Source organism: Burkholderia sp. Bp8963, from assembly GCF_003854275.1.
Lineage (GTDB): Bacteria > Pseudomonadota > Gammaproteobacteria > Burkholderiales > Burkholderiaceae > Burkholderia.
Genome location: NZ_QTQP01000002.1, coordinates 57016 through 172358 on the forward strand (window position 1 = coordinate 57016; position 115343 = coordinate 172358).

Here is a 115343-nt window from a genome sequence, read left to right on the forward strand (position 1 = left end):
GTCTCGTGTCGACGGCGACCGGCGCGCTCGGCGGCGCAACGGGCGGCGGCAGCGCGACGGGCGCGCTCACGTCGGCTGTCGGCACCGTGACCGGCGCAGTCTCGGGTGCCACCGGCGGTTCGCCCGCCGGTGGGCTGACGGGCAGCAGCTCGGGCGGCACGCTCGCGAAGACCGGCGGCGGGCTGCTCGCACCCGTCACGGCCACGCTCGGCGGGCTCGTCAAGTAACAATTGATGCGCGCGGCCCCTTCGCCGTCGATCGGTGCGACGAAAGGGGCCGCAAGCGGGCCGGTTGCGACGAGGCCGGCCACTCCGCGCGTTGCCGGGCGCCTCCGGATCGTCCCGTCCCATCCCGCCGGCCGCACCGCAACACCGTATTTCTTGCCGCTTCACGGCGAAGCGTCCCCCTCCTTCATCAGCCTTTCCCGCGAGACACGTTAAACTCTCCCCTCGCGCGGTGCGCCGCCCGCACCCGCCATCCATCGCCAGCCGCGTGCCTCCGGGCACGTCCCGACCCTTGGAGTGAGTTTCAATGAGCGGCGGATATCCGCTTCTTCCCGCGTCCCGCATGTCGTTCCCGTCCTCGACGGTCTTCCTGCTCCTCGCCGCCGCGCTGCTGTCCGGCTGCGGGCTGCTGCCGACCCAGAGCCCGCCCGCGCCGATCAGCGAGGCGCTCGTCGAACCGGTCGAGGAGACCGCCGGCGAGCCGCTGACGATGCCGCCCGTGCCGGCTCCGACACAGCCGGAGGAACCGGAAACGCCGAAGAAGCCGCACCGCGAGGTGACGCGGCCGAAGCCCGTGCAGCGCCCCGAAGCGCCGCCCCCGCCGCCCCCACCGCCAGCGCCGCTCGTCGCGACACGCGCGCTCGACCGCACCCAGATCCATGCGCTGCTCGACAGCGAAGTCGCGCGCCGCAACGGCAAGGTGATCGGCCGCGCGGTCGACATGGTGGCCGACGCGAGCGGCAAGCCGCGTGAAATGGTCGTCAACCTTCAGGGTTTCATGGGCGTCGGCGACCGCAAGGTCATCTTCCCGTGGAACGTGTTCCGCTTCACGCCGGGCGGCAAGCATGAGCCGATCGTGCTCGACGTGCCGTCGGGCGACCTGCCGCCGGCCGCGCGGCCGAAGGCCGTGCCGCTGTCGGGCTCGGCCGCGGCATCGCCCGCGACGCGGCTGCCGATGCTCGACAGCGACGTCGAACGGCCGAATGGCACGAAGATCGGCCGCGTGGTCGACGTGCTGATCGACCGTGACGCACAACCGCAGGCCGTCGTGCTCGACCTCGGCGGGTTCGTCAATACCGATCGCCGCTCGATCGCCGCGAACTGGGCCGCGCTGCGCTTCGTCACGCGCGACAAGGCGCTGCATCCGCAGCTCGACCTGAACGACGCGCAGATCAAGGCATCGCCGCCCTACGCGGCCGACAAGCCGATCGTCGCGGTCTCGCCGCCGGCCACCGCCGCCGCGCCGGCTTCGTCTGCGAGTGTTGCCCGATGACGATCAAGCATACCGTCAGCGTGCGCAGTCTCCGGGCCCTCGACTGGCTCAACTTTTTCGTCGCAAACGTTCAAACGGGTTTCGGCCCCTTCATCGCGTCGTACCTTGCGTCGCACAAGTGGACGCAGGGCGAGATCGGCATGGTGCTGTCGATCGGCACGATCAGCGCGATGGTGAGCCAGGTGCCGGGCGGCGCGGCCGTCGACGCGCTGAAAAACAAGAAAGGCGCCGCCGCGTGGGCGATCGCGGCGATCATCCTGTCCGCGGTGCTGCTCGCCGCGAGCCCGACCATCGTGCCGGTGATCGCGGCCGAGGTGTTCCACGGCTTCGCGAGCTGCATGCTGGTGCCGGCGATGGCCGCGATCTCGTTCTCGCTGGTCGGCCGCGCGGACCTCGGCGACCGGCTCGGCCGCAACGCGCGCTGGGCGTCGATCGGCAGCGCGGTCGCGGCGGGCCTGATGGGGCTCACCGGCGAGTATTTTTCCGCGCGCGCGGTGTTCTGGCTGACCGCGGTGCTCGCGGTGCCCGCGCTGTTCGCGCTCGCGATGATCCAGCCGACCCATACCGTGATCCCGCACGGCGGGAGCCGGCACGACGACAAGGACAACAAGGACAACCGGGACAGCCGGGACGATGGCGACGGCGAGCCGCGCGAGACGCTGCTCGAGCTGCTGCGCGACCGGCGCATGCTGATCTTCGCCGCGTGTGTCGTGCTGTTCCACCTGTCGAACGCGGCGATGCTCAACCTCGCGGCCGGCGAAGTGACGGCCGGCATGGGCGACAACGTGCAGCTCGTGATCGCCGCATGCATCATCGTGCCGCAGGCGATCGTCGCGATGCTGTCGCCGTGGGTCGGCCGCTCCGCGCAGCGCTGGGGCCGCCGGCCGATCCTGCTGCTCGGCTTCTCGGCACTGCCGGTGCGCGCGCTGCTGTTCGCCGGCGTCAGCAGCCCGTACCTGCTCGTGCCGGTGCAGATGCTCGACGGCATCAGCGCCGCCGTGTTCGGCGTGATGCTGCCGCTGATCGCCGCGGACGTCGCGGGCGGCAAGGGCCGCTATAACCTGTGCATCGGCCTGTTCGGCCTCGCGGCGGGGATCGGCGCGACCTTCAGCACGGCGGCGGCCGGCTATGTCGCCGACCATTTCGGCAATGCGGTCAGCTTCTTCGGGCTCGCCGCGGCAGGCGCGCTCGCGGTGCTGCTGGTGTGGCTCGTGATGCCGGAAACGCGGGTCGTGAACGGCGACGACGCGGCCGAGGAGCCCGCCGCCGCATCGCCCGAGCAGGCGCACTGACGCGCCCCGCGCGCCGCCCTCTTCCGTTTCATGACAGCACGACGATGAATACGCTCAGGACACTCGACGAAACCCGGCAGCAGATCCAGCAATCGATCTTCGACCTGTTCAAGGGGCTGTCGCTGCGCGAGCGGCTCGCGCAAGGCGGGTTGATGGCGCTGCAGGCTGTCTGCGGCGCGTGCCTCGCATACGGGATCGGCCGCGCGCTGCACACCGAACAGGCGGTGTGGGCGGCGATCACCGCGATCGCGGTCACGCAGCACAACTATTCGGACACGATGTCGCTGTCGCGCGACCAGTTCGTCGGCGCGATGGTCGGCGGCGTGCTCGGCTTCGCGGGCGCGGCGTTCGGCGGCGGCCACGACATGCTCGCCTATGCGGTCGCGGTCGCGGTCGTGATCGTCTGCTGCTGGTGCCTGAACGTCGGCAGTGCCGCGCGGCTCGGCGGCGTCACCGCGACGATCGTGATGCTGTTCCCGGGCAGCGGCCCGCTGTGGGACATTCCGCTCATGCGGCTCGGTGAAGTGACGCTCGGCACGGTCTGTGCGCTCGGCGTGTGCTGGGGGATGGCGAAAATCGAGCGGCGCTGGTTCCGGCGCAGGTAGCGCAGCGGCGCGAGGCCGGCGCAACGTCGGCGCGCGCCGGGCCGCGCGCCGCTCAGGCCGCCTGTTGCTGGTACTGGATCCGGTGCAGGTGCGCATACAGGCCGCCGACGCGCAGCAACTCGTCGTGGCTGCCCTCTTCGGCGATCTTGCCGGCCTCGAGCACGAGGATGCGGTCCGCGCGCTCGATCGTCGACAGCCGGTGTGCGATCACGAGCGTCGTGCGGCCTTCCATCAGCCGCTCGAGCGCCGCCTGCACGTGGCGTTCCGATTCCGAGTCGAGCGCCGACGTCGCTTCGTCGAGGATCAGGATCGGCGCATCCTTGTAGATCGCGCGCGCGATCGCGAGACGCTGCCGCTGGCCGCCCGACAGCCGCATGCCGTTGCCGCCGACGATCGTGTCGAGCCCGTCGGGCATCGCGGCGACCGCGTCGGCGAGGTTCGCGGCCTCGAGCGCGGCCTGCACGCGCGCGCGATCCGGCGTCTGGCCGTACGCGACGTTCGCGGCGACCGTATCGTTGAACAGCACGACGTCCTGGCTCACCATCGCCATCTGGCTGCGCAGCGCATGAAGGTCGTAGTCGGCAACCGGCACGCCGTCGAGCAGGATCGCGCCGCCCGTCGGGTCGAAGAAGCGCGGCAGCAGGTTCACGAGCGTCGTCTTGCCGCTGCCGGACGGCCCGGCGAGCGCGACCATCTCGCCCGGCGCGACCTTGAACGAGATCCGGTCGAGCGTCGGCCGCTCGGACGCGCCGTAGTCGAACGACACGTTGCGGAACTCGATCTCGCCGCGCGCATGCGGCAGCGGCCGCCCGCCGCCCTGCGGCTCGGCCGGCTCGTCGATCAGGCCGAAAATCAGCTCGGCGGCCGTCATCCCGCGCTGCAGCGGCTGGTTCACGTCGATCAGGTGCTTGAGCGGCGAGATCACGAGCAGCATCGACGTGACGAATGCGACGAAGCCGCCGACCGTCGTCTGGTCGTTCGACGACTGCACGACCGCGATCGTGATCACGACCGCGAGCGCGATCGACGCGAGGAACTGCGTGAGCGGCTGCGCGAGCCCGCCCGAGATCGTCATCCGCATCGCATAGCCGCGCAGGCGCTTGCTCATCGTCGTGAAGCGGTCGATCTCGTACGATTCGCCGTTGTGCACCTTGACGACCTTGTAGCCGCCGACCGTCTCCTCGACGATGTACGACAGCTCGTTGGTGAGCGTCTGGTGCTCGCGGTTCAGGCGCCGCAGCCGGCGGTTGATCTTGCTGACGAGCCAGCCGATGCCGGGCAGGATCACCGCGACGATCAGCGTGAGCCGCCAGTTCAGGTAGAACAGGTAGCCGAGCAGGAACATCACCGTCAGCGAGTCGCGCACCAGCGTGACCATCACGCCCGTCAGCACGGACAGGATCTGGTTGACCTCGAACACGATCGCGTTGATCACCGTGCTCGCCGTTTCGCGCTGGAAGAACGACGCGCCGGTGTGGATCATCCGCTTGAACATCTCGAGCCGCAGCTGCAGCAGGATCCGGTTCGAGACGTAGTTGAGCAGGTAGTTCGACGTGTACTGCGACACCGCGCGCACGAACGCGAGGCCGATCACCGCGGCCGGCACGTACCACTTCGCGCGGTCGCTGCCGTGCGAGCCGAAGCCGTGGTCGAGGAGCGGCTTGAGCAGCGCCGGGATCCCGGCTTCCGTCGCCGCGACGACGCCCATCGTCATCACGGCGAGCACCACGATGCCGATGAGCGGCTTGATGTACGGCCACAGGCGCTTGAAGACCGAGGCCGGCGATGTGCCGGCCGGGTCGATGGGTTTGCGAAGCGTGTTCTGAGTATCCAAGGCAATCCTTCTTGAGCGGCGTCGCGGCGCCCGGGGACGAGGTCGACCGGGTCTCCGACCCCGCCGGGCGGGTGCCGAAAAGGCCCAACATAAAAGGCCCAACATTATAGCCGCACCGTCCTTGCCGGCATGGCCGCTGCCGACGGCGGCGGGCGGTGGCGGCTTGGGTAGCGCGGGTATACTGCCGCTCACCGTATCCTCCATCCCTCCGACGATTTCATGGCAGAACCCTCCCTCGGCGTCGCCCTCATCGCCCTCAACGCGTCCGCACGGCTCGCGCAGTGCCTCGACGCGCTGGCGTTCGCCGACGACGTCGTCGTGATCGACGGCGGCAGCACCGACGACACCGTCGCGATCGCGCAGGCGCACGGCGCGCGCGTGATCGTGCGGACCGACTGGCCCGGCTTCGGCGCGCAGAAGAACCGTGCGCTCGACGCGCTCTCGACCGACTGGATCCTGTCGCTCGACACCGACGAAATTGTCAGCCCGGAACTCGCGCAGTCGATCCGCGCCGCGCTCCGGCAGCCGGCCGCCCAGGTCTATGCGCTCGACCGGCTGTCGAGCTTCTGCGGCCAGTGGATCCACCACAGCGGCTGGTACCCGGACTGGGTGCCGCGCCTGTTCCGGCAAGGAGCTGCGCGCTTCTCCGATGACCTCGTGCACGAGCGCCTCGTGTTCGACACGCCCGCGCAACGCCTCACAGGCAAGCTGATGCATTACTCGTACGAGGATTTCGAGACGGTGGTGCGCAAGCTCGACGCGTACTCGACCGCGGGCGCGCGACAGCGCCGCGCGGCCGGCCAGCACGGCGGCTTCGGCAAGGCCGTCGCGCGCGGCCTGTGGGCGTTCGTGCGGACCTACGTGCTGCGGCGCGGCTTTCTCGACGGGCGCGCGGGCTTCATGATCGCCGTGTTCAACGCCGAAACCGTCTACTACCGGTTCCTGAAGCTCGGCCACGAACCGGGTCGCTAAGCCACTGAGCCGCTGGGCCGCTGGGCCGTTGAGCCGTTGAGCCACTGATCCGCTGACCACCGACGGCGCGCGGCGGCGGCGGTACAATGCCGGGCTGCCTGCGCGCCAGGCGCGCGCCGACGAGGCCGCCCCGCGCGCCGCCCGACACGACGACCACCGATTCCGACCGCCATGTTCTCCATCATCATCCCGACCTGGAACAACCTGCCGTACCTCAAGCTCGTCATCGACAGCCTGCGCCGGCATTCCGCGTACGAGCACCAGATCATCGTGCACGTGAACGACGGCTCGGACGGCACGCTCGACTGGGTCCGCAGCGAAGGCATCGAATACACGGCATCGCCGGCCAACATCGGCATCTGCCACGCGGTGAACCTCGCCGCGGCGCGCGCGACACGCGACTACGTCGTCTACATGAACGACGACATGTTCTGCTGCCCCGGCTGGGATGCGGCGCTCGTGCGGCGCATCGGGCAGATGCCGACCGACCTGTTCATGCTGTCCGGCACGATGGTCGAGCCGGTCGACACGCGCAATCCGTGCGTCGTCGTCAGCGATTTCGGCCGGGACGCCGAGCATTTCGACGCGGCAGGCCTCGTCGCGGCCGCACCGAAGCTCGTACGCGCGGACTGGCTCGGCTCGACCTGGCCGCCGACGCTCGTGCACCGCGACTGGTGGAACCGCATCGGCGGCTACAGCAGCGAGCTGTCGCCCGGCATGAGCAGCGACAACGACTTCTCGATGAAATTCTGGGACGCCGGCTGCCGGATCTTCGTCGGCGTCGGCGACAGCCTCGTCTACCACTTCCAGCAGAAGAGCACGGGCAAGATCGTCAAGAACGACGGCCGTCGCCAGTTCCTCAACAAATGGGGCATGACGCAGGCGACCTTCGACCGCTACTACCTGCACCGCGGCGAGCCGGCCGGCACGCGCGTCGCGCTCGACACGCCGGCAGTCGTTGGCCGGCTCAAGCGCGCGCTGCTGCGCTCCAGGATCAAGCGCGCATTCAGCTGAAGCGTCCCCCGAAACCCCACGGAAATGCCCGGTGGTTCGCGTATACTGCGCGGTTTGTCCCCGCCGCAGTTTGTCCCCGCGTCTGCCGCCGGGACGCGTGGCGCGCCGCATCGTGCACGCATGCCGCAACCGCCTATCCGACAGGTTTCGATGCTTTCGTTTTCCGCTCCCGCTTCGCGGCGCCTGACCGCCGCCCGCGCATTCGCCGTCGCCGCGCTATGCATGGTGCCCGTCTCGACCGCGCTGACGAACGTGTTCTGCGCGCTGTTCGCGGTCGCGCTCGTGATCGCGCCCGAATTCTGGCGCGACCTGCGCTCGCTCGTCACCGACCCCGCGTCGCTCGCGGCGCTGCTGCTGATGGCCGCGCTGACCGCAAGCGTCGTGTACACCGTCGCGCCGCATGACAAGGCGTGGGGCTGGGTCGCGAAGTACGACAAGCTGCTGCTGCTGCCGTTCGCCGTGCTCGCGTTCCGCCATTCGAACTGGGCGCCAATCGTGCGGCGCTGCTGGTTCGGCACGCTGTGCGTGATCCTCGTGCTGTCGACGACGAACTACCTCGGGCTCACCGCGATCGGGCCCGCGCATGCGACCGAACTGCCGCTGTCGCGCGCGTGGGTGTTCAAGAATCACATCGCGGCCGGCATGTTCGGCGCGCTGCTGTTCTACCAGGCGGCCGATCTCGCGCTGACGGCCCGCACGGCGCTGTCCCGTGCCGCGTTCGCCGGCATCGCCGCGTGGTCGCTCGTCAATGTGTTCGTGATGCTGCAGGGACGCACGGGGCAGGTCATCGCGCTGCTGCTGATCCTCGTCGTCGCACTGCGTTTCGTGCTCGCGCTGCGCATGCGCTCGGCGCTGCGCGCGGGCCTTGCCGCGGGCGCGCTGGTCGTCGCGGCAGCGGCGCTCGTCGTCGCCGCGTGTACGATTCACGGCGGCCGGCTCGTGAAGGTCGTGTCCGAAGTGCAGCAATACCGGCAGAGCGATGCGGCCACGTCGACCGGGCTGCGGCTCGAGTGGTACAAGAAGGGGCTCGAACTGTATCGCGCGCGGCCGGTGATCGGTTACGGCGCGGGCGGCCTCGAGTTCGAGTTCCAGAAGCTGACGGCAGGCAAGTCCGCCGCCGAAGGCCAGCTCACGTCGAACCCGCACAACGAGTACCTGCTGATGGCCGTCCAGCTTGGCACGGTCGGCGTGCTGCTGTTCATCAACCTGATCGTGCAGATCGCACGCGGCAGCCGCGCGCTCGATCCGCGCTCGCGGCACCTGCTGCTCGCGTGGCTCGCAATCTTCGCGATCGGCAGCCTCGCGAATTCGCTGCTGCTCGACTTCGCCGAAGGTCACCTGATCGTGCTGCTCGCGGGCATCCTGGTCGGTTGCAGCGAGCGCGGCGCCGTGCTGCCGCGCGAAACGTCGGCGATCAGGCGAAGCGCCTGACGCCGGTCGCGCCGGTCACCGTCAATGAAGTGTCCGTGAGCCGCCGCGCTCAGGCCGGCCGGGCATGCCGGACGCCCTGATCAGTCTTTTGCCGAACCGGTCGCGGCCCGGCTCGCGTTGTCGCGGCTCAACCGCGACGCGTCGACGACGGCCGTCACGTCCGGCGCAGCGAGCCCGAGCATCTCGGCCGCCGCGGCCTTCACGCGCTGCGCACTCAGGTTGACGAGACAGTCGCTGCGGCTGTCGACGTGGCGCTCGCAGCCCTCGTGCCGGCATGGCACGCAATCGCCCTCTCCCTGCAGCAGATAAACGTTGCCGTGCCGGCCCGAGCCGCGCAGCGGCCACGGATTCTCGGTCGCGGGCCAGTGCTGCGGCCATGGCCCCCAGCGCACGGGATCGGACGGCCCGAACAGTGCGATCGTGTCGGTGCCGGTGGCCGCGGCGACATGTGTCGCGCCCGTGTCGGGCCCGATGAACAGCCGCGCGCGCCGCACGAGTTCCGCACTCTCGCCGAACGTGAGGCGGCCGACGAGATTCAGCACGTCGCCGCCCGCGTCGGCGGCCACGTGCGCCGCGTAATCGCGCTCGCCCTGTGCCGGGCCGCCGGACAGCGCGACCGCGAACCCGTGGGCGCGCAGCCAGTCGATCATCTCGACCCAGCCATCGGAGCGCCACTGCTTGTAGCGGAACATCGGATACGGATGCAGGACGACGAGCGGCTTGCCGTCGCGCACCGCGGGTGACTCGGCGAGCCACGCGTCGAACCGCGCGCGCCGCGCGGGATCGTCGCCGATGCCGGGCGCGACGACTTCGGAGACGGGCTCGATGCCGATGACGGGCGCGAGCGCCAGCGTGCTCACGACGGTGTGCGCGGACTGGTGATGATTGATCGCGATGCCGTGCAGCATCATCCGGGTCAGCCAGGTGACGCGGTCCGGATCGACGAGGCCGACCCGCTTGCGGCCCGCGAACCAGCTGTAGAAGCGCGGCCGGTCGGAACTCAGCGCTGCGCATGCGAGGTCGTAGCGGCGCCACATCGATAGCGCGTCGCGCAGCCGTTCGCGGAACCCGGCGCGCTGCGCGACCACGATCACGTGGCGCAGGTCCGGATTGTGCTCGAGCACGCCCTCGGTGCCGCGAAACACCAGCATGTCGATCTGCGCGTCCGGCCAGCGGGCTTTCAGCGAGCGCACGAGCGGTGTCGTCAGCAGCACGTCGCCGATGCGGCGCGGTGCTGCAACGAGGATGGTTCTGGGCGGGCGGGCGGGAGAAAACAGGGCCAAGGCAATCGATCCGTCTATCTGGCTGGCGAACAAGGCTGGCAATGTACAGGATTTTGCGGCAACCGGCGCGGGCCGTGTGGGGGCCGCGGCGCGGCGGGAATCCGGCGCGCCGCGCGGCGAGCGAGCGAGAGTTACGAAGCGGTTGCTGCCGATATGGGCGTTGCGGGCGTTGCCGTCGTTGCGGTCGGCGCCGGCATCCCGAGAACCGGCTCGGCAGCCGCGACATCGCCGCGCTCGGTGGGCTGGAGCAGATCACGAACCGCCCGCTCGACCGCGTCGACTTCAATCGCGTCGACCGCCGCTCCGGCTCGCAGGATCACATGCGGCACGCCGAGCGGATGCCAGCGCAGGTATTTCTCCGGCCGGTCCTCGAACAACGCGGCGACCGGCACGCCGAGCGCCGACGCCAGGTGCACCGGCGCGCTATCGGCGGACACGACGACGTCGAGCAGGCTCACGGCCGCAATCAGATCGGCGACCGACGCCGGCGCGACATGCCGCACGGCCAAATCACCCCACGCGTCGCGATCGTCCGCGCCCGCCGGATCGCGGAACACGATCACGTCGGCGAGCCCGCCGAGCCGCCTGCTCAGGTCCCGCCATTTGTCCCCGCTCCAGCGCCGCTCGGCCGCCTTGTTCGATACGAACAGGCCGACTCGCGGCAGCGTGCGCGGACCGAGCAGGCGATGCCACACGTCCTGCCGCGCGCGGTTCGGGTACGCGAACAGCGCGAGACCTTCGATGTCGGTTCGCGCCAGTTCAGGCACGAGCTGGAATCCGGACAATGCTTCATGGCGCATCGGCCGGGTGCGGACATGCTCGGGCTGGCGGTCGTCGAACTCGGACTCCGCGTCGTGCCAGCGGCAATCCTTCGCGCCGAGCTGCCGCGCGAACTGCACGCTGCTCCGGTGCATCCCGCCGTTGGGGACGACCACCAGGTCGAAGCGCAGGCGGCGCAGGCGGCGCACGAGCCGCAGCCGGTCCACGATGGCCCGCCATCGGCCCGGACGATCGTTACGCTCGCACTGCCGGCTGTACACGTACTTGTGCACCGTATGCACGTCCGGGTTGCCGGCCAGTACGCCCGCGTTGTACGTATTGGCGACCACGTGCAGCTCCGCGCCGGGCCAGCGCTGCTTCAGCGCGCCGAGAAACGCCGTCGTGCACAGCATGTCGCCCAGAAAATCTATCCGGATCACGAGGATCCGCGCCGTCGAATTGTCGTTAGCCATTCTTGCTGTCATGACGGTCTGTATTTTCGAGCGGGCGCCGCAGCCGGTCGGCGTCGCGCAGCCGCCGCGACACGTCAGTGGCCCCGGGCCGCTCAGTACGCGATCTCGACGATGCTGCCGCCGAACGCCGCGCGCAGCTCCGCGAGCAGCGTGTCGCTCGGCTTCACGCGCCACGCGTCGCCAAGGCGCATTTCGCCTTGCGCACGGGCGCTGCTGTAGTGAATCTGGACCGCGAGACCGTTCGGCAGCGGCGGCGGCGGTTGCCGGCGGCCGCCGTCGCGCCCGCCGCGCGGCGCAGGCGCGTCGACGGCACCTGCCGCCGACGGCTCGTCCTTCGATACATGCGGCTCGAGCACGCGGCGCAGCGCGGCCGCGTCCGCGTTGCCGTTCATCGTCAGCCGCACGGCCTGCGCGTAGCGGCTGCGTGCGCGCTCGAGGTCCATCACCGTGTCGGCGGTGAAGCGGATGCCGCCCGTGAACGCATCGTTGCGCGCCTGCCCCTGCACGATCAGCAGTTCGTCTTCCTTGAACAGCGCCTTGTTTGCCTCGAATTGCTCGTTGAAGATCGTGATCTCGCACTGGCCTGAACCGTCGTCGAGCAGCGCGATCAGCATCTTGCCGCGCTGGGTCATCTGCGTGCGCAGCGACGCGATCACGCCGGCGACGAGCTTGTCGCGCCCTTCCTTCAGTTCGCCGACCTTCTGGCGCACGAAGCGCCGCACCTCGCCGCGATACGCGTCGAACAGGTGGCCGGACAGATAGAAGCCGAGCGCGCCCTTCTCTTCCTGCAGGCGGCGCTTGTCGTCCCAGGCCGGCTCGTCGACGAGCGCGTGCGCGTGCGGCGACTCGGCGCCCATGTCGAACAGGCCCGCCTGCATTGCGTTCGCCTCGGCCTGGTCAGCCGCCTCCATCGCGAGCGACACCGATGCGAGCAACTGCGCGCGGTTCGCGTTCAGCGAATCGAACGCGCCCGCGCGGATCAGCGCCTCGATCGTGCGGCGGTTCACGACGCGCCGGTCGATCCGCTCGCAGAAATCGAACAGGTCGGCGAACGGCTTCTCCTCGCGCGCGCGCAGGATTTCCTCGATCGCGTTTTGGCCGCTGCCCTTCACCGCACCGAGGCCATAGCGGATCGTGCGCGAGCGCTTGCCGTCCGCTTCCGCGACCGGCTCGAAACGGTAATGCGACTGGTTGATGTCCGGCGGCAGCACGGCAAGGTTGTTCACGACGCAATCGTCGAACAGGATCTTCACCTTGTCGGTGTCGTCCATCGCGAGCGTCATGTTGGCCGCCATGAATTCGGCCGGATGGTGCGCCTTCAGCCACGCGGTGTAGTACGCGAGCAGCGCATAGGCCGCCGCGTGCGACTTGTTGAAGCCGTAGCCCGCGAACTTCTCCATCAGGTCGAAGATTTCGTCGGACTTCTCGCGCGTGAGGCCGTTCTTCGCGGCACCCTCGGCGAAGATCTCGCGATGCTCGGCCATCTCCTCGGGCTTCTTCTTGCCCATCGCGCGGCGCAGCAAGTCCGCGCCGCCGAGCGAGTAACCGCCGATGATCTGCGCCATCTGCATCACCTGCTCCTGATAGACCATGATGCCGTAGGTCTCTTTCAGGACGGGAACGACGCGGTCGTCCGGATACTCGACGATCTCGCGGCCGTGCTTGCGCGCGCAGAAGCTCGGGATCAGGTCCATCGGGCCCGGACGGTACAGCGCGACGAGCGCGATGATGTCCTCGAAGCGGTCGGGCTGCGCATCCTTCAGCATGCCCTGCATGCCGCGGCTTTCCAGCTGGAACACGGCGACCGTGTTGGCCTTCTTGAGGATCTGGAACGACGCGGGATCGTCGAGCGGCACCTGCGCGAGCGACCAGTCGGCCTTCGACGGATCGAGCCGGCGGATGTAGCGCTCGGCCCAGTCGAGGATCGTCAGCGTCGTGAGGCCCAGAAAGTCGAACTTCACGAGGCCGACCGCTTCGACGTCGTCCTTGTCGTACTGGCTGACGACGCCGCCGTCGTCGCCCTGCGTGTAGAGCGGGCAGAAATCGGTCAGCTTGCCGGGTGCGATCAGCACGCCGCCCGCGTGCATCCCGACGTTGCGCGTCAGGCCTTCGACGCGCTGCGCGAGATCGAGCAGCTGATGGACTTCGTCCTCGTGGTCGTAGCGCTCCTGGAGCTGCGGCTCCTCCTTCATCGCGTCGGCGATCGTCACGTGCTTGCCCGGCTTGAACGGGATCAGCTTCGCGATGCCATCGGTGAACATGTAGCCGAGGTCGAGCACGCGCCCGATGTCGCGCACGGCCGCCTTCGCGGCCATCGTGCCGAACGTCGCGATCTGCGACACCGCATCCGCGCCGTACTTCTCCTTCACGTACTGGATCACGCGATCGCGGCCGTGCTGGCAGAAGTCGATGTCGAAGTCGGGCATCGACACCCGCTCCGGGTTCAGGAAGCGCTCGAACAGCAGGTTGTAGCGCAGCGGATCGAGATCGGTGATGCCGAGCGCGTACGCGACGAGCGAACCGGCGCCCGAACCCCGCCCGGGGCCGACCGGCACGCCGTTGTTCTTCGCCCAGTTGATGAAGTCGGCAACGATCAGGAAGTAGCCCGGGAAGCCCATCTTCGTGATGGTCCCGCACTCGAACTCGAGCCGCTGGTAGTACGTGTCGCGCTGCGCGTCGCGCTCGGCGGCATCCGGATACAGCTGCTCGAGCCGTTTTTCGAGCCCTTCTTTCGACAGCTGGATCAGGTACTCGTCGAGCGACATGCCGTCCGGCGTCGGGAACAGCGGCAGCTTCGGCTTGCCGAGCTCGAGCGTCAGGTTGCAGCGCTTCGCGATCTCGACCGTGTTCGCGATCGCGGACGGCAGGTCCGCGAACAGCGCGGCCATGTCGTCCTGCGTGCGGAAGTACTGGTCGGTCGTGAAGCGCTTCTGGCGCCGCGGATTCGCGAGGATGTCGCCTTCCGAGATACACACGCGCGCCTCGTGCGCGGTGAAATCGTCGTCGGTCATGAACTGCGTCGGATGCGTCGCGACGACCGGCAGCTTCAGCTCCGCGGCAAGCGTCGCCGCCTGCTGGATGTACGCCTCGGCGCCCGGCTGGCCATAACGCTGCAGCTCGATGTAGAAGCCGCCCGGAAACACCTTCGCCCAGCGCGCCGCGTGACGGCGCGCCGCTTCCTCGTTGCCGGCCGCGAGCGCGAGGCCGATGTCGCCCTGTTGCGCGCCCGACAGCGCGAGCAGGCCCTGCGCGAGCTCGCCGTCGAGCCAGCTCGCGTCCAGTTCCGCGCGGCCGCGATACTGGTTCGTGAGCCACGCCTTCGACAGCAGTTCGCAGAGATTCAGGTAGCCGCGCTTGTCCTTGACGAGCAGCAACAGCCGCGACGGCTTGTCGCGGTCGTCCGGGTTGGCGATCCAGACGTCGCAGCCGGCGATCGGCTTGATGCCCTTGCCGCGGGCTTCCTTGTAGAAACGGACGAGGCCGAACGCGTTGCCGAGATCGGTGAGGGCGAGCGCGCCCTGACCGTCCGCGGCCGCCGCCTTGACGACGTCGTCAAGACGCACGATGCCGTCGGCAATCGAGAATTCGGAGTGAACGCGAAGATGGACGAAACGGGGATCTGACATGGGCGCTATTGTAGCCGCGTCGTCGTGCAGGCTGCCCAAAAAATCCCCGCGTTGGCCGTTCGGCCGAGGGCGCGACCACCCGCCGCGCCACTGGCCGGACGGCCAGCTGCCGGATCGCGCGCGGTTTGCGGGATAATACGAGTTTTCGACCTATCAGCCCGGCTTCGCACCCCTTTTTGCGAGCCTCCGTGCGACAGCCGCACGGGCGCGGCCGTTTTCTCGTCCGATCATCATGAGTATCGTCAATCTCGCCGCCTACCACTTCGTGTCGCTCGACGCAAACGAACAATGGCGCCCGCTCGTCACCGCCCGCTGCAACGAACTCGGCCTGCGCGGCACGATCCTGCTCGCGCCGGAAGGCATCAACCTGTTCATCGCCGGCACGCGCGACGCGGCCGACGCGTTCATCGACTACATCCGCCACGATCCGCTGTTCGAAGGCAAGTTCGCGACGCTGCAGTTCAAAGAGAGCCTGTCCGATTCGCAGCCGTTCCGCCGCATGCTCGTGCGCCTGAAGCGCGAGATCATCACGATGAAGAAGCCCGCGATCAAGCCGGAACTCGGCCGCGCGCCGTTCGTCGACGCGCGCACGCTGAAGGCCTGGCTCGACCGCGGCCACGACGACGCGGGCCGTCCGGTCGTGATGCTCGACACGCGCAACGCGTTCGAGGTCGACGTCGGCACGTTCGACAACGCACTCGACTACCGGATCGGCAAGTTCAGCGAATTCCCGGAAGTCATCGACGCGAATCGCGCGGACCTCGAAGGCAAGACGGTCGTGTCGTTCTGCACGGGCGGGATCCGCTGCGAAAAGGCCGCGATCCACATGAAGGAGATCGGCATCGACAACGTGTACCAGCTCGAAGGCGGGATCCTCAAGTACTTCGAGGAAGTCGGCGGCGCGCATTATCACGGCGACTGCTTCGTGTTCGACTATCGCACCGCGCTGAACCCGCAGCTCGAGCCCACCGAGAACGTCACCTGCTTCGCGTGCCGCGCGGTCGTGACGCCCGAAGCGCAGCAATCGCCGAGCTTCGTGCCGGGCGAGTCCTGCCCGGCCTGCGCGAACGCTGGCGACGCCGCATAAGCAAGCGCCGCAGACTCCGATGAACGGCTATCGCGGCCGCTTCGCGCCGTCGCCAACTGGCCCGCTGCATTTCGGTTCGCTCGTCGGCGCGCTCGCGAGCTGGCTCGACGCGCGCGCGCACGGCGGCGCCTGGCTCGTGCGCATCGAGGACATCGACGGGCCGCGCACGGTGCCCGGCGCCGCCGACGACATCCTCGCGACGCTCGTGCACTTCGGCATGACGCCGGACGAGCCGCCCGTGTGGCAGAGCACGCGTGCAGCCGCCTATTCGGCCGCGCTCGAACGCCTCGACGCGACGGGGCTCGTCTATCCGTGCGGCTGCACGCGCAAGGAAATCGCCGATTCGCTGCGTGCCGCGCACGAGCGCCACACGACACTCGCGTATCCGGGCACCTGCCGGTCGGGCCTGCACGGCAAGCCCGCGCGCGCATGGCGGCTGCGGGTGCCGGACGGCGATGCCGCGATCGTCACGTTCGACGACCGCTGGCAGCACACGCAATCGCAGAACCTCGCGACCGAAGTCGGCGACTTCGTGCTGAAGCGCGCCGACGGCCTGTGGGCCTACCAGCTCGCGGTCGTCGTCGACGATGCCGATGCCGGCGTCACGCACGTCGTCCGCGGCGCCGACCTGCTCGACTCCACCGCGCGCCAGATCTATCTGCAACGCTGCCTCGGCGTACCGACGCCGTCGTATCTGCACGTGCCTGTCGTCGTCGACGCGAACGGCGAGAAGCTCAGCAAGCAGACCGGCGCGATCGCACTCGAACGTGACGATCCGCTGCCCGCGCTGCAAGCCGCGGCCGCCCATCTCGGCCTGGCGCCGGACCACGGCGAGCTGCCGGGCGCGACGCTCGACGCGTTCTACGCGGCGGCAACGGCCGCATGGGCGCGGCGCTTCGGGCCGGCGCACTAGCACGCCACCGTCGTCCGCGCGCAAGCGCGGGCTTCGCCCGCTCGCCGGAATCGATCCGGCACCGATTCTCAGCGACTCGGCGCCGGCCTCGCGCCACCATATTGCCCCACATCGGACCCTGCAAATGAAAAACGGGCGCATGCTGCTCGCATGCGCCCGTCTTGTCCGACCTTCGGATCGCGGCCGACTGCCTGTTTCGCTTATGCCGACGGCTTGCGCGGCATCCCGAACCCGCCGAGCAGCGCGGCCACCTGGCGCTTCGGTCCCTTCTTCTCCGGCTGAACGTGCTTCGGCTCTTCAGCCTGCTTCGCCTGCGCCGACGGCTCATACGGCTTCAGGAAGAAATCGTCGATCGGCGCCTCGTGGCGACGATGATGACCGCGCTCGGCGCCGGACGTCCGGCGGCCCGATGCGCCACGATGCTCGTCACGCTCGCGGCGGCCACCCCGCTCGCCACGCTCACCGCCGCGCTCGTCGTGACGGTGCCGCGCCGGCTTGTCGATCGACAGCGTCTGCACGTCGAGCGGACGCTTGATCAGCTTCTCGATGTCGGCAAGCTGCTTGCGCTCGTTCGGGCTGCACAGCGACAGCGCATCGCCCGTCGCGCCCGCGCGGCCCGTGCGGCCGATCCGGTGCACGTAGTCTTCCGCGTTGAACGGCAGGTCGAAGTTGATCACGGCCGGCAGCTCGGCGATGTCGAGGCCGCGCGCGGCCACGTCGGTCGCGACGAGCGCTTCGATCTCGCCGCGCTTGAACGCGTCGAGCGCCTGCATCCGCTCGATCTGCGTCTTGTCGCCGTGGATCGCCGACGCGACCACGCCGTCGCGCTCGAGGTTGCGCGCGAGCCGGCTCGCGCCGATCTTGCTGTTGCAGAACACGATCACCTGCTTGAGCCCGCGATCGCGCAACAGTTGCACGACGGCCGCCTGCTTGTCGCCCTCGGCGACGTCGTAGACGATCTGCGTGACGTTCGCGTTCGTCGAGTTGCTGCGCGCGACCTCGATCGTCTGCGGGTTGCGCAGGTAGGTCGACGCGAGCTTCTTGATTTCGGGCGAGAAAGTCGCCGAGAACAGCAGCGTCTGGCGCTCCTTCGGCAGCAGGTTCAGGATCCGCTGCAGATCCGGCAGGAAGCCCATGTCGAGCATCCGGTCGGCCTCGTCGAGCACGAGAATCTGCACCTGCCCGAGGTTCGCGGTCTTCTGCTGCACGTGGTCGAGCAGACGGCCCGGCGTCGCGATCAGGATCTCGACGCCGCGGCGCAGCTCGGCCATCTGCGGGTTCATGTCGACGCCGCCGAACACGACCGCGCTGCGCAGCGGCGTGTGCTTCGCGTAAGCGTGCACGTTCGCGGCGACCTGGTCGGCGAGCTCGCGGGTCGGCGTGAGGATCAGCGCGCGCACCGGGTGGCGCGCGGGCGATGCGCTCGTGTTGGCCTGCGGCAGCAGGCGCTGGATGATCGGCAGCGAGAAGCTCGCGGTCTTGCCGGTGCCCGTTTGCGCGGCGCCCATGACGTCGCGGCCGGCGAGCACGACCGGAATCGCCTGCGCCTGGATCGGCGTCGGCGTCGTATAGCCCTGCTCCGCAATGGCTTTCAGGATGTCGGCGGCAAGGCCGAATTGATCGAAGGTTGCGTCGACTGGCTTGGCGACAGAATCGGACATGGTGGCGTTTCGCTCAAAAGGCGCGGCGGGGACATCACGCGTCAGCTCGGCCCGGCGGGCCGCTGCGCAAATCTCATTTCGGAAGTAGACGGAGCCGCGGCGCGCCGCGCGGCGCCGCTCTGGCGCTTGGGGCCGGTTCATGCGAACGCCGGGCTCCAGGCCGTGCGGACTCCGTTCGGCGCGAATGCCGGCGGAAAGGGCCGTATTGTAGCACTGCGCAGCAAACTGTCTGTGACAGCCAATCGGCACGTCGCTGTGGTGGCGCCGGCCGGTGCCCGCGGACGTTGCCGGCCAATGTTACCGGCGAATGCTGCCGGCGAATGTTCGCCGACCAATGTTGCCGGCTGCGGATCCACGGCCGCCCGCGCGACGCCACGCGCCGGCGTGGCCGGCCGGCCGGCCGGCGGATTCTGGACCGCCAGCCGGCGCTCAGCCCTTCTTCTTTTTCTTCTCGACCTGCACGCAGCCGGACAGCAGCGGCGGCGCCTTCTCGTCGGCGATTTCGTCGCGCAGCGTCGCTTCCCTGCCCTTCGTCCACCACGTATAGCGGCCAGCCTGGTAGCGCACGCCGGACGCCGACACGGTATCGACGAACAGCAGGCGCTGGCCGTTGACCGGCACGAGCGCGAAGCTCTGGCCGTTGCCCGCGAGCCAGTACGACACGCGCACCGGCTGCGTCTGGTTCGCACACTGGTAAACGGCCGTCTGGCGCGCGTCCGCGTCGATTTCCTCGACGGTCAGTTGCGCGGCATGCGCGATCGACACGGACAGGCCGGCCAGCGCAAGCGTGGCGAGGGTTTGACGAATCATGCAGGTTCTCTCGCGAGACGTGGTGTGAAAGCGCGCCCGTCCGTCCGGGCGCGCCGGTTATCGTTATCAGGGATCGATGACGTCCGCGCAGGCATCGGTCGGCGCGGCGGCGACGTGGCCGACGAGCGGCACGATCTTGAGCCCGGCCGACGCGACCCGGCACGGTGCGGCGGCAAGGCCGCAGCCCGCGAGGCCGGCGCCAAGTGCGAGCACGACGCCGAAGCGCGCGACACGCCGCAGAAACGAAGTTGCAGACATCGCGCGCCTCCTGTCGTCAGCGTGCCGAGACGGGCTTGACGGCCGCGGCGGCGCGCTTCGCGCGTTCGCGGGCTTCGTCGATATCGGCACCGGTCGCGAGCGCGACGCCCATGCGCCGCTTCGCGAAGCTCTCCGGCTTGCCGAACAGGCGCAGGTCGGCGCCCGGCACGGCAAGCGCGTCGCGCACGCCCTCGAACGCGATGCCGCGCTCGTCGAGCCCGCCGTAGATCACCGCCGACGCGGCGGGCGCGCCGAGCGTCGGGTCGACCGGCAGCCCGAGAATCGCGCGCGCATGGAGCTCGAACTCCGACTGGCGCTGCGACGCGAGCGTGACGAGGCCCGTGTCGTGCGGCCGCGGGCTCACTTCGGAGAACCAGACCTCGTCGCCGCGCACGAACAGCTCGACGCCGAACATCCCGCGCCCGCCGAGCGCCTCGGTCACCTTGTGCGCGATCTCGCGCGAGCGTGCGAGCGCTGCCGCGGACATCGGCTGCGGCTGCCATGATTCGACGTAGTCGCCCGCGACCTGCACGTGGCCGACCGGTTCGCAAAAATAGGTTTGCGTCTCGCCGCTGGCCGGATCGATCGCACGCACCGTGAGCTGCGTGATCTCGTAGTCGAAATCGACGAAGCCTTCGACGATCACGCGGCCGTGATTCACGCGCCCGCCCGCCAGCGCGTACTGCCACGCGGGCTCGATGTCGGCGTCGCCGCGCACGACCGACTGCCCCTTGCCCGACGACGACATCACCGGCTTCACGACGCACGGCATGCCGATCTTCGCGACGGCCGCGCGGAACGCGTCGAACGATTCGGCGAACGCGTAAGGCGACGTCGGCAGGCCGAGTTCCTCGGCGGCGAGCCGGCGGATGCCCTCGCGGTTCATCGTGAGCTGGGTCGCGCGTGCGGTCGGGATCACCTCTGCGATGCCCGCCGCCTCGATTGCCGCGAGCGCATCGGTCGCGATCGCCTCGATCTCGGGGACGATCAGGTGCGGACGCTCGGTCTCGACGAGCGCGCGCAGCGCGGCGGCGTCGGTCATGTCGATCACGTGTGCGCGATGCGCGACCTGGTGGCCGGGTGCGTCCGGATAGCGGTCGACCGCGATCACCTCGACGCCGAGCCGCTGCAACGCGATGATGACTTCCTTGCCGAGTTCGCCGGCGCCGAGCAGCATGACGCGCGTGGCCGAAGGCGAAAGCGGCGTACCGAGCCGCTGACCGATCTGCATGTGATGATTTCCCGCTTCAGGTTGGAGGTCGAAAACGACTGCGATGTTAACACGCGCACCGGCGCCGGACGGGCCCGCTTTGTACTGAACTCGAACCGAATTCGTACCGTGCTCGTACTGCGCTCGTACCCCGCTCGTATCGCGCTCTTGCGTCGCGCGGGCCGGCCGCGAACGAATTCGCGCGCGGATGGTCGCCTCGCCTGACGCGAGGCGAGTGCGTTACTCTTACGCCTTGTTCAGAACATGAAGAGGAACGAGGCTCATGCCCCACCCGACCGCAGCCGCACGCACGCGCACCCGTCTGTTTCGCTCGCTGCGCGCGCCGCTCGGCGTATTGACGCTTGCCACGCTTCTCGCCGCCTGCTCGATGCCGACGCATCCCGACGCCGCCGCCCCCGCGCCCGATCCGTACAACCCCGCCGCCGTCCAGCTGCTCGATGACACGAGCTGGGAACTCACGAGCTGGCAGAACGCCGACGGCACGCCGCGCACGGTCCCGCACGGCGACAACGGCGAACCGATCAAGCTCGCGCTGTCGACCGAATCGGGCGTGCGCCGCGCGTCCGGGTTCTCCGGCTGCAACCGCTACATGGGCACCTACGACGTCAAGAACGGCGTACTGAGCTTCGGTCCGCTCGCGGGCACGCGGATGGCCTGCAACGGCACGCTCGGCGGCCAGCTCGAGCACGCCTATCTCGACGCGCTCGCGCACGTCACGAAGGCAGGCGTGCAGATGCGCGCGCCGCAGCAGTTGCAGATCGTCACCGCCGACGGCGCGACGCTGATCTTCACGCGCCGCGGCCCGTAACACCGGGTTCGCGCGGGACGACGGCAAGCTGACCGCGTCCCGCCGCACGTTGCAACGGGCGAGCCTGTCCTGCAGCACGCTGCCTTAGAGTCTTCTTGGTCGGCCGGTTAAACTCGGCGGGTCGCGCGTCGCGCTCCCCGTCCCATTCCTGTTTCAAAGCATGCACACGGTCGTTCTCGGCTGGTTCGGCGTTTCCGCCGTCTGGTTCACCCTTCTCATCTGGCGCCTCGCGCAAGCGTTGCTGCCCGGCAGCGGCGCGCATGCCGGCCGTGGCTCGATCCGGCTATGGCTCGGCTTCGCGAGCGTGTTCGTCGCGAGCTCCACGCTGACGAGCGCGCTGTCCGGCCCCGACACGAACCTGCTCGGCCACGCGTTCGCGGCCGGCTTCGAACGCGTGCTCGGCCATATCGGCACGCCGCTCGCGATGGTCGTGCTGTTCTTCGCGGGCCTGCCGTGGCTGACCGGCGTCGGCTGGCAGCGCATCGCCGCGTGGCTCGATACGTCGCTCGGGCTCAGGATCTCGCGCGGCGACGACGACGATGCGCGCAGCGTCGCGGACCTGCCGCGCAATGCGCTGCATCGCGACGACGAGCGCCGCGTGCGCCGCGCGGGCGATGTCCAGCCGACCACCGCACACACCGTCAATTCGATGGCGCCCCGCCAGAACGGCCGGTTTGCGCGCCCGACGCTGTGGAAACCCGATCCGCAGGCGCGTGCGAACGTGCGCGGCCAGGCCGCGCAGCGGCCGCTCGCCGAACCGGTCGCGCCCGCCGGCTGGCTGAAACCGAACGCCGCGAACCGGCCCGTGCCCACGGCCGGCAGCACGAGCGCCGTGGCTGCCGCCAACGCCGCAGCCGGTGCGGCGCGCGCCGCGGCAAGCATGGCGCCGCCGCGCCCCGATCCGGCCCCGGTCGTTTTCGAACCGGCTCGCGCGCAGCCGCAGCCGGCGGCACCGGCGCGTCCGGCGATGGCCGCGCACAAGCAGCCGGCGGCGCCGCGTGCGACCGTCACGCCCCGCTCGCCCAGCCCGGCCCCGGCGCGGCCCCTGACACGTCCGGTCGCCGGAACGGCGACACCCCCGTTGCCGCCCGCACAACCGCGGCGCCGGCCGGCCGCCGCGCCCGCGCGCGCACCGCTCTATGCATGGGCGGAAACGCCCGCAGCCCCGATCACGCCGGCGCCGAGCGTTCACGATACGTTGCGCTCGATCGAAGCCAGCACCGCGCAATGGACGGCGCTCGGCGGTGCGACAGCTGTCGAAGGCGCGCGCGCGGCGGCGCCGACCGACGCAGTGAGCTCGGTCGCGGCTTTCGACGATACGCACGTCGCCGTTGCGCACGATGCAGGCGTGACGCCCCTACCCGCCGTCGAACACGGACCGGATGCCAATGCGCATGCTGCGGGGGTAGCGCTCGACTCGCCGCTCGCGCCGCGCGTCGAAACACCAGTGGATCTCGCCCCTTGGGAAGACATCGCGGATATTCCGACTGCCGCCATCGATGCCACGGCTGCCAACATGGCGCCGGACGTTCCGCGTGCCGGAACTGCGGCCGTGCCAGCCACGGAAATTGATGCGTCCGCGTTTGGCGTGTCACCGAGCAAACCCGTCATGCCAGCGGCGGACGATTCGGTCCGGGCCGATCGTGCGCCGACCGCTTCCGAAAGCACTCCTTCAACGCATCACACAGATGCACCGCGGTTTGTGACGGCAGCCGATGCTGGCAATTCGGTATTGGCCGCCGAATCTGATGATCAGCGCACCGTCACGTCGAATCCGGTCGAAGCGCGGCCCGCTTCCCCGGTGGCGACTGGCGGCAACCCGGAAAAGGCAGCGGTCGACGCACCGTCGCTCGCAATCCCGAGCGTCGCGACGGCCGCATCCGGTGCAACGGCCTTGAGCACGGCGGCGGTTGCACCAGCCACCGTTGCTGCTTCGACGCCTTCGACTCCTGCCGCGCCGCAACCAGCGCCTGCAAGTGCGACCCATGCTGCGTCCACTTTGACGCCGGCGCCGCAGATCACGCAAACGCCCGCGGCCGCAGCATCATCGACCGTCGCGACCGCGACCGCGACGCCGACGCGCGGCGACGTCACATCCGCAATCTCGAGTACGGCTCCGTTCGCTCCAACCGTGGGCACGCTGGCGCAATCTCCCCGCACCATCGCCGCGAGCGCACCGACGCCCGTCACCGGCGCCACGCAGATGCCTGCTCCAGCAACGGTCGCCGCGCCCTCACCCGCAGTGGCATCGGCCAACGCCATGCCGTTCGTGACGCCCGCGCAGCCGCCTGCCGTGCCGTCGTCGAGCAATGGTCGCGCGCTGCCTGACGCGGGGGACGGCACGACTGACGACGCAACTGCCACGTCGACGCCTGCTGCAAGCTTCGACGCGGCGAAACCTGTGACGCCGACTACCGCAGCTTCCTGGCTGACCACACCTGGTGCGTTGACCGCAACAACCGCCGCGAACGCAGTTCCGGCGACACCGGCTGCCAGTTCGACCACGCTCGCCGCGCCGACCGCCGCAACCGCCACGCCCATCGCTTCCGCGACACCGACTACCGCAGTTCGTGACGCAGCGCTACCTGCCGCCCCGACTGCCGCCACCACTATCGCTGCAATTCCCGCAGCACCGGCCACCGCGGCCCTCGGTGCAACGATCCCCGCCACTCCGGGCGCAACCGCCATCCTGCAAGTCGCGCCCGCTACGCAGCCTGTCGCGATGCCCGGCGCGGTCGCCCCGATCGCATCGGAAGCGCTCACCGCTACCCCGATCGCACCGACGCTCCCCGCGACTGCCATCCATGACGTAACGGCACCGGCCGCACCGGCGCCTGCGATCCCCGTTCCGGCAATCCCCACGGCATCGACCGCCGCGTTGCCCGACGTCACCGCCCAGGCGATGCCCGCCCCGGCCACGCCCGCCGCAACAGACGCTCCGCCGCGCCCGCCGCGGCCGAACGCGTTCGAGTTCCACGCGCCCGCGTCGTTCAGTATCGAGCTGCCGTCGGTCGACCTGCTCGAACCGGCGTCCGACGACGTCGAGACGATCAGCGAAGAGCATCTCGCGCAGACTGGCCTGGTGATCGAGCAGCGCCTGCAGGAATTCAAGGTGCCGGTGACGGTCGTCGGCGCGTCCGCCGGCCCGGTGATCACGCGCTTCGAGATCGAGCCCGCGCTCGGCGTACGCGGCAGCCAGATCGTCGGCCTGATGAAGGATCTGTCGCGCGGCCTCGGCCTCACGTCGATCCGCGTCGTCGAGACGATTCCCGGCAAGACCTGCATGGGCCTCGAACTGCCGAACGCGAAGCGCCAGATGATCCGGCTGTCCGAAATCCTCGCGTCGCGTCAGTACCAGCACTCGGCGTCGCAGCTCACGCTCGCGATGGGCAAGGACATCACGGGCAACCCGGTCGTCACCGATCTCGCGAAGGCGCCGCACATGCTCGTCGCCGGTACCACCGGCTCGGGCAAGTCGGTTGCGATCAACGCGATGATCCTGTCGCTGCTGTACAAGGCGGCGCCCGAGGACGTGCGCCTCATCATGATCGACCCGAAGATGCTCGAGCTGTCGGTCTATGAAGGGATCCCGCACCTGCTCGCGCCGGTCGTCACCGACATGAAGCTCGCCGCGAACGCACTCAACTGGTGCGTCGGCGAAATGGAAAAGCGCTACCGGCTGATGTCGGCCGTCGGCGTGCGTAACCTCGCGGGCTTCAACCAGAAGATCCGCGACGCCGAGGCGAAGGAAAAGAAGATCGGCAACCCGTTCTCGCTGACGCCCGAGGACCCCGAGCCGCTGTCGACGCTGCCGCTGATCGTCGTCGTGATCGACGAGCTCGCCGACCTGATGATGGTCGCCGGCAAGAAGATCGAGGAGCTGATCGCCCGTCTCGCGCAGAAGGCGCGCGCGGCCGGCATCCACCTGATCCTCGCGACGCAGCGTCCGTCGGTCGACGTGATCACGGGCCTCATCAAGGCCAACATCCCGACGCGGGTCGCGTTCCAGGTGTCGTCGAAGATCGACTCGCGCACGATCCTCGACCAGATGGGCGCCGAGTCGCTGCTCGGCCAGGGCGACATGCTGTTCCTGCCACCGGGCACCGGCTATCCGCAGCGCGTGCACGGCGCGTTCGTCGCCGACGAGGAAGTGCACCGGATCGTCGAATACCTGAAGCAGTTCGGCGAACCGCAGTACGAGGAAGGGATTCTCGACGGCCCGGCATCGGAAGGTGCGGCGCAGGACCTGTTCGGCGACACGCCCGACGCCGAGGCCGATCCGCTGTACGACGAAGCGGTCGCATTCGTCGTGCGCACGCGACGCGCGTCGATCTCGTCGGTACAGCGCCAGCTGCGCATCGGCTACAACCGCGCGGCCCGTCTCGTCGAGCAGATGGAAGCGGCCGGGCTCGTATCGCCAATGGGCATCAACGGCAGCCGCGAGGTGCTGGTGCCGCCCGCCGCGGACTGACGGCGCGGCCGACGCCGCTATCCGGCACAAACACGAAGGGCGCTGCTTCTGCAGCGCCCTTCGTTCATCGACAGCGTCAATCGTCTCCATCAGCGGGCTCTTGCAGCAGGCCCCTTTTAGCGAGCCTCTTTCAGCAGCCCCTTACAGCGCAGGAACCAGCTTGAAGTCGACCGGCTTGCCGACCGCGACCTTCTGCGGGTTCGCGTCGAGCTTGCCGGTCTCGACGTCGCGCCTGAACACGTAGAACGTATCGCTGTCCTGGTTGCCGACGATCAGCCACTTGCCGGTCGGATCGATCAGGAACTCGCGCGGCGTCCTGCCGAGGCTCGACTGCCGGCCGACGGTCTTCAGGCGGCCGTCCGCCTGGTTCACCGCGTAGATCACGATTTCGTTCGCATCGCCGCGATTGCTCGCATAGAGGAAGCGGCCGTCCGGCGACAGGTGGATCGCCGCGCCGCCGACCTTGCCCTTGAAGCCCGGCGCGGCCATCGGCACCGTCTCGACCGGCGTCAGCTTGCCGTCGTGATAGCCGAACACTTCGACCGACGCATTCAGCTCGCTCGTCACGTACGCATGGCGGCCGTTCGCGCCGAACACCATGTGACGCGGGCCCGAACCGGCCTTCACGGGCGTGTAGCGCGCGTCGGTCGGGCCGATCAGGCCGCGGCTGCCGTCGACCGTGTAGCGATAGCCGAAGATCTTGTCCGCGCCGAGATCCTGCACGAACAGGTAGCGGCCGTCCGGCGAGAACACCGTCGAATGCACGTGCGCGCCGTCCTGGCGCCCCTTCACGGGCCCCGTGCCTTCGTGGTGCACGCTGAGCACGGCCTTGCCGACTTCGCCGCTGTCGCGCAGCGGAAACACCGCGAAGCTGCCGCCCGGATTCGACGCGACCGAGTAGTTCGCGGTCACGAGGTACTTGCCGTCCGGCGACAGGCTCAGATAGCACGGATCGTTCCCTTCGGACGACACGCGGTCGAGGAACGTCAGCGCTCCCGTCTTCGCGTCGAAGCGGAACGCGCTGATGCCGCCGCGCTGGTCGGCCGGACCGTTGTCGCCGGGCAACTCGTTGACCGCATATACGGTGCGGCCGTCGCGGCTCGGCAACAGGTATGACGGATTGACGGTCTTCGCCGACGACAAGGGCGCGACGCTGCCCGTCTTCGAATCGAAGCGGTACACGTAGATTCCGTCGCTGCCGCCGTCGGTATAGGTGCCGACGAGCAGGTTGTAGACGCCGTCGGCCGGAGCCTGCGCGGACTGTTGCGCAAATGCATGCGTCGCGGACAAGGAGAGCACGATCGCGAAACCTTTCATCCAGTGAGCGAGCCTAAGCGGAAACCCTCGAGTCGAAGCACGCGCGTCATGTGCGCGTAAGCGTTTGGGCATTGAATCCTCCTTGCATCGAGCCGCTTCAAGTGTTGAGATGTGGCGAAACGCCGGCCGTGAGCGTTCCGCCGCCCGGCCGAGTATACGGGCCGCCGCGCCCGGGCGTGAAGCCCGCGGCGGCGCCGTCCGCCATGTGAACTCGCAACCAGGATTGCCGCCCATGCCCGCCCTGATCGAAGACTACGCCCTCGTCGGCGACGGCCATACGGCCGCGCTGATCGCGAAAGACGGCTCCGTCGACTGGCTGTGCTGGCCCCGCTTCGATTCGGGCGCCTGCTTCGCGGCGCTCGTCGGCACGCCCGAGCACGGCCGCTGGCTGCTCGCGCCGGCCGCCGACGCCGCGATCACGCACACGACGCGCCGCTATCGCGGCGACACGCTGATACTCGAAACCGATTACGAGAGCGCCGATGGCGCCGTCACGGTGGTCGACTTCATGCCGCCCGGCAACGGCTGGTCCGAACTCGTGCGGATCGTCGTCGGCCGGCACGGCACGATGAAGATGCGTATGGAGCTGGTGTTGCGCTTCGACTACGGTTTCTCGATTCCGTGGGTCACGCAGCTGTCGCGTGAGGACGGCATGAAGGCGATCGCGGGGCCCGACACCGTCGTGCTGCGCACGAGCGTGCCGCTCACCGGCAAGAACCTGCACACGCTCGCCGAATTCACGGTGAACGCCGACGAACGCGTGCCGTTTTCGCTCGGCTACGCGCAGTCGCACATGCGGCTGCCGCCGGCGCGCGATCCGCTGTCGATGCTCGCGCGCACCGAGAACTACTGGCTCGAATGGTCGGGGCGCTGCCAGGTGCAGGGCCGCTACGCGGCCGCGGTGCGCCGCTCGCTGATCACGCTGAAGGCGCTCGCATACGAGCCGACGGGCGGCATCGTCGCCGCGCCGACCACGTCGCTGCCCGAGAAGATCGGCGGCAACCGCAACTGGGACTACCGCTTCTGCTGGCTGCGCGACGCGACGATCACGCTGCTCGCGCTGATGCGCGGCGGCTACTACGACGAGGCGCGCGCCTGGCGCGCGTGGCTCGGCCGCGTGATGGCCGGCTCGCCCGAGCAGATCCAGATCATGTACGGCATTGCGGGCGAGCGCCGGCTGCCGGAAATGGAGCTCGACTGGCTGCCCGGATACCAGGATTCGAAACCCGTGCGGGTCGGCAACGGCGCCGCGAACCAGCTTCAGCTCGACGTGTTCGGCGAAGTGATGGCGGCACTGCATCTCGCGCGCGTGGGCGGCCTGCAGGCCGACGACACGGTGTGGTCGGTGCAGTGCACGCTGCTCGACCATCTCGAGAAGATCTGGCGGGAGCCCGACGAAGGGATCTGGGAGACGCGCGGCGGCCGCCGCCACTTCACGTTCTCGAAGGTGATGGCGTGGGTCGCGTTCGACCGCGCGATCAAGTCCGCGGAAATGTTCCGGCTGCCCGGCGCGCTCGACCGCTGGCGCGCGCTGCGCAACGAGATCCACGCGGATGTCTGCGCGAATGCCTGGCACGAAGGCAAGCAGGCGTTCACGCAGAGCTACGGCAGCGACGAACTCGACGCAAGCGTGCTGCTGCTGCCGCTGCTCGGCTTCCTGCCGCCGGAAGACCCGCGCGTGGCGGGCACGGTCTCCGCGATCGAGCGCGAATTGCTGCACGACGGCCTCGTGCTGCGCTACCGCACCAGCGAATACGACGACGGCCTGCCGCCCGGCGAAGGCACGTTTCTCGCATGCAGCTTCTGGCTCGTCGACAGCTACGCGCTGCTCGGCCGCATCGACGAGGCGCACCGGCTGTTCTGCCGGCTGCTGTCGCTGTCGAACGATCTCGGGCTGCTCGCCGAGGAGTACGACCCGGTCGAGGGTCGCCTCGTCGGCAACTTCCCGCAGGCGTTCTCGCACGTCGCGCTCGTGCACACCGCGATGAACCTGATGCACCATGAGGAAGCGATGGCGCGCGCGGTCGGCCAGCCCGTGCCGGCCGTGGCCACCGGGCGATGAACACAGGCGGCGGAGGCTTATTCAGAGAACGTCAAATCGTAAAAATTTCATGAAAATTCCGGGAAATGTTGCATTGCAACATGCGTCGTTGTCCGATATGATCGACGCGATTGGCCGGTCGCACTGCAACATGACCGGTCGCTGACCCACACGGCACGCCGCGACGCCCCCACGCCGCCCTCGCGCACCAACCCCCAGCGGGAGTAGTCTGCATGCTTTACCAACTGCATGAATTCCAGCGGGCAATGCTGAGCCCGCTCACGGCCTGGGCCCAGGCCGCGTCGAAGTCGTTCGCGAACCCGTCCAGCCCGTTCTCGCTGGTTCCCGGCGCGCCCCGGATGGCCGCCGCGTACGAACTGCTGTACCGGCTCGGCAAGGACTACGAGAAGCCCGAGTTCAACCTCCACCAGATCGTCAAGGACGGGCACAACATCCCGATCGTCGAACAGACGATCGTCGAAAAGCCGTTCTGCCGGCTGCTGCGCTTCAAGCGCTACTCGGACGACGCCGATGCCGTCACCCAGCTGAAGGACGAACCGGTCGTGCTCGTCTGCGCGCCGCTGTCGGGCCACCACTCGACGCTGTTGCGCGACACCGTGCGCACGCTGCTGCAGGATCACAAGGTCTACATCACCGACTGGATCGACGCGCGGATGGTGCCGGTCGAGACCGGCCCGTTCCACCTGCACGACTACGTTGCGTACATCCAGGAATTCATCCGTCGCATCGGCGCGCGCAACCTGCACGTGATCTCGGTGTGCCAGCCGACGGTGCCCGTGCTCGCGGCGATCTCGCTGATGGCGAGCCGCGGCGAGGACACGCCGCTCACGATGACGATGATGGGCGGCCCGATCGACGCGCGTTGCAGCCCGACGTCGGTGAACTCGCTCGCGACCCAGCATTCGATTTCGTGGTTCGAGAACAACGTGATCCACACGGTGCCCGCGAACTATCCGGGCGAAGGCCGTCACGTGTACCCGGGTTTCCTGCAGCATGCGGGCTTCGTCGCGATGAATCCGGAGCGCCACGCGCAATCGCATTGGGACTTCTACCAGAGCCTGCTGCGCGGCGACGAAGACGACGCGGAAGCGCACCGCAATTTCTACGACGAATACAACGCGGTGCTCGACATGGCCGCCGAGTATTACCTCGAGACGATCCGCATCGTGTTCCAGGAGTTCCGCCTTGCCGAAGGCACGTGGGAGATCGACGGCGAACTCGTGCGCCCGCAGGACATCAAGCACACCGCGCTGATGACGATCGAGGGCGAACTCGACGACATTTCCGGCAGCGGCCAGACGCACGTCGCGCACGAGCTGTGCACGGGCATCCCGCAGGACCTGCGCCGCAGCCTGACTGCCGAGAAGTGCGGCCACTACGGGATCTTCTCGGGCCGCCGCTGGCGCACGATCATCTATCCGCAGCTGCGCGACTTCATCCGCGAGAACGCGCCGGAACCGAAGCGCGGCGACGCGAAGGAGCACGCGGACGCCCCGGCCGCCGGCACGCTCACCGCCGTGCCTGCGCAGGACAAGCCGTCCGAGCCGGCCAAGACGTCGGCTACCACGGCCGCAAAACGCGTGCGCGCGAAAGCGTCCGACGCACCGGCCCCCGCGAAAGCCCCGGCCGCGAAACGCGCCAGCACGCGCGCGAAGCCGGTCCGCACCCGCAAGGCCGCCTGACGCGCCCGCCGCCAAAGCCCGGAAGACAAACGCCGCCGTGCGCAAGCACGGCGGCGTTTCTTCATCCGGCGGCCGCCAACCCGCGTTTCAGCGCCGCAGCAGATAGGCGAGCAGCACCTCGGTGTTCATCCTGACCATTTCCGCGCGCTCCTCCGGCACCGTGAAGTCGCGCCCGAGCGTCGCCGCGAGCGTGAAGCGATTCGACACGATGTAATAGCCGAGCCCCGACAGCGTCACGTAGAACCGCAGCGGATCGACGTCGCTGCGGAACAGCCCGGCCTTCTGGCCGCGCGTGAGCACGTTCGCGAGCATCGCGACGATCGGCGACATCATCTCGCGAATCCGCGTCGACTTGTGCAGGTAGCGCGCCTCGTGCAGGTTCTCGTTGTTGATGAGCCGCAGCAACTCGGGATGGTCCCGGTAGTAGTCCCACACGAAATGCGCGAGCCGCGTGACGGCTTCGACGGGCGCGACGCCATCGAGGTCGAGCACCCGTTCCGCCTCGGTCAGCGCGGAAAACGCGTGTTCGAGCACGGCGGTGAACAGCTGCTCCTTGCTGCCAAAGTAGTAATAGAGCATGCGCTCGTTGGTTTCCGCCCGTCGCGCAATCTGGTCGACGCGTGCGCCGAACAGGCCGCCACTCGCGAATTCTTCGGCCGCCGCCATCAGGATGCGGCGGCGGGTGCCTTCAGGATCTCTTTTGATTTTTGGCTGATTCATGGTGGCGTTTTGCTATGTGAGCCGCGTGATCCGGACCGGCCGCCCCACCTCGTCGGCGCCGGCGACCCTGGAACGGGCGCGCCGCGTGCGGCCGCCCTCCTGCTGCGCCCCTGCAAAAAAGCGCTTCGATTATGCGCATAGACGGCGGCAAGCGCAATGCGGGAAATCGGCGATAATCCGGATTTGGCAAACCTTTCCGGCCGCGCCCCGTGCGCGGCTGCGAGACATTCGGCGCATGGGCGCCCGTTGTCACCGTGACCGACTCCAAGACCCTCGCAGATCGCATCGAAGATCTGCTTCCCCAGACGCAATGCACGAAGTGCGGCTATCAAGGCTGCCGCCCGTATGCCGAGGCAATCGCCGCCGGCGACGCGAACTATAACCAGTGCCCGCCGGGCGGCGCCGAAGGCGTCGCGCGCGTCGCGCGCCTGCTCGGCAGGCCCGTGATCCCGCTGAACCCCGTCAACGGCGATGAGCGCCCGCGCCCCGTCGCGGTCATCGACGAGAGCCTGTGCATCGGCTGCACGCTGTGCATGCAGGCGTGCCCGGTCGACGCGATCGCCGGCGCACCCAAGCAGATGCACACGGTAATCGCGTCGCTCTGCACGGGCTGCGACCTGTGCGTCCCGCCGTGCCCGGTCGACTGCATCGCGATGGTGCCCGTGACCGGCGAGCACACCGGCTGGGACGCATGGACCCAGGACCAGGCCGACGCCGCGCGCGAACGCCACGACCGCCGGCTCGCGCGCGAGCGTCGCGAGCGCGAAGCCGCCGAAGCGCGCGCGGCCGCGCGGCGCTCGGCCAGCGCGGCCCAGCCGGCTGCCGCGCCGGCCGATTTGCAGCCCGCTTCACAGTCCTCTTCTCGGCCCGCTACACAGCCCGCGGCCCCGACCGGCGCGGCCGCGGATGCCGACGCGAAGAAACGCGCGATCATCGCCGCTGCGCTCGAGCGCGCGCGCAAGAAGAAAGACGAGCTCGCGGCACAAGGCGACGCGCCGAAGAACACCGAACGCGTGAGCCCCGCCGTCCAGGCGCAGATCGATGCGGCCGAAGCGCGCCGCAAGCGGCTTGCCGAACAGCAGGTGCAGCAGGCCGGCGAAGCCGGGCCCAAATCCGCGTCCGAATCCGCGCCCGAATCCGCAGACGGCCCGCCCACGCCGCCCGACAAGAAACCACAATGAACGCCAGCAAACGACGCGCGATCTTCGAAACGCTGCAGAGTCTCAATCCGAATCCGACCACCGAGCTCGAGTACTCGACGCCGTTCGAGCTGCTGATCGCGGTGCTGCTGTCCGCGCAGGCGACCGACGTGTCGGTCAACAAGGCGATGCGCAAGATGTTCCCGGTCGCGAACACGCCGCGGCAAATTGTCGCGCTCGGCGAGGAAGGCGTCGCCGAGTACATCAAGACGATCGGGCTCTACCGCACCAAGGCGAAGAACGTGGTCGCCGCGTGCCGGATCCTGCTCGAGCAGTACGATGGCGAAGTGCCGGCCGACCGCGAAGCGCTCGAGAGCCTGCCGGGCGTCGGCCGCAAGACCGCCAACGTCGTGCTCAACACCGCGTTCGGCCACCCGACGATCGCGGTCGACACGCACATCTTCCGCGTCGCGAACCGCACGGGCCTCGCGCCGGGCAAGGACGTGCGGGCCGTCGAGGCCGCGCTCGAGAAGTTCACGCCGAAGGAGTTCCTGCAGGATGCGCATCACTGGCTGATCCTGCACGGCCGCTACGTGTGCAAGGCGCGCAAGCCCGAATGCTGGCATTGCGCGATCGAGCCGCTGTGCGAATACAAGCCGAAGACGCCGCCGCCCAACGAATGAAGCGCCTACGCGTTGGACGTCGCGGTCGCGTCGTCCGTGGCTGCGCCGCCCGCGCGCACCAGCGCCAGCACCGCCGCGAGGATCGCGGCGCCCCCAACCCACTGCATCGGCGACAACGCCTCGCCGAACAGCAGCGCCGCGAGCGCGACCGTCACGACCGGTTCGAGCGTCGACAGCATCGACGTGCGTGCCGCGCCCAGCCGCTCGAGTCCCGCGAAGAACGCGAGCATCGCGGCGACCGTCGACACCAGCGCGATCGCCAGCATCGACGCCCATCCGCCTGCCGTCGCCGGCCAGTGCGGCGGCGCGCCGAACGCCGCATCGCGCACGATGGCGATCAGCACGAGCATGATCGTCGCCGATACGCAGATGACCGCAGTCGTCGCGAGCGGGTCGACGCCGCGCGTCGCCTTCGTGCCGGCGACGATGTACAGCGAATAGATCACCGCGGCGCCCAGCGCGAGCGCGATGCCGAGCGGCTCGCCATGACCGCCGCCGACCATCAGCGCCGAGCCTGCAACACACAGCACGAGCGCGACGACCTTGGTGCGCGTGAGCCGCTCGCCGAGCCACCACGCGGCGAGCAGCGTGACGAATGCCGGATACAGGTACAGCAGCAGCGCGACGAGGCTCGCCTGCGCATGCTGGAGCGCGCTGAAGTAGCAGAACGACTGGCCCACATAGCCGACCGCGCCCATCGCCGCGAGTGACGCGAGCGCCCGGCCGCGCGGCCACGCGACGCCGCGATGCCGGGCGATCGCGGCCAGCACGGCGCCGCCGATCGCGAAGCGCACGATCAGCAGGCCGAGCACGTCGACGCCACCCGCATACGCATAGCGGCCGAAGATCGCCATCGCGCCGAACGCGGCGGCGGACAATGCGACGAAGAGCGCGCCCTGCACGGCGGCGGACGGCGAACGGGAAGTGGAGGACATGGCGCAGCGATCGGCAGGCGGACGGGGCGGTTGCAAGAAATCCTCGGAGTGTATCGACCGCGCGGCGCGCGGCCTAGCCCGCGCTTACCCGCTTACCAGGCTGCCCGGCTGCCCGACCGCCCTGCCAGCGGCGAACCGCGAGGCGGCGTACAATGCGCGACGCGGCATGAGGCCGCGCGAATGACGACGTTCCCCACCATGTTCAATCCGAGCCGCGACGACGTGCGTCGCTTTTTCATCGACACCTGGCGCAAGCAGCGCGCCGGCGAAATCCTGACGCCGCTGGAAGCGATCGCGGCCGACTGGATCGTCGAACACCCCGAATACCACGCCGAACTCGCGGACGCCGACGGCGCCGCCACGCGCAACTACGCGCCCGAGGAAGGCCGCACGAACCCGTTCCTGCACCTGTCGATGCACCTCGCGATCAGCGAGCAATTGTCGATCGACCAGCCGCCCGGGATTCGCGCCGCGCACGACAAGCTCGCGGCGAAACTCGACTCGACGCACGAAGCGCAGCACGCGATCATGGAATGCCTCGGCGAGACGATCTGGGAAGCGCAGCGCACGAACACGCCGCCCGATACGGACGCGTACCTGCAGCGCATCCTGCGCCGCGCGTCGCGCGACTGATACAGCCGCCGCACCGGCACATATTCGCCGCCTGCGTCCCGCCGGCCGCCCGCTACGGGCCGCGCCGGCCGGACGCAGACAAAAAAATACCCCGCCTCGGCGGGGTATTTTCGCTACGGCCCGGCGGCCAAAGCACACTTACTTCTTGAGCACGAGATCGCCCTTCAGCGACTCGATGTAGGCCGCGACGTCCTTCATGTCGTTGACCGACAGGTTCTGCACCTGCGCCTGCATGATCGCGTTGTTGCGGCCGAGCAGCGGGTTCGCGAGGCCCATCTGGTACTGGCGCATCGCCCAGACGAGGTAGTCGGCGTGCTGGCCCGCGAGGCGCGGATACTCGGCGTTGATCGGCTGGTTCAGCTTCGCGCCGTGGCAGGCTGCGCAGTTGTGCGATTCGACCAGGTCCTTGCCCTTCGACAGGTCCGCCGCGTGCGCGGTGCCGATCGCGAGGCCGGCCGCGAACGCGATCGCCGACGCCGTCTTGAATGCGTTGTTCATGAATGCTCCTATCCCGCGTGTGAGATCAGCAAGCGCGGCGCTTACTTGTAGGGATTGTCCTTCGAGTCGGCTTTCTGCGCGGCGTAGTAGGCCGCGAGGTCGGCGATGTCCTGGTCCGTCAGCGAACCGGCGATCGCGTTCATCGACGGGAAGTGACGATCCTTCTTGCGGTAGGCTTGCAGCGCGTTCGCGAGATATTGCTCGTTCTGGCCGCCGATGACCGGAACCCGGTAGACCTCCGGGTAAGCCGCGCGGTAGCCGTCGATGCCGTGGCAGCCGATGCACATGGCGGCCTTGCTCGCCCCGACCTTCGGGTTGCCGACCACACCGGCCGCCTGCGCGCTGCCCGCGAGCGCCACGAGCGCTGCGACAACGACGTATTTGCCGACGAATTTGTTCATAGCTCTTGTAACCTAGCTTGAGGGGAAACTGGCGCCGAAGCGGCAACGGCCCGCGCCGTTTTGCTTATCGGGTCGCCACGCAGGCCAAAAAAAACGGCCAGATTGTACCGCGTCGGCGGGGAAGGCGTCCATAAAAGCGCCCCGGCCCGCCCCGCCACCGTTCCGCACGATACGCGGCCGCCGCCGAACCCGACAGCCCTTCTGACTTATACTGGGATTTTTTCGGGATAGAGAAAGGCGCCGCCATGCGTTTCGAAGGGTCCTCGCAGTACGTCGCCACCGACGATCTGAAGCTTGCGGTCAATGCCGCACTGACGCTGCAACGCCCGCTCCTCATCAAGGGCGAGCCCGGCACCGGCAAGACCATGCTCGCCGAGGAAGTCGCGGCGGCGCTCGACATGCCGCTGCTGCAGTGGCACATCAAGTCGACCACGAAGGCGCAGCAGGGGCTGTACGAATACGACGCCGTATCGCGGCTGCGCGATTCGCAGCTCGGCGACGAGCGCGTGAAGGACATCGCGAACTACATCGTCAAGGGCGTGCTGTGGCAGGCGTTCGATGCCGAGCGCCCGAGCGTGCTGCTGATCGACGAGATCGACAAGGCCGACATCGAATTCCCGAACGACCTGCTGCGCGAACTCGACCGGATGGAGTTCCACGTGTACGAGACGCGCGAGACCGTGCGCGCGAAGCACCGTCCGCTCGTGATCATCACGTCGAACAACGAGAAGGAGCTGCCCGACGCGTTCCTGCGCCGCTGCTTTTTCCACTACATCCAGTTTCCGGACGCGTCGACGATGCAGAAGATCGTCGCGGTCCACTTCCCGAACATCCGCGAGGAGCTGCTGCACGCCGCACTCGAAAGCTTCTTCTCGCTGCGCGGCGTGTCGGGCCTGAAGAAGAAGCCGTCGACGTCGGAGCTGCTCGACTGGCTGAAGCTGCTGCTCGCCGAGAACATCCCGCCCGACGCACTGCACGGCCCGGACAGCAAGCAGATCGTGCCGCCGCTCGCAGGCGCGCTGCTGAAGAACGAACAGGACCTGAGCCTGTTCGAGCGGCTCGTCTACATGAACCGGCACAACCGGTAAGCTCCCCACCCGTCGCGAAGGCCCGGCCATGTTGCTCAATTTCTTCTACGCGCTGCGCGCAGCGAAGCTGCCCGTCTCGGTGAAGGAATACCTGACGCTGCTCGAATCGCTGAAGGCCGGACTCATCGCGCCGTCGATCGACGCGTTCTACTACCTCGCGCGCATGACGCTCGTGAAGGACGAGCAGTATTTCGACAAGTTCGACCAGGCGTTCGGCGCGTACTTTCACGGCGTGTCCGCGCTGCCGTCCGACGCGTTCGACGTCCCGCTCGACTGGCTCGAGAAGCGTCTCGAGCGCGAGCTGTCGCCCGAGGAAAAAGCGCAGATCGAAGCGATGGGCGGCCTCGACAAGCTGATGGAGCGCCTGAAGGAACTGCTCGACGAGCAGAAAGAACGGCACGAAGGCGGCAACAAGTGGATCGGCACCGGCGGCACGTCGCCGTTCGGGCACGGCGGCTACAACCCGGAAGGTGTGCGCATCGGCGGGCCGTCGAACGGCAACCGCACCGCGGTGAAGGTGTGGGAAGCGCGCGCGTTCCGCGACTACGACGATTCGGTCGAGATCGGCACGCGCAACATCAAGGTCGCGCTGCGGCGGCTGCGCCGCTTCGCGCGCGAAGGCGCGGCCGAGGAGCTCGACCTGCCCGGCACGATCCGCAGCACCGCGGCGAACGCGGGCTGGCTCGACCTGCGGATGGTGCCCGAGCGCCACAACAACGTGAAGGTGCTGATGCTGCTCGACGTCGGCGGCTCGATGGACGACCACATCAAGCGCACCGAAGAGCTGTTCTCCGCCGCGAAGGCCGAATTCAAGCACCTCGAGTTCTACTACTTCCACAACTGCGTGTACGACCATCTGTGGAAGCACAACCGGCGCCGCCACGCGGAACGCACCGCGACGTGGGACGTGCTGCACAAGTTCACGCCCGACTACAAGCTGATCTTCGTCGGCGACGCGACGATGAGCCCCTACGAGGTACTGCAGCCCGGCGGCTCGGTCGAATACAACAACCCCGAGGCCGGCGCCGTGTGGCTGCGCCGGCTCGCCGACCAGTTCCCCCATCATGCGTGGCTGAACCCCGAGCCCGAGCGACTATGGGAATACCGCCAGTCGGTCGCGGTGATCCGCGACCTGCTCGGCCAGCGCATGTATCCGCTCACGCTCGCGGGCCTCGAAACCGCGATGCGCGCACTCAGCAAATAACACCCCAGCCAATGCGAAGGCCGCGCTCGAGCGGCCCTTCCCGGAGATAGCATGAATCAGTCGCCCACCGCGCGCGCGGGCCGCGCGAGCGGTCGTTTTTTCTCGGACACCTCGGTCTCGGCGCTCGTCGCCGGCTTCGTCGCGATGATGACCGGCTATACGAGCTCGCTCGTGCTGATGTTCCAGGCCGGCCGCGCCGCACACCTGACCGACGCTCAGATCTCGTCGTGGATCTGGGCGCTGTCGATCGGCATGGCGGTGACGACGATCGGCCTGTCGCTGCGCTTTCGCGCGCCCGTCGTCGTCGCGTGGTCGACGCCCGGCGCGGCGCTGCTGATCGCGTCGCTGCCCGGCGTGCCCTACGCCGAGGCGATCGGCGCGTTCGTCGTCTGCGCGCTGCTGCTGACCGCGGTCGGCGTGAGCGGCCTGTTCGACACGCTGATGCGCAGGATTCCGGCCGGCATCGCCGCCGCGTTGCTCGCGGGCATCCTGTTCGAGATCGGCATCGAGATCTTCCGCGCCGCGCAATACCAGACCGCGCTCGTGCTCGCGATGTTCTTTACCTACCTGATCGTCAAGCGGCTCGCGCCGCGCTATGCGATCGTCACGACGCTCGTCGCCGGCACCGCAGTCGCGGGCGCGCTCGGCCTGCTCGACTTCAGCCAGTTCCATGTCGCGCTCGCGAAGCCGGTGTTCACGATGCCCGCGTTCTCGGTCGCGGCGATCGTCAGCATCGGCATTCCGCTGTTCGTCGTCGCGATGGCGTCGCAGAACGTGCCCGGCATCGCGGTGCTGCGCGCGGACGGCTACCAGACGCCGTCGTCGCCGCTGATCGCGACGACCGGCGTCGCGTCGCTCGTGCTCGCGCCGTTCGGCTCGCACGGCGTGAACCTTGCCGCGATCACGGCAGCGATCTGCACGGGCCCCGAAGCGCACGAGGACCGCGCGAAACGCTACACGGCCGCCGTGTGGTGCGGCACGTTCTACCTGATCGCGGGGATCTTCGGCGCGACGATCGCGGCGCTGTTTGCTGCGCTGCCGAAGGCGCTCGTCGTGTCGGTGGCCGCGCTCGCGCTGTTCGGCTCGATCATGAGCGGCCTCGCGAACGCGATGCAGGACGTGAAGCAGCGCGAAGCGGCGCTCGTCACGTTCATGGTGACCGCGTCGGGCCTCACGTTGCTGTCGATCGGCTCAGCGTTCTGGGGGCTCGTCGCCGGAATCGTCACGCAGGTGATCCTCAACGCGCGCCGTCCTGCATAGGACGGCGCGCACACGTCACGTTTTCACATACGCACGCACATTCGCACCTGCATACGTACACGCGTTCGCATGCGCAGCCGCATGCGCACCCGCACACGCGCGTGCCCGACCCCGTTCTCGCGCGTGGCAAAACCGCCTCCGGCGCGATCGTCCGCCCTGCGAAACATGCGCGACGCGAATCCGGCCTAGAATAGCGGATCGGAAGCGGCGCCCCGCGCGCCGCTTCGCTTCGCCGCCGCGTCCGCGCGGCCCGTGAGAACCCCGGCGCATCGCGCCCTCTTCTCGAATCGCCATGACTACCGCACTCGACCAGCTCAAGCAGTACACCACCGTCGTCGCCGACACGGGCGATTTCCAGCAGCTCGCGCAATACAAGCCGCAGGACGCGACCACGAACCCGTCGCTGATCCTGAAAGCGGTCCAGAAGGACGCGTACAAGCCGATCCTCGAAAAAACCGTTCGCGATCACCGCAACGAAAGCACCGGCTTCATCATCGACCGCCTGCTGATCGCGTTCGGCACCGAGATCCTGAAGCTGATCCCGGGCCGCGTGTCGACCGAAGTCGACGCACGCCTGTCGTTCGACACGCAGCGCTCCGTCGACAAGGCGCACGAACTGATCAAGCTCTACGAAGCCGCCGGCATCGGCCGCGAACGCATCCTGATCAAGCTCGCGTCGACCTGGGAAGGCATCCGCGCGGCCGAGGTGCTGCAGAAGGAAGGGATCAAGTGCAACATGACCCTGCTTTTCTCGCTCGTGCAGGCCGCCGCGTGCGCGGAAGCCGGCGCGCAGCTGATCTCCCCGTTCGTCGGCCGCATCTACGACTGGTACAAGAAGCAGGCCGGCGCCGAGTGGGATGAGGCGACGAACGGCGGCGTGAACGATCCGGGCGTGCAGTCGGTGCGCCGCATCTACACGTACTACAAGACGTTCGGCTACCACACCGAGGTGATGGGCGCGAGCTTCCGCACGACGAGCCAGATCACCGAGCTCGCAGGCTGCGACCTGCTGACCATCAGTCCCGATTTGCTGCAGAAGCTGCAGGACAGCAACGAGACGATCACGCGCAAGCTGTCGCCGGAAGCAATTGCCGATGCGCCCGCCGAGCGCGTCGCAATCGACGAGTCGTCGTTCCGTTTCCAGCTGAACGACGAGGCGATGGCGACCGAGAAGCTGGCCGAAGGCATTCGCCTGTTCTCCGCCGACGCGGTCAAGCTCGAGAAGATGATCGACGCGCTGCGCTGAGCGTCAGGAGCCGGCAACAGCCCCTGCCGGACACGGCCGCGAACGTAATGTTCGCGGCCGTTTTATTTTTTCATCCGACGGTCAATCTCGCGCACTACAATCCACGACACGGGCGCACCGGCCGCTCCCGATGCGTTCTTCCCGGTCAACTTTGTACGACACCAGAGTTGGTGCCAAAGCGCGGACGCTGGTCAACAACAGGAGACGACGATGCAAGTTCAACCGTACCTGACCTTCTTTGGTCAGGCCGAAGCTGCCCTTCAGTTCTACGAAAAGGCGCTCGGCGCGAAGACGATGTTCAAGATGCATTTCAAGGACGCGCCACCGAACCCCGAGCAGCCGATCACGCCCGAGATGGCGGACAAGGTCATGCATGCGAGCTTCACGATCGGCGATTCGATGCTGATGTGCTCGGACGGCGACTGCCGCAATGCGGGCGGCACGCACAGCGGCTATTCGCTGTCGCTGAACCCGGCGACCGTCGACGAAGGCAAGAAGCTGTTCGACGCGCTCGCCGACGGCGGCGAAGTGTCGATGCCGTTCCAGAAGACGTTCTGGGCGCTCGGCTTCGGGATGGTGAAGGACCGCTTCGGCGTGCACTGGATGATCAACGTCGAGGATCTGTCGCAACGCGACGACCTCGCGCAGCGCGCGCAAGGCTGACGAGCTGAAACGCCCGCCACCTTTCGGGGTGGCGGGCGTTTGCATTTCCGCAGGCCCCACGCGCGGCGCGATGCCGCGCGCGGCCTGCATCAGCTTTCGACGACGTCGAGATAGTCCTCCGGCCGCGTGCGGTCTTCCGCATGCGCCATCCCCGTCACCCGCACGATCACGCTCACGACGATCGCGACGACGAGGTTCACGACCAGCGACCACACCGCCGCATAGCCGGGAATCGCATAGCCGAACAGGTGGATCGTGAAGATCGAGCTCGCGAGCTTCAGCGAGATCGCCATCCACGTGCCGCTCACGATGCCGGCCGCCCAGCCGAGCAGCAGGCCGCGATAGTCGAGCACGCGCGTGTAGAGGCCGAGCACGATCGCGGGCAGCGTCTGGATGATCCAGATGCCGCCGAGCAGCTGCAGCTGGATCGCGTAGGTCAGCGGCAGCCCGAGGATGAACGCGACCGCGCCGACCTTCACGATCAGCGACACGAGCTTCGCGACGTGGGTCTCCTGGTCGTGCGACATGTTGCGGTTGATGAACTCGCGGTGGATGTTGCGCGTGTAAAGGTTCGCGGCCGCGATCGACATGATCGCCGCCGGCACCAGCGCGCCGATGCCGATCGCCGCGAACGCGACGCCGACGAACCACGACGGGAAATACTCGAGGAACAGCGCGGGCACCGCGAAGTTCGGGCCGAACGCCTTGAAGTAAGGCGCGTACTGCGGCATGTCCTTCACGCCCGACGCGAGCGCCATGTAGCCGAGCAGCGCGAGCAGGCCGAGCACGAACGAGTATGCGGGCAGCATCGCCATGTTGCGGCGGATCGAGTTGCCCGACGACGACGACAGGATCGCGGTGACCGAGTGCGGATACAGGAACAGCGCGAGCGCGGAGCCGATCGCGAGCGTCGCGTATGCACTGAAGCCGTTCAGGCTCGCCGCGTCCGGTGCCTTCAGCAGCAGCTTCGCGGGCGGCACATGACCGAAGATCTGCCCGAAGCCGCCGAGCTTCGCCGGGATCACGATCACCGCCGCGGCGATCGTGATGTAGATCAGGATGTCCTTCACGATCGCGATCATCGCCGGCGCGCGCAGGCCGGACGTGTACGTGTACGCGGCGAGGATCGCGAACGCGATGATCAGCGGCAGGTCGCCGACGAAGCCGGTCGTGTCGAAGCCGAGCGCGCCGATCACGACCTCGATGCCGACGAGTTGCAGCGCGATGTACGGCATCGTCGCGACGATGCCCGTCACCGCGATCGCGAGCGCGAGCATGCGGCTGCCGTAGCGCGCGTTCACGAAGTCGGCGGACGTCACGTAGCCGTGCCGCTTCGCGATGCTCCACAGCTTCGGGAACACGACGAACGCGAACGGATAGATCAGGATCGTGTACGGCAGTGCGAAGAAGCCCATCGCGCCTGCGCCGAACACGAGCGCCGGCACCGCGACGAACGTATAGGCGGTATAGAGGTCGCCGCCGAGCAGGAACCACGTGACGATGGTGCCGAAGCGGCGGCCGCCGAGGCCCCACTCGTCGAGATGCGCGAGATCGCCGCGCCGCCAGTTCGCGGCGAGGAAGCCGATGATCGTGACGCCGATGAAGAGCAGGACGAAGACGAAGGTAGCGGCAAGCTTCATCGACGGTCTCCTTGCGTGCCGCCCGCCTTCCACGCGTTCCGGGTCTTGAAGTAGACGAATGCGGTGATCACCGCGCTAATGAAGACCCACAGGAGCTGGTACCAGTAGAAGAACGGAAAGCCGAGCCATTGCGGATCGACCTTGTTGTACGACGGCACCCAGACCATCGCGATCAGCGGCAGCACCAGCAGCCAGAGCCAGCGCTTCGCGGCCCGGTTGGCGTCGGCATCGTGAGCCATGACGTCTCCTCATCATTCCCGGTTATCGGTGTTCTTGAACGGGTACGGCGGCGAGAGGAGCGGCGAAACGGGTAAGCTGCGGCTCCCCTGGCTTCGCGCAAGTATAGGAGCCGCAGGCGGGCGGTCAAGCAGGGGCGAACCCGAGGTGATCCGTCCCCGCTGTGTGGTTGCACCGGCATGTGGCCGGTGCATGAAGCGTCAGATCGTGAACGACGTCGCGCCCGTGGCGGCCGATGCTTTCAAGGCTTTCACCCATTTGCGCGCGGGCAGCTTCAGCGTGTCCTCGACCAGCTTTGCGCGTGCGTCGAGCTGCGCGAACGGCACGTCGAGCGCCGGGCCCGAGAACGCGAGCGCGATCCGGTTGCCGTCGTGCACTTCCGGCAGCGCGATCACGCGATTCCCGAAGGCCGCGTTCAGGTGCTTCATGTTGCGCACGAAGCTCGGATGGTCGCCGAACAGGTTGATCGTCGCGATGCCCGCGTCGGCGAGGCAGCCGCGCACCGCGCGGTAGAACGCGACGCTGTCGAGCACGGGGCCGCGCGCGGTCGCGTCGTACAGGTCGATCTGGATCGCGCCCGTCGTGCCGCGGTTGGCCGGGTCGTTGACGAAGTCCCACGCGTCGGCTTCGTGCACGACGAGACGCTCGTCGTCGGGCGGCATCGCGAACATCGTGCGCGCGGCAACGATCACGGCCGGGTTCAGCTCGACGGCCTCGACCTTCGCGCGCGGCAGGAAATGGTGCGCGAACTTGGTCAGCGCGCCGGTGCCGAGCCCGAGTTGCACGATGCGCTCGGGCGTTTCGAGGAACAGCAGCCATGCCATCATTTGCTGCGCATATTCGAGTTCGATCGTGAGCGGCTTCGAGATCCGCATCGCGCCCTGCACCCACTCGGTGCCGAAGTGCAGGTAGCGCACGCCGCGCTCTTCCGAGAACGTCACCGGCGCGAAGCGCGGCTTGCGCGGTTCTTCGAGGACGGGCACGTCGTCGTGCTCGTCGATCTCGTTGCGGCGCTTCACGCGCGGCGGTTTGAGCTTCGTGGAGCCGTTGTACGCGGACGGCTCGCCGCGTTCGAATGCGCGCGCCTCGGCGGATGCGCGCTTGATCAGTCGGGTCATGGATGAATCTCGCAGGGATAAGGCTTGGATTTGCGGACGAGAGGATAGCATTGCTGTAGGCTGTACCGATCGATGTCGGAGAGATCAATGAACAGCGACACCAGCAAAGTCCGACCCGACTGGATTGCCCGTTCGGAATCCCCCAACGGAGTCGAACGCATCGAGGCCTTTTTCCACGGCAACGCGTACTCGATGCATCGGCACGACACATACGCGATCGGCGTGACCCTTGCCGGGGTCCAGTGCTTCCACTACCGGCGCAGCTTGCGCAGCAGCCTGCCGGGACAGACGATGGTCCTGCATCCCGATGAAGCGCACGACGGTCAGGCCGGCACGATCGACGGGTTTCGCTACCAGATGATTTACGTGCAGCCTGCCGCGATTCAGGACGTGCTCGGCGGGAAGCCGCTGCCGTTCGTCGAAGGCGGCGTCACGAACGATCCGCGCCTGTTCCACGCGACGAAGACAGCGCTGCGCCAGATGCGCGCCGACGCGGAGCCGCTCGAACGCGATGACGCGCTCGCCGGTCTCGCGCTCGCGCTGGAGCGCGCATCGGGTGCACGCGCGCTGCGTAAATCCGCTGATTTCGCCGCGCTGCAGCGCGTGCGCGAGTATTTGCACGCATCGTGCGCGCGAGCCGTTACGCTCGACGAGCTTGCCGCAATCTGCGGACAAGACCGCTGGAGCCTGTCGCGCGATTTCAGAACCTTTTACGGCACCAGCCCCTATCACTACCTCGTCATGCGCCGGCTCGAAACGGCACGCGCGATGATGCTGCGCGGCACGTCCCTCGTGGACGCCGCAACCGCCGCCGGTTTCGCCGACCAGAGCCACATGACCAGGCAGTTCCGTCATGCATACGGCCTGCCTCCCGCACGCTGGCTCGCGATGATGGGCGGCCCGCGCGCCGACTAGCGCGAGCGCGCACAATCGTTCAAGACCGCTCGCCGGCGGCCGGCCTAAGCTCGTTCCAGATGCCACCCGAACGGAGCCGCCATGTACACCGAATCCCGACTGACACCCGAGCAGCGCGGTCAGCACAAGACGATCAACCTGCTCGACAAGATCCGTCAGATCGACGGCCACTGGCAACCGCGCGTCGTTGCCGAAATGAACGACTATCAGTTCAAGGTCGTGAAGATCGTCGGCGATTTCGTCTGGCACCGACATGCCGACACCGACGAGACGTTCATCGTCCTCGAAGGCCGGTTGCGCATCGACTTCCGCGACCGCTCGATCGAGTTGCTTCCCGGCGAAATGGCGGTGGTTCCGAAGGGAGTCGAGCACAAGCCTTATGCCGAGTCCGAAGTGAAGCTGCTGCTGATCGAACCGCGCGGCGTCGTCAACACCGGCGATACGGCCAACGAAAGAACGGCCGAAAACGACGTATGGATCTGAGCGCCGCGATGCAATCGCCGACGCCGATCATTCGCGAAGCCGTGTTCCCCGCCGATACGCGCAGCCTCGTCGCCGTGGTCCGCGAGTATGTCCGTTGGCTGGATATGGATCTGTCCTACCGTGGATTCGATGCCGAAATGGACGCGTTCGAGCAGATCTACACGCTGCCATCGGGCATGTTCTTCATCGCCGATGCCGGTGGCGAGATCGCCGGTTGCGCGGGGCTGCTTCGGCATACGGCGGAAACCGCGGAACTCAAGCGGCTCTATGTACGTGAAGCTTTTCGAGGTTTGTCGCTCGGTGAAGCGCTGGTGACGTCGGTGATCCGCAAAGCGAAGACGCTGGAATTCTCGACGCTGATGCTCGACTCGGTTCCGCAAACCCGTTTCGCACAAAGCCTGTATGAGCGCCTGGGGTTCGTCGACACCCCGCCCTATTACGAGAATCCGTTAGACGGCACCCGGTTTCTCGCGCTCGGGCTTTGACGGTGAATGCCGGGCTGTCGGACCGTCAGGAGCGGATTCCCCGCCAGAACACCAGCTTCTGCTCGAACGACAGCATCGCATTGGCCGGACTCGACGAAGGCAGCACGAGCGTGTCATATCCCGCCGCGCCGATCACATCGGCAAACCGCCCCGCCGTCTTGCCATTGAAGCAAACCTTCTTCAGCAACGGTGCGTGTTCCCGCAATGACTCGAAGTCGTTCGGCGTCGCATTGCGGATCGCCGAATCGAGACTGCCTTCGCGATGGCACGCGGCGAGCACGTCCCAGATGCCGATGCCATGCTTCAGCACGCGTTCGAGGCGTGCGTCGTAGGCAAGTTCATGCAATCCAGGTTCACCTAGAACCGCACCCAAAAGCTTCCAGAACTGATTGCGCGGATGCGCGTAGTACTGCGCGGCGCCGAGCGACGCCTCACCGGGAAAACTGCCGAGGATGATCGTATGCGTGTCCGGCCCGACGACCGGCGGAAACCCGCGCAACATCACGCGGCTCCGCGCGGACTCGGCCCGTCACCGTACGCGGCAACATGCCGCCACAACGCCGGCAACATGCATTCGGTCACCATCAGCGGCGCACCATGACGCTGGAACACCGAGCGCCGCGCGGCGAATGCATGCGGCGCTCGCTCGCCGCCGAGCGCATGGCACGCGAGCGCATACAGCGGATGGCCGGCGATCACGCGGCGGCTGACGAGCGCCGAACGATCGACCTGCGGATCGCTGTACAGCAGTTCGGCGAGCGGCCGCGTGCGCAGCCGCCGCATCGCCTGCCAGATGCCCTTGCTCGCGGCGAGCGGCGCGATGCTGTGCGCGGCGACATACGGCGTGCCGTCGACCGACAGGATCACCTCGCGCACCCACATCGGCGCACGCGGCGCGCTCGCGACGGCCGTGTGCTCGTCGAACCACGGGCTGTCGACCGCCTCGCGCGTCACGCGCACGCTCACGCGGCCGAGCCGCGCGAGATGCGCGGTCAGCGAGCCGCCGCGCGTCAGCCAGTCGCGCTGGTCCAGCGTGCAGCCGGGCCGCGGCGTGTCACGCCAGCCGGCCTGGCCGCCGTCGAACCGCATCCGCGCGTTCACGCGGCGCGCGACAGCAACAGCGCGTTGGTCCGCTTCACGAAGCTCGCCGGATCGTCGAGCATCCCGCCTTCCGCGAGCAGCGCCTGATCGAACAGCAGGTGGCACCAGTCGCCGAAATCGGCGCTGTCGGCGTTCAGCTGCTTGACGAGCGCATGCTCGGGGTTGATCTCGAGGATCGGCTGCATCGCCGGCGCGCTCTGGCCGGCCGCCTTCAGCATCCGCTGCAGGTAGCCGCTCATGTCGTTGTCGTCCGCGACGAGGCACGACGGCGAATCGGTCAGACGGAACGTGACGCGCACTTCCTTCACCTTGTCGCCGAGCGCTTCCTTCATCTTCTCGACGAGCGGCTTGATCGCCTCGCCCGCTTCCTCCTGCGCCTTCTTCTCGTCGTCGTTCAGCGCGCCGAGATCGAGATCGCCGCGCGCAACGCTCGCGAGCGGCTTGCCGTCGAACTCCTGCAGGAACGACAGCATCCACTCGTCGACGCGGTCGGTCAGCAGCAGCACCTCGACGCCCTTCTTGCGGAACACCTCGAGATGCGGGCTGTTCTTCGCGGCCTGCCACGTATCGGCGGTCACGTAGTAGATCTTGCTCTGCTCCGGCTTCATCCGCGCGACGTAGTCGGCGAGCGACACGTCCTGCGCATCGGTGTCGCCGTGCGTCGACGCGAAGCGCAGCAGCTTCGCGATGCGCTCGCGGTTCGCGTGATCCTCGCCGAGGCCTTCCTTCAGCACCTGGCCGAATGCGCCCCAGAAGGTCTTGAACTTCTCCTTGCCGGCGTCCTCTTCCGCGTTCGCGAGCTCCTCGAGCATCGATAGCGCGCGCTTCGTCACGCCTTCGCGGATCGCCTTCACGTCGCGGCTTTCCTGCAGGATTTCACGCGACACGTTGAGCGGCAGGTCCGCCGAATCGACGACGCCCTTCACGAAGCGCAGGTATTGCGGCAGCAGTTGCTCAGCGTCGTCCATGATGAACACGCGCTTCACGTACAGCTTCAGGCCGCCGCGGTAGTCGCGGTTCCACAGGTCGAACGGCGCATGCGACGGCACGAACAGCAGCTGCGTGTATTCGCTGCGGCCCTCGACGCGGTTATGCGTCCACGTGAGCGGATCCTGGTGGTCGTGCGCGATGTGCTGGTAGAACTGCTGGTACTGCTCGTCGGTGATCTCGCCCTTCGAACGCGTCCACAGCGCGCTCGCCTGGTTGACGGTCTCGTCCTCGTCCTTCAGGACCATCTCGCCCTTTTCCTGGTCCCACTCTTCCTTCTGCATCAGGATCGGCAGCGCGATGTGGTCCGAGTACTTCTGGATGATCGACTTCAGCCGGTACGACGACAGCAGCTCGTCCTCGCCTTCGCGCAGGTGCAGCGTGATCGTCGTGCCGCGCTGCGCGCGCTCGATCGCGTCGACCGTGAAGTCGCCCTCGCCCGCGCTTTCCCAACGCACGCCTTCCGACGCCGGCAGGCCCGCGCGGCGGGTCTCGACGCTGATCTTGTCCGCGACGATGAAGCCCGAGTAGAAGCCGACGCCGAACTGGCCGATCAGCGCCGCGTCCTTCTGCTGGTCGCCGGACAGCTTCGAGAAGAATTCCTTGGTGCCCGAGCGCGCGATCGTGCCGAGGTTCGCGATCGCCTCGTCGCGGCTCATGCCGATGCCGTTGTCTTCGATGGTGACCGTGCGTGCGGCCTTGTCGTAGCCGATGCGGATCCGCAGGTTCGGATCGCTCTCGTACAGCGCATTGTTCGCGAGCGCTTCGAAGCGCAGCTTGTCGGCCGCGTCGGACGCGTTCGACACCAGTTCGCGCAGGAAGATTTCCTTGTTGCTGTAAAGCGAATGAATCATCAGGTGGAGGAGCTGCTTGACCTCTGCCTGAAAGCTCATCGTTTCGTGTGCCATGGATCGTGTTTCCTCTTACTTGAATGGTGTGACCCCGACGCGCGGCGCGCTATACCGGACGGCGGCGGGCGGCGGGCGGGTAATGCGCCCCTATCTGGGGACGGGCGGGGGGATTTCAAGGGCGGCAGGCGTCACGACGCCCGCCGCGCAACCGACTCCAGATACCGCCCGAGAAACCCCGGCAGCGCCGGATCGCCGCAGTTCGCGACGTTGAAGCGGGTCCACGTCGACGGCGACTGCTGCGGCGAGAACAGGCTCCCGGGCGTCAGCAGGAAACCTTCCTCGTGCGCGGCGGCCGCGAGCGCGTCCGAATCGACGCCCGTGTCGGCCCACAGGAACATCCCCGCCGCCGGCATCGTGAACAGGCGCAGCCCCGTGCGCTCGAGCATCCGCGCGGTCTTGTCGCGCACGCCGTCGAGCCGCGCGCGCAGCCGCTCGACGTGGCGCCGGTAATGCCCTTCGGTCAGGATCTTGTACAGCACGCGCTCGTTGAGTTCCGGTGTCGTCATGCCGACCAGCATCTTCTGGTCGGTGATCGCCTTCGCGATCTCCGGCGCGCACGCGACATAGCCGACCCGCAGGTTCGCGGCGAGCGTCTTCGAAAAGCTGCCGAGGTAGATCACGCGCTTCAGCTGATCGAGGCTCGCGAGCCGCGTCGCCGGATAGCTCGGCGGGCACAGGTCGCCGTAGACGTCGTCCTCGACGACGAGGAAGTCGTACTGCTCCGCGAGCTTCAGGATCCGGAACGCCTGCGCGGCCGACAGCGACGTGCCGGTCGGGTTCTGCAGCACCGAGTTGATCACGAACATCTTCGGCCGCCACATCTGCACAAGCGTCTCGAGCGCGTCGAGATCGGGGCCGTCCGGCGTGTACGGCACGCCGACGAGCTGCGCGCCCTGCGCCGCGAAGCGGCCGAACATCTGGAACCAGGCCGGATCGCCGACGATCACCGCATCGCCCGGCCGCACGTAGATCCGCGCAATCAGGTCGATCGCCTGCGTGATGCCCGACACGAGCACGAGCTGGTCGGGCGTCGCACCGATCTCCACTTCCGCGAGCCGCGTCTGCAACTGCTGGCGCAGCGGCAGGAAACCCTGAGCGGTGCCGAAGCCGAGCATCTGCGCGCCGGACTGGCGCCCGAGCGCGCGCAGCGCGCCGGTGATCAGCTCGCCGTCGAGCCAGCGGCCCGGCAGGTAGCCGAGACCCGGCCCCTTTTCCGGGCTGACGGTGTGCAGCATGTTGCGCAGCAGCCAGACGACGTCGATCGTGTTGTGCACGGGCGCCGCCTCGGCGCCGCGCGCCGACAGGTCGACCGGCTGCGGGCCGCCGGCCCGCTCGCGCACGTAGAAGCCCGAGCCGCGCCGCGAATCGAGGTAGCCCTGCGCGACGAGGCGCTCGTACGCCTCGACGACCGTGAAGCGCGACACGCTCTTGTCGAGCGCGAGCTTGCGGATCGACGGCATCCGCATCCCGGGGCGGAACACGCGTTCGTCGATGCGCCGCCGCGCCCACTGGACGAGCTGGTCGACGAGCGTGAGCGTGGCCGTGTCGTGCGGGGCGGGAATCTGGTCGAGCGGGACGGTGGACATCATGGGGCTCCAACTGTACCGAAGGGTATCGCGCCGATTGTACCGTTACTGTGCCGGTCTGCACGATTACAGTGAGTCGCACCGGGTGCCGCGCGGTCGCCAACTCGCTCGCCGGTCTGCGCCGGACCTGGCCCGCAGGCCGGTGCCGTGCCGGCGCACGGCGCTTCCGCCGCACGCCGCGCAGGCCGCCCACCCGCCATTACAGTTTCGATTTTCCGACGCGCCTTTCCGAAGCGCTTTTCCGACACTCATGGCAGCCCATTCCCTGACCCTCGACCATCTCGTCATCGCCGCCCGCACGCTCGACGACGGCGTGCGCCACGTCACCGACGCGCTCGGCGTCGAACCGGCCGGCGGCGGCCGTCATCCGCTGATGCGCACCCACAATGCGCTGTTCGGCGTCTGGGGCGGCCTCTATCTGGAAGTGATCGCGATCGATCCGGACGCGCCGGCCGACCGCATGCCGCCGCGCGCCCGCCTGTTCGCGCTCGACGCCCCGGCAATGCAGGCGCGGCTCGCGCACGGCCCGTTCCTTGCGCACTGGGTCGCACGGGTCGACCGGCCGCGCCAGCTCGCGCTCTGGCAGCGCCAGTACCCGGCACGCATCCCGCCCATCGTCGCGATGCGCCGCGGCGAACTAAGCTGGGGTCTCACGGTGCCCGACGACGGCGCGTTCCCCGCCTGGCAGGGCGCGGGCGACGGCCTCGTGCCATCGCTGATCCAGTGGGACAGCGCGCGCCATCCGTCCGACGCGCTGCCGCACGGCGGCATCGCGCTGAAGGCGCTGAAGGGCACGCATCCGCGCGCGGACCTCGTGCGCGAGCAGCTCGACTGGCTCGGCGCCGCCCATCTGCTGGCCGTCGAAGCCGGCGACGGGACGCCTGCGCTCGTCGCCGAGTTCGACACGCCGCAGGGCGCGCGCACGCTGCGCTGACCGCCGCACCGAACACCGCCACTCGTCACACGACACTCGATACGGAGACACCCTCGCCATGAATTCGCGCGAAACCCGGGGCATGCTGCTCGGCCTCGTCGGCGTGATGATCTTCAGCCTGACGCTGCCGATGACGCGCATCGTCGTCACCGAGCTGCATCCGCTCCTCAACGGGCTCGGCCGCGCGCTCGCCGCCGCGGTGCCCGCCGGCCTGCTGCTGTGGTGGCGGCGCGAGCCGCTGCCGACGCGCGCGCAGCTGAAAAGCCTCGCGATCGTGTCGGCCGGCGTGATCGTCGGGTATCCGGTGTTCTCCGCGTGGGCGATGAAGACGGTGCCCGCGTCGCACGGCGCGGTCGTCAACGGGCTGCAGTCGCTGCTGGTCGCGCTTTACGCGGCATGGCTGTCGCGCGAACGGCCGTCGACGGGCTTCTGGATCAGCGCGGTGACGGGCAGCGCGCTCGTGATCGCGTTCGCGCTGCGCGACGGCGGCGGTACGCTGCAGGCGGGCGACGCGCTGATGCTCGCCGCGGTCGGCATCGGCGCGCTCGGCTATGCGGAAGGCGCACGCCTCGCGCGCCAGATCGGCGGCTGGCAGGTGATCTGCTGGGCGCTCGTCGTATCGGCGCCGTTCCTTGCGCCGCCGGTCGCCTGGCTCGCGTGGGTGCACCACGCGGCCCATCCGGGCCCGCTCGCGCTGCGCACGTGGCTCGCATTCGGCTACGTGACGCTGTTCTCGCAGTTCATCGGCTTCTTCGCGTGGTACGCGGGCCTCGCGATGGGCGGCACCGCGCGCGTCGGCCAGGTGCAGCTGCTGCAGATCTTCTTCACGATCGCGTTTTCGGCGCTGCTGTTCGGCGAGTCCGTCGCGCCGTCGACGTGGCTGTTCGCGGCCGCCGTGATCGCGACCGTGATGCTCGGCCGGCGGGCCTCGGTGGCCGCCGCGCCGCAACCCGCTCGCGCTGGCTGAAATGGTGCGCCATAATGGCCGTTTTGCCTGACCGGTTTTGCCCACCCGGCCGCGCCTGACCGATCGCAGTCGACCCAGCCTACCCGGCCGCGTCGCACCGACCGGCCCGGCCGACCATCATGACTGACCCTGATATCCGAACGAGGAGACATATGAATCCGAGCGACCTGCACCCGCCGCACTGGCAGCTTTCCGAACGCGCCCGCAAGCTGACGAGCTCTGCGATCCGCGAAATCCTGAAGGTCACGGAGCGCCCCGAAGTCATCTCGTTCGCCGGCGGCCTGCCCGCCCCCGCCACGTTCCCGGCCGAGCGCATGCGCGCCGCCGCCGACCGCGTGCTGAGCGATGCGCCGGCCGCGGCGCTGCAGTACAGCGCGACCGAAGGCTACCTGCCGCTGCGCGAGTGGATCGCCGAGCGCTACAGCGTGCGTGTGTCGCAGGTGCTGATCACGACCGGCTCGCAGCAGGCGCTCGACCTGCTCGGCAAGGCGCTCGTCGATCCGGGCAGCCCGATCCTCGTCGAAACCCCGACCTACCTCGGCGCGCTGCAGTCGTTCTCGCTGTACGAGCCGCGCTACGTGCAGGTGCCGACCGACGAGCAGGGCCTGCTGCCCGAAGGCCTCACGCCCGAGCTGACGCAAGGCGCGCGCCTGCTGTACGCGCAGCCGAACTTCCAGAACCCGACCGGCCGCCGCCTGCCCGTCGAGCGCCGCCGCGCACTGGCCGCGTTCGCGCAGACGAGCCCGTTCCCGGTGCTGGAGGACGATCCGTACGGCGCGCTCAACTACCAGGGCGAGCCGCTGCCGACGATGCTGTCGATGGCGCCCGACCACATCGTGCACCTCGGCACGTTCTCGAAGGTGCTCGCGCCGGGCCTGCGGATCGGCTACATCATTGCCCCCGAGGAACTGCACTTCAAGCTCGTGCAGGCGAAGCAGGCAACCGACCTGCACACGCCGACGCTCACGCAGCGCATCGCGCACGAGGTGATCAAGGACGGCTTCCTCGACGAGCACATCCCGACGATCCGCCAGTTGTACGGTGCGCAATGCGAGGCGATGCTCGGCGCGCTCGCGCGCCACATGCCCGAAGGCGTGACGTGGAACCGCCCGGAAGGCGGGATGTTCATCTGGGTGAAGCTGCCGCAACAGATCGACAGCATGAAGCTGCTCGACGCGGCCGTGGCCGACCACGTCGCGTTCGTGCCCGGCGCGCCGTTCTTCGCGGACGACGCACAGCTGAACACGCTGCGCCTGTCGTTCGTCACGGTGCCGCCCGAGAAGATCGAGGAAGGCGTCGCGCGGCTCGGCAAGCTGCTGCGCGAGCGTCTCTGATCCCCCTTTCCTTTCACGACCTGCAACGAGGAATCGAACAGATGGCAAACGTCTACGACAAACTGAAGTCGCTCGGCATCGAACTCCCGACCGCCGGCGCCCCGGCTGCCGCCTACGTGATGAGCGCGCAAAGCGGCAACACGGTGTACCTGTCCGGCCACATCGCGAAGAAGGACGGCAAGGTCTGGGCTGGCAAGCTCGGCGCCGACCTGACGACCGAAGATGGCAAGGCTGCCGCACGCTCGATCGCGATCGACCTGCTCGCGACGCTGCACGCACACACGGGCGACCTGAACAAGGTCACGCGCATCGTCAAGCTGATGAGCCTCGTGAATTCGACGCTCGACTTCACCGAGCAGCACCTCGTGACCAACGGCGCGTCCGAGCTGATCGCCGACGTGTTCGGCGACGCGGGCAAGCACGCGCGTTCGGCGTTCGGCGTCGCGCAGATCCCGCTCGGTGCGTGCGTCGAGATCGAGCTGATTGCCGAAGTTGCATAACGGCGCCGGCGTCACGGTGTCCGGCCGCAGCCACCGCTTCAAGCAGGTCGACGTCTTCACGTCGGTGCCGTTCAAGGGCAATCCGCTCGCCGTGGTGTTCGACGCCGACACGCTCGGCGACGACGCGATGCTCGAGATTGCCCGCTGGACCAACCTGTCCGAGACGACGTTCCTGTGCACGCCGACCGATCCCGCCGCCGACTACCGCGTGCGGATCTTCACGCCGTGCGGTGAGTTGCCGTTTGCGGGCCACCCGACACTCGGCACTGCGCACGCGTTTCTCGAAAGCGGCCGCGTGCCGCGCACGCCGGGCCGGCTGATCCAGCAGTGCGGGGTCGGCCAGGTCGCGCTGCGCGAGCAGGCGGACGGCTGGGCATTCGCGGCGCCGCCCGCGCGGGTCACGCCGCTCGCGCGCGCCGACTACCCGGTGCTCGCGGCGGCGTTGCGCTCGGCCGACATCGATTTCGATGCCGAACCGTGCGCGGTCGACAACGGCGCGCCCTGGCTCGTCGTGCGGATGACGTCAGTCGACGCGTGCATCGGCCTCGCGCCGGATGTGGCGGCGCTGGAAACGCTCACGCACCGCTATGGTGCACACGGGCTCGCGGTCTACGCGCCGCATCCGTCTGGCGGCCCGGCGACGTTCGAAATCCGCTGCCTGATGACGGGCGGCAGCTTCGGCGTCGGCGAGGACCCCGTCACCGGCAGCGCAAACGCCGCGCTGGCCGGGCTCCTGACTCGCCAGGAGCGCCGCCCCGGCCCGTCGTACACGGCACGCCAGGGCACGGCGATCGGCCGCGACGGCCGCATCGGCGTCAGCTACGACGATGCCACCGGCGCGATCTGGATCGGCGGCCATGCGGTCACGATCGTCGACGGCACTTTCGGTGGGGCGGCCAGCCGCTAGGTGGCCTCCGCTAGGTGGCCTCCACCAGATGGCCTCCGCCGGGCGGCCTCCGCTGCCCGGCCCCACGCCCTTCCCTCTGATTTTTCGCCGCGCGCGATGCGCGCCGCGCTTGCCGGCGCTATGCTTACCCCGGCTATCGAAAAAATCTGCCAACCAGTAATATCGGGCCTAATCCGTCGCATGGGGGTCTGTCCACAGATGCGCATTGCGCAGACGAACAGACGTTGACGCGACCCTATATTCAGCCATTCCGAGCGGATGGCACACGCGCGCCAGGACGCCGCACCCTTTCGATGAGCTCCGCCCGGTCATCCCATTCACCGTCGACGCGACCTTTGCGCGCCCCGCGCAAGTCGCGCCGCCGGGCGCTGTTCGCGATCCCGCTGCTCGGGATGCTCGCGCTCGCGCTGCTGTGGGCGGTGATCGTCGCGCGGCTGTCGGTCGAGAAGGACAGTGCCTACAAGGAAGCAGCGGCTTCCGCGGCGATCCTGTCGTCGGCGCTCGAGCAGCACACGGTGAAGTCGATCCATCAGGTCGACCAGATCACCCGCTTCGTGAAGTTCGAGTTCGAGAAGGCGCCCGCGCGCTTCAACCTCGCGAGCACCGTCGAAAAAGGCGTCGTGCCGAGCGATACGCTGATCCAGGTGTCGCTCGTCAACGCGAAGGGGATCCTGTTCGCGACCACGGTCGACCGCAATCCGAAGCCGATCGACCTGTCCGACCGCGAGCACTTCAAGGTGCACCTGAAGCACAACGACAACCAGCTCTATATCAGCAAGCCCGTGCTCGGCCGCGTGTCCGGCCACTGGACGCTGCAGATGACCCGGCGGCTGAACAATCCGGACGGCAGCTTCGCGGGCGTCGTGGTGGTCTCGGAGGATCCGAGCTACTTCACGAACGACTTCTACAACAACGCGGCGATCGGCAAGGAAGGCGTGATCGCGGTCGTATCCGACACGGGCGCCGTGCTCGCGCGGCGCACGGGCTCGCTGAGCAACGCGCCGGGCGCGTTCTCGGCGTCGGGCGTCTATCCGGTCGCCGAGCGGACCTCGGGCACGATCCTCGACCCGATCGACGGCGTCACGCGCATCGTGTCGTACCGCCATCTCGACGGCTATCCGCTCGCGGTGATGGTCGGACTGTCGCAGGGCGAGGAGTTCGCCGACTACAACCACACGCGCAACGTCTACCTGCTGATGACGAGCTTCATCACGCTCGCGATGCTTGCGTTCTTCGGCGTCGCGACGGGGCTCATCGGCAAGCTGCTCGGCCGCGAGCGCGAGATGACCCAGCTCGCCGAATACGACCTGCTCACCGGGCTCGCGAACCGCTACGCGACACTGCGCGGGCTGCGCAACGACGTGTCGATGCCGACCAGCCTGTCGCGGCTCGGCCTGCTGTTCATCGATCTCGACAACTTCAAGACCGTCAACGACACGCTCGGCCACAACGCCGGCGACATCGTGCTGCAGATGACGGCGTCGCGCCTGTCCGACGCGGTCGGCGACGAGGGCGCGCTCGCGCGCATCGGCGGCGACGAGTTCGTCGTCGTGATGAAGGGCGACGACGTCGAGCGGCGCGCGGTGCGACTCGCCGAGGCGATCATCCGGATGTTCGGCGAGCCGTTCGACGTGCGCGGCAGCTCGTTCGTCCTGCACGCGAGCATCGGCATCGCACTGCACACGGTCGCGAACGAAAGCGAGATCGATCTGTTGAAGAAGGCCGACCTCGCGATGTACAGCGCGAAGGACGCCGGCAAGAACTGCTACCAGTTCTACGCGCCGCACCTGTCGCATCGCGCCGACCACCTGATGCGCTGGGAACAGCAGCTGCGCGTCGCGCTCGCCGAGGATCAGCTGTTCCTCGCGTACCAGCCGAAGATCGATCTCACGCACCGCCACATCACCGGCTTCGAGGCGCTCGCGCGCTGGGACCACCCTGAACACGGGATCATTTCCGCGAACGAATTCATTTCGATCGCCGAATCGACGGGGCTCATCGTGCCGATCGGCGACTTCGTGATCCGCACCGCGTGCGAGCAGATCGCGCGCTGGCGCGACGAAGGGCACGGCACGCTGACGCTCGCCGTCAACATCTCGCCCGTACAGTTCTGGCGCGGCGACCTGATCGAGACGATCTCGCGCACGCTGCAGGACACCGGCATCGAGGCGAGCCGCCTCGAGCTCGAGATCACCGAGACCGCGATGATGGAGTATCCGGAGCTCGTCTCCGAGAAGATCGTCGCGTTGAAAAAGCTCGGCATCCGCATCGCGCTCGACGATTTCGGCACCGGCTACTCGTCGCTGTCGTACCTGCACCGTTTTTCCGTCGACACGCTGAAGGTCGACCGCTCTTTCGTGCAGGCGATCCCGAACGACCGCAGCGTGTGCGTGATGGTCGCGTCGATCGTGCATCTCGCCCGTTCGCTCGGGCTGACGGTGGTCGTCGAGGGCACCGAGACCGAAGAGCAGATTGCCTGGCTGTCCGCGCTAGGCGAAATCGAGGCGCAAGGCTTCCTGTTCTCGCGCCCCGTGCCCGCGGACGCGATCCCGTCGCTGCTCTCCCGCTTCGGCGTGCGCGGCGAGCACCCGCACGTCGTCCCGCACCGCGCAACCGGACATACGGGCACCTGAGCGCCCGCCGCCGGCGGAATGTTTCGTTCCCCAATCGGATTATTTAGTTCATTTACTAGCGTTTTCGCGCATGGCTGCCGCATGCCGCGCGTCGGAAAATGATACGGAGAAGTACGTCCGCGGTTCGCATGCCGATTCGCGAGGGCCTCCTCCCGACTCGCATGAACCCGCGCTGCTACACATATGATGAGCGTCGAAGCCGAAGCCGCACAACGCGTCGAGCGGGCCTCCCTGTGGAGCCTGTTCAAGGTCGTTGCGACCATTTCCGCGATGTCGTGGGGCGGGCTCGCGATGATGGCGCAGCTCGAGCGCCATTACGTGCACCGGATGCAGCGCATCGAGCCGCACACGTTCGGCGACCTCGTCGCGCTTGCATGGCTCGTGCCTGGGCCAGTCGGCTGCAATGTCGCGGTGCAGGTCGGCCAGACGCTGCACGGCCGCATCGGCGCCTGGATCGCCGGTTTCGCGAGCGTGTTGCCGTTTTTCGTGATGATGACGCTGTTCGCGATCTTCTATCGCACGCCGTTCGTGCGCTCGCTCGCCGCGCCCGTGATGCTCAACCACTTCAGCATGGTGCTGGCCGCGCTGATCGGCGTCACGTGGGTCAAGCAGTTGCGCACGCTCGTGCGCGCGCCGCTCGAACAGGCGATCGCGGCGCTGTCGACGGTCCTGCTCGCGTTCGCGCACAGTCCCGCGGCGTTCGTCGTGATTCTGTTCGCGGCGTTCGCGGCAGGCTGGCTGACCGGTCGGCCGCAGGACAACGCGGTCGACTTCAGGCTGTCGACGCGCGACCGCAAGCTGCTCGTGCTGCTCGCGGTATTCGTCGCGCTGTTCGCACTGCCGGTTCCCGGCGACTACCAGACGACACTGCTGTGGCCGCGGCTCGCGGGCGCGGGCATGACGCTGTTCGGCGGCGGCTTCTCCGCGCTGCCGGTGCTGAAGGCGCTGTTCGTCACGCCCGAGACCGGCATCTCCGATCACGACTTCACGCTCGCTTTCGCGCTGTCGCCCGTGTCGCCGGGGCCGCTGCTGAACGTCGTGCCGTTCCTCGGCTACCTGACCGACGGCTGGCGCGGCGCGCTCCTCGCGACCGCCGCCCTCTTCATCCCGTCCGGCTGCCTCGTCGTGTTTGCCCAGCGCCAACTGTTCCGGCTCAAGCGCCATGCGCGTTTCGAGCACGGGATGCGCCTGCTGCGCGCGGCGACGACCGGCTTTCTCGTCGTCGCAATCGTGAAAATCCTGCACCGCGAACCGGCCGATCCGATCTATTGGGTCACGGGCGCGTTCGCGATGCTGTGCTTCGCGCGCTTCAGGGTGCCCGTGTTCCTCGTGTACGGCGCGGTTGCGATCGCGTGCGGCGCGTGGCTGTGGGCGGCCGCGCACTGAGCGGCCGCCCACAGCCACGCGCCAGCGTCACAGCGCGACGCGACGCGCGAGCCGGCGCGAGCGCAGGTGGTCGTACGCGAGATTGAAGCAGAACGTGTAAGGCAGGAAAAACAGCACGATGCCGAGGTCGAGCAGCAGCGCCTCGACGAGGCCGATGCCGAGCCACCACGCGGCGAGCGGCACCACCATCGCGACGAGCCCCAGCTCGAACGCGAGCGCATGCACGATCCGCATGCCGAGATTGCGCACCAGCCCGAAACGGCGCTCGAACCGGTCGAACAGCGTGTTGAACGTCATGTTCCACGCCATCGCGATCAGCGACACCATCACCGTCAGCGCGCCGACATGCGATACCGGCATGTCGAGCAGCCACGCACCGATCGGCGCGCACAGCGCGATCGCGACCAGTTCGAACGTCAGCGCATGCACGAGCCGTTCCGTCACCGTTTTGTTGGGATGTTTCATTGCAGCCTCCGATCCTGACATATGATCCATGCCCGCCATTCTGATCGGCATGACCGCGTGAATCCAATTGAGTATCATCGGTTTTTCCGATGAAACGATGCCAGGAGCCCCGTATGCGTCACGCCCCGGAAGCCTTGCTTGCGTTCGCGGAAGCCGCGCTGCTCGGCTCGTTCACGGCCGCCGCGCGCAAGCTCGGCAAACGCCAGTCGACCGTGTCGGAAGCGATCGCGAACCTCGAGATCGATCTCGGCGTGCAACTGTTCGACCGCTCGACGCGCGCACCGACGCTGACCGATGCCGGCCGCGCACTGCTGCCGCACGTGCAGCGCGCGCTCGAGGCCGGCGCGGCGATCGACCGCACCGCCGCCCGGCTCGCGCACGGCGAGGAGGCGCGGCTGACGCTCGTGGTGTCCGACACCTATCAGTCGAAGCGCTACGAGGAGACGCTGACGGCGCTCGAGCAGCGCTTTCCGGCACTCGAGCTCGAATGCCAGATCGCCGAGCACGAGGACGTGCTGGACCTGATCCAGCAGGGCCGCGCGCAGCTCGGGCTGATGGCCGCGCGCGCGGCCTATCCGCCCGACATCGGCGCGGCGACGATCGCGGAGGAATCGGAGATCGGCCTGTTCGTCGGGCGCACGCACCCGCTCGCCGCGCATCGCGACGCCGAGGTGCCGCATGCCGCGCTGCGCGATGCGCGCGAGCTGCGCCTCAATACGTACGCGACGCCGGACGGCCGCGAAGCGGACGGCCTGATCGTCGCCGGCACGCGCCGCTGGTCGGCGCCGAGCTACCTGATGTTGCTGGAGATGGCGGTGCTGGGATTCGGCTGGGCGGAACTGCCCCGCTGGATGGTCGAGCATTTCGCGCGCGACCGGCTCTGCGAGCTGCGGGCACGCGGCTGGCCGCGCCGGGTGCGGGTCGATGCGGTGTGGTCGCGCAGCCGGCCGCTCGGCCCCGCGGGCGCGTGGCTGCTCGACGCGATGCTGGCCGCGTGAACGGCGCGGCAAGCGGGAGCAGAAGCGGGAACAGAAGCGGAATCGGAAATGGGAGCGGAAGCGGGAGCGGCAACGGGCACGCCGCCGCGCACCGCCCGCGCAAAGCCGTCAGAAGCTGTCAGAAGCCGCGCGACAGCACGGCCGCGCCGACCGTCACGGCGCCGAGCACGAGGTTGACGACGACGAGCAGGCGCACCGCGTTCACCGCACGCGCGCCGTCGGGCCAGTTCTGCGCCTGCACCGCGCGGCGGATGCGCGGGAACAGCGCGAAACGGATGTGACCGAAGATCAGCATCATCACGACGCCGAGGCCGGCCATCGCGTGCAGCGCCCAGGTCGCGTGCGCGCCGCCGAACTGCATCAGCAGGAAGCCGCCGGACAGCAGGATCACGATCACCGACCCCGCGACCCAGTTGAAGAAGCGGCCGAACACGCCCTCGATCAGCGGCAGCCGCAACTGCGGCGACAGGTCCGACAGCGCCGGCCGCAGGCAGAAGTTGGCGAACACCATCCCGCCCACCCACACGGCGACGGCCAGCAGATGGAGAAATAACGCGACGGCAATTGCGTGGGACATGGCGAGAATCCTGTTCTGTTATGTTTGGGATGATGTGGCGAACCGGCAGTCGCGCTGCGAACCGGCGCGACGCAAGAACGCGTCGCGCGAGCTGCGCATGTGCGCTGCACCGAGCGACGTTCGACAGGTACGCTACCGCTCGGTTCAGGCCTGCGTGCGGATTTCACAATATTTTGCAAGTCCTGCGTGACGGTGGCACGCAGCGCCGACGAAAAAGGCCGCACGGCCGCCGAAGCGGCCGTGCGGCCCCAGGATGCCGCGGATGATACGCGCTCAGCCGAGCAACGGACGCAGCCCGCCGATGGTCTTGAGCTTCGTGTCCGGCGCGCGGCCCTTGCGCGCGCGCTTGCCGACCTGCGGCGCGAGCGCGCTGCCGGACAGCGTTTCCTCCTGCGCCTTGCCGCCACGGCCCGTGCCGATCAGCACGACGCCGGCCGGATCGATCGCGAGCGCCTGCACGAGGGTTTCCTTGTCGTCGAGCGCCATCAGGATCACGCCGCGGCCGCCGCCCGACAGCGTCTTCATCTCGTCCATGCCGAACACGAGGAGCCGCCCGCCGCTCGACAGGCACGCGACCTGCGTCGCGTTCGGCAGCACCGGCATGGGTGCGAGCGGCACCGCGCCCGCATCGATCGTCATGAACGCCTTGCCGGCCTTCACGCGGCTCACCATGTCGCCGACCTTCGCGAGGAAGCCGAAGCCATTGCTCGACGCGAGCAGCAGCGGCTGCTCGGCCGGCGCCGCGAAGTAATGCATCAGGTGCGAGCCCGATTCGAGTTCGATCAGCGACGTGACGGGCACGCCGTCGCCGCGCCCGCCCGGCAGCACCGACACGTCGACCGAATACACGCGGCCGCTGCTGCCCCACGCGATCAAGCGATCCGGCGTGCGGCACTGGAACGCCGCGTACAGGGCGTCGCCGGCCTTGAACGTGAAGCCCGCCGGATCGAGCCCGTGGCCCTTCAGCGCGCGCACCCAGCCCTTCTGCGACACGACGACCGTCACCGGCTCGTCGACGACCTTCGCCTCGAACGTCGCGCGCTTTTCCTGCTGGATCAGCGTGCGGCGCTCGTCGCCGTACTGCTTCGCGTCGGCCTCGATCTCCTTGATCATCAGCCGCTTCATCGCGCTTTCGTTCGCGAGCAGCTCCTCGAGCTTCGCCTTCTCGTCGCGCAGCGACTCGAGCTCCTTCTCGATCTTGATTTTCTCGAGCCGCGCGAGCTGACGCAGGCGGATTTCGAGGATGTCTTCGGCCTGGCGCTCGGAGAGGCCGAACGCGCTCATCAGCGCGGCCTTCGGCTCGTCCGACTCGCGGATGATGCGGATCACCTCGTCGATGTTCAGGAAGACGATCATCCGGCCTTCGAGGATGTGGATCCGGTCGTCGACCTTCGCGAGACGGTGGCGGCAGCGCCGCGTCATCGTGAGCTGGCGGAACTTCACCCACTCGTCGAGGATCGTCAGCAGCCCCTTCTGGCCCGGCCTGCCGTCGGCGCCGACCATCACGAGGTTCAGCGCCGCGTTCGATTCGAGGCTCGTGTACGCGAGCAGCGAATTGACGAACTCGGTCTGGTCGATCGTGCGCGACTTCGGCTCGAACACGAGCCGCACCGGCGCTTCCTTGCCCGACTCGTCGCGCACCGCGTCGAGCAGGTCGAGCATCGCCTTCTTCGTGTTGAGCTGCTCTGGCGTCAGCGTCTTCTTGCCGAGCTTGAGCTTCGGGTTAGTCAGCTCCTCGATTTCCTCGAGCACCTTCTGGCACGACGTGCTCGGCGGCAGCTCGGTGACGACGAGCTGCCACTGGCCGCGCGCGAGATCCTCGATCTTCCAGCGCGCGCGCACCTTCAGGCTGCCGCGGCCGCTCTCATAGGCCGCGGAGATTTCCGCGTCGCTCGAGATGATCTGGCCGCCGCCGGGGAAGTCCGGGCCGGGGATCAGCGCCATCAGCTCCGCATGCGTCAACTTCGGGTGACGAATCAGTGCAACGGCCGCCGCCGCGACTTCGCGCAGGTTGTGCGACGGGATCTCGGTCGCGAGACCGACCGCGATGCCCGACGCACCGTTCAACAGTACGAACGGCAGGCGGCCGGGCAGCGTCTTCGGCTCCTCGAACGAGCCGTCGTAGTTCGGCATGAAGTCGACCGTGCCCTGGTCGATCTCGTCGAGCAGCAGCTTCGAGATCGGCGTCAGGCGCGCTTCGGTGTAACGCATCGCCGCCGCGCCGTCGCCGTCGCGCGAGCCGAAGTTGCCCTGCCCGTCGATCAGCGGATAGCGCAGCGAGAAATCCTGCGCGAGCCGCACGAGCGCGTCGTACGCGGACTGGTCGCCGTGCGGGTGGTATTTGCCGAGCACGTCGCCGACGACGCGCGCGGACTTCACCGGCTTCGCGTCGGGGCCGAGGCCCATTTCGTTCATCGCGAACAGGATCCGGCGCTGCACCGGCTTCTGGCCGTCGCAGACGTCCGGCAGCGCGCGGCCCTTCACGACGCTGACCGCATAGCTGAGATACGCCTGCTCCGCATAGTTGCCGAGCGTCAGCGCGTCGTTGCCGGGCGCGTCAGACCCGGCAAAGAGATCGGGAGTGTTGTCGTCCATCTGAATTCGAATTCCGTGTTCGTGTGTGGCGCGCGCATCGGCCGAACGTCATGCCCGGCTCGTGCGCGCCAGGAAAACGCCGGGCCTTTCCGGGCTTTCCTGTCCCCTTCAGGGGGCGCTCAAATATCCGCTTCGACTTCGTTGCCCTTTTCCTCGAGCCAGCCGCGACGCGCGGCCGCCTCGCCCTTGCCCATCAGCATCGTCATGCGCGCGACCGTCGACTCGTAGTCGAGCGCGCCGAGCTTCACGGGCATCAGGCGCCGGGTGTCGGGGTTCATCGTCGTATCCCACAGCTGCTCGGCGCTCATTTCGCCGAGGCCCTTGAAGCGGCTGATGCTCCACTGCGTGTCGCGCACGCCGTCCTTGCGCAGCTTGTCGAGGATCGCTTCGAGCTCGCCGTCGTCGAGCGCGTACAGCTTCTGCGCGGGCTTCTTGCCGCGCGCGGGCGCATCGACGCGGAACAGCGGCGGCCGCGCGACGAACACGTGACCACGCTCGATCAGTTGCGGGAAATGCTTGAAGAACAGCGTGAGCAGCAGCACCTGGATGTGCGAGCCGTCGACGTCCGCGTCGGACAGGATGCAGATCTTGCCGTAGCGCAGGTTCGACAGGTCGACGCTGTCGTCCGGGCTGTGCGGATCGACGCCGATCGCGACCGAGATGTCGTGCACCTCGTTGTTCGCGAACAGGCGGTCGCGCTCGGTCTCCCACGTGTTCAGCACCTTGCCGCGCAGCGGCAGGATCGCCTGGTATTCCTTGTCGCGGCCCATCTTCGCGGAGCCGCCCGCCGAGTCGCCCTCGACGAGGAACAGCTCGTTGCGCGCGATATCTTCAGTCTCGCAGTCGGTCAGCTTGCCGGGCAGCACCGCGACGCCCGAGCTCTTGCGCTTCTCGACCTTCTGGCCCGCACGGGTGCGCGCCTGCGCCTGCTTGATCACGAGTTCGGCGAGCTTCTTGCCGTGCTCGACGTGCTGGTTCAGCCACAGTTCGAGCGCCGGGCGCGAGAACGACGACACGAGCTTCACCGCATCGCGGCTGTTCAGGCGTTCCTTGATCTGGCCTTGGAACTGCGGATCGAGCACCTTCGCGGACAGCACGAACGACACGCGCGCGTACACGTCTTCCGCGAGCAGCTTCACGCCCTTCGGCTGCAGGTTGTGCAGCTCGACGAAGCTCTTCACGGCCTGGTAGAGGCCATCGCGCAGCCCCGATTCGTGCGTGCCGCCGGCCGGCGTCGGGATCAGGTTCACGTACGACTCGCGCACGAGCGAGCCTTCCTCGCTCCATGCGACGACCCACGTCGCGCCTTCGCCTTCGGCGAACGTGTCGTCGCCCGAGCGCGAATCGGCGAAACGCTCGCCTTCGAACAGCGGGATCAGCAGCTCGCTGCCGTTCATCTCGTCGAGCAGGTAGCCGCGCAGGCCGTCCTCGTACTTCCAGCTCTGGCGCTCGCCGGTCTTCTCGTTGACGAGCACGACCTCGACGCCCGGCAGCAGCACGGCCTTCGAGCGCAACAGGCGTTGCAGCTCGCCGAGCGGCAGGTTCGGCGAATCGAAGTATTTCGGATTCGGCCAGACCTGCACGCGCGTGCCGGACTTCTTCTCGCCACGGCCCGCGGCCTGCGTCGCGAGCGGCTTCACGACGTCGCCGTCCGCAAAGCCGAGACCGGCAATCTTGCCATCGCGCCAGACGGTCACGTCGAGACGTGTCGCGAGCGCGTTCGTCACCGACACGCCGACGCCGTGCAGGCCGCCCGAGAACGTGTAGGCGCCGCCCGCGGCCTTGTCGAACTTGCCGCCTGCGTGCAGGCGCGTGAACACGATCTCGACGACCGGCACGCCTTCCTCGGGATGCAGGCCGAACGGGATGCCGCGGCCGTCGTCCTCGACGGATACCGAATGGTCCGCGTGCAGCGTGACGGTGATCTGCTTGCCGTAGCCGCCGAGCGCCTCGTCGGACGCGTTGTCGATGACTTCCTGGATGATGTGCAGCGGATTCTCGGTACGGGTGTACATGCCGGGCCGCTGCTTGACCGGCTCGAGACCCTTGAGCACCTTGATCGATGCTTCGCTATAGGCCGCGCTGGGCTTCTTCGTTGACATAGGCACTGAATTTCGTCATTCATCGGGACCTTGTCCACATCTCGTGTGGACAACGTCGTGGACAAAGCGTTGAGTTCCGTAAAAAAGCGAATCGTAACAACGGTGTGCTTGGACTGCTCCGAAAGCGGGCGCGCAGCGTGCGCCGCGCAGCCCGAAACGCGCCGTATTCTACTGGTTCCGCGCGACGCGCCACTGCGCGAAAAGCGGATCGCAGCAGCACCGCTGCGGCAGGCCCGCGCAGGCGTCGACGCGAAGGACAGCCGCACGGATCGCCATCCCGCGGACGGCTGCCCCACGGATGGCTGCCCCGCGGATGGCCGCCCCGCGATGCGTCACGGCTTGCGCTTTGCTTCGAGCGTCTCCCAACGTTCGAGCGCGGCGAGCAGCTCGTCGTCGATCGCCGCGAACCGCTCGGTCAGGCGCGTGCCTTCCTGCGGGTCCTTCGCGAAGATCGAGCCGTCCTCGAGCTGTGCGCCGATCGTCTTCTGCTCTTCCTCGAGCGTCGCGATCCGGTCGGGCAGCGCATCGAGCTCGCGCTGTTCGTTGAACGACAGCTTCACGGTACGCTGCGCGTTGCGGCCCGCCGCGCCCTTCGCCGGCTCTTCCTTGGCGGGCGCCGCTTCCTTCACGACACGCTTCGCAGCTTCCTGCTGCGCGAGCTGCTGCGCGCGCTCGCACTGGATCTGCCAGTCGCTGAAGCCGCCGACATATTCGCGCCACTTGCCGTCGCCTTCGGATGCGATCACCGACGTCACGACGTTGTCGAGAAACGCGCGGTCGTGGCTGACGAGCAGCACCGTGCCGTCGTAGTCGGCCATCAGTTCCTCGAGCAGCTCGAGCGTCGGGATGTCGAGGTCGTTGGTCGGCTCGTCGAGCACCAGCACGTTCGCAGGTCGTGCGAACAGGCGCGCAAGCAACAGCCGGTTGCGCTCGCCGCCCGACAGCGATTTCACCGGCGAGCGCGCGCGTTCCGGCGCGAACAGGAAGTCGCCGAGATAGCTCATCACGTGCTTGCGGTTGCCGGCGATCTCGACCCATTCGCTGCCTGGGCTGATCGTGTCGGCGAGGCTCTTTTCCGGATCGAGCTGCGCGCGCATCTGGTCGAAGTACGCCACTTGCAGGTTCGTGCCGGTGCGCACCGTGCCTTCGTCCGGCTTGAGTTCGCCGAGGATCAGCTTGAGCAGCGTGGTCTTGCCCGCGCCGTTCGGGCCGACGAAGCCGATCTTGTCGCCGCGCATCACCGTCGACGAGAAGCGGTCGACGACCGTGCGGCCGCCGTAGCGCTTCGTCACGTCGGTCAGCTCCGCGACGATCTTGCCGGACTTCTCGCCCTGCGCGACGTCGAGCTTCACGTTGCCCTGCGCGTTGCGGCGCTCCGCGCGTTCGCTGCGCATCTGCACGAGCCGCGCGATGCGGCCGACGCTGCGCGTGCGGCGCGCCTCGACGCCCTTGCGGATCCACACTTCTTCCTGCGCGAGCAGCTTGTCGAACTTCTCGTTTTCGACGCGCTCGACTTCGAGCTGCTGCGCCTTGCGCGTCTGGTACGCGGAGAAATTGCCCGGATACGACAGCAGGCGGCCGCGATCGAGTTCGACGATGCGCGTCGCGACGCGGTCGAGAAACGCGCGATCGTGCGTGATGAACAGCAGCCCCGCGCGCTGCGTGACGAGCAGCTCCTCGAGCCAGCGGATGCCGTCGAAGTCGAGGTGGTTGGTCGGCTCGTCGAGCAGCAGCACGTCGGGCTGCACCACGAGCGCGCGGGCGAGCGCGACGCGCTTCTGCATCCCGCCGGACAGCGCGTCGACGCGCGCGTCGACATCCGCGAGGCCGATCTGCGCGAGCGTCGTCGACACGCGCGTGCGCCAGTTCCACGCATCGTGCGCGTCGAGCGACGACTGCAGCGTGTTCATCCGCGCGAGCAGCGCGTCGTGTTCGGCGCCTTCGGGCGTCTCTGCGAGACGGTGCGCGATCGTGTCGTATTCGTCGTGCAGCGCGCGTGCGTGCGTGAGGCCCGACGCGACTGCGTCGAACACGGTCGCGCCCGGTTCGAATTCGGGTTCCTGCGGCACGTAGACGGTCACGAGCTCCTGCTGGCGCGTGACGAGGCCGTCATCGGGCCGCGCGAGATCGGCGACGATCTTCAGCAGCGACGACTTGCCCGCGCCGTTGCGGCCAATCAGGCCGACGCGCTCGCCGGCCTCGAGCGAGAAATCCGCGTGATCGAGCAACGCGACGTGACCGAACGCGAGCTGCGCGCCGGAAATGGAATAGAGCGACATGGGGAAGACGGCGAAGAGAAATCGGAAGCGCCCATTGTACCGGTGGCGGAGCCGCCGCCGGCATGGCTGAACGGATAACGCCGGACGGATGGCGCGGATGGCCGGGTTTGCCTGGATTGCCGCGCGCCGTCGCCGGCTCCGCACGCCCGGTGCGGCGCGCTCGCGCGCGGCGGCCACCCGCGCTTACTTCACGTTGACGATGATGGTCTTGCTCAGTTCGGGACCATACGACCGGTGCGCGCCGTCGCCGAGCTGCAGCGTGAGCGTGTGCCGGCCCGGCGGTAGCGTCACGTCGGTCTCGGTCTGGGCCTTGCCGAAGTGCAGCGAATGCTCGCTCGCGGGGATCACGACGCCCTTCGACACCGGTGTGCCGTCGATCAGCAAGTGATGATGGCCAATGTTCGGCGTCATGTCGCCGGCCGGCGCCAGATGAATGTCGCCTTCGAGACCGAACTTCACGTGCACCGGGTTCGACACCGTCACACCGTCCGGCGGCTCGACGAAAAACACGCGCGACTCGGCGCGTGCGATTGTCGACACCGCCAGCGCCGCCACGCACACCGCACCGGCGATCCACTTTCTGTTGAGCATCCTTTTCTCCTTCTGATTGAAAGGCCCACGAAGCATACACTGCATGCCCGGCACGCGCGCTCGGGCCAGGTTGTTCGCGATGCGTACGTTTAAAACGACGTTGCGGCCGAGTTCGGCGAAATTCCGGTACCATTGCGCCTTTCGTCCGCCGGCGACGCCGCGGACGGCACTCCCTGTTTTCATCATCCTGAGCGCGACATGAGCGAAGTGACCGAATACCAGAGCTGGGTCTGCCTGATTTGCGGGTGGGTCTACAACGAGGCGGAAGGGCTGCCCGACGAGGGCATCGCGCCCGGCACCCGCTTCGCCGACATTCCTGCCGACTGGCGTTGCCCGCTGTGCGACGTGAGCAAGGAAGACTTCGTCGTCGTCGATTTCTGACGGCCTGAGCGCGGTACGTTCGCGTCGGCGCGCATGCCCCCTGCCGATGCGAACGCGCGTTTGCTATACTCTGCGCGCTGTCCACACCGCTGTCCGGTTCGCGACACGCCGGATCCGCAGGCTCCCCGTAGTTCAATGGATAGAACAAGCGCCTCCTAAGCGCTAGATACAGGTTCGATTCCTGTCGGGGGGACCAGCGACATCTCTGCATTCGCCGTCGGCACCGGCGATCCCGACGATTTCCCTGCTCCACGTTCGCTGCACGTCACACATGCGCGGGTTCGTGCGTGCGAGCTCGTGTACGCGTCAACACCGCCACCCCACATCGGCGCTCACCGCGACCTGGCCACGACAGCCGGGCCGCGCCGCGACACACCGCGCCGGCATCGCGACACCGGCACGGCATGTCACCGCATTACTGAGCGACCGCGTGCTTCACGTCGCCCGACGCATGCCACACGCGATACCGCACTTCGAAGCCGTTCGGCACATACACGACGATCGGCAGCCGGCTGTTGTAGCGCAGCAGCTGATCGTCGCCGCGCACCTGCACGAACCGTTCGCGCGGCGGCGCCTGTCCCGGACAGGCCATCAGCGTCGACGCCGGCCCCTTCACGCCGGACAGCCGGTAATACGAATAGCCCCAGCCCTGCACGGTCCCGGTCGTCAGTTCGCCGCCGAACCACTGCTGGTTGCAGTCGGTCTGCAGCGTCTTGCCGATCATCAGCTCGACGCGCGCATCGGCTTCGTCGGCGAGCGCGGGCAGCGCAATCACGGCGCGCTGCTGGCCCGCCGCGGGCGACGGGAACATCTTGATCGATTCGGCCGACACGGCCGGCTCGGACGCCGGCCCCGCCGCGCATGCCGCGGCAGTCGTCACGCAAACGGCAGCCAGCGCGGCCCGGATCGCAAATTTCATCGAGGTGCTCCTGTAAGACAATTGGCTCCGGATGCTAACACTCTCACCGGACGACCTTACGCGGCTGTAATTTAGAGTCACAATTGCTGTCAGATGCGCGGCGCTCCGCCACATATGATCGGCTCAACGGAGAACGCCATGATCAAGCTCACCACCATCACCACCCTCACCGCCACCGCCGCAGTCGCCACGCTGCTGACGGGCTGCGTCGTCGGCCCTGACGCCGGATACGGATACGGCTACGGTCAGCCCTATTATTCGGACCCCGGCTACGCATATGGCCCCACCTATCCACCCGTGTACGGCTCGGTGAACATCTGGGGCGGCGGCGGCGACCGTGACTGGGATCGCCGCGACTACCGCCACGGCGACCGCGACTGGCGGCACGACCGCGGCTGGGGCGACCGCAACTGGGGTGACCGCGGCAACGGCAATGGAAATGGCTGGAATCGCGGCAACGGCGGCAACGGCAATGGAAACGGCTGGAATCACGGCAACGGCGGCAACCGCTCGGGCGACGGCAACCGTGCGAACGGCGGCAGCCGGGACTGGCGCAGCGGCCAGACCGACGATGACCGCGGACACGGCCGCTGGCACTGACGCAATTGCAACCGTTTGTATCCGGCGCGGGTGACGCGCGCCGGCGCGAATGACGTTGCGCACGCATCCTTTTCACAAGTCTGCCGCAACACACACTCAACAAAAATGGCCCTCGCATCGTGCGAGGGCCTTCTCGTTTCGATTCCGCATTCGCCGGCAACGGCAGCGGCGCCACGCGATCATGACTCCGCGGCACCGCGGCGGCGCATGCACGCGCCGCCGCGCTTACCACCCGGCCGGTTGCGCATAACCGTAGCCGGCCTGCGCCGGTGCGCCACACACATACGCGCGCTGATAGCGGTCATAGCAATAGCGAGGCTGGCCGCCGTCGCCATCGTCGTCCTGATACTGTGCCTGCTGATAGCTCGGCGGATAGGCAGGCGGCTGGTAGGCCGGCGCCTGATAGTACGTCGGCGGCTGATACGCCGGTGCCTGATACGCAGGCGCCTGGTACGCGACCGGCGGGTTCAGCGCGGACGTCACGATCGCGCCCAGCACCGCGCCGCCGATCAGCGCGCCGATCACGGCGCCGCCGTCGCGGTCATGCGCGGATGCCGGCCCGGCGATGGCAAGCGAACCGGCGAGTACACACACTGCTGCGATCTTCTTCATGATGCACTCCCACGCGAAGTGGTACGGGATGCGATGCATTGTGGACGCAGCCCGCCGTAATAGATGCAGCAAGTGGTAACGCACGATTACGCCGGGCCGGCCGGCCAAAACGCGCAAGCGCCGTGCTACATTTTCGGGACAAAGGAGACGCCCGCATGCAGCCCGAAACCGCCCGCCGTTTCGATACCGAATTCGCGCCACGCATCGCGCGCGCGATCGCCGCATTCTTCGCCGACCACGTCGAGACCGACGTCGTCCCGTACGGCGGCCATGGCCACCCGACGCAGGTGCGCGTGCGCAGCGCGCCGCACGAACACGTGAGCGGCTTCGCGCATCCGCTGAACCTCGAGCTGACCTGGGACACCGACGAAATCGAACAGCTGATGGAGCCGCACGGCATGCTGCGCTTCGAGCACTATCTCGCGGCGCTGCCGAGGAAGCTCGACGCGTGGCAGAGCGCGCGCGACGTCGATCTCGTGTCGCGCACGCAGGCCGACCCGCTCGTGCGGCTGGGCGGGCTCGACTTCGAGGGGTGACCGCGCGGCCGGCCTGCGCATCGGCCCGCGTCGACGACGCGTCGCGCGGCCCGGTGCTACACTCGGCCGCCTTGCGCCTGCCTCCGTGCGCGTGCGCAGCGCCATCACAATCCCGCGCTTCAACCCGCCGCCCATCACCGCAAGGAGGCTCCATGGCCGCGTTCCGGCTCCAGACTGACGCGTTCCCGTCATGAATGCCGATACCGGCCTGCCGCTTCCGCAACGCTACTGGGCGATCGTCTGTGTCGCACTGGGCATCACGCTCGCCGTGCTCGACGGCGCGATCGCCAACGTCGCGCTGCCGACCATCGCACGCGACCTGCACGCGTCCGATGCCGCGTCGATCTGGATCGTCAACGCCTACCAGCTCGCCGTCACGATCACGCTGCTGCCGCTCGCGTCGCTCGGTGAACGCGTCGGCTACCGCCGTATCTACATCGCCGGCCTCGCGCTGTTCACCGTCGCGTCGCTCGGCTGCGCGCTCGCCACCTCGCTGCCGACGCTCGCGGTGCTGCGCGTGATCCAGGGCTTCGGCGCGTCGGGGATCATGAGCGTCAACGCGGCGCTCGTACGGATGATCTATCCGTCGTCGATGCTCGGCCGCGGCCTGTCGATCAATGCGATGGTGGTCGCGCTGTCGTCGGCGGTCGGGCCGACGGTCGCGTCCGCCGTGCTGTCGGTCGCACCGTGGCCGTGGCTCTTCGCGATCAACGTGCCGATCGGCATTGCGGCGGTGCTCGGCAGCCTGCGCGCGCTGCCCGCCAACCCGCTGCACAACGCGCCGTACGACTTTCCGAGCGCACTGATGAACGCGTGCGTGTTCGGGCTGCTGATCATCGCGGTCGACGGGCTCGGCCACGGCGAGCGCAGTGCCGTCGTCGCCGCGGAATTCGCAGTGGCACTCGCCGTCGGCTACTTCTTCGTGAAGCGGCAACTGTCGCAGCCGGCGCCGCTGCTGCCGGTCGACCTGATGCGCATCCCGATGTTCGCGCTGTCGATCTGCACATCGGTCGCGTCGTTCACGTCGCAGATGCTCGCATTCGTCGCGCTGCCGTTCTGGCTGCAGAACTCGCTCGGCTTCTCGCAGGTGCAGACGGGCCTCTACATGACGCCGTGGCCGCTCGTGATCGTCGTCGCCGCCCCACTCGCCGGCGTGCTGTCCGACCGCTACTCGGCCGGCGTGCTCGGCGGCATCGGGCTTGCACTGTTCGCGGCCGGGCTGCTGTCGCTCGCGACGATCGGCGCGCATCCGGGCACGGCCGACATCGTCTGGCGCATGGCATTGTGCGGCGCGGGCTTCGGGCTGTTCCAGTCGCCGAACAACCGCGCGATGCTGTCGTCGGCGCCGCGCGAACGCAGCGGCGGCGCGGGCGGCATGCTCAGCACCGCGCGATTGACCGGGCAGACGCTCGGCGCCGCGCTCGTCGCGCTGATCTTCGGCGTCGCGCCCGAGCACGGGCCGACGGTCGCGCTCTACGTGGCTGCCGCGTTCGCGGCGGCCGCGGCTGTCGTCAGCACGCTGCGCATCGCGGCCCCGCAGCCGAACGCATCGGCCTGAGCCCGCCGCGCAACGAAATGCGGCAACGCGATTCGCCAACGCGATGCGGCAACCGAATACGACAACGGAATGCCGCGAAGACGACGTCACGCGTCCTGTTCCAGGCCGACGTCGCGTTGATACTCGAGTCCTTCCGGGCGGGCTCCGCCCTGGTTGTGGTCGCCATCGGACGGCGGCGTGGCGGGCGCGCCGGCTGGCGGTGCGGATGGCGCATCCGTGCGCGGCCGCGGACGGCCGGCGCCCGTGTCGGGCGGCTGCTGCGCAGGCCGTTTCGAACGACGCATGGCTGGGTGTCTCATGTGGGGAGCGGCACGTGGCCGTCGTTGAAACATTCCATATCAAAAAAGTCTAGGTGCGTTCGTGGTGCGCCAAAAGTAACAATTACCTTCAATTTGTAACGTTTCGACCCCTCGCCAATCATCTGCCAGACAATAGCGCCGCGCGCGTGCGCGAGGCCCGCCGGCCGGCGATTTGTCAAAGCTTTGCAGTTTTCCTATGACAATTGCGAAACAATGGCACGGCACGTGAGCGCGCGCCTGCGTCGCCGCTCACCCAGACAGGACTCAACTCAGGGATGAACATTCGTTTCGAATCGCCGCGCCGGGCCATGCCGACGCGCATCGTGCTGGCGGCAGCCGCCACGGCCGCGCTGCTGTCCGGCTGCAACTCTCTGTACAGCGAAGGCGCGACGGCCGGCGCCGGCATCGCCGGCGCCGCGATTGCCTCCAAGGTCACCAACAATGCGGCGGTCGCGACGGGCATCGGCCTCGGCGCGGTCGCAGGCGCCCGCGCGGGTGTCCAGTACTCGCAGCGCGTCGCGCACCGCTATACGCAGCAGCAGATCGCGACGGCGGCCGGGCCGCTCGACGTCGGCGGCGTCGCGCCGTGGTCGACGAACCACTCGTTTCCGATCGAGGACGACGAGCGCGGCCGCGTGACGGTCAGCCGGATGATCAGCATCGGGCCGCTCGACTGCAAGGAGATCGTGTTCTCCGTCGATACGCCGGCGAAACCCGATGCGGCCGCGCAATCGGCGTTCTACGTCGCCACGATCTGCCGCGACGGCCCGGTGTGGAAATGGGCGTCGGCCGAGCCGGCGACCGAGCGCTGGGGCGCGCTGCAATGAGCGTCGCGCACCGTCTCGCGTGGCTCGGCGCCGCACTCAGCACACTCGGCGCGGCCAGCGTCGCGCTCTCCGGCTGCGGCTCGGTCGGCGCGGCGAGCGGCGCACTCGCGGGCGCGGCGACGGGCCTCGTGACCGCGAACCCGGCGGTCGGCGTCGGGGTCGGCATCGCCGTGCAGGCGGCGACCGACGAGGCCGTGAACCGCACGATGAAGCAGCTTCATCAGAACCAGCAGGACGCGATCGCACAGGCGGTCGGCGGCCTTGCGGTCGGCGAAGCGAAGCCGTGGAAGGTGAAGAACACGATTCCGCACGAGAACGGCGAAGGCGAGGTGCGCGTCACGCGCGCCTATTCGACGCCACTCGCACTGTGCAAGGAATTCGCGTTTTCGGTGAAGGATGGCGCAAAGGCCAGCTGGTATTTCGCGAGCGCGTGCCAGCAAGGGCCGCACTGGAAGTGGGCGTCGGCCGATCCGGCGGTCGACCGCTGGGGCAACCTGCAGTAACGCGTCGCGGCGCCCCCCGGGGTACGCCGCACGCAAGTCGCTGCCGGGCCAGGCGGCCCGGCCCGTCGCTCAGGACTCGACGTCCTCGAGACTGAAGATCTCGGTCTGGTCGTTGTACGAGAAAATCTCGCCGTAGCGGCCCCAGTCGATCACCGCGTCGAGCGTCTCCTCGGCCGCGGCGTCGGACAGGAAGTCCTCGAGCTCCTGCTCGAAGCGCACGCGCGGCGCGCGATGGCCCGGCCGCTCGTTCAGCACCTTCTTGATCCGCGCGGCGAGCGGCACATGCTTCAGCAGGTGATCCGCGAACATCAGCTTGCGTTCCTGCGTGCCGAACTCCGCGAACACGCGCCCCGGCGGCGTCAGGAACACGTCGCCTTCGCGCACGTCAGCGAAGCCGAGGTACTGCAGCACTTCGGCGATCGGGAACAGGTCGTCGACCTCCAGGTGCAGCGTGCGCGCGATTTCCGGCATGTCCGCACGGCCGTGGTACGGCGCCATCGCGAGCGTTTCGATCAGACCGGCCATCAGGTTGGTCGACACTTGCGGCAGCCAGCTGCCGAGCTCGAGCCCCTTCTTCGTCGCCTCGCCGATCTGGCGCGCGGTCATCTTCGCGTAGATGTCGTCGACGAGCTTGCGGAACGCCGGGTCGAGACGATTGCGCGGATGCTTGAACGGCACCTTGATCTCCGCGATCACGCGGCCCGGGTTCGACGACAGCACGAGGATCCGGTCGCACATGAACACCGCTTCCTCGATGTTGTGCGTGACGATCAGCACCGATTTGATCGGCATGCGGCCCTGCGTCCACAGATCGAGCAGGTCGGTACGCAGCGTCTCGGCCGTCAGCACGTCGAGCGCCGAGAACGGCTCGTCCATCAGCAGGATCGTCGGATCGACGACGAGCGCGCGCGCAAAGCCCACACGCTGGCGCATGCCGCCCGACAGCTCGCGCGGATACGCGTTCTCGAAACCGTCAAGACCGATCAGGTCGATCGCCGCAAGGGCGCGCTCGCGCCGCTCGCGCGCATCGACGCCGAGCGCCTCGAGGCCCGCTTCCACGTTCTGCAGCACGGTGAGCCACGGGAACAGCGCGAAGGTCTGGAACACCATCGCGACGCCTTCGGCCGGGCCGCGCAGCGGCTTGCCGAGGTAGCTCACCTCGCCGCCGGTCGGCTCGATCAGGCCGGCGATGATGCGCAACAGCGTCGACTTGCCCGAGCCCGAGCGGCCGAGCAGCCCGACGATCTCGCCTTCGCGCAGCGACAGGTTCGCGCCGTCGAGCACGAGCAGCTCGCCCTGGTTCTTGTTGAAGCCGCGGCTGACGTCGTCAACGCGCAGGATCTCGTCACCGAGCTTCGGGGGCGCCGGCTGCGTCTGAACGGGGGCGTTTACAGCATTCGGATTTTGCATCGCGTTTCGCTCTCAATCAGTTTCAGTCAAGTCGCAGCTTCGACTCGGCATAGGCATACAGTGGACGCCACAGCACGCGGTTGAACAGGGTCACGAACAGGGACATCACGGTGATGCCCAAAATGATCTTCGGGAAATCGCCGGCGGCCGTCGTCTGCGCGATATACGCGCCGAGGCCGTGCGCCTCGATCTTGGTGCTGCCCCACTGCACCGCTTCCGACACGATGCTCGCGTTCCACGCGCCGCCCGACGCGGTGATCGCGCCCGTCACGTAATACGGGAAGATGCCCGGCAGGATCGCCTGGCGCCACCACTGCCAGCCGCGGATGCGGAAGTTCGTCGCCGCCTCGCGGTAGTCGTTCGGATAGGAGGTCGCGCCGGCAATCACGTTGAACAGGATATACCACTGCGTGCCGAGCACGATCAGCGGCGACAGCCAGATATCGGCGTTCAGGTGGAAGTGTGCGATCACGATCACGAACGCCGGAAACAGCAGGTTCGCCGGGAACGCGGCCAGGAACTGCGCGAGCGGCTGCATCTTTTCGGCGAGCGCCGGGCGCAGCCCGATCCACACGCCGATCGGCACCCAGATCACCGACGCGATCGCGATCAGCAGTATCACGCGCAGCAGCGTGATGAGCCCCAGCGTGAAGACGTGGCCGACGTCGGCCATCGTCACGCCGGTCGCCACGAAGCTGACGACGCGCCAGACCACGAACGCCGTGCCGAGCAGCACGAGGATCGCCCACACGATGTCGACGGCGAGCGACGCCTTCTTCTCGGCGCGCGGCAGCGTGAAGCGCACGGCGCCGGACAGCGGCAGCCGGAACGGAATGCGCGCGGCCTTCGCGAAGAACCAGCCGGCCGGCACGAGCAGCTTGTGAATCAGCCGCGTGCGGCGCACGAGGTCGAGCAGCCACGACTCGGGCGCGTTGCCGGAACTCGTGGTTTCCATCCGGAACTTGTCGGCCCACGCGACGAGCGGGCGGAACAGCAGCTGGTCATACGCGAGGATCACGACCGTCATCGCCAGGATCACCCAGCCGATCGCGCCGAGGTTCTTGTCGCCGATCGCCTGCGCGAGATACGCGCCGATGCCCGGCAGCGTGATCGTGTGGTTGCCGACCGTGATCGCCTCCGATGCGACGACGAAGAACCAGCCGCCCGACATCGACATCATCATGTTCCAGATCAGGCCCGGCATCGAGAACGGCACTTCGAGCTTCCAGAAGCGCTGCCACCCGGTCAGATGAAAGCCGCGCGACACTTCGTCGAGATCGCGCGGCACCGTGCGCAGCGACTGGTAGAAGCTGAACGTCATGTTCCACGCCTGGCTCGTGAAGATCGCGAAGATCGCGGCGAGTTCGGCGCCTAGCACGCGGCTCGGGAACAGCGCGAGGAAGAACGTGACCGTAAACGAGATGTAGCCGAGCACCGGCACCGACTGCAGGATGTCAAGGATCGGCACGAGCACCATGCCGGCCCGGCGGCTCTTCGCGGCGAGCGTGCCGTACACGAGCGTGAACGCGAGCGACGCGACCATCGCGGCGAGCATCCGCAGCGTCGTGCGCAGTGCGTATTCGGGCAGGTTCGACGGGTCGAGCGAAATCTTCTGCGTATTGAGGGTCGCGATCGGCGCCATCGTTTCGTGGAAACCGACGACCGCCATCGCGATCAGGCAGATGATCAGCGGAAAGGCAATGAAATCCCACCGGTTCGGCAGGACGCGCCATGCGGACGCATTGGCGATCCGGTTCGGATCGAATCCGATATCCATCAGGCGCTCTCCCCGGTAAGGCCAATCGAATCGAAGTAATTGACCGGCAGACGATGTTGAATCATGGCAAAGCGCACGGGCGCGGTAATTCGTGTTGACACGCGATGTAAGGCGGACGCAATGCGCGACGCGTGCTGACAGCGCCACCGCGCGCGGATCCCGGCCGAGTCGTCCCGCGAACGGCACGACACTACTACAACCTCTATTTCAGGCACAACCTTCCGGGGCGAAACGGTGGATCCCGGCCACAACCGCGGACGAATCGGGCCCGGAACGGGCGGGCGGCGGACAGATCGGCGCAGCGGGCGGGTTCACGATCGAGCCGGCCCGCAGTCTCCCGGCCGACGCGCTGGCCCGAATTATGCCGTGATCCGGCCCGATCGTGAACCCGCTCGCGGCGCGCGGCACGAAACCGTGTGCGGCGTCAGCAGCGGGACACGGTGAAGCAGGTATGATCAGGGCTAGCCCCTACGGGGATCGTTCGACGAGCGGGAGGAAGGGAATGGCAGGAAACTTGGTGATCGTCTGCCGCGATCAGGATGCCGATGCGTTCTACGAGCTGATGCAGGAATACGGTTCGTTCCAGACGCGGCTGTCGTCGACGTCGTGGTACCTCAACATGAACATCGTGCCGGAAACGCTGCAGGAAGAGATCCTCGAGCGTCTCGGCCGGTACACGACCGTCTACATCTTCGAGGCCACGAGCGTGACCTACAACACGATCGACAGCAACGCAGCCGAGACGCTCGGCTCGCTGTTCGGCGAATGACGCGGCGTGGCGCCCCGCGCGGCCGCGCGGGCGCCATGCATGCCGCTCACGCGGCCTGCGCGTGCGTCTCGTCCTTCGGCACCACGTCGAACGGGAACGTCATCGCGACGCGCAGCCCCCCCTGGGGCCGGTTGCCGATCTCGCACGTCCCGCCCAGCCGCAGCACCAGCCGCTCGACGATCGCGAGCCCGAGGCCGCTGTGCCCGTTACCGCCGCGCGCAGGGTCGAGCCGGACGAACGGCCGCGTCGCGGCCGCGAGATCGCGCGGCGCGATGCCGCCGCCGTGGTCGCTGACCGCCAGCACATAGCCGGTCGCGGTGCGCGTGGTTTCGACGACCACGGGCGGCGCACCGTATGCGTGCGCGTTGTCGAGCAGGTTCGACAGGATCCGGTCGAGCGTCGCGGTCGGCAGCAGGAAGCCCGGATCCGCTGCGAGCCGGGTCTCGACGGTCGGCGCGTTCGGCGCCACCGCGCGATACGTGCGCGCGATCCGCTCGCAGGCCTGGTCGACCGGCACCGGGTCGCTGCGGTCGTGGCCGCCGTGCGCGAATACGAGGAACTGGTCGACGATGTGCGACATCGAATCGACGTCGCGCACGACGCCGTCACGCAGCCGCGCATCGTCCATCATCTCGGCTCGCAGGCGCATCCTTGCCAGCGGCGTACGCAGGTCGTGCGCGACGCCAGCCAGCATCACCGCGCGGTCGTTTTCGGCGCGCGACACCTGCTCCACCATCTGGTTGAAACCGTGCGTGAGCTGGCGCAGCTCGCGCGGCCCGTGCTCGCGCAGCGGCGGCACCGGCTGGCCGCGGCCGAAGCGCGCGACCGCGCGCGCAAGCGAACGCAGCGGCTGCTGCAGCTGCCAGGCCGCGAACAGCGCGGCGATCACGCCGGCCGAGAAAATCGTGCCCAGCCACAGCAGCATCCGGTCCAGCGAGCGCGGCGGCCGCAGCGGCTGCACGGGGATGACGATCCAGTTCGCGTCGGTCGGCTCCTTGACCCACAGCACCGGCGGATGGCCCGGCGCGCCGACCACGACGCGCGTGCCGGCCGGCATCCGGTCGCTCACGTCGTCGCGGAAACGCTTCAGGGACGGCGGCAGATTGCCGTCCTGGTGCGGGACATCGGGGCTGTCCGGCGGGACGAGCCGCACGCGCGACGGCAGCGGCTGGTCCGGCGTGCGGGCGACGTGCTGACGCACCGCATCGACGAGAAACGCGGCTTCCTCGACCGCGTAGCGCGTCTGCATGTGGTTGCGCTCGAGCCGAATCGCGAAATACCACGCGAAGTGCGACAGCAGCAGAACGCCGATGACGAGCAGCGACAGCCGGCCGAACAGCGAATCAATGGGTTTGCGCATGGGCCTCGCCGTCGGGCACGAACACGTAGCCGCGCCCGCGAACCGTCTGAATGAAGCGCGGCGTCGACGGATCCGTTTCCAGGATGCGGCGCAGGCGCCACACCTGCACGTCGATGCCGCGGTCGGTGCCGTCGTATTCGGGCCCGTGCAGCAGCTCGAGCAGCCGCTCGCGCGTCAGCGTGCGCAGCGCGTGGTTGACGAAGATCTTCAGGAGCGCGAACTCGCTGCTCGACAGCGTCGCCGGCTTGCCGTCGACCGACAGCGTGCGCCCCTGGAAGTCGAGCACGAAGCGGCCGAATGCGTACGGCTCGCGCTGCTCGGGCGCCGCGGCCGATGGCGTCGCGCGACGGCGGCGCAGCACCGCCTGCACGCGCGCGAGCAGCTCGCGCGGGTTGAACGGCTTGCCGAGGTAGTCGTCCGCGCCGAGCTCGAGCCCGACGATGCGGTCGACGTCGTCGGCACGCGCGGTGAGCATGATCACCGGGATGTCGTCGCCGGCCGCGCGCAGCTGGCGCAGCGCGGTGAGGCCGTCCACGCCCGGCATCATCAGGTCCAGCACGATCAGGTCGGGACGCTCGCGCTCGAGGCGCTTCTCGAGCGTCGCAGCATCGTGCAGTACGGATACCTCCATCCCCTGGCGCACGAGGTAGTCGCGCAGCAGGTCGCGGAGTTCTTGGTCGTCGTCGACGATGAGGATCTGGGTAGTCATGGCTCGAAGTTTACCGCGCGAGGGCGGCCGCAAAAAACGATACAAAGGGACGAAAGGGTTACTGCGGGTTACCGCGCAAGCGAACTGTAATGCACGGTAATTCCGCCGCCGGCTCACGTAACACCGGCCGGGACTCGCGCCGCTAACCTGCGTCTTACCGGATGCGACGCCCGGCTTCCCCGCCGCCGCATCGCCGGACCATTTGGATACAGGAGTTTCTGAAATGTATAAGAAGACGTCCCGAGTGGCCATTGCGGCCGCCACCGTGCTCGCTCTCGCGTTCGGCACCGCGCATGCCGCGCCCCCGGCCGACGCGCCGCCGCCGGGCGGCCCGGGCATGCACCAGATGCACGAGCACGGCGGCGGCCCGTTCGGCGCGATCCTGCGCGTGCACGACCAGTTGAAGCTCACGGCCGCGCAGGAGCAGCAGTGGCAGACCGCGGTCAACACGATGAAGCAGAACCGCGACGCGATGCGCAAGAGCCACGAGCAAATGCGCGAACAGTTCAAGGCGCAGCAGAACCAGCCGATCCTCGACCTGAACGCGCTGCATGCGGCGCACCAGCAGGCCGAGCAGCAGAACGCGCAGCTGCGCGAGCAGAGCACCGCCGCGTGGCTCGCGTTCTACAACGGCCTGAACGACCAGCAGAAGACGACGGTCAGCACCGCGATCAAGCAGCAGTTCGCGCGGATGGAGCAGCGCCACGAAAAGATGAAGGAGCGCTGGGAGCAGCACCGCCAGGCGGGCAAGGCCGCGTCGGCGCCGGCGCAGTAAGCCGGCCGGCCGCCGTACGCGTCCCGTGCTGCGGCCATGCGGACGTGGGCGAGCAGCCCGCGTCCGCGCACGCGCCCTCGCCCGTTCAGGCGAGATCGAACAGCAGCACCTCTGCATCGCGGCCGCGCGTGAACGCGACCGATTCCACCCCGCCGCTTCGCCACCACTTCGCCGCCGTTGATCAGCCCCGCTCGATCAGACCCTCTCGATCCGACCCGCTCGATCGGCAGCAGATACCGGATCGTTGCACCCATGAACCCAATTCCCGCCGATTTCGTTACAACCGAAGCGATTGCCGCAACGGCCAGAACGATCCCGGCCGGTTGCCGTCGTCCGGCACCAACGGATGTGCGGACAAGCGCGCCAATGCACTTTCCGGGGATCGCGTTCGGGTAAAATACCGCGCTTTTGGCGCCCGCCTATCCGGCGGTTGCCGCCGCCCGGACGCCGAACGACGAATTTTGGCTATCTAGAATACGGCGTGGCGCCCGGCCCTCGAGGCCGCGCGTGCCGCCCCGGCAAGTCAGAAACAAAAGGATGGAAATGAAGAAGGCCGCCCTGTGCGCCGCCCTCGCCCTCGTGGCGGGCAGCGCCTTCGCGAAGGAGTGGAAGACCGTGCGGATCGGCGTCGACGCCAGCTACCCGCCGTTCGAGTCGACCGCGCCGAGCGGCGAGATCGTCGGTTTCGACGTCGATCTCACCAAGGAAATCTGCAAGCGAATCGACGCCAAATGCGTGTGGGTGGCGCAGGACCTCGACGGGATCATCCCGGCGCTGAAAGCGAAGAAATACGACGTGATCGTGTCGTCACTGACCGTGACGGACAAGCGCCGCGAACAGATCGACTTCTCCGACAAGGTATACGACGCACCGGCGCGGATGATCGCGAAGACCGGCTCGCCGCTCGTGCCGACCGTCGCGTCGCTGAAGGGCAAGCACGTCGGCGTCGAGCAGGGTTCGACGCAGGAAACCTACGCGAAGGCGTACTGGGAGCCGCAGGGCGTGACGATCATTCCGTACCAGAACCAGGACCAGGTCTACGCCGATCTCGGCTCGGGCCGCCTCGACGCGGCGCTGCAGGACGAGTTGCAGGCCGACTATGGCTTCCTGCGCACGCCGCGCGGCAAGGGCTTCGCGTTTGCGGGGCCGGAAGTGAAGGATCCGAAGACGATCGGCGACGGCACCGCGATCGGCCTGCGCAAGGAGGATACCGACCTGAAGCTCAAGATCAACAAGGCACTGGCCGACATGCACAAGGACGGCACGTACGACCGGCTGTCGCACAAGTATTTCGCGTTCAGCGTCTACTCGGCCCGCTGAGATCCGGATGCGGGGCTCGCCTCGCGTCCGTGCAGCAAACGCAGTCAAACCAGCAGTCAAACCACGCGCCGCCCGCACCCTCGCCCGCCGCCCCCGCGGCAGGCGGGCCCGGCGCCCCCCGCCGGGGCGGACGGTCATGATACGCACGGGGCGTTCCGCGCAGCATGCGGGATGCGTCTTTCTCGGCGCACCCGGTGCGCCGTCAGGGACCACACCAGGGACCACATATGTTTCTTCAAGGCTACGGCCCGCTGATCTTCGCCGGCACCTGGCAAACCGTCAAACTGGCGGTGCTCTCGCTCGCGCTGTCGTTCCTGCTCGGCCTCCTCGGCGCGGCTGCGAAGCTGTCCCGCAACCGCTTCACGAGCGGTGTCGGCACCGTCTACACGACGCTGATACGTGGCGTGCCGGACCTCGTGCTGATGCTGCTGCTGTTCTACAGCCTGCAGATCTGGCTGAACCAGCTCACCGACCTCGCGGGCTGGGACCAGATCGACATCGATCCGTTCCTCGCCGGCGTGCTCGTGCTCGGCTTCATCTACGGTGCGTACTTCACCGAGACGTTCCGCGGCGCGTTCCTGTCGGTGCCGCGCGGCCAGCTCGAGGCCGGCAGCGCGTACGGGATGACGAACTGGCAGGTGTTCACGCGCGTCATGTTCCCGCAGATGATGCGCTTTGCACTGCCGGGCATCGGCAACAACTGGCAGGTGCTCGTGAAGTCCACCGCGCTCGTGTCGATCATCGGCCTCGCCGACGTCGTGAAGGCGTCGCAGGACGCCGGCAAGGGCACGCTGCGGTTCTTCTTCTTCACGCTGATCGCGGGGGCGATCTACCTGGCCATCACGACGATTTCGAACTTCGTGCTGATGTGGCTTGAAAAGCGCTATTCGACCGGCGTCCGCAAGGCAGACCTATGATCGACCTCATCCAAGAATACTGGCGCAACTATCTCTTCACCGACGGCTACCGGACCACCGGGGTCGCGATCACGCTGTGGCTGCTCGTCGTGTCGATCGGGCTCGGCTTCTGCCTGTCGGTGCCGCTCGCGGTCGCGCGCGTGTCGAAGAAGAAGTGGCTGTCGAGCGCAGTATGGCTCTACACGTACGTGTTCCGCGGCACGCCGCTCTACGTGCAGCTGCTGCTCTGCTACACGGGCCTCTACAGCCTGCAGGCCGTGCGCGGCACGCCGATGCTCGACGCGTTCTTCCGTGAAGGGATGAACTGCACGCTGCTCGCGTTCACGCTGAACACCTGCGCGTACACGACCGAGATCTTCGCGGGCGCGATCAAGGCGACCGCCTATGGCGAGATCGAGGCCGCGCGCGCGTACGGGATGTCGACGTTCACGATGTACCGCCGCGTGATCCTGCCGTCGGCGCTGCGTCGCGCGCTGCCGCTGTACAGCAACGAAGTGATCCTGATGCTGCACGCGACGACGGTCGCGTTCACCGCGACCGTGCCGGACATCCTGAAGATCGCCCGCGACGTCAACTCGGCGACCTATATGTCGTTCCACGCGTTCGGCATCGCCGCGCTACTCTATCTCGTGATCTCGTTCACGCTCGTGTGGCTGTTCCGCCAGGCCGAGCGCCGCTGGCTCGCGTATCTGCGCCCGCAGGGCAAGTAAGTTTCCGCAGGATTATTGATGAATTCCCAGACTCAAAAGCTCTTCGTCGACAACCTCCACAAGCGGTACGGCAGCAACGAAGTGCTCAAGGGCGTGTCGCTGAAGGCGAACGCGGGCGACGTGATCAGCGTGATCGGCTCGTCCGGCTCCGGCAAGAGCACGATGCTCCGCTGCATCAACTTCCTCGAGCAGCCGAACGCAGGCCGCATCGTCGTCGACGGCGAGGAAGTGCGCACGACCCCCGACAAGACGGGCGCGCTGCGCGCCGCCGAGCCGAAGCAGCTGCAGCGCGTGCGCACGAAGCTCTCGATGGTGTTCCAGCACTTCAACCTGTGGTCGCACATGAACGTGCTCGAGAACGTGATCGAAGCGCCCGTCAACGTGCTGAAGCTCGGCAAGCGCGAAGCCGAGGAGCGTGCGCGCGAGTATCTGGAAAAGGTCGGCTTGCCGCCGCGGGTCGAGAAGCAGTATCCGTCGCACCTGTCGGGCGGCCAGCAGCAGCGCGTCGCGATCGCGCGGGCGCTCGCGATGCATCCGGATGTGATGCTGTTCGACGAGCCGACTTCCGCGCTCGATCCGGAGCTCGTCGGCGAAGTGCTGAAGGTGATGCAGAAGCTCGCCGAGGAGGGCCGCACGATGATCGTCGTCACGCACGAAATGGGCTTCGCGTGCAACGTGTCGAACCACGTGATGTTCCTGCACCAGGGCCGCGTCGAGGAAGAAGGCGTGCCGGCCGAAGTCTTCGCGAACCCGAAGAGCGAGCGCCTGCGCCAGTTCCTGTCGGGCAGCCTCAAGTAAGCCGGGACGCCCGATCCCGCCGCGCCGCCGGGCGCCTCGCGGTTCGCCGCGCGGCGCCCGGTTGCGTTTACGCGCACTTGTTTGTGCTGTTTCGCGTTTTATGGTGCCTACGGGTGCTTACTGGCGCTCATTGGCGCTTATTGGCCTTCTACGCACGGTCGGACGGCGTGGCGTCCACCGGCGCCGCATCGGCGAATGCGCGCAGCGCATCGCCCGCGAGCCTGTAGCGCACCCACTCGCTTTGCGGCGCCGCGCCGACGCTCTCGTAGAAGCGGATCGCCGGTTCGTTCCAGTCGAGCACGCTCCACTCGAAGCGCCCGCAGCCCGCATCGACCGCGATCCGCGCGAGCGCCTTCAGCAGGCGCAGGCCGGCCCCTGCGCCGCGAAAGCGCGGCGACACGTACAGGTCCTCGAGATACAGCCCCTGCCGGCCGAGCCACGTCGAATACGAAAAGAAGTACAGCGCGAAGCCTGCCGGCTCGCCGTCGACCTCGCAGACCAGCGCGCGCGCCGGCGACGCTTCGCCGAACAGGCTGCGCTCGAGCGACGCGACGGTCGCGACCACCTCGCTCTCGGCCTTCTCGTAGACCGCCAGCTCGGTAATGAAACGCAGGATCAGCGGCACGTCGGCGACAGTGGCAGAACGAATGTCGATATTCACGGTATAGGCCCTCCCCGGCCGGCATGAAGCAAACGGCGGCGCCGCGCTAGCGCGCTGGCGCCGATGAAGACGTCATGCTACGTTCATCGTACTACTGCAGGAAGTGCAGTTTATTCAACCCTACATGAACATGATGCATCCCGAACTTCGCCGCCTCGACCTGAACCTGCTGCTCGTGTTCGACGCGCTGTACCGTCACCGTTCGGTCGCGGCGGCCGCGCACGAACTGGCGATGAGCCCGTCCGCGCTGAGCCACGCGCTCGCGCGGCTGCGCACGGCGATCGGCGACGCGCTGTTCGTGCGGCTCGGCAACGAGATGCAGCCGACCGTGCGCGCCGGCGACATCGCGGCATGGGCCGGCGACGCGCTCGACGCGATGTCGAAGGGGCTCGCGCGCGCCCGCCGCTTCGACCCGGCGCACAGCGAGCGCACCTTCGTGTTCGCGGCGACCGACTACACGGCGTTCGCGGTGCTGCCGGCGTTCATCGCGCGGATCCAGCACGTCGCGCCGCAGCTGCGGATCCGGGTCGTGCACTCGGACCGCAAGATCTCGACCGACGAGCTCGCGGCCGGTCGCATCGATTTCGCGCTCGGCTACCACGAGGAATTCGCGGCCGACACGCCGGGCATCGAGGATTTCGACTGGTTCTCGGACGACTACGTCGTGATCGCAAGCGCCGATCATCCGCAGATCCGCCGCCGCGTGACGCTCGAGCAATACCTCGCGGCGCGCCACGTGGTCGTCACGCCATGGAACGAGACGCGCGGCGTCGTCGACTACGTGCTCGACCGGCTCGGCCTCGCGCGGCAGGTCGCCGTGCTGCTGCCGACCGTGCTCGCCGCACCGTTCATCATCGCGGAGTCAGCACTCCTGATGACCTTGCCGAACCGCGCAGCGCAGGTGCTGCACCGCGCGGCGCCCATCCGCGTCTTTCCAGCGCCGTTCGAGATCCCGCGCTACACGCTGAAGGTCTACTCGCATGCGAAGCATGCACGCACCGATGCGCACCGCTGGATTCGCGCGCAACTGCTTGAAGCAAGGCCGGACGATCTCGCGTAGGCGGGCGGCGCCGGCGCCGGCTGGCTGTGTCGGGCGTCCGCGCCAACGTCGGCGCACTCGCAGGCATGGCATCGGGTCGCGCGCCAATTATTACGAAATGCTTACCAAAACCAGCGCACCGCCCTTTACGCCACGCTTTCCCCAGCGTCAATAGTGGCAATCCTTGACGCAACTTCCCGCAAACCGTGTCTCCCTTGCCGGACAAGGCTTTCACGGCAGTCCGCGGGGCCGCTGCGCGCTGTTGCGCGCCGTGTTGCATGGCAATTTGGCGACACGTGTTAGTCAAACAACGATTTCCATCGCCACAAAATTGTATTTTTGCTAAATTAGTAACCAAAGTAGCAAAATGAAGTTCATGAAATGTAGTTTTGTTTCATAACACAACAAGGAGACCCCGCAGGCCGACCCGGCTCCGCGGGCCCGCTCAACGGCAACCCCGTCCGCTTGCCTGCGCGCCAAGTCCACCGCCTTTGCGCGAGGTCTCCCTGGTTATCCCGCTTTTGTCCGGTGCCCGTGCTTCGGGCATCTCGTGCAGTTCTGGGTTGACTTTTTGACAGGGTATGGAGGAGATGATGAAGAAAGCTTTGGTCGCCGCAGCGTTGATGGCTGCTGGAGTCGCCGCTCACGCGCAAAGCAGCGTCACGCTGTACGGCCGCCTGGACGCCGGCATCGAGTACTTGAACGGGATGCAGAACGGCTCCCGCTGGCGCGCGGAAAGCGGTGACTGGGGCACGAGCCTGTGGGGCCTGAAGGGCGCCGAGGACATCGGCGCCGGCAACAAGGTGGTCTTCCAGTTGGAAGGCAGCTTCGACACGATGAGCGGCGCGGGCCCGGGCGGCGGCAGCCTGTGGAATCGCTGGGCGACGGTCGGTATTGCGAACGATACGTACGGTACGCTGCTGCTCGGTCGCGAACTCGCGATCGCGAACGGCGTGTGGGACTTCGACCCGCTCGGACAAACGGCGTGGTCGAGCGCGTCGCTGGTGCGCGGCCGCAACTGGAACAAGACGAGCAACAACATTTCGTACCAGTCGCCGAAGCTGTACGGCTTCGACTTCTATGGCCAATATGCGCTGTCGAACGCGACGAACTGGAACGGCAACGGCACGACCGGCCAGGGCCGCAGCGTCGGCGGCCAGCTGACCTACACGACATCGCTGTTCCAGCTGCGCGGCATCTACGACGAAGCGCGCAACCCGGCGAACGGCAAGCTCGACGACGTGTTCAACTACTCGCGTGAATACTTCGCGGGCGCGAACGTGTTCCTCGGTCCGTTCAAGCTGCAGGCGGCTTACCAGACGTCGCACGCGGACGCAGGCCCGGCAGTCAACAACGGCATCACGTCGACGCAGCAGGTCTGGGGCGGCGTGACGTGGCAAGCGACGCCGGCGGCTGCGCTGATCGCGGCGGTCTACCACGTGAACGCGAACCACGGCGGCGGCAACGCGAACATCTACACGCTCGGCGGCACGTACAACCTGTCGAAGCGCACGCTGCTCGACTTCCAGGTCGCAACGGTCCGCAACAGCAAGACCGCGAACTTCGGCCTGAACGCGAACGGCGCCGGCACCGACGTGTCGACGGGCAACCCGAAACAGGGCGGCAGCCAGACGGGCGTCTACGCGGGCATCCAGCACCTGTTCTGATCCGCGTTCGGCTCACAGAATCAATTCGACAAGTTTTCCACGCTGCTGCGAGAGGCGCGTATCGGTGCGGTACCCGACAGGGTATCGCACCGTTTTTTATTGGCGGCGGATGTCGACATCCTCGCGTGGACGTGCCGGCGAGCCAAAGCCGGCACGTCCACGCGCCGGCCTGCTTGATCGCGCCGGATGCGATCCCGGCGCGCGGGCCGCTCAGTCAGCCGCTCAGTCAGCCGCTTACACGACCACTTAGACAGCCACTTACACGGCCGCTTCGTTCTCCTCGCCGGTGCGGATGCGGATCACGCGCTCGACGTCCGACACGAAGATCTTGCCGTCGCCGATCTTGCCCGTGCGCGCGGCGCCGATCACCGCGTCGATCACCTGATCGACCTGCGCTTCCGCGACGACCACCTCGATCTTCATCTTCGGCAGGAAATCGACGACGTATTCGGCACCGCGATACAGCTCGGTGTGCCCTTTCTGGCGGCCGAAGCCCTTCACCTCGGTCACGGTCAGGCCCGTCAGGCCGACCTCGGCGAGCGCTTCGCGGACTTCGTCCAGCTTGAACGGCTTGATGATGGCGGTGATGCGTTTCATGATGGTTGTCCCTCGATGCTCGTTTGGATGAAAAGACGTGGCCCCGATTCTACGCCGCGCGCGGCTCAATCGAGGCTTTCGGTAAAGCGCGACGTGATCGGGTAGCGCCAGTCGCGGCCGAACGCGCGATGCGTGACGCGGATCCCGATCGGCGCCTGGCGCCGCTTGTATTCGTTGATCTTGATGAGGCGGGTGACGCGCTGCACGTCGGCCTCGGCATAGCCGGCCGCGACGATCTCGGCGAGCGGGCGGTCTTCCTCCATGTACATCCGCATGATCGCATCGAGCACGTCGTATGGCGGCAGGCTGTCCTGGTCGGTCTGGTTCTCGCGCAGCTCCGCGGACGGCGCACGCGTCAGGATCCGCTCCGGAATGATGTCGCGCGTGCCGTATTCGGCGGCCGCGTTGCGGTAATGGCAGAGCCGGTAGACGAGCGTCTTCGCGATGTCCTTGATCACCGCGAAGCCGCCCGCCATGTCGCCGTACAGCGTGCAGTAGCCGACCGCCATCTCGCTCTTGTTGCCGGTCGTCAGCACGATCGAGCCGAACTTGTTCGACAGCGCCATCAGCAGCGTGCCGCGGATGCGCGCCTGGATGTTCTCCTCGGTCGCATCCTCCGCGCGCCCCGCGAATTCGCCCGCGAGCGACGCGCGGAACGCGTCGAACATCGGCGCGATCGCGATCTCGTCGTAGCGCACGCCGACGCGGCGCGCCATGTCGGCCGCGTCGGTCGTCGAGATGTCGGCGGTGAAGCGCGACGGCATCATCACCGCGCGCACGCGGTCCGCGCCGAGCGCGTCGCATGCGATCGCAAGCACCAGCGCGGAATCGACGCCGCCCGACAACCCGATGATCGCGCCGGGGAAGCCGTTCTTGCCGATGTAGTCGCGCACGCCCATCACGAGCGCGCGGTACACCTGCGCCTCGAGCGGCAGCTCGGGCGCAATCGCCGCGGCGAGCGGCCGCGCGCCGTCGAACTCGACGATCGCATGACCTTCGTCGAACTGCGGCATCTTCGCGACCAGCTCGCCCGCCGCATCGAGCACGAACGAGCCGCCGTCGAACACCAGCTCGTCCTGCGCGCCGACGAGGTTCACGTACACCATCGGCAGCCCCGTCTCGCGGATGCGCGCGCGCAGGATGTCCATCCGCACCGCTTCCTTGTTCATGTGATACGGGGAGCCGTTCGGGATCAGCAGCACCTGCGCGCCGGCCGCCTTCGCGATCTGCGCGGCCGACGCATGCCACGCGTCTTCGCAGATCATCACGCCGTACTTCACGCCATTCAGCTCGAACACGAGCGGCTCGGCGTCGGTCGCGAAATAGCGCTTCTCGTCGAACACCTCGGCGTTCGGCAGGTCCTGCTTGCGGTAGGTGCCGACGATCTCTCCGCCGACGATCAGCGACACCGCGTTGTAGGTATCCGACGGCGGCACGCCGCGCTCGATCGGACGGTTTGCATTACCATCGACGCCTGACGAACCCGCGTCGCCGGTATTGCCTTCGCCGCCCGCACCTTCGCCGGCCGAACGCAGCGGATGGCCGACCAGCACCGCGAGCCGGTCGAATGCCTTCAGCTCGGCTGCAAGCGTGTCGAGCGCGGCCGCCGAAGCCGCGTAGAACGCGGGCCGCAGCAGCAGGTCTTCGGGCGGATAGCCTGACAGCGCGAGTTCGGGAGCGATCATCAGCTGCGCACCATCGTTGTGCGCGGCACGCGCGGCCGCGACGATACGCGCGACGTTGCCGGCGAAATCGCCGACGGTGACGTTGATTTGAGCGAGAGCGATACGGGTCTTCATGACGGGATCGGCGCTGCCCGGCGGCGCGCGGTGAACGGCTGATGAAATTGCTCCGGGGGCGTGCCGCGGCAGGCGGCGCGCGGCCGGCGGCATCCAACGGAACGGACTCACACGGTTGAAACACGAACGCATCGATTATCGCACGGGCATTCTGACGTCCCCGGCCGAAGTGTCGGCCGACGAATGGAATGCGCTGCTCGGACGCGACGCGCGCCCGACGCCGTTCCTGCGCCACGAATTCCTCGACGCGCTGCATGTTGCGCGATGCGCGGTAGAAGAGACCGGCTGGTCGCCGCGCTTCGTCACGCTGACCGACGAGCGCACGGGCCGGCTCGCGGCCGCCGCGCCCGTCTACCTGAAGAGCCATTCGTACGGCGAATACGTGTTCGACTGGGCGTGGGCGGACGCCTACCAGCGCAATGGCGTGCCGTATTACCCGAAGCTGCTGTGCGCGGTGCCGTTCACGCCCGTGCAGGGCACCCGCGTGCTCGCGGCCGACGACGATGCGCGCCGCCGCCTCGCGGCCACGCTGCTCGCGCTCGCCGAGCAAAGCGACGTGTCGTCGCTGCATGTGCTGTTCCCGACCGAAGACGAAGCGCAGCTGTTCGACTCGATGGGGATGATGCTGCGCGAGGGCGTGCAGTTCCACTGGGTCAACGACGGCTATCGCCACTTCGACGACTTCCTCGACACGCTCGAGCAGAAGAAGCGCAAGAACATCCGTGCGGAACGGCGCAAGGTGCGCGACGCGGGCGTGACGTTCCGGCGCATCGCCGGCGACGCGATCGGCGATGCGGACTGGCGCTTCTTCTCGCGCTGCTACCGGCAGACCTACCGCGACCACTATTCGAGCCCGTACCTGAACCTCGAGTTCTTCCGCACGATCGGCCAGACAATGCCGGAGAACTTGCTGCTCGTGATCGCCGAAGCCGACGGCAAGCCGATCGCGAGCGCGCTCGCCGTCTACCAGCGAGACGCGCGCGGCGGCGGCACGCTGTACGGCCGCTACTGGGGCGCGGTCGAGCACGTGCCGTGCCTGCATTTCGAGACTGCGTACTATCAGCTGCTCGAGTTCTGCATCGAGGCCGGGCTCGATACGTTCGAAGGCGGCGCGCAAGGCGAGCACAAGCTTGCACGCGGCTTCCTGCCGACCGTCACGCATTCCGCGCACTGGCTCGCGCATCCGGCGTTCTCGGATGCGGTGTCGCGCTTTCTCGAACGCGAGACGGACCACATCCATGCGTATGTCGACGAACTGCGCGATCACAATCCGTTCAAGCGGGAAGCGGACTAGCGCGCGGTGCGCGCGCTTTCTGAGACACTGGCGGCTTCGCGTTCCGCCACCCTGTCATGCCCTGGTTCCTGTATCTGATCGAATGCGCCGACGGCAGCGTCTACACCGGCATCACGACCGATGTGGCCGCGCGTTTCAACGAGCACGCGGCCGGCAAGGGCGCGCGCTACACGCGCTCGCGCAAGCCGCGCGCGGTGCTCGCGTCGTTCCCGGTCGCGGACCGGTCGAGCGCGTTGCGCGCCGAATATCGGGTCAAGCAGCTGACGGCAGCGCAGAAGCGCGAGCTGGCTGCGGGCATCAGGACGTTCGAATCGGTATTGCCGGTGGTGGTAGCAGTCGCAGACGACGCCGGTGACGATGGCGGACAAAAGACCGTGCCGGCCCGCGCATCGCGCAAGCGCGCGCCGAAGCGAGACGTAACGGCAACGGACGCCGTCGCGGTCGATACGGCCGCCCTGAACGGCGCCGCACCGAAACGCGGTCGCGCCACGGCCAACCGATTGCCAACCCGCACGGGCCCGGCCGCAATGACGACGTCGAAGGCGCGCGCGCGCCCGACCGCGAAGAGCCAGCCGACTCGCCGCAGCACGCCCGCGCCCACCTCCACGCCGCAGAAAACCACCCGCTCAAAACAAAACCGCGCGGCCTCTTGACGAGGCTCGCGCGGTTTTTCGCTTCGAACGGACCGGCCATTGCGGCCGGTGCGCCGCCAACTTCCGCTTAGTACTTCTCAGCCGGGAGAAATATCCGAAAGATTCGCATAGCACCATGTTTTTTCACGTCTTTTCGTCCGTATCAGAGTTTTCGTCACGCTCGCGAATCTTTCGCTTTCCGCGCTCCACTGCTGGCCGAGTCGCTGCAGTTGCCGTCCGGTAGGATGCCCGCGCACCGCGCAGCGTTGCCAGCGTCTCCCCGGTATGCCGACGGCCTGCCGACGAGATAGGTGCAAACAATATTTGGGGGTCGATTCCAAGTTCATCCGCATTGTGAATTACACGTTGCCACATTGTTTGCCACTCATCCTCGGCTGCCTGCAACCGCTCATTCTCAACCTTCAACCTTGCAAACTCATCTTGCACCGAGTCCAGACGGTCTCGAAATCGATTTACACAACCTCTCTGTCGGGTTTTCGCAGCGTCAAAAGCTTCCCGAATCGAAACTTTTGCCGCAAGTGCTGGCCGACTAAAATTCGTCAACTTTTCAATGTTCGACCAGTTTAAAGGTGTTCTTGGCCTCTTAACTTCCCATTCTTCTAGAATGTCAATCGCGGCGCGGATGTCCACTTCGGTCATCTTCCGATTCGGCCTGATTCGCCTCCCATTTTTTTTCGCACGTTCGTTCATCGCAGCCCCTCTTTTCCAAGTGTGTCAAAGCATCGCGGTATGTTTGTAATTTTTTAATTTGGTGCTCAAGTGCGGATGATGCGTTATACAAGCTCTTCTTCACATTCTTCGTCAGCACCTCTATTTGAATCACCGTAATTTCTATTGCAAAAGTAAGAAACTCCCTCTTCTCAAGCTGCGAATCAAGCAGCAAGTCCTCGCAACCAGAGTCGCAGTCATAGTGCAACGAGCAAGACGCCTGCGAGAAATCTCGCGTACACATTCCAAATGGAGTAAGGTGAATCGTTCGAACACGAGCCTCGAGATAAGCCTCGGCCATTTTTTTGGGAGCCTTCCCGAGCGCCTCAGGAAGTTTTCCCTTGAAGCGCGGAGTCATTATCAGAGGCCTGATTTCATTTGCGCGTTCGTAAGCCGTTTTGCTCTGATAATTAGCATTCTGACTCTGCTTGCGCCCAAACCATTCGGCTTGAGCGAGTTCAGATAACCCTCCTTTCTCGAGCAAGTCATTGATGAAACGGCGCAAGCCATGCATCTCCGTTTCAATAGGTATACCATCATCACCAGCAATCCCATAGTCATCAAACCCAGAGCGAGTGTATTTTCGGCTGCAGAGAAAATCCGCAAGCACGAAAGGCTCCAATGGAATGACTGCATAACGGAGCTTCGTATTACTTCCTCTCCTCAACTCATTCGGAAACGTTATTCCGACTATTTCCGATAGGTAAACCGGTGAGCCGCTTTGCTGACGCAAAACCGGAGTCTTCAGCACCTCCCTCGCAAGCGCCACATAGAGGTCGCGTCCCCGGACGAGATGCGCGTGGCCCCTCATTCCAATCGGCTCGACCTGGCGTGCTTTGCAGAAATCGCGCCCCGATTTCCCCAGCTCAAAATATAGCTCGACCTCTTTATATGTCAAACTCTCGGGCAAAGGCACTGGCAGATGCGGTTGAAATCCATTATCCTCAATCTTCTTTGCAATATCTCTCGCCTCAGAGGTAAGTTCAGCGAGCTCTTCGAATATGTCTTGAACGAGCTCAATCCAAATTGTTGGCACCACCTTCCTGTTAAGGCCCATGTACACCAACTCCTTCCCACCCACCCCTACCTCACTTATAACTGGGCAATTTCCCTCCGGACCTCGTCTCTTTAAGCGAAAATAACACAGAAACAAAGTCCCTTCAGAGTCTTTCCGGAGAGCGTTAATTGGAAGCGTCAAAACTTCGCGACTTCGCAACCCAAAAATAACCGCAAGAGAACAAAGACAAACAAGGAATCTATCGCGCTTATTTTCACGCGGAATATTCTGATAGAGTTCGCCGATTGCCCGCACAACATCTTTCGAAGCAAATCTCGCGGATTTCACCGACTGACTGCTTGCATCCGGATTCGCAAGTTCGTCTACTGTGTCCATTCCTTCCGCCGAAATACGTGTCCGGAAGTTCAATCTCGTCTTCGTCAGTCCATTTTCGTCAAGGAACTTTGAAAATCCCTCGATGGCTATTGCACGAACATACGCAGTACTATGAGCATAATCATTCAGCAACCTCTCCGCGGTTTCGAAGTGCTTCCTCGTTATCAGTTCGACCTCGTATCCCACGTCTTTCAACGCCGGCCCCAAAATTCTCAAAACATCAAAGTTCCGCCTCATCATTTGACGCCCCGTTCCATTGACGAACTGCAACAGCACAATATAGGCCTTGCCGAGCTCCATGAAAGAAAATGCACCGCTTATAGAAAAGTCATTCCCGGAGATTATGTCACTGAAGTTGAGCGAGACGACTTTCCTACGACCAATCTCCTCGTTATTGTCAACAGAGAAGGCATGATAATGTCCTTGAGTATCAAAGTTCGCACCGACGTCCCAGTCAGGCGCATCCCAATCACATACAAGCGGATTTACAGCCTTTGCCCTCTTTATTATTTCCACGAAATTTACATTTGGGTCGTTCGACACATTTGCGAGGAAACGTAGAGCATTGTCTTTCAATCGACGGCACTTCTTTGACATCTGCCCTTTCTTCATTTTTTATAATCCTTATGGGCGCACTGCTCTATAACATGAAGAATTCGTCGTTTCAAAACCATCAAATTTTCCACAGCATTTTTGAATCCCTCGACCAGAATGATACGAGCATCAACTTCAGCAAGTGCTCGATGGTGTGGACCTTCGAAAAACGGCTCGTGTTTTGGGCACCCATAACACGCAAGCGGAATATCAAGTTCACACGAAGCAGTCTTTCTGTTACACGCCCCGGACTCGTCATCGCCCGAGTTCCTACTAGGCATCTCGTCACCCCCCGGCGGCAAAACAATGACTCGAGAACTATTCTTTTCTTTTTCCCATTTTCGCTTCCGAACAGGCCGATTAAAGAAGCCAAGCAACTCCTTCCCTTCCCCTGCGAGAGCGTTATCAATAGCCTCCAGCATGTCAGAGCTATACGAATAATAAACCTCAACTGTTTTCGTATTTGAATGGTCTAACATATATGCCAACTCAGACCGAGACATGCCCATACGGGCACAGGAAGTACCAAGCGTGTATCGGAGCCTACGAGGCGTCAGATGAAGCAATTTATTTTCAACTCTCGACGGAACCTGTAGACGCGAAACAAAAGTGTGAAGCAATCCGCCATACTCACTTGAGTCCATTGACAACTCTGTGAGCGTAAAATCCACATCAGCATGCGGGATAGCTTTCAGATTCACAAATAGAGGTCGGGCCACACCTTTCCGTAGACCCAATTCATCGTTCGACCTAATCAAGGCTAATACAGACTCCATTACCTCGCGCTGACAATAGAGTTTCGCCGTCTTATGGCGCCCATGTCTGGTTCCAGCTTTTTTTATACGAGGCATGTCAACTAGCCAGCCCTCGTCTCCTTCCGACACGTTCCCGAGTACATTGTAAAAATGACCCTCGAGCAACAAACAATAGCTTCTCGGATTTCTTCCAAAAGCCATGCAGAGCCGCAAGGCCGCTCGTTCTTGGACGCTGCGGTGTTCCTGAGAAGTATCCGCTTCCAATGCAACATTCAGCGCGTGAATTTCCTGTAAACTCAACGGACCGACATCTGGGTCGAGACTGTGGACGTTGAGTCCAGTAGGGTTTTGCGGAATCGGTACTTTATAGAGTGTCAGACAAAATTCGGCACTAAAACCTTCATCCTGCCAATTGTCTGTGCAGTATGAGTACCATGAGCGAATACGCCAAAATCGCCACAATCTTTTCTCACTGCGCAACGCGTCAATTGTGTTGATAAGCCACTTCTCCACTAATGTCCTGAATTCGGCCGCACTCATTCCAAATGCGCTTTCCCACCACTGCTCAGGTACCTTGCGGATGCAATACGAAAAATCTATAAGGATGTTGGCCAAGTTTGAAGGTGAGTCGCTGCGTGCGTGATGAGCCACGTAATGTTGTATCGACCTCCGCAACGGCCCGTCGCCGATTGGAAGCGAAGACCAGTCAAGGAACACATAACGATGGTCATCATCGAATCTCCAAACATCTCCGTCTATCAGGACGCATCTTCCCGCCCTGTCGAGCAACGGGCCGACCACTGGCTCAATTTCTAACGTGGTTCTGAGATTTAATTCCCGCTGGATAGGCCAGTTCTTCATATCTTAAAAATATTCGATTGATGCTTTCGAGTGTTTTTAATTCTCGATTCTTCGGTGTTACGTTTGTTATAGGTATTCACGGTCATCTTACTTTTCCAACCATTGGCGCTCATCAGCATTGCAACTGTCTCACCTTCTGAGTGTCCTTCTTCAATCAGCATGGCCTCCAATCCAGTCGTAAATGTGTGTCGCCCTATATGCGGGTGGATTCGTATTCCCATTGGTTCGCTCAGACCAGCAAACACCTCGTTGATGCTGTATATACTTAAGGGCGCCCCATTTCGGCTGTTAACAAACAAATATGGATGCGTCAGAGCCTGCGGAGTAAGTGGTCTGATTTCTCGGATGTAATCTTCAATCGACTGCCATAGGCAAACATCTATCGGGATAGCCCTGGCGAGCGACTTGACAACAGGTTGTCGCAGCCGTGGGTCATCGGCATCATCGGGCCTCCGCATAACACGGATGAAGGGCTCATGCTTGACTAAAACAACGTCGTCGACACGCAGATTTCCCAACTCTCCCCGGCGTATTCCGCTTTTGAATAGCAAGTGAACCATTGTCTCGTTTCGACGTTTGCAGATGTATCCACGCCAAGGATTTACCGGAGATGATGGGGAACTGATTTCGAACAACCGCAGTTGCTCCTCCTCGCTAAGGGCAAACCTTTCTTCCGGGTCCTGCGAGCCAAGTCGCTGTGAGTCTAAAAATCGCTGAAGGGAATCTACTTGTGCCCTGCAGCGAGTCACCTCGGCTGGGTTTCCGCCTCCCCCGACAACATAACCCTCCAGCGCCTGCACCATATAGTCTTCCAACGTCGCCAATCTGGAGTTAAATGTGTCATTTGATACGTAGAGTATTTTTGGGCTTCCACTCACCGAAAAGGAGCGAACTTTCAGCCATGGCAACAAGCTATTTCGAACTCTAGAAAGACTCGGGATTTGACCACTCTGCAAAATTTCCTCGAAATCTGGCATGCACGCGCGAACCCACCAAAATATGTGACAAAGTTGCCATGCAACCGTCACCAGCGTCGCAGCCGAGACTCGCACTCTTAAAGACAGGAGATATCTGTTTGGTTCCAAAAGAGGTAGTCGTGTATCTCGGAATATGAGGATTGGGAGTCGCTCCATACGACCATCGCTCACGGTCCGCCGCCTGTCATTTAGGGCAATTGGATTTCCCCCGTCGACCATAACCGCTCTGCATTTGGTATAGGTTACTCCACCAGGGACATCCATTTTTTCCGTAGCGTACATAGCCTGCCCCGCGCGGCGATTTCATGAACATTTTTTAAACAAACTACCCCATAAATTTACCAATATTCAAGAAAATCACTCAAACTAAAATTAATTTCTTCCGTGGCACTATTCTCATTCATTTTTTACTCCGTCGCCCACACCCCAAATAAGTGAAGGACTCAAGCAATCGCCCTCTATCCTTTTAACCAGAGCAGGATTCTCGACGAAGCCCCTCTCAGCACCAGCGGCTATATGCCCTTTGACCGCGCACTCTAGAATCAACATTTCAACTCGTGCTTGTACGGTAGAAAGATAAATCACCAACGCAGGCGAGCAGAGCACAATTGCCGGTTAGCGCTGACATGACTTGACGGAGAGTAAGACAGTGGCAGGCCTGTGGACTAGGCAAACTCGAAGAGAATCTGACTCCGTGATTTGACGCTTTCAAAACTGTCGCTGTCGTTGGGCAATACTGTCAGTTCATGTTTGCGAGCAATCACTTACCTGCAAACAGGCTCACCGCCGATAGGGAAGCGATGAGTCGAGCAGTCTGAACAACTTTTAGGGTGGGTGGATTTTTCTCAGAAATCACATAGAACACATCAATTTTTCTTTTCTGTGCAGTTGAATTCGACGAGGCTCAACCGCGCTGACCTGCATCGGCTTTTTCACCATCACCGCCATCCTCGATTGGCCCATGCTAGGGCCAACGGCTTCGGCAAGCCCTTCGCAGCGACCATCGGTTTGAAGACGTCGAGCATACAACTCGCCACCCCGAAGCAATAGCAAAGCCGAGAGTTTCGTGACGGTGACGAAGCACAATCATGGGACCTTCATGTGGAATCTGGTGTGACGACGGCCGTATAGCAATACCAATTGCTCGGCGAATTTCGACGCGCCGTGCCCCCTTACGTAGAGTGAGGCCGGGCCCGAAACCACCAGGTCAACTCCATACGTAGCCACAAGGTATGGCACTCGTTGGAATCGGCTTGCCCCTCACACCTCAACGAGTGGGCCATCTTGCAACCGCTCCGGCGCATTCAGTCGTTCAAACAGCCAAAGTGATACATCGGTGTCCAGAAGTCCCGCAACGAAGACAGAATTCCAATTGTTCTGCCCGCCATGCGATTCATCAGTCAGAGAGAGTTCCTCCGTGAGGATTTCGCGTAGTCGCTCCACACTCGCAGGTACCGCTCCCAATGCACGCACGGCGAGTTTCGGTTTCTGACAGAGCTGTACCCACTTGTCCTTAACATATTCCAGTATCGCCGAGGTTGATACAATTTTTTCAACGTGAAAGGCAACAGCGCTGTACCTTGGATGCTCACGTTCGAGCAAAATACGCAGGCTGATACGAGGAACCATTGCCAAGTCCTCGAATCGAGCGGCAATTAGTCTTTCTGCAAGACAGTCGTCGAAATATGGATGGAGAATTCGCTCTCCTTGGCCCGCCCCAATCACAGTCTGCCCTCGTCTCACATTGCATTTGCATGCCGGTATCAAATTCTGCGAAAAAATAGAAAACGCAGCGTAGTTCTCTTTGGGCAAGAGGTGGTCGAGCGTGCCACGGTGCATTGACCCACACATCGGACAGACACGCTGTTCAGCATCAAGACGAAGCGTTGTGATGTAGTCGAGTACTGCCGGTGGGCTCGCATAGTGCTTCTTTAGATATCCCCCGACTTCCGCATTCAACGGGACGTGATGGACATGGAACGCGTCCCCACGGACGGCAATGTACTGCTCGTACCCGTCGTTGATTGATTGCACCGCGGCACGTAGGTGAGGAAAGCTGCTTAGGCGCTCGTTCTCTGCAAGCAGTTGCAGCGCCGCTGCGTCATCAACCTCGGGACGTGGGAGCTTATTCATGGCGCCCCCCCGACTCCAAAGCAAGCCGCAATGTGCCGAGCATCTCGGGTGACAGGTCGTTCTTGTAGTCCGAGTACAACTGCTCCCACGTTTGATAGCGCGCGAGCAGCCTCTTCTCAACTTCAGATGCCAGCTTTGACGGTTCATCCTCCCCGAACACGAAGTAGGAGATTGAACCGACGTCGGCGCCGAAAGTCTGTAGACGTAGAGGCTCGGTCACGACGTTACCGTCGCCATCTATCCTCAAAACGGTCACCTGCTCACGGAAAACTTCGCGTACGAAATATGCAGAGTGGGTTGCAATTACCGCTGCGGAGCCCGTCTGCGCGAGCATGTTATCTAGTACTGCTACGAAATGACTTATAAAATTGGGGTGTAGATGCGTTTCAGGTTCGTCCAGCAGCAGTAGCGACCCGTTTTCGATGTAAAGACTTGCTTGAGCTGCAAAGCGCAACAGGGAGATTTCACCGCTACTCAAGGGATATGTTTTTCGCTCGACGACGCGAACTGGGTCCTTTCCCAAATCGATGGATGCGAACACATCTAACAACGCGTCCTCGCTACCACTGCGATGTAAGGCCTCAAGAGGCATCGGGTCCCGCACTTTGTCTTTCGCCAACAGGGCAATCTGGTCCCAGTCGCTGATGGCCCGCACGGCACTGATGAAAATCCTCCAGCGAGAACTCTCGCCAATCGTCTCCTGAGAGCGCGCCACCTGCAAAACCGTATCCGCAACGCCTTCGCCTCGCCGCGTTTTCCCTCCGCGGTTCAGGGATAGGCGCTTGTACCACACCTTTGCATTCTTCCGGCGCTCGCTGGGAAAAGCCGATGCCGACTCGTTGGTCGGCGCGAACGCCAGCAAGCGATTCATCAGAACTCGGCTCTTTCCGTCCCCCTCACTTAAGTACCTACTACTACCGGATAGTGCCGCCTGCACAATCCGACTAAGTGTTTGACTCTTTCCCACGCCGTTCTTTCCAATGACCACAGCAATTCGTTTCGGGAGGTCTGCGTCGTGGTCGAACTGGAATTTGAGCTGATGTTTGTTCCCGCGACCAGGTAATTGGAAGCTCATCAGAATGTCCTTCGACATGCGTCGGAACTGCTCGGCTTCCAGTCCGCGCAAAATGCTTCCGGCGTTTTTGAACGCAAAAAATGACTCCGACGTGCGAACAAACGATTTCTGAAATACCTTCGTTTTTACAGCGAGTTTTGGAATGTTCGACTTTGGTTGGAGTTCCGTCAATGCGACGATATCCCTCAGAGCGATTAGCAATTTCTTCGCGGTTTCGATACCCATGCCGCCCACAACACGACGGTAGTCGCCCAAACTAGGCAACATCATGAAAAATTTCTGAGAATCGTCCGCAGCTATAGTGAATTCGCTCGAGTCTTGCAGCATATCGTCCAGCTTGCGAACGTCGTCTGGTTCATCCTGGGCCGACGTCACATAGCCAAGATGAGCACCGAGTACTGTCAGCCCCTCTGGCAAACTAACGTGAACTTCAACGAGCGTCCGGAAGCCGAAGTCGTTCCATTTATCGTTGCTCGGAACGACAAGTGCCGTGAAAAGTGGAATCGGCGAATCAAGTGACCGCGACCTTCCGAAAATGACTTTGAAGTCGGAGCTTGACTTTTCTTTTTGAATCGTTGTTGTCATATCTATTTATCATCGTTGTCGAACACTTACCCGTGGCCGCGACACCGTGACCCAGCCCGTGCGACCCGCACGACTGACGGGACCATGCGTTAGGCTAGCGATATCATTCTATGCGTTGCATGTCGAAGCATGTCCTTTTTCGGTGAAGCCGCTCAGGTAATATATAGGAACTGCGCAGCGGAGACCACGCATGAAACTAGATTCCTTTCGGGTACGAAACTATCGTTCCATCAACGACAGCGGGGACATCTCTGTTTCCCGCATCACCGCGCTCCTTGGGCGAAATGAAAGCGGCAAATCCAACCTGCTGCGGGCTCTCCATAGTCTGAACCCTGTTGATGGGTTCAAGGCACTGAGCCCGATAAAGGACTTTCCTCGTCATCGGAGACTCGAAGAGTGCACCGAGAGCACGGAAGTGCTCTCCACAACCTGGCTGTTGGAAGAGGAAGATAGAACCACGCTGCGAAAGATGATTCCCAGAGCGGCCGAAGTAAGGTCCGTGGTTATCACGCGCACCTACAACGGAACACAAAGAGCGGTAACCTTCCCTGAACTGGGCGATATCGTCTACGACGAAGGCGATATTCGAACTAAGTACAAAAAAGTTGCCGCCGGTGTCCGCGCACTGGCCGCGAAGCGAGAAAGCCCTACTGCACTCGAAGAGGCAGCAGACGCGTTCGAGGCAACCATGAGCCCGACCGACGAGCATGAAGCATGGTCGGCCTCTGCTATACAGGCAACGAAGGCTCTGAGAACGGCTCTCGCCAACGAGGACTCTGACCTGACGGACAAGCAGGAGGAGTTGCTCGCCGAACTGGAGACATTGGCTGAATCAATCAGGGACGACAATGCAAAACTGGGGGCAGCTGAAAAATGGGTCCTCGAAGCTCTTCCCAAGTTCATCTTTGTAGATGAATATCCGGAACTGGCCGGTCATCAGGACATTGCAGGCTACTTGCAAAGGAAGTCGAGTTCCCAGCTTACCGACGCTGACCGGAACTTCGAGAAGCTATGCAAAGTCGCTGGACTGAATCCTGCATCACTGCACCAACTCTTGGAGCAAAACGACCACGAAACTCGAAACCAACTGGTTAATCGAGCGGGCGCTGTCGTTACCTTGGAGATTCGGCGGCTTTGGAAGGATAGACCACTCAAAATTCGATTCAACCTCGACGCACGCTTCCTAGAGACAATGATTTCAGACCCGACGTCCACCTACGACGTCGAGGTCAATCTCAACGAGCGAAGCCGCGGCTTCCAGTGGTTTTTCGCGTTCTATGTGACGTTCTCGGCGGACACTGACGGAGGTCACGCTGAGAAAGCCGTACTTCTGCTGGATGAACCTGGTCTATATCTGCATGCAAAATCGCAGTCAGACTTGCTTCACCATTTTGAAGTTGACTTCAGCAACCAAATTCTTTACACGACGCACTCACCGTTTATGGTGCCAACGCAGGCGCTTGATTCGGTCCGCACCGTCAACATCTCCGAACAGGCTGGAACCACTGTCACCAACGACCCGAGTGGCGACGCGAGGACGCTGTTTCCGCTTCAAGCCGCTTTAGGCTACAACCTAGCTCAAAGCCTCTTCGTAGGTCCTAACAATCTTGTCGTAGAGGGCGTTACCGACTTCTGGATACTCAGCGCGGTCAGCGCTTACTTGGCGGACAAGGGCCGTACCGCGCTCAGCGCCGACCTCACCCTGACGCCCGCGGGCGGCGCACAAAAGGTCTCCTACATGGTCACCCTGTTGACATCGGAGGCACTTAACGTACTCGTGCTGCTCGACAGCGAAAAAGACGCCAAGGCAACGAAAGATGAATTGCTGCGTGCGAAGCTTATTCGTGACAAGAATGTCGTCTTTGTTGCGGAGGCAATTTCCCCTTCGCCCAACGAGGCCGATATCGAGGATTTGTTGGACCCGTCGGTCTACGAAGGCCTTGTGCGTGAGAGCTATAGCACCGAGCTGAAGAGCAAGGTGCTAACGCTGAACAACCATGTACCACGAATCGCGCGGCGCGTGGAGCAGGCCCTCGAGGGGCTCGGCATAGGCTTCCATAAAACGCGGCCGACACGCTTATTCCTTACGAAGGTGGCAACGGAGCCAGACAAGGTTCTAACGGAACAAAGCCTGAAGCAGTTCGAGGAGCTGTTCAAAATCGTCAACAGTCGCCTGCAGGCCCATGTAGAACGGAACGAGAGACCTTTCGGAAGCTGATATTCCGCTTGCCCCATTGCATCTATAAGGATGCAATGGGACTTCGAGCATCAACGACAAGATTTAGGGTCTCCCGTCGGGATTTATCAAAAAACCCGACGGAGACGCAGCAGGAAGGCATCGCACAGATGTACCTTCGAAGCACGCCAGATGCGCATCATTTGACCCAGACTGGAATGTGGTACCCCTTCCCATACGCATCATTCTCAACCCGTATACAAACGATGGTTTTTCCGGTTTTCAGTTGGCATGTTCCGACGTCGAGCCGGCCACCGTGGCTGTTGAGGGTATCAACGGTTTGCTGCAGGCTGGCCCTTTCCTTTTCGAGCTGACGAACCTCGTATGCAGTAATTCCATACCAAATCCCCATTGCAACCAACGTGGCAAGAATTGCGGGCAGAAATACAAAGAATGTCGCACTCTTCCTCGCACGTTGAAACGCATCTGCCGCTTCAGCTGCTTTCATGTTCGCGTCCGTCACTTTCTTGACGAACTCCGCGCGCACAGTTTCCAACGTGCTCGCAAGGTCCGCCTTGACGGTTTTAACGACATTCTCGCCTAACTCATGCCCCTGCTTTTCAAGCGCTCTCGATACGCGGTTCATTTCATCGATGGCTTCAGCCGTCAACTTCTGGTCGCGGATGGCGTGCTCTAGTAGGGTCCCAAGAGTATCGTAGAAAATTCTCTTGCGTTCAGCGGGAGAAGCTTGGTCCATCACGTTCCATTTCCCTCGTTAACGAAATACCTCGCGCCTTTGCCCTCACGGCATTCTCACGACGCTGTTCTATGTCTTTTGCCTGCATCCGCTCGAAGTACACCTCTCGGACCAGCCTATGGTTCAGCAGTAGGTCCCGAATATCGGCAACAGGCACATAGCGGATGCCATGTTCTTTGGTGTAGTTGACGATGAGACCGCCCGATGCTCCTTGCAGACCACCGTGGGAGACGGCAACCAAATTGATGTATTCCTCATAGGCGGCCCGCGTTTCTGCATCAATCTCCTTGGAAACAGCATCTAGAGCGGCAGCGTTCGTGAACTTCTCGATGGTTGTACCAACGACCCTCTTGTCTGCAAAGTCAAGGTAAGGAACGACACGCGATACTAAGCTCGCCGCTTCCTCGGATGTCTCGATGTACCAGTGAATCTCTCGTGAAATTGCCTGCATGTAGGCATCGTCGACCAATGTTCTCGACAATATTACGCGCTTGGTCGCCTCCTTTTCGGAGTCATTCTTGCTACGTTTGAACTCCAATAGCCGCGTGACACCAGCATTTGCGAACATGAGGTCGCCAAGCGCTCGGTCAATCGGCGTCTGCTGAAGCAAATTGATGCACATTGGCCGCACATCGGCTGTACTAACCTGACCGATGGCAAGCCCGAAGCTATAAAGAAAGTTACCAATCACAATGTTCTCGTATGGTTCCATCAGGCTCCCATGTCCAAAGTAGAGTTATACATATCGGCTACCGCCATTCGATTCTCGTTAGGAAAAATCCTACCTATGCAATCAGGTCAACGGCAGTACTACGTCTATTCTTTAGCCCCTTAGAGCGCGCAGACCAACTGCCAGTTGTGAGACGCAAGCTGCGCAGCAGCCTCTCGACAAGCTGCCAATGTTGGACAGACGGAGCCTTGTCCGCACCAACTTTCTCCACCGCCTCGCGGGGCTGCCTCAGTAATTTCCCGCGGAGCAGAGAAGCGCCTGGCCGTGATGTAACTGAGCAAACTGCCTTCCTCTAGGCGTGGCGTCACCGCATATTGCCCAGGCAAAGCTCGCAGCGTTACGCCTTGCTCCATTCATACCTTGTGTTCCATTCTGTCTGGGTTGCACGAGCGCTCCGCCGGACTCAGCAACATGGCGGCAACTGCTAATCGCCAAATCATCGCGTCCGCAATCGAAGGCGGACGCAACCTGTATAAAAAACCAGGCTGTATGCGCGGACACGCACTGCTCGCTACGCCCTGTATAACAGGGGTTTCGCAGCACTGCACTTTCCGCAAAAAGTACAGCAAATTTGGGGCCAGATGTCCCAAAATTTTTTCACTCCTGCTGAGAAAGCGCGAGAAAACGGGAGAGCTCTCACTCCATACCTTTCGGGGCACACAGTTGAGTCTGTCATATTGCCTGCATAGGGTCTTCCCTATATGATTTTGCTCGGCCGTGAGAGAGGCCCGCACAAGGAAAATCAAATGGGAGCGCAGGACCTTATCGCATTGACAAATTCGGGGTTACTCCAGTCCGACCGGATTGTTAAATTGGATACCCCCGCCGGACCGAATGTGCTTCTGCCACATATTGTGGTGGGCACTGCTCGCCTGGGTGGCAATTTCGAGATTACCGTCGACGTTGTTTCGCTGCAGGATTCAATCGAGCTGAAGTCCCTCATCGCGCAGCCCGTCACACTTTGGATTCAGCAGTCTGACAAAACGTATCGTCCCCGACACGGGTATGTTCATACGGCCCGCCGGCTGGGTGCCGACGGGCGGCTGGTCAGCCTGCAACTGATTTTCTCGTCGTGGCTTCACTTCCTGAAGTTCCGCAAGGACGCGCGCATATTCCAGGACCATACCGTCGAAGCCATTCTCGAGACAGTGTTCCAAGGGCATCCTCAGGCAGTTGGGGCGTACCGAATCGAGGTGAGCAAACCGTCACCGGCACGCTCGTTCTGCGTGCAGTACGAAGACGATTGGAACTTCGTGCACCGGCTGATGGAGTCGGAAGGCTGGTTCTATTACTTCGAGCATGCCGACGACGGTAAATCTCATACCCTCGTCGTCACAGACGACCTGTATTCACTCAAGCCGCTTGAGCCGGAACAGGTCCGGTTCTATCGGGCCGGCGTCACGCGCCAGCCCGACGCGTTCGTGCACTGGTCGGGCACGCGGACCTTACAGAGCACGTCGTACTCGACGAGTACGTTCGACTATAAGAACCCCGAAGCGCGCAAGGAAAAATCGTTTCCTACCATCGCGAACCAGGGCGAGCTTCCGCAGCAGGCTGAGGTCTACGAATACACGGGTCCATACACGTACCTCGATGATGACCGCGGCGACCGGTTGACCAAGCTCAAGCTCGAGGAATGGGAGTCGCGTGCGAAGCGATTCCACGGTGTAGCTAGCGCACCGAGTATCGACGTCGGCGGCTGGTTCAGTTTGCCAGACCACCCCGAGCACGACGGAGATAGCGCTGAGGACCGCAAATTTGCGGTGGTCGAGGCCACTTGGTACATCCGCAACAATCTCCCGATTGGGGAAACCCGCCCCTATCCGCATAGCCTCGATGCCCGTCTTGCCGAGGTTCGTGATGCTCACGAGGAGTCGGCACCTGAGTTCGCGGTTAAAGATGCTTCAGGCAGCGAGGGCTTCTTCCTCGTTGATGTCGAAGCCCAGCGCCAGAAGGTGCCGTTTCGCAGCCCGTTTGAACACCGAAAACCCGTCATGCACCTTCAGACGGCGACGGTCGTCGGCCCTGGCAACGAAGAGGTCTATACCGATGCGCTGAACCGCATCTTGGTACGCATGCACTGGGACCGACGTGAGGGCATCGGAGCGACATGCTGGGTGCGCGTTTCCTATTCCGATACTGGCGGCGGCTACGGCAGCGTGCACGTGCCGCGCGTTGGCGAAGAAGTGACCATCGAATGGCTTGGTGGTGATTGTGACCGCCCCATTGCAACAGGCCGCGTCTACAACGGCGCAACGCAGCCGCGTTGGCATTCGAACGGCATCCTGTCAGGCTTCAGCTCGAAGGAATACGGCGGCAACGGTTACAACCATCTCGTGATGGACGATGCGACCGGGCAGAACCGGCTGCAACTGTTCTCGTCGCAAGGCAGTTCCATGCTTCACCTGGGATACCTGATTGCCCAGGACGGCAATGTCCGCGGCAGCTATCTCGGCAGCGGCTTCGACCTTCGCACCGATGCGTACGGCGCGATTCGCGCCAATCGGGGGCTTTTCCTCACGACCCATCCTGGTTCGGGTGCGGCGCATCAGCAGTTGGAGGTCCGACAAGCCCAGCAGCAACTCACCAGCGCTCACAACTTGGTCGAGTCGCTTTCCGACGTCGGCAGCCAGCACCAGGCCGAAAGCCTGAAAGCGGGCCAAGACGCGCTCAAGGCTTTCACGGACGACACGACCGTCAACGTTCAGGGGCAAGACCAGGGGAGCGGCGGCCGCACGGCGGGAGGCGGCACGGGTGCAGCCAACGCGTTCAAAAAACCTATTCTTCTGGCCGCAAGCCCGGCGGGCATTGCACTGTCGACGCAGCGGTCAGTACACTTGGGGGCGGACGAACACGTGAACGTGGTCAGCGGCCAGAGCACCCACATCGCGGCCGGAAAATCGCTGCTCGCGAGTGTCGCCGAACGCATCAGCCTGTTCGCCCAGAACGCCGGGATGAAGCTCTTCGCTGCGAAGGGCAAGGTGGAAATCCAGGCGCAGTCGGACAACATCGAAGTGACCGCGCAAAAAACGGTAAAGGTGCTATCGGCGACCGAGAAGGTCGAAGTGGCCGCGAGCCAGGGCATCCTGCTGACCTCAGGTGGCGCGTATATCCGCATTCAGGGCGGCAATATCGAGATTCACGCTCCGGGCAAGATAGACATCAAGGGAGCGCAGCATGCGTTCGCCGGCCCCACGAGCGCACCCTACGATTTGCCTTCTCTCCCTAAGGGCGACCTGCATAACAAGCTTGAGCTGAACCTGACGGACGACAACCTGAAGCCTTTACCTGGCGCGCCGTACAAGGTCGTCTTCGACAACGGCACCACCTTGACCGGCAAGCTTGATGCGAACGGCCACGCGTTGCTGCGTGACGTCCCAGAAGGGACTGCTCAGGCGTTCTTCGGCGAAGACCCGCGCCCGTTTGTTCAACAGCCGCTACCCGCGCCCAAGGTCATGGAACAGGGCGATGTCCTGAAGGAGCTTCAATCCGCCGGCCACGACGGCATCACGGACCAAAACTTGGTCAGCCTTTTCAATCAGTTCTCCGGCCGAGTTGACCCATCATGAACGACACAGACCAACAAGCTATTGAAGACGCGGTAAAGCAGATTGGCTTGTCGATGGCAGCCAATGCCGTTCCGCTCTTTTACGTTGCTCAAAACGTCTACGATACTTCGCAAAGCGTTCTGGATGTATGGAACGCTCGCAACAGCACGGACGAGATGACGAAGGTTGAAAGTGGTATCGACCTCGTCTTTGCGGTGGTCGGCTGGGTTCCGGTAGTCGGCGCTGGTGTGAAAAGAACCTTCCGGCTGGTGAACCACAATTCGGAAGTCTATGGCCCATTGCTTTTCGATATCCTGCGGCTCGTCCTGCAGCGCGCCCATTGCCCCACTAGTCCGGAGCAGCTCGTCGACAAGTTGTTCGACGCCTCTGGGCTCAAGAAGCTATTGACCGAGGCGCGCGAACATATAGAGAAGTCATGGATGTACCGTGAGCTTCCGGCTCAAGGGCAGGTAGCCGTCTCCGAAGCGCTCGCGTACGGGCAAAACAACTTGCCGTTCTGGCTCACTATGTTCGTCGAGCGCAAGTTGATGCATTGGAGAAGGAAGCAACCCAACTCATCCGCTGAAGGCTCCGTCGCGCTGAAAAAAGAGACTGAGAAACCAGGAAAGATTGGTGAGGAAGCAGCACAGGGTAAGAATCGCTCAAACACCGGGGCTTCGGGTGGCACCATAAACGCAAAACTCGCTATCGAAGATATATCCAATAAGCTAACGGGGTTTGTCGGAGAACATATCGCGGATTACCACTGCTATGAAGTTCTGAAGTGGGGAAACGATTGGTCCAAGCACGATGACGGACTCAGTGGAAAATGGGAAATGCCCCCGAGCCTCGAGTCACTCGGCAAGCTCAACGATGGAACCAAGCTCAACAAGCTGTTTGCGGTGAAGGCACACGGACGAGGCCTTGATGGTGTCTGGCGCGCCAACCCTTCGAATAACCACGGCGAAAAATATGCGCTCGTTGAGGCGAAAGCGTCCAGAGTGATGAACGAGCCAGTCGACGGACAGAACCCAGACGTCTCGGGCAAACTGGGCAAGGCGAAGTTGAAAGTCGAAAAGATTATTGAGACGGTTGTGCCACCTGGGGTTGAGTTGTTGGAGCCTCCTGAAGTTGGCAGCAACCCAGGGCGGACGTCCAAGAAGACTTCACGGAAGCAGGGCTCTGACAGCAAGGCACCGACGGACAAACGGACCAAGTCCGACAAGACCGATAGGCCGGCTACCACCTCGACTACATCACCGACCACCGCTGAAGGTCGAGTGCAACCGACGAGCGACAAAATCGCGCAGATGAGTGTCGAGTGGATACGTCAGGCTCTTCCGAAAGCTGTTGGAGCTGCGTGGAGCGAGACCATCGAAGTTTCCGGGTATGCTCGACACATTCTCTACACGCCGTTCTACTCGGCCAGTGCAAGGCAACACGCAGAAGCGCTGTTGGCCAAGAAAGAACACGACCATCATGACCATTCCGTCCAGCATCATTATCGAGAGGACGAGGTCTTTAAGGCAGTCAACGAGAAGCAGAAGCGCCTTAACGAACGATACGGAACCAAGAAGGCTTGATATATGGATGACTTTTCGAACCGACGTCGCCAGCGCTTTATCAGCGAGCCTTACTACGACTTCTGGTCAAACTACTACAGCGAAGCTATCGAGCGGTGGGCAACGCAACTGCCCAAAAATGGCACCGATGAAGAAAGGCACGCACATGCGGCCGCAAGAAGGGCCGAGAGTCGTTTTGCGTTGATGTTGCTGCGGTACACGGCGGGCGAGCCTATTGTGGAGTTGCGTGAGCAACTCGAGGAAGTCGTCGCCGCCTATGAGGAATATGCACGGCGTCAGGCTGCGGTGCACCGCCCGGGTTGGCCGCCTTTACGACTGAGCGAACTGGAAGACTACGAGAGAACGGTCCAGCTTATCGGGCTATGCCATTTGCTTCACCGTCGTGACCTGCTGCCGCGAATTGCGGCCATGGAAGACCCATTTTACGAGGGAGAGGACGGGCTCTATGAAGACCTGTTGGCCTACGCCATGAAGGGGCGCATTGACGTCGATACCTGCCTGCATGAACAGTACATCGATTGCCTCAACGGTATTTATGGTGAGACGGATGACGAACGGCTCACGGACCTGAATGCTTATTTAGAGCAGTGGTACGCATCGATGAAGGAGGTGTCTTGGCATGACAGTCACCTCAACCTTTCGAACGATTGGGGCTTGTACTTCGGTTACTGGGCTATCGAGGCAGCGGCATTGGCCTACATCCTTGAACTCGACGACACCTCCCTGCGCGAGCACATCACTTATCCGAAGAACCTTGTGGACTTCGCGCGGAGCTTCGAAGAGCGTGCGAAATCATCGGATATCGGCGCGGGTCCACGGACGGTGCGAACCGGACAGACGTGTCCAGAAACCGGCATCTGGAAAGCGCAGGGACATAATGTCCCCGGTGTGATGGTGCAACAGGGCGAGTGCATGCCCGAAGTCTTCGCTCCAGACAAGAGCGGGGCTTATCGTCCGCAGTCAACGCTCTGGGAGTTCGAACGTAAAGCGTGACCCCGTGTGTGAGACCTGCCATTCGTCGCGGCAGAACGCACAATTGCATAAGTTGGGGACGAAAGCTCACGAGCAGGCCAGTATATTCCTGAGAAGTCGAAAGGGAATAGACCGAGGTAAATGCCGGGCAGAGAAGAATGTCATCCACCGCCCGGACTGCAATCAACTCAGGCCTGGGCGGGCATGCTCGCGATTTGAGTCGTTCCTTCGACCGCACCAGCATCGACAGCGCTCGCAGAGTCTGCGGAACTCCTCGGCGCACGTGCCTTTCGGGCAGCGGGCGCCTTTGCGGCCGCACGCTCTTTTGGAGCAATTTTTCGAGCCGCCGCCTTCTTGGCAACTGTCTTCTTCGTTGCCGCCACCTTTTTCGCGGCGATTTTCTTAGCCGCGGGCTTGACCGGCTTTGCCTTTGGCGCAGTAGCCACTTCGCTCTCGCCGGCAATCAAAAACTTCGACCGGTCTTTCACACTCGCGAGCCAAGCCGGCGCACGGCCGCGACCACTCCATGTAGCACCCGACTTGGGGTCACGATAAAGCACCGGTTGAGGGCCCTTCCTTTGGTTTCCTGCCTTCGCCGCTTTTACCGGCACCTTAACACTCGCCGCAGCGCTCGACGAAGCTCCGTCAACGAGGAACTTGGAGCGGTCCTTTGCGTTCGCTATCCAAGCCGGTGCGCGGCCGCGACCTGACCAAGTCTCTCTAGTCTTTGGGTTCTGGTACTTCGGCTCGGCAGCAGTAGCCGAGTTCGCAGCCGTCTTGGCTCGCTTGCGACCAAAAATCTGGTCGTCGGTGATACCGTACTCAGCGACGAGCTCGCGAACCTGCGCAATAACTGCTTCGAGTTCCGCGACACGCGCTGCTTCAGTGCGCTCTTGGAGCGCGTCGAGCTGTGCCTTTAGGGCCTTGTACTTTTCTGCCATTTCTTTAATTCTCCTGTCTTTTAGGCACAGTATGTAAATACTAGCAATTCAGTGATTGCTTGACGGCAGTATACTCCCGGTCGATGCGACAATTCGCGTGCCAGTCCGACACATTTTGCGCACGCCTCTGCTGCGAGACCATCCCGCGACGTGCTTGTAATACCTGTCCAAGAATGCTGTCTACGAGAGACGCGGTGGTGGTATCGAGAGTTCTCACGAGTTTTGAGAATGCTCAAAACCCGTGAGAAATATTGAGATGCGACATAAGTCGACCGAATATCCAGACAACGCTTGCGGTCAGGGTGTGGCGCTCGAGCGAGCCCGCAGCGCCTCGTAGAGTTGGGCCGGTCCCAACAAAATGTCCTTGAGACCATCGCGCACGCGAGCCGAATCGAGTGCCTGCTTGCTCATTGTGGTGTGCGCGTCGAACGCGTCGATGATGGCGCGCATCAATGCATCCGTCAGGTCAGGGGAGTTTGCGAACTGCTCCTTGCTATTGCTCGCAGCCTGCTGCACCAAAAGCTCGTTTTCCAGCAGCTTACCTTTGAGTACGCCGTTCACATATACAAGCTGGTCGTCGTCGGTCAGTTCGCCGTCAAACAGACCGTTGACCCTCTGGATGATTTCATCGAGGAACGCTTTCTCCTTTTCCTGGACCGCACCGCTTCCGACGGCATCCATCGGCGGCAACTTCGGTGTTTCACCATGGCTTAGATTCAGAGGCTGGCGCCCAGCGTTTCTCAGACTGTGGTGTGTCAGCGTGACCTTGGATAGGTCGACGGTGTCACGTTCGCGACCGAATTCCAGCAACGCGATAAGCCGCTTGTAGAACAGGAAGCGCTTTTCGATATCGGTATTGCCGTAGTCGAAAATCTGCGACAGGAACGCATACAGGCGGACGAATGCCCCCATGTCGTTTTTGAACAGCACCAGTGCGTCGAGCATGTCCTTCGCCGCCTGCGCAGCCTTGTCATCGTGCTGTGCCTCGGCGTTTGCCTTGTCCTGCTGTGCCACCTTGTAGCGCTTGAGCAAGCGGTCAGCCACTGGCGCAATGGCGACCTGCAATTGCGCCTGGGTGCCTTTCGGGTCCAGCTCGACCCTAGCGACGCGGTCGACCTCGAAGTCGTCGTAGTAACCCGCGGCATCGAGCTTGGCGCGCAAGTCGTAGACGTGATGCGGGTCAGTGGTGGCCTCCAGTTCGGCGGTCTCGTAATACGTCTTGAACGCCTTCAGCACGTCGCCGGCGTCGTTGACGAAGTCGAGGATATAGGTGGTGTCCTTGCACGGATGGGCACGGTTGAGGCGTGACAGCGTCTGCACGGCCTGGATACCACCAAGCATCTTGTCGACGTACATCCCGCAGAGCAATGGCTGGTCGAAGCCCGTCTGGAACTTGTTGGCGACGAGCAGCAGGTGGTACTCAGGTTCGGCAAACGCGTCGCGGATGTCGCGCCCCTTGAGTCCGGGGTTCAGCTCCTTGCTGGTCTCGGTCATCGGCGCCGGATAGCTCTCGGGGTCGTCGATTTCGCCCGAGAACGCGACGAGCACGCCCAGCGGATAATTCCGCTTTTCAATATAGGTGCGAATCGCCTTCTGCCAGCGCACTGCCTCCTTACGGCTCGCCACGACGACCATCGCTTTCGCCTTGCCGTCGAGCAGTGGCTGGACATTCTCGCGGTAGTGCTCGACGACAATCTGCACCTTCTGTGCGATGTTGTACGGATGCAGCCGGACCCACTGCATGATGCCCTTCATCGCGGCACTGCGTTCAACCTGCT

98 protein-coding genes and 1 tRNA gene (2 of these 99 only partly in view) are annotated in these 115343 nt (G+C 65.3%); 53 read left to right on the top strand and 46 right to left on the bottom strand.

Features of this window, described 5'->3' with window-relative positions; genetic code table 11:
• From DID96_RS02150 to DID96_RS02165, 4 genes are all read left to right on the top strand, one after another.
• A protein-coding gene (locus DID96_RS02150) for a collagen-like triple helix repeat-containing protein (protein ID WP_124597624.1) crosses the window boundary here: on the top strand, positions 1-227 show its final stretch. 1027 nt of this gene lie to the left of the window's left edge; only the last 227 of its 1254 coding nucleotides appear in the window; its start codon lies off the left edge, out of view; its stop codon occupies positions 225-227.
• Between the two features lie 304 nt (positions 228-531).
• Positions 532-1497, top strand: coding sequence for a PRC-barrel domain-containing protein (locus DID96_RS02155; RefSeq protein WP_124597625.1), 966 nt, complete (start codon positions 532-534; stop codon positions 1495-1497).
• A complete protein-coding gene (locus tag DID96_RS02160) occupies positions 1494-2789 on the top strand; it encodes an MFS transporter (protein ID WP_124597626.1) in 1296 nt (431 codons plus the stop codon). The genes DID96_RS02155 and DID96_RS02160 overlap by 4 nt, the downstream gene beginning before the upstream one ends.
• 44 nt (positions 2790-2833) lie before the next feature.
• Positions 2834-3394: an aromatic acid exporter family protein gene (locus DID96_RS02165; RefSeq protein WP_124597627.1), complete on the top strand. Its 561-nt coding sequence runs from the start codon at positions 2834-2836 to the stop codon at positions 3392-3394.
• 52 nt (positions 3395-3446) lie between these two features.
• On the opposite strand, the gene msbA is transcribed toward DID96_RS02165, so the two are convergent.
• Positions 3447-5228: a lipid A export permease/ATP-binding protein MsbA gene (gene msbA, locus DID96_RS02170; RefSeq protein WP_124597628.1), complete on the bottom strand. Its 1782-nt coding sequence runs from the start codon at positions 5226-5228 to the stop codon at positions 3447-3449.
• A 219-nt stretch (positions 5229-5447) separates the two neighbouring features.
• On the opposite strand from msbA, the gene DID96_RS02175 reads away from it, so the two are divergent.
• From DID96_RS02175 to DID96_RS02185, 3 genes are all read left to right on the top strand, one after another.
• Positions 5448-6200 (top strand): glycosyltransferase family 2 protein, encoded by a 753-nt coding sequence (locus DID96_RS02175; RefSeq protein WP_124597629.1) that lies wholly within the window; start codon positions 5448-5450, stop codon positions 6198-6200.
• Positions 6201-6371: 171 nt separating this feature from the next.
• Entirely contained in the window at positions 6372-7214 is an 843-nt protein-coding gene (locus tag DID96_RS02180; RefSeq protein ID WP_124597630.1) for a glycosyltransferase family 2 protein, read from the top strand.
• A gap of 150 nt (positions 7215-7364) precedes the next feature.
• Complete coding sequence (locus DID96_RS02185; protein ID WP_124597631.1) at positions 7365-8645, top strand: O-antigen ligase; 1281 nt, start codon at positions 7365-7367, stop codon at positions 8643-8645.
• Between the two features lie 80 nt (positions 8646-8725).
• Here DID96_RS02185 and DID96_RS02190 read toward each other — a convergent pair whose 3' ends face one another.
• The 3 genes from DID96_RS02190 to dnaE all read right to left on the bottom strand — a co-directional run bounded on the left by DID96_RS02190 (position 8726) and on the right by dnaE (position 14786).
• Entirely contained in the window at positions 8726-9928 is a 1203-nt protein-coding gene (locus tag DID96_RS02190; RefSeq protein ID WP_124597632.1) for a glycosyltransferase family 9 protein, read from the bottom strand.
• 131 nt (positions 9929-10059) lie between these two features.
• Positions 10060-11160, bottom strand: a complete 1101-nt coding sequence (locus DID96_RS02195) for a glycosyltransferase family 9 protein (RefSeq protein ID WP_124597633.1) — start codon at positions 11158-11160, stop codon at positions 10060-10062.
• A 92-nt stretch (positions 11161-11252) separates the two neighbouring features.
• Entirely contained in the window at positions 11253-14786 is a 3534-nt protein-coding gene (dnaE, locus tag DID96_RS02200) for a DNA polymerase III subunit alpha (RefSeq protein WP_124597634.1), read from the bottom strand.
• 232 nt (positions 14787-15018) lie between these two features.
• On the opposite strand from dnaE, the gene DID96_RS02205 reads away from it, so the two are divergent.
• A complete protein-coding gene (locus DID96_RS02205) occupies positions 15019-15873 on the top strand; it encodes a sulfurtransferase (protein WP_124597635.1) in 855 nt (284 codons plus the stop codon).
• 19 nt (positions 15874-15892) lie between these two features.
• Positions 15893-16786, top strand: coding sequence for a tRNA glutamyl-Q(34) synthetase GluQRS (gluQRS, locus tag DID96_RS02210; protein WP_124597636.1), 894 nt, complete (start codon positions 15893-15895; stop codon positions 16784-16786).
• 200 nt (positions 16787-16986) lie between these two features.
• Here gluQRS and DID96_RS02215 read toward each other — a convergent pair whose 3' ends face one another.
• The 4 genes from DID96_RS02215 to purT form a co-directional block, all read right to left on the bottom strand.
• The gene (locus DID96_RS02215; protein WP_260463783.1) at positions 16987-18447 is read right to left on the bottom strand and encodes a DEAD/DEAH box helicase; all 1461 of its coding nucleotides are present in this window, start codon (positions 18445-18447) and stop codon (positions 16987-16989) included.
• A gap of 429 nt (positions 18448-18876) precedes the next feature.
• Positions 18877-19257, bottom strand: a complete 381-nt coding sequence (locus tag DID96_RS02225) for an MliC family protein (RefSeq protein ID WP_124597637.1) — start codon at positions 19255-19257, stop codon at positions 18877-18879.
• Between the two features lie 66 nt (positions 19258-19323).
• Entirely contained in the window at positions 19324-19515 is a 192-nt protein-coding gene (locus DID96_RS02230; protein ID WP_124597638.1) for a DUF6726 family protein, read from the bottom strand.
• 16 nt (positions 19516-19531) lie between these two features.
• Positions 19532-20746: a formate-dependent phosphoribosylglycinamide formyltransferase gene (gene purT / locus DID96_RS02235; RefSeq protein WP_124597639.1), complete on the bottom strand. Its 1215-nt coding sequence runs from the start codon at positions 20744-20746 to the stop codon at positions 19532-19534.
• 262 nt (positions 20747-21008) lie between these two features.
• Here purT and DID96_RS02240 point away from each other — a divergent pair, with 262 nt between their 5' ends.
• Entirely contained in the window at positions 21009-21554 is a 546-nt protein-coding gene (locus DID96_RS02240) for an META domain-containing protein (RefSeq protein ID WP_124597640.1), read from the top strand.
• A gap of 160 nt (positions 21555-21714) precedes the next feature.
• Positions 21715-26025 (top strand): DNA translocase FtsK, encoded by a 4311-nt coding sequence (locus DID96_RS02245; RefSeq protein ID WP_124597641.1) that lies wholly within the window; start codon positions 21715-21717, stop codon positions 26023-26025.
• Between the two features lie 141 nt (positions 26026-26166).
• Here the strand turns inward: DID96_RS02245 and DID96_RS02250 are convergent, their stop codons facing one another.
• Positions 26167-27414 (bottom strand): lactonase family protein, encoded by a 1248-nt coding sequence (locus DID96_RS02250; RefSeq protein ID WP_409333751.1) that lies wholly within the window; start codon positions 27412-27414, stop codon positions 26167-26169.
• 160 nt (positions 27415-27574) lie between these two features.
• Here DID96_RS02250 and DID96_RS02260 point away from each other — a divergent pair, with 160 nt between their 5' ends.
• On the top strand, positions 27575-29404 hold the full coding sequence (locus DID96_RS02260) for a glycoside hydrolase family 15 protein (protein WP_124597643.1): 1830 nt from the start codon (positions 27575-27577) through the stop codon (positions 29402-29404).
• A gap of 212 nt (positions 29405-29616) precedes the next feature.
• Complete coding sequence (locus DID96_RS02270; RefSeq protein WP_124597645.1) at positions 29617-31086, top strand: polyhydroxyalkanoate depolymerase; 1470 nt, start codon at positions 29617-29619, stop codon at positions 31084-31086.
• 87 nt (positions 31087-31173) lie between these two features.
• Here the strand turns inward: DID96_RS02270 and DID96_RS02275 are convergent, their stop codons facing one another.
• The gene (locus tag DID96_RS02275) at positions 31174-31806 is read right to left on the bottom strand and encodes a TetR family transcriptional regulator (RefSeq protein WP_124597646.1); all 633 of its coding nucleotides are present in this window, start codon (positions 31804-31806) and stop codon (positions 31174-31176) included.
• A 254-nt stretch (positions 31807-32060) separates the two neighbouring features.
• Between DID96_RS02275 and rsxB the strand changes: the two genes are divergently transcribed.
• Both rsxB and nth read left to right on the top strand, forming a co-directional pair.
• On the top strand, positions 32061-32987 hold the full coding sequence (gene rsxB / locus DID96_RS02280; protein ID WP_124597647.1) for an electron transport complex subunit RsxB: 927 nt from the start codon (positions 32061-32063) through the stop codon (positions 32985-32987).
• Positions 32984-33628, top strand: a complete 645-nt coding sequence (gene nth / locus DID96_RS02285; protein WP_124597648.1) for an endonuclease III — start codon at positions 32984-32986, stop codon at positions 33626-33628. The genes rsxB and nth overlap by 4 nt, the downstream gene beginning before the upstream one ends.
• Positions 33629-33633: 5 nt before the next feature.
• Here the strand turns inward: nth and DID96_RS02290 are convergent, their stop codons facing one another.
• Positions 33634-34563, bottom strand: coding sequence for a DMT family transporter (locus tag DID96_RS02290; RefSeq protein ID WP_124597649.1), 930 nt, complete (start codon positions 34561-34563; stop codon positions 33634-33636).
• A gap of 198 nt (positions 34564-34761) precedes the next feature.
• Here DID96_RS02290 and DID96_RS02295 point away from each other — a divergent pair, with 198 nt between their 5' ends.
• Positions 34762-35196, top strand: a complete 435-nt coding sequence (locus DID96_RS02295; protein WP_124597837.1) for a DUF1841 family protein — start codon at positions 34762-34764, stop codon at positions 35194-35196.
• A gap of 138 nt (positions 35197-35334) precedes the next feature.
• Here the strand turns inward: DID96_RS02295 and DID96_RS02300 are convergent, their stop codons facing one another.
• On the bottom strand, positions 35335-35694 hold the full coding sequence (locus DID96_RS02300) for a c-type cytochrome (RefSeq protein WP_124597650.1): 360 nt from the start codon (positions 35692-35694) through the stop codon (positions 35335-35337).
• 41 nt (positions 35695-35735) lie between these two features.
• The gene (locus tag DID96_RS02305; protein WP_124597651.1) at positions 35736-36095 is read right to left on the bottom strand and encodes a c-type cytochrome; all 360 of its coding nucleotides are present in this window, start codon (positions 36093-36095) and stop codon (positions 35736-35738) included.
• A 245-nt stretch (positions 36096-36340) separates the two neighbouring features.
• Between DID96_RS02305 and DID96_RS02310 the strand changes: the two genes are divergently transcribed.
• The 5 genes from DID96_RS02310 to DID96_RS02330 all read left to right on the top strand — a co-directional run bounded on the left by DID96_RS02310 (position 36341) and on the right by DID96_RS02330 (position 41556).
• Positions 36341-37183: a MoxR family ATPase gene (locus DID96_RS02310; RefSeq protein ID WP_124597652.1), complete on the top strand. Its 843-nt coding sequence runs from the start codon at positions 36341-36343 to the stop codon at positions 37181-37183.
• A gap of 28 nt (positions 37184-37211) precedes the next feature.
• Positions 37212-38387, top strand: coding sequence for a VWA domain-containing protein (locus tag DID96_RS02315; protein WP_124597653.1), 1176 nt, complete (start codon positions 37212-37214; stop codon positions 38385-38387).
• Between the two features lie 51 nt (positions 38388-38438).
• On the top strand, positions 38439-39647 hold the full coding sequence (locus tag DID96_RS02320) for a benzoate/H(+) symporter BenE family transporter (RefSeq protein ID WP_124597654.1): 1209 nt from the start codon (positions 38439-38441) through the stop codon (positions 39645-39647).
• Positions 39648-39939: 292 nt separating this feature from the next.
• Entirely contained in the window at positions 39940-40893 is a 954-nt protein-coding gene (gene tal, locus DID96_RS02325) for a transaldolase (RefSeq protein ID WP_124597655.1), read from the top strand.
• Between the two features lie 210 nt (positions 40894-41103).
• Positions 41104-41556 carry a VOC family protein gene (locus DID96_RS02330; RefSeq protein ID WP_124597656.1) on the top strand — a complete coding sequence of 151 codons (453 nt, stop codon included), beginning with the start codon at positions 41104-41106 and terminating at the stop codon, positions 41554-41556.
• Positions 41557-41645: 89 nt separating this feature from the next.
• Here DID96_RS02330 and mctP read toward each other — a convergent pair whose 3' ends face one another.
• The 3 genes from mctP to DID96_RS02345 form a co-directional block, all read right to left on the bottom strand.
• The gene (gene mctP / locus DID96_RS02335; RefSeq protein WP_124597657.1) at positions 41646-43196 is read right to left on the bottom strand and encodes a monocarboxylate uptake permease MctP; all 1551 of its coding nucleotides are present in this window, start codon (positions 43194-43196) and stop codon (positions 41646-41648) included.
• A complete protein-coding gene (locus DID96_RS02340; RefSeq protein WP_124597658.1) occupies positions 43193-43435 on the bottom strand; it encodes a DUF3311 domain-containing protein in 243 nt (80 codons plus the stop codon). Before DID96_RS02340 ends, mctP begins: the two co-directional genes overlap by 4 nt.
• 198 nt (positions 43436-43633) lie before the next feature.
• Entirely contained in the window at positions 43634-44551 is a 918-nt protein-coding gene (locus DID96_RS02345; RefSeq protein ID WP_124597659.1) for a spermidine synthase, read from the bottom strand.
• A gap of 87 nt (positions 44552-44638) precedes the next feature.
• Here DID96_RS02345 and DID96_RS02350 point away from each other — a divergent pair, with 87 nt between their 5' ends.
• The 3 genes from DID96_RS02350 to DID96_RS02360 all read left to right on the top strand — a co-directional run bounded on the left by DID96_RS02350 (position 44639) and on the right by DID96_RS02360 (position 46434).
• Complete coding sequence (locus DID96_RS02350) at positions 44639-45466, top strand: AraC family transcriptional regulator (RefSeq protein ID WP_124597660.1); 828 nt, start codon at positions 44639-44641, stop codon at positions 45464-45466.
• A gap of 81 nt (positions 45467-45547) precedes the next feature.
• Positions 45548-45949 carry a cupin domain-containing protein gene (locus DID96_RS02355; RefSeq protein WP_124597661.1) on the top strand — a complete coding sequence of 134 codons (402 nt, stop codon included), beginning with the start codon at positions 45548-45550 and terminating at the stop codon, positions 45947-45949.
• Positions 45950-45957: 8 nt separating this feature from the next.
• Positions 45958-46434 (top strand): GNAT family N-acetyltransferase, encoded by a 477-nt coding sequence (locus tag DID96_RS02360; protein ID WP_124597838.1) that lies wholly within the window; start codon positions 45958-45960, stop codon positions 46432-46434.
• A gap of 25 nt (positions 46435-46459) precedes the next feature.
• Here DID96_RS02360 and DID96_RS02365 read toward each other — a convergent pair whose 3' ends face one another.
• The 4 genes from DID96_RS02365 to DID96_RS02380 form a co-directional block, all read right to left on the bottom strand.
• On the bottom strand, positions 46460-46936 hold the full coding sequence (locus DID96_RS02365; protein ID WP_124597662.1) for a DNA-deoxyinosine glycosylase: 477 nt from the start codon (positions 46934-46936) through the stop codon (positions 46460-46462).
• Complete coding sequence (locus tag DID96_RS02370; RefSeq protein ID WP_124597839.1) at positions 46936-47523, bottom strand: chorismate lyase; 588 nt, start codon at positions 47521-47523, stop codon at positions 46936-46938. Before DID96_RS02370 ends, DID96_RS02365 begins: the two co-directional genes overlap by 1 nt.
• 8 nt (positions 47524-47531) lie before the next feature.
• The gene (gene htpG / locus DID96_RS02375) at positions 47532-49430 is read right to left on the bottom strand and encodes a molecular chaperone HtpG (RefSeq protein ID WP_124597663.1); all 1899 of its coding nucleotides are present in this window, start codon (positions 49428-49430) and stop codon (positions 47532-47534) included.
• A gap of 131 nt (positions 49431-49561) precedes the next feature.
• Positions 49562-51019 carry a PLP-dependent aminotransferase family protein gene (locus DID96_RS02380; protein ID WP_124597840.1) on the bottom strand — a complete coding sequence of 486 codons (1458 nt, stop codon included), beginning with the start codon at positions 51017-51019 and terminating at the stop codon, positions 49562-49564.
• Positions 51020-51269: 250 nt separating this feature from the next.
• Here DID96_RS02380 and DID96_RS02390 point away from each other — a divergent pair, with 250 nt between their 5' ends.
• From DID96_RS02390 to DID96_RS02420, 7 genes are all read left to right on the top strand, one after another.
• Entirely contained in the window at positions 51270-51953 is a 684-nt protein-coding gene (locus DID96_RS02390) for a VOC family protein (RefSeq protein WP_124597664.1), read from the top strand.
• 58 nt (positions 51954-52011) lie between these two features.
• Positions 52012-52920, top strand: coding sequence for a DMT family transporter (locus tag DID96_RS02395; RefSeq protein WP_124597665.1), 909 nt, complete (start codon positions 52012-52014; stop codon positions 52918-52920).
• 152 nt (positions 52921-53072) lie between these two features.
• A complete protein-coding gene (locus DID96_RS02400; protein WP_124597666.1) occupies positions 53073-54254 on the top strand; it encodes a PLP-dependent aminotransferase family protein in 1182 nt (393 codons plus the stop codon).
• A gap of 41 nt (positions 54255-54295) precedes the next feature.
• Entirely contained in the window at positions 54296-54754 is a 459-nt protein-coding gene (locus DID96_RS02405) for a RidA family protein (RefSeq protein WP_010091080.1), read from the top strand.
• A 16-nt stretch (positions 54755-54770) separates the two neighbouring features.
• Positions 54771-55661: a PhzF family phenazine biosynthesis protein gene (locus DID96_RS02410; protein ID WP_124597841.1), complete on the top strand. Its 891-nt coding sequence runs from the start codon at positions 54771-54773 to the stop codon at positions 55659-55661.
• A gap of 293 nt (positions 55662-55954) precedes the next feature.
• Entirely contained in the window at positions 55955-58294 is a 2340-nt protein-coding gene (locus DID96_RS02415) for an EAL domain-containing protein (RefSeq protein WP_124597667.1), read from the top strand.
• Between the two features lie 183 nt (positions 58295-58477).
• The gene (locus DID96_RS02420) at positions 58478-59680 is read left to right on the top strand and encodes a chromate transporter (RefSeq protein WP_124597668.1); all 1203 of its coding nucleotides are present in this window, start codon (positions 58478-58480) and stop codon (positions 59678-59680) included.
• Positions 59681-59707: 27 nt separating this feature from the next.
• Here DID96_RS02420 and DID96_RS02425 read toward each other — a convergent pair whose 3' ends face one another.
• On the bottom strand, positions 59708-60145 hold the full coding sequence (locus DID96_RS02425; protein ID WP_124597669.1) for a multidrug/biocide efflux PACE transporter: 438 nt from the start codon (positions 60143-60145) through the stop codon (positions 59708-59710).
• Between the two features lie 113 nt (positions 60146-60258).
• Here DID96_RS02425 and DID96_RS02430 point away from each other — a divergent pair, with 113 nt between their 5' ends.
• Complete coding sequence (locus tag DID96_RS02430) at positions 60259-61143, top strand: LysR family transcriptional regulator (RefSeq protein ID WP_124597670.1); 885 nt, start codon at positions 60259-60261, stop codon at positions 61141-61143.
• A gap of 118 nt (positions 61144-61261) precedes the next feature.
• On the opposite strand, the gene DID96_RS02435 is transcribed toward DID96_RS02430, so the two are convergent.
• From DID96_RS02435 to DID96_RS02460, 5 genes are all read right to left on the bottom strand, one after another.
• Complete coding sequence (locus DID96_RS02435; protein ID WP_124597671.1) at positions 61262-61720, bottom strand: CopD family protein; 459 nt, start codon at positions 61718-61720, stop codon at positions 61262-61264.
• A gap of 273 nt (positions 61721-61993) precedes the next feature.
• Positions 61994-64315 (bottom strand): DNA topoisomerase IV subunit A, encoded by a 2322-nt coding sequence (gene parC / locus DID96_RS02440; protein ID WP_124597672.1) that lies wholly within the window; start codon positions 64313-64315, stop codon positions 61994-61996.
• Between the two features lie 119 nt (positions 64316-64434).
• Positions 64435-66417, bottom strand: coding sequence for a DNA topoisomerase IV subunit B (locus DID96_RS02445; RefSeq protein WP_124597673.1), 1983 nt, complete (start codon positions 66415-66417; stop codon positions 64435-64437).
• A gap of 332 nt (positions 66418-66749) precedes the next feature.
• Positions 66750-68696 carry an ATP-binding cassette domain-containing protein gene (locus tag DID96_RS02450; protein WP_124597674.1) on the bottom strand — a complete coding sequence of 649 codons (1947 nt, stop codon included), beginning with the start codon at positions 68694-68696 and terminating at the stop codon, positions 66750-66752.
• 183 nt (positions 68697-68879) lie between these two features.
• The gene (locus DID96_RS02460) at positions 68880-69287 is read right to left on the bottom strand and encodes a DUF4399 domain-containing protein (RefSeq protein WP_124597675.1); all 408 of its coding nucleotides are present in this window, start codon (positions 69285-69287) and stop codon (positions 68880-68882) included.
• 198 nt (positions 69288-69485) lie between these two features.
• Here DID96_RS02460 and DID96_RS02465 point away from each other — a divergent pair, with 198 nt between their 5' ends.
• Together DID96_RS02465 and DID96_RS02470 are read left to right on the top strand one after the other, a co-directional pair.
• Positions 69486-69668, top strand: a complete 183-nt coding sequence (locus DID96_RS02465; RefSeq protein WP_124597676.1) for a rubredoxin — start codon at positions 69486-69488, stop codon at positions 69666-69668.
• Positions 69669-69789: 121 nt separating this feature from the next.
• Positions 69790-69864 (top strand) — tRNA-Arg (locus tag DID96_RS02470).
• A 219-nt stretch (positions 69865-70083) separates the two neighbouring features.
• On the opposite strand, the gene eco is transcribed toward DID96_RS02470, so the two are convergent.
• Positions 70084-70587, bottom strand: coding sequence for a serine protease inhibitor ecotin (gene eco / locus DID96_RS02475; protein ID WP_124597677.1), 504 nt, complete (start codon positions 70585-70587; stop codon positions 70084-70086).
• Between the two features lie 156 nt (positions 70588-70743).
• Between eco and DID96_RS02480 the strand changes: the two genes are divergently transcribed.
• Positions 70744-71187, top strand: a complete 444-nt coding sequence (locus tag DID96_RS02480) for a hypothetical protein (RefSeq protein WP_260463790.1) — start codon at positions 70744-70746, stop codon at positions 71185-71187.
• Positions 71188-71412: 225 nt separating this feature from the next.
• On the opposite strand, the gene DID96_RS02485 is transcribed toward DID96_RS02480, so the two are convergent.
• The gene (locus DID96_RS02485) at positions 71413-71838 is read right to left on the bottom strand and encodes a hypothetical protein (RefSeq protein WP_124597679.1); all 426 of its coding nucleotides are present in this window, start codon (positions 71836-71838) and stop codon (positions 71413-71415) included.
• 116 nt (positions 71839-71954) lie between these two features.
• Between DID96_RS02485 and DID96_RS02490 the strand changes: the two genes are divergently transcribed.
• Positions 71955-72335: a DUF5594 family protein gene (locus DID96_RS02490; protein ID WP_124597680.1), complete on the top strand. Its 381-nt coding sequence runs from the start codon at positions 71955-71957 to the stop codon at positions 72333-72335.
• 190 nt (positions 72336-72525) lie between these two features.
• Positions 72526-73893, top strand: a complete 1368-nt coding sequence (locus tag DID96_RS02495) for an MFS transporter (RefSeq protein WP_124597681.1) — start codon at positions 72526-72528, stop codon at positions 73891-73893.
• Positions 73894-73979: 86 nt separating this feature from the next.
• Here DID96_RS02495 and DID96_RS02500 read toward each other — a convergent pair whose 3' ends face one another.
• Positions 73980-74177, bottom strand: coding sequence for a hypothetical protein (locus DID96_RS02500; protein WP_124597682.1), 198 nt, complete (start codon positions 74175-74177; stop codon positions 73980-73982).
• 290 nt (positions 74178-74467) lie between these two features.
• On the opposite strand from DID96_RS02500, the gene DID96_RS02505 reads away from it, so the two are divergent.
• Entirely contained in the window at positions 74468-75019 is a 552-nt protein-coding gene (locus DID96_RS02505; protein ID WP_124597683.1) for a hypothetical protein, read from the top strand.
• A complete protein-coding gene (locus DID96_RS02510) occupies positions 75016-75522 on the top strand; it encodes a hypothetical protein (RefSeq protein WP_124597684.1) in 507 nt (168 codons plus the stop codon). Before DID96_RS02505 ends, DID96_RS02510 begins: the two co-directional genes overlap by 4 nt.
• Before the next feature lie 69 nt (positions 75523-75591).
• Here DID96_RS02510 and DID96_RS02515 read toward each other — a convergent pair whose 3' ends face one another.
• Both DID96_RS02515 and DID96_RS02520 read right to left on the bottom strand, forming a co-directional pair.
• Positions 75592-76932 (bottom strand): AAA-associated domain-containing protein, encoded by a 1341-nt coding sequence (locus tag DID96_RS02515; protein ID WP_124597685.1) that lies wholly within the window; start codon positions 76930-76932, stop codon positions 75592-75594.
• A 22-nt stretch (positions 76933-76954) separates the two neighbouring features.
• The gene (locus DID96_RS02520) at positions 76955-78709 is read right to left on the bottom strand and encodes an ABC transporter permease subunit (RefSeq protein ID WP_124597686.1); all 1755 of its coding nucleotides are present in this window, start codon (positions 78707-78709) and stop codon (positions 76955-76957) included.
• A gap of 502 nt (positions 78710-79211) precedes the next feature.
• Here DID96_RS02520 and DID96_RS02525 point away from each other — a divergent pair.
• A complete protein-coding gene (locus DID96_RS02525) occupies positions 79212-79478 on the top strand; it encodes a hypothetical protein (protein WP_124597687.1) in 267 nt (88 codons plus the stop codon).
• Between the two features lie 46 nt (positions 79479-79524).
• Here the strand turns inward: DID96_RS02525 and DID96_RS02530 are convergent, their stop codons facing one another.
• On the bottom strand, positions 79525-80838 hold the full coding sequence (locus DID96_RS02530; RefSeq protein WP_124597688.1) for an ATP-binding protein: 1314 nt from the start codon (positions 80836-80838) through the stop codon (positions 79525-79527).
• Entirely contained in the window at positions 80822-81547 is a 726-nt protein-coding gene (locus tag DID96_RS02535; protein WP_124597689.1) for a response regulator, read from the bottom strand. The genes DID96_RS02530 and DID96_RS02535 overlap by 17 nt, the downstream gene beginning before the upstream one ends.
• Before the next feature lie 223 nt (positions 81548-81770).
• Here DID96_RS02535 and DID96_RS02540 point away from each other — a divergent pair, with 223 nt between their 5' ends.
• The 5 genes from DID96_RS02540 (at position 81771) to DID96_RS02560 (ending at position 86067) form a co-directional block, all read left to right on the top strand.
• The gene (locus tag DID96_RS02540; protein WP_124597690.1) at positions 81771-82322 is read left to right on the top strand and encodes a periplasmic heavy metal sensor; all 552 of its coding nucleotides are present in this window, start codon (positions 81771-81773) and stop codon (positions 82320-82322) included.
• A 543-nt stretch (positions 82323-82865) separates the two neighbouring features.
• Complete coding sequence (locus DID96_RS02545; RefSeq protein WP_148094497.1) at positions 82866-83642, top strand: ABC transporter substrate-binding protein; 777 nt, start codon at positions 82866-82868, stop codon at positions 83640-83642.
• A gap of 227 nt (positions 83643-83869) precedes the next feature.
• On the top strand, positions 83870-84559 hold the full coding sequence (locus tag DID96_RS02550) for an ABC transporter permease (protein ID WP_124597692.1): 690 nt from the start codon (positions 83870-83872) through the stop codon (positions 84557-84559).
• Complete coding sequence (locus tag DID96_RS02555; protein ID WP_124597693.1) at positions 84556-85269, top strand: ABC transporter permease; 714 nt, start codon at positions 84556-84558, stop codon at positions 85267-85269. The genes DID96_RS02550 and DID96_RS02555 overlap by 4 nt, the downstream gene beginning before the upstream one ends.
• A gap of 18 nt (positions 85270-85287) precedes the next feature.
• The gene (locus DID96_RS02560) at positions 85288-86067 is read left to right on the top strand and encodes an ABC transporter ATP-binding protein (protein ID WP_124597694.1); all 780 of its coding nucleotides are present in this window, start codon (positions 85288-85290) and stop codon (positions 86065-86067) included.
• Positions 86068-86215: 148 nt separating this feature from the next.
• On the opposite strand, the gene DID96_RS02565 is transcribed toward DID96_RS02560, so the two are convergent.
• The gene (locus tag DID96_RS02565) at positions 86216-86728 is read right to left on the bottom strand and encodes a GNAT family N-acetyltransferase (RefSeq protein WP_124597695.1); all 513 of its coding nucleotides are present in this window, start codon (positions 86726-86728) and stop codon (positions 86216-86218) included.
• Between the two features lie 130 nt (positions 86729-86858).
• On the opposite strand from DID96_RS02565, the gene DID96_RS02570 reads away from it, so the two are divergent.
• Together DID96_RS02570 and DID96_RS02575 are read left to right on the top strand one after the other, a co-directional pair.
• Positions 86859-87788 (top strand): LysR family transcriptional regulator, encoded by a 930-nt coding sequence (locus tag DID96_RS02570; RefSeq protein WP_124597842.1) that lies wholly within the window; start codon positions 86859-86861, stop codon positions 87786-87788.
• A gap of 572 nt (positions 87789-88360) precedes the next feature.
• Positions 88361-89434, top strand: coding sequence for a porin (locus tag DID96_RS02575; protein WP_185732156.1), 1074 nt, complete (start codon positions 88361-88363; stop codon positions 89432-89434).
• A gap of 258 nt (positions 89435-89692) precedes the next feature.
• Here the strand turns inward: DID96_RS02575 and DID96_RS02580 are convergent, their stop codons facing one another.
• Positions 89693-90031 (bottom strand): P-II family nitrogen regulator, encoded by a 339-nt coding sequence (locus DID96_RS02580; protein ID WP_006398637.1) that lies wholly within the window; start codon positions 90029-90031, stop codon positions 89693-89695.
• A gap of 65 nt (positions 90032-90096) precedes the next feature.
• The gene (locus tag DID96_RS02585) at positions 90097-91830 is read right to left on the bottom strand and encodes an NAD+ synthase (protein ID WP_124597697.1); all 1734 of its coding nucleotides are present in this window, start codon (positions 91828-91830) and stop codon (positions 90097-90099) included.
• A gap of 115 nt (positions 91831-91945) precedes the next feature.
• On the opposite strand from DID96_RS02585, the gene DID96_RS02590 reads away from it, so the two are divergent.
• A complete protein-coding gene (locus DID96_RS02590; protein ID WP_124597698.1) occupies positions 91946-93124 on the top strand; it encodes a GNAT family N-acetyltransferase in 1179 nt (392 codons plus the stop codon).
• Positions 93125-93180: 56 nt separating this feature from the next.
• A complete protein-coding gene (locus DID96_RS02595; protein ID WP_124597699.1) occupies positions 93181-93777 on the top strand; it encodes a GIY-YIG nuclease family protein in 597 nt (198 codons plus the stop codon).
• A gap of 123 nt (positions 93778-93900) precedes the next feature.
• On the opposite strand, the gene DID96_RS02600 is transcribed toward DID96_RS02595, so the two are convergent.
• The 6 genes from DID96_RS02600 to DID96_RS02625 form a co-directional block, all read right to left on the bottom strand.
• The gene (locus tag DID96_RS02600) at positions 93901-94416 is read right to left on the bottom strand and encodes a hypothetical protein (RefSeq protein WP_124597700.1); all 516 of its coding nucleotides are present in this window, start codon (positions 94414-94416) and stop codon (positions 93901-93903) included.
• Positions 94385-96490, bottom strand: coding sequence for a hypothetical protein (locus DID96_RS02605; RefSeq protein ID WP_124597701.1), 2106 nt, complete (start codon positions 96488-96490; stop codon positions 94385-94387). Before DID96_RS02605 ends, DID96_RS02600 begins: the two co-directional genes overlap by 32 nt.
• Entirely contained in the window at positions 96487-98088 is a 1602-nt protein-coding gene (locus DID96_RS02610; RefSeq protein WP_124597702.1) for a site-specific integrase, read from the bottom strand. The genes DID96_RS02605 and DID96_RS02610 overlap by 4 nt, the downstream gene beginning before the upstream one ends.
• Positions 98085-99065, bottom strand: a complete 981-nt coding sequence (locus tag DID96_RS02615; RefSeq protein ID WP_185732157.1) for a site-specific integrase — start codon at positions 99063-99065, stop codon at positions 98085-98087. The genes DID96_RS02610 and DID96_RS02615 overlap by 4 nt, the downstream gene beginning before the upstream one ends.
• Positions 99066-100325: 1260 nt before the next feature.
• Entirely contained in the window at positions 100326-101198 is an 873-nt protein-coding gene (locus DID96_RS02620) for a hypothetical protein (RefSeq protein WP_124597704.1), read from the bottom strand.
• Positions 101191-102858, bottom strand: a complete 1668-nt coding sequence (locus DID96_RS02625; RefSeq protein WP_124597705.1) for an AAA family ATPase — start codon at positions 102856-102858, stop codon at positions 101191-101193. The genes DID96_RS02620 and DID96_RS02625 overlap by 8 nt, the downstream gene beginning before the upstream one ends.
• A gap of 190 nt (positions 102859-103048) precedes the next feature.
• Here DID96_RS02625 and DID96_RS02630 point away from each other — a divergent pair, with 190 nt between their 5' ends.
• Positions 103049-105076, top strand: coding sequence for an AAA family ATPase (locus DID96_RS02630; protein ID WP_124597706.1), 2028 nt, complete (start codon positions 103049-103051; stop codon positions 105074-105076).
• A gap of 157 nt (positions 105077-105233) precedes the next feature.
• Here the strand turns inward: DID96_RS02630 and DID96_RS02635 are convergent, their stop codons facing one another.
• On the bottom strand, positions 105234-105791 hold the full coding sequence (locus tag DID96_RS02635) for a hypothetical protein (RefSeq protein ID WP_124597707.1): 558 nt from the start codon (positions 105789-105791) through the stop codon (positions 105234-105236).
• Positions 105769-106503 (bottom strand): hypothetical protein, encoded by a 735-nt coding sequence (locus tag DID96_RS02640; protein ID WP_124597708.1) that lies wholly within the window; start codon positions 106501-106503, stop codon positions 105769-105771. The genes DID96_RS02635 and DID96_RS02640 overlap by 23 nt, the downstream gene beginning before the upstream one ends.
• Before the next feature lie 764 nt (positions 106504-107267).
• On the opposite strand from DID96_RS02640, the gene DID96_RS02645 reads away from it, so the two are divergent.
• The 3 genes from DID96_RS02645 to DID96_RS02655 are packed head-to-tail and all read left to right on the top strand — an operon-like array spanning position 107268 to position 112645.
• Positions 107268-110090 carry a type VI secretion system Vgr family protein gene (locus DID96_RS02645; protein WP_124597709.1) on the top strand — a complete coding sequence of 941 codons (2823 nt, stop codon included), beginning with the start codon at positions 107268-107270 and terminating at the stop codon, positions 110088-110090.
• A complete protein-coding gene (locus DID96_RS02650; RefSeq protein WP_124597710.1) occupies positions 110087-111652 on the top strand; it encodes a hypothetical protein in 1566 nt (521 codons plus the stop codon). The genes DID96_RS02645 and DID96_RS02650 overlap by 4 nt, the downstream gene beginning before the upstream one ends.
• A 3-nt stretch (positions 111653-111655) precedes the next feature.
• Positions 111656-112645, top strand: coding sequence for a PoNe immunity protein domain-containing protein (locus tag DID96_RS02655; protein ID WP_124597711.1), 990 nt, complete (start codon positions 111656-111658; stop codon positions 112643-112645).
• 167 nt (positions 112646-112812) lie between these two features.
• Here DID96_RS02655 and DID96_RS02660 read toward each other — a convergent pair whose 3' ends face one another.
• Both DID96_RS02660 and DID96_RS02665 read right to left on the bottom strand, forming a co-directional pair.
• Complete coding sequence (locus DID96_RS02660; protein WP_124597712.1) at positions 112813-113565, bottom strand: H-NS family nucleoid-associated regulatory protein; 753 nt, start codon at positions 113563-113565, stop codon at positions 112813-112815.
• A gap of 297 nt (positions 113566-113862) precedes the next feature.
• Positions 113863-115343: the final stretch of a type I restriction endonuclease subunit R gene (locus DID96_RS02665; RefSeq protein ID WP_124597713.1), read on the bottom strand. 1621 nt of this gene lie beyond the right edge of the window; 1481 of the gene's 3102 nt are visible here — the last part of the coding sequence; its start codon lies beyond the right edge, outside the window — the gene reads right to left on this strand; its stop codon occupies positions 113863-113865.

What these genes read in the sequence shown, in the direction of transcription:
- dnaE (WP_124597634.1), bottom strand. Translation starts at nt 14,786, where the DNA reads ATGTCAGATCCCCGTTTCGTCCATCTTCGCGTTCACTCCGAATTCTCG.
- DID96_RS02195 (WP_124597633.1), bottom strand. Translation starts at nt 11,160, where the DNA reads ATGGCTAACGACAATTCGACGGCGCGGATCCTCGTGATCCGGATAGAT.
- DID96_RS02560 (WP_124597694.1), top strand. Translation starts at nt 85,288, where the DNA reads ATGAATTCCCAGACTCAAAAGCTCTTCGTCGACAACCTCCACAAGCGG.
- DID96_RS02645 (WP_124597709.1), top strand. Translation starts at nt 107,268, where the DNA reads ATGGGAGCGCAGGACCTTATCGCATTGACAAATTCGGGGTTACTCCAG.
- DID96_RS02625 (WP_124597705.1), bottom strand. Translation starts at nt 102,858, where the DNA reads ATGACAACAACGATTCAAAAAGAAAAGTCAAGCTCCGACTTCAAAGTC.
- DID96_RS02485 (WP_124597679.1), bottom strand. Translation starts at nt 71,838, where the DNA reads ATGCATCGCATCCCGTACCACTTCGCGTGGGAGTGCATCATGAAGAAG.
- DID96_RS02535 (WP_124597689.1), bottom strand. Translation starts at nt 81,547, where the DNA reads ATGACTACCCAGATCCTCATCGTCGACGACGACCAAGAACTCCGCGAC.
- DID96_RS02245 (WP_124597641.1), top strand. Translation starts at nt 21,715, where the DNA reads ATGCACACGGTCGTTCTCGGCTGGTTCGGCGTTTCCGCCGTCTGGTTC.
- DID96_RS02300 (WP_124597650.1), bottom strand. Translation starts at nt 35,694, where the DNA reads ATGAACAACGCATTCAAGACGGCGTCGGCGATCGCGTTCGCGGCCGGC.
- DID96_RS02360 (WP_124597838.1), top strand. Translation starts at nt 45,958, where the DNA reads ATGCAATCGCCGACGCCGATCATTCGCGAAGCCGTGTTCCCCGCCGAT.
- DID96_RS02240 (WP_124597640.1), top strand. Translation starts at nt 21,009, where the DNA reads ATGCCCCACCCGACCGCAGCCGCACGCACGCGCACCCGTCTGTTTCGC.
- DID96_RS02340 (WP_124597658.1), bottom strand. Translation starts at nt 43,435, where the DNA reads ATGGCTCACGATGCCGACGCCAACCGGGCCGCGAAGCGCTGGCTCTGG.
- DID96_RS02230 (WP_124597638.1), bottom strand. Translation starts at nt 19,515, where the DNA reads ATGTCTGCAACTTCGTTTCTGCGGCGTGTCGCGCGCTTCGGCGTCGTG.
- DID96_RS02370 (WP_124597839.1), bottom strand. Translation starts at nt 47,523, where the DNA reads ATGCGGTTCGACGGCGGCCAGGCCGGCTGGCGTGACACGCCGCGGCCC.
- DID96_RS02630 (WP_124597706.1), top strand. Translation starts at nt 103,049, where the DNA reads ATGAAACTAGATTCCTTTCGGGTACGAAACTATCGTTCCATCAACGAC.
- DID96_RS02610 (WP_124597702.1), bottom strand. Translation starts at nt 98,088, where the DNA reads ATGAAGAACTGGCCTATCCAGCGGGAATTAAATCTCAGAACCACGTTA.
- DID96_RS02175 (WP_124597629.1), top strand. Translation starts at nt 5,448, where the DNA reads ATGGCAGAACCCTCCCTCGGCGTCGCCCTCATCGCCCTCAACGCGTCC.
- DID96_RS02605 (WP_124597701.1), bottom strand. Translation starts at nt 96,490, where the DNA reads ATGAAGAAAGGGCAGATGTCAAAGAAGTGCCGTCGATTGAAAGACAAT.
- DID96_RS02420 (WP_124597668.1), top strand. Translation starts at nt 58,478, where the DNA reads ATGATGAGCGTCGAAGCCGAAGCCGCACAACGCGTCGAGCGGGCCTCC.
- DID96_RS02315 (WP_124597653.1), top strand. Translation starts at nt 37,212, where the DNA reads ATGTTGCTCAATTTCTTCTACGCGCTGCGCGCAGCGAAGCTGCCCGTC.
- DID96_RS02550 (WP_124597692.1), top strand. Translation starts at nt 83,870, where the DNA reads ATGTTTCTTCAAGGCTACGGCCCGCTGATCTTCGCCGGCACCTGGCAA.
- DID96_RS02350 (WP_124597660.1), top strand. Translation starts at nt 44,639, where the DNA reads ATGAACAGCGACACCAGCAAAGTCCGACCCGACTGGATTGCCCGTTCG.
- DID96_RS02615 (WP_185732157.1), bottom strand. Translation starts at nt 99,065, where the DNA reads ATGCCAGATTTCGAGGAAATTTTGCAGAGTGGTCAAATCCCGAGTCTT.
- DID96_RS02525 (WP_124597687.1), top strand. Translation starts at nt 79,212, where the DNA reads ATGGCAGGAAACTTGGTGATCGTCTGCCGCGATCAGGATGCCGATGCG.
- DID96_RS02405 (WP_010091080.1), top strand. Translation starts at nt 54,296, where the DNA reads ATGGCAAACGTCTACGACAAACTGAAGTCGCTCGGCATCGAACTCCCG.
- DID96_RS02530 (WP_124597688.1), bottom strand. Translation starts at nt 80,838, where the DNA reads ATGCGCAAACCCATTGATTCGCTGTTCGGCCGGCTGTCGCTGCTCGTC.
- DID96_RS02400 (WP_124597666.1), top strand. Translation starts at nt 53,073, where the DNA reads ATGAATCCGAGCGACCTGCACCCGCCGCACTGGCAGCTTTCCGAACGC.
- DID96_RS02320 (WP_124597654.1), top strand. Translation starts at nt 38,439, where the DNA reads ATGAATCAGTCGCCCACCGCGCGCGCGGGCCGCGCGAGCGGTCGTTTT.
- DID96_RS02515 (WP_124597685.1), bottom strand. Translation starts at nt 76,932, where the DNA reads ATGCAAAATCCGAATGCTGTAAACGCCCCCGTTCAGACGCAGCCGGCG.
- gluQRS (WP_124597636.1), top strand. Translation starts at nt 15,893, where the DNA reads ATGAACGGCTATCGCGGCCGCTTCGCGCCGTCGCCAACTGGCCCGCTG.
- DID96_RS02495 (WP_124597681.1), top strand. Translation starts at nt 72,526, where the DNA reads ATGAATGCCGATACCGGCCTGCCGCTTCCGCAACGCTACTGGGCGATC.
- DID96_RS02395 (WP_124597665.1), top strand. Translation starts at nt 52,012, where the DNA reads ATGAATTCGCGCGAAACCCGGGGCATGCTGCTCGGCCTCGTCGGCGTG.
- purT (WP_124597639.1), bottom strand. Translation starts at nt 20,746, where the DNA reads ATGCAGATCGGTCAGCGGCTCGGTACGCCGCTTTCGCCTTCGGCCACG.
- DID96_RS02655 (WP_124597711.1), top strand. Translation starts at nt 111,656, where the DNA reads ATGGATGACTTTTCGAACCGACGTCGCCAGCGCTTTATCAGCGAGCCT.
- DID96_RS02510 (WP_124597684.1), top strand. Translation starts at nt 75,016, where the DNA reads ATGAGCGTCGCGCACCGTCTCGCGTGGCTCGGCGCCGCACTCAGCACA.
- DID96_RS02595 (WP_124597699.1), top strand. Translation starts at nt 93,181, where the DNA reads ATGCCCTGGTTCCTGTATCTGATCGAATGCGCCGACGGCAGCGTCTAC.
- DID96_RS02160 (WP_124597626.1), top strand. Translation starts at nt 1,494, where the DNA reads ATGACGATCAAGCATACCGTCAGCGTGCGCAGTCTCCGGGCCCTCGAC.
- DID96_RS02425 (WP_124597669.1), bottom strand. Translation starts at nt 60,145, where the DNA reads ATGAAACATCCCAACAAAACGGTGACGGAACGGCTCGTGCATGCGCTG.
- DID96_RS02155 (WP_124597625.1), top strand. Translation starts at nt 532, where the DNA reads ATGAGCGGCGGATATCCGCTTCTTCCCGCGTCCCGCATGTCGTTCCCG.
- DID96_RS02380 (WP_124597840.1), bottom strand. Translation starts at nt 51,019, where the DNA reads ATGTCCACCGTCCCGCTCGACCAGATTCCCGCCCCGCACGACACGGCC.
- tal (WP_124597655.1), top strand. Translation starts at nt 39,940, where the DNA reads ATGACTACCGCACTCGACCAGCTCAAGCAGTACACCACCGTCGTCGCC.
- DID96_RS02225 (WP_124597637.1), bottom strand. Translation starts at nt 19,257, where the DNA reads ATGATTCGTCAAACCCTCGCCACGCTTGCGCTGGCCGGCCTGTCCGTG.
- DID96_RS02585 (WP_124597697.1), bottom strand. Translation starts at nt 91,830, where the DNA reads ATGAAGACCCGTATCGCTCTCGCTCAAATCAACGTCACCGTCGGCGAT.
- DID96_RS02250 (WP_409333751.1), bottom strand. Translation starts at nt 27,414, where the DNA reads ATGCCCAAACGCTTACGCGCACATGACGCGCGTGCTTCGACTCGAGGG.
- DID96_RS02650 (WP_124597710.1), top strand. Translation starts at nt 110,087, where the DNA reads ATGAACGACACAGACCAACAAGCTATTGAAGACGCGGTAAAGCAGATT.
- DID96_RS02660 (WP_124597712.1), bottom strand. Translation starts at nt 113,565, where the DNA reads ATGGCAGAAAAGTACAAGGCCCTAAAGGCACAGCTCGACGCGCTCCAA.
- DID96_RS02415 (WP_124597667.1), top strand. Translation starts at nt 55,955, where the DNA reads ATGAGCTCCGCCCGGTCATCCCATTCACCGTCGACGCGACCTTTGCGC.
- parC (WP_124597672.1), bottom strand. Translation starts at nt 64,315, where the DNA reads ATGGACGACAACACTCCCGATCTCTTTGCCGGGTCTGACGCGCCCGGC.
- DID96_RS02540 (WP_124597690.1), top strand. Translation starts at nt 81,771, where the DNA reads ATGTATAAGAAGACGTCCCGAGTGGCCATTGCGGCCGCCACCGTGCTC.
- DID96_RS02575 (WP_185732156.1), top strand. Translation starts at nt 88,361, where the DNA reads ATGAAGAAAGCTTTGGTCGCCGCAGCGTTGATGGCTGCTGGAGTCGCC.
- DID96_RS02640 (WP_124597708.1), bottom strand. Translation starts at nt 106,503, where the DNA reads ATGGAACCATACGAGAACATTGTGATTGGTAACTTTCTTTATAGCTTC.
- DID96_RS02295 (WP_124597837.1), top strand. Translation starts at nt 34,762, where the DNA reads ATGTTCAATCCGAGCCGCGACGACGTGCGTCGCTTTTTCATCGACACC.
- DID96_RS02600 (WP_124597700.1), bottom strand. Translation starts at nt 94,416, where the DNA reads ATGACCGAAGTGGACATCCGCGCCGCGATTGACATTCTAGAAGAATGG.
- DID96_RS02580 (WP_006398637.1), bottom strand. Translation starts at nt 90,031, where the DNA reads ATGAAACGCATCACCGCCATCATCAAGCCGTTCAAGCTGGACGAAGTC.
- DID96_RS02310 (WP_124597652.1), top strand. Translation starts at nt 36,341, where the DNA reads ATGCGTTTCGAAGGGTCCTCGCAGTACGTCGCCACCGACGATCTGAAG.
- DID96_RS02570 (WP_124597842.1), top strand. Translation starts at nt 86,859, where the DNA reads ATGATGCATCCCGAACTTCGCCGCCTCGACCTGAACCTGCTGCTCGTG.
- DID96_RS02460 (WP_124597675.1), bottom strand. Translation starts at nt 69,287, where the DNA reads ATGCTCAACAGAAAGTGGATCGCCGGTGCGGTGTGCGTGGCGGCGCTG.
- DID96_RS02180 (WP_124597630.1), top strand. Translation starts at nt 6,372, where the DNA reads ATGTTCTCCATCATCATCCCGACCTGGAACAACCTGCCGTACCTCAAG.
- DID96_RS02450 (WP_124597674.1), bottom strand. Translation starts at nt 68,696, where the DNA reads ATGTCGCTCTATTCCATTTCCGGCGCGCAGCTCGCGTTCGGTCACGTC.
- eco (WP_124597677.1), bottom strand. Translation starts at nt 70,587, where the DNA reads ATGAAATTTGCGATCCGGGCCGCGCTGGCTGCCGTTTGCGTGACGACT.
- DID96_RS02290 (WP_124597649.1), bottom strand. Translation starts at nt 34,563, where the DNA reads ATGTCCTCCACTTCCCGTTCGCCGTCCGCCGCCGTGCAGGGCGCGCTC.
- DID96_RS02555 (WP_124597693.1), top strand. Translation starts at nt 84,556, where the DNA reads ATGATCGACCTCATCCAAGAATACTGGCGCAACTATCTCTTCACCGAC.
- DID96_RS02430 (WP_124597670.1), top strand. Translation starts at nt 60,259, where the DNA reads ATGCGTCACGCCCCGGAAGCCTTGCTTGCGTTCGCGGAAGCCGCGCTG.
- DID96_RS02465 (WP_124597676.1), top strand. Translation starts at nt 69,486, where the DNA reads ATGAGCGAAGTGACCGAATACCAGAGCTGGGTCTGCCTGATTTGCGGG.
- nth (WP_124597648.1), top strand. Translation starts at nt 32,984, where the DNA reads ATGAACGCCAGCAAACGACGCGCGATCTTCGAAACGCTGCAGAGTCTC.
- DID96_RS02545 (WP_148094497.1), top strand. Translation starts at nt 82,866, where the DNA reads ATGAAGAAGGCCGCCCTGTGCGCCGCCCTCGCCCTCGTGGCGGGCAGC.
- DID96_RS02355 (WP_124597661.1), top strand. Translation starts at nt 45,548, where the DNA reads ATGTACACCGAATCCCGACTGACACCCGAGCAGCGCGGTCAGCACAAG.
- DID96_RS02330 (WP_124597656.1), top strand. Translation starts at nt 41,104, where the DNA reads ATGCAAGTTCAACCGTACCTGACCTTCTTTGGTCAGGCCGAAGCTGCC.
- DID96_RS02260 (WP_124597643.1), top strand. Translation starts at nt 27,575, where the DNA reads ATGCCCGCCCTGATCGAAGACTACGCCCTCGTCGGCGACGGCCATACG.
- DID96_RS02275 (WP_124597646.1), bottom strand. Translation starts at nt 31,806, where the DNA reads ATGAATCAGCCAAAAATCAAAAGAGATCCTGAAGGCACCCGCCGCCGC.
- DID96_RS02215 (WP_260463783.1), bottom strand. Translation starts at nt 18,447, where the DNA reads ATGTCCGATTCTGTCGCCAAGCCAGTCGACGCAACCTTCGATCAATTC.
- DID96_RS02635 (WP_124597707.1), bottom strand. Translation starts at nt 105,791, where the DNA reads ATGGACCAAGCTTCTCCCGCTGAACGCAAGAGAATTTTCTACGATACT.
- htpG (WP_124597663.1), bottom strand. Translation starts at nt 49,430, where the DNA reads ATGGCACACGAAACGATGAGCTTTCAGGCAGAGGTCAAGCAGCTCCTC.
- DID96_RS02185 (WP_124597631.1), top strand. Translation starts at nt 7,365, where the DNA reads ATGCTTTCGTTTTCCGCTCCCGCTTCGCGGCGCCTGACCGCCGCCCGC.
- DID96_RS02445 (WP_124597673.1), bottom strand. Translation starts at nt 66,417, where the DNA reads ATGTCAACGAAGAAGCCCAGCGCGGCCTATAGCGAAGCATCGATCAAG.
- DID96_RS02435 (WP_124597671.1), bottom strand. Translation starts at nt 61,720, where the DNA reads ATGTCCCACGCAATTGCCGTCGCGTTATTTCTCCATCTGCTGGCCGTC.
- DID96_RS02520 (WP_124597686.1), bottom strand. Translation starts at nt 78,709, where the DNA reads ATGGATATCGGATTCGATCCGAACCGGATCGCCAATGCGTCCGCATGG.
- DID96_RS02305 (WP_124597651.1), bottom strand. Translation starts at nt 36,095, where the DNA reads ATGAACAAATTCGTCGGCAAATACGTCGTTGTCGCAGCGCTCGTGGCG.
- DID96_RS02205 (WP_124597635.1), top strand. Translation starts at nt 15,019, where the DNA reads ATGAGTATCGTCAATCTCGCCGCCTACCACTTCGTGTCGCTCGACGCA.
- mctP (WP_124597657.1), bottom strand. Translation starts at nt 43,196, where the DNA reads ATGAAGCTTGCCGCTACCTTCGTCTTCGTCCTGCTCTTCATCGGCGTC.
- DID96_RS02270 (WP_124597645.1), top strand. Translation starts at nt 29,617, where the DNA reads ATGCTTTACCAACTGCATGAATTCCAGCGGGCAATGCTGAGCCCGCTC.
- DID96_RS02620 (WP_124597704.1), bottom strand. Translation starts at nt 101,198, where the DNA reads ATGAATAAGCTCCCACGTCCCGAGGTTGATGACGCAGCGGCGCTGCAA.
- DID96_RS02490 (WP_124597680.1), top strand. Translation starts at nt 71,955, where the DNA reads ATGCAGCCCGAAACCGCCCGCCGTTTCGATACCGAATTCGCGCCACGC.
- DID96_RS02390 (WP_124597664.1), top strand. Translation starts at nt 51,270, where the DNA reads ATGGCAGCCCATTCCCTGACCCTCGACCATCTCGTCATCGCCGCCCGC.
- DID96_RS02165 (WP_124597627.1), top strand. Translation starts at nt 2,834, where the DNA reads ATGAATACGCTCAGGACACTCGACGAAACCCGGCAGCAGATCCAGCAA.
- DID96_RS02365 (WP_124597662.1), bottom strand. Translation starts at nt 46,936, where the DNA reads ATGTTGCGCGGGTTTCCGCCGGTCGTCGGGCCGGACACGCATACGATC.
- DID96_RS02345 (WP_124597659.1), bottom strand. Translation starts at nt 44,551, where the DNA reads ATGACCCGACTGATCAAGCGCGCATCCGCCGAGGCGCGCGCATTCGAA.
- DID96_RS02505 (WP_124597683.1), top strand. Translation starts at nt 74,468, where the DNA reads ATGAACATTCGTTTCGAATCGCCGCGCCGGGCCATGCCGACGCGCATC.
- DID96_RS02500 (WP_124597682.1), bottom strand. Translation starts at nt 74,177, where the DNA reads ATGCGTCGTTCGAAACGGCCTGCGCAGCAGCCGCCCGACACGGGCGCC.